Here is a 96,689-nt window from a genome sequence, read left to right as displayed (position 1 = left end):
TCAGCGAGTCAGCTTGGGAAGAAATGACCTGCTTATTCGCACCTTCCCTAGATCGCATGGTAAGATTGTTTAGCTAATAAAATAAGGCCCCGTGGGGCCTGAGATTATTTACGGCCGAGTAACAGGCCCAGAACAATACCCACTGCACCAGCCGCAATCAGGCCGGTTAACGGGTTATTTCTGACTGCCTCAGTGACATCAGAAACGGCATCACTGGCCTGCGCAGCATATTTCCGTGCTGCCCCTTTCACCTGATGTTTAGGGGAGTCAACGAATTCACCAAACTGCTGCTGAGCAGAGCCCGTCAGTTCGTCGAGTTTATTTTTGGCTTTATCACCAGCATACTGTGCGTTTTTATCAGCGTCGAAATCAGACATTGTTACCTCCTTTTGTGGATAATTAAAGGATAGCCGCTATTTCAACATCTGAGAGCCGTAATGCGGATTCTGGCGCGTTTTAGGATATGTCTCCCTTCGCGCCGCTTTACTCGTCAGACTCGTCTTTGCCGTAAAACAGTTTGCCAATTTTGATGAGAGGACGCCCCTGCGACTTACGGTGAAGGTTGCTGTCACGCAGGGAATATACGCATCCGCAGTACTCCTGCTGATAAAACTGTTCGCGCTTGCTGATCTCAATCATCCGCGACGATCCGCCTTGTTTGCGCCAGTTATAATCCCAGTAGACCATGCCCGGATAGTGGGCTGCCGCGCGCTGACCGCAGTCGTTAATCTGCTGCATATTCTTCCAGCGCGAGATGCCAAGGGAGCTGCTGATCACACTGAAGCCATTTTCCGCCGCGTATAACGCCGTGCGTTCGAAACGCATATCGAAACACATGGTGCAGCGGATCCCACGCTCAGGCTCCCATTCCATCCCTTTTGCGCGTTCAAACCAGTTGTCCGTATCGTAATCCGCATCAACAAAGGGCACGCCGTGTTTTTCCGCAAAACGAATATTCTCTTCCTTACGGATGAGATACTCCTTTTGCGGGTGGATATTGGGGTTATAGAAGAAGATGGTGTAATCAATGCCCGAGGCCTGAATGGCCTCCATTACCTCGCCGGAGCAGGGCGCGCAGCAGGAGTGCAGCAGCAGTTTGTCAGCGCCGTTTGGCAGGGTAAGTTGAGGACGAATGAAGGGGGCTGTGCTCATGGTATTCAACAATATGTTAATGAAATTTATGGAATTGTAGCATAGATCCCGCACAGCCGGGATCTCTGCACAGCGCGCGCCGTTTACCCGGCAAATTTCAGCAGCGCTTCTCCATCCAGGCGATAGCGCACCCACTCGGACTGCGGGAGCGCGCCAATGCTCAGATAGAAGTCGATTGCCGGCTGGTTCCAGTCCAGTACGCTCCATTCCAGACGACCACACTGGCGTTTTACGGCGAGCTGCGCGATATGTTTCAGCAAGGCTCTTCCCGCGCCTTTACCGCGATAATCCGGGGATACATACAGGTCTTCCATATAGATACCGTTGCGGCCAAGCCAGGTTGAATAGCTGGTGAAGAACACGGCATAGCCAGCGATCTTACCTTCATACTCCGCGATCAGCGCTTCGGTTTTACTGTCTGTGCCAAAGAGGGTTTCGCGGATCTCGTCCGGCGTGGTGATCACTTCTTCCGGCGCTTTTTCATAGACCGCCAGCTCATAAATCATGGCGTAAATGGCCGCCGCATCCTCGGGGCGGGCCTGACGAATAGTAATGCTCATGGTATTTCCTGCATGTTTTGCGATTGATGGCGCTAAGCATACGGAGTATTGTCCGAAGAATTAAGTGCAATGAAATCAACAAATGATGAATATTATGCATCCGGCCCTGAGACGCCTTGATTTAAACCTGCTGCCCGTTTTCGACGCCATTTACCGTCACCGTTCGGTTCGCCTGGCCGCCGATGAGTTAGCGATGAGCACATCGGCACTGAGCCATGCGCTGTCACGTTTGCGAACGACGCTGAATGATCCGCTATTTTTCCGGGAAGGGCATCGCATGTCACCCAGCGTGTATGCCATACAGCTCGCGCCGTCCATTGCTTCTGCTTTGTCGTTTCTTAATCATGAGCTTACCCCGCAGCCGGAGTTTGAAGCGGCCAAAAGTAGCGAGAGCCTGCACATTGCGATTACAGATTTTACCGCGCTTTGTATTTTCCCGGCCCTGATGCACACGTTGCAGGATGCCGCGCCGGGTTTGCGTTTTGAACTGCGCTATCTGCCACACAGCCCGGCGCTGACGGAGCTGCTGGCGGGCGAAGTGGATCTGGCGCTCGGTTTCAGCACGGCGGAGGAGATCCGCCATCCAGAACTGGAGGAGATAAGCTGGTTTGAAGATGAGTATGTGGTCATTAGCAACGCAAGCCGGACGCGTCTGACGCTGGAGGATTATCTCGCGGCCCGCCATCTGGTGGTCACCCCCTGGAATGAGAAGCAGGGCGTGCTGGATTTACGGCTGGAGGAGTTGGGCTATACCCGGCACATTGCGATCAAAACCCCGTCAATGCTCAGCGCACCGTTTATCGTTGCGCAAAGCGATCTGCTGATGGCCATTCCCCGGTATGCAGCCGCAAAGCTGAAGGCGGCCGTGAATATCAACATTTTTACCTTACCGTTCGCCATTCAAAAATTTGACGTGAAAATTTACTCCCATAAACGCAGCGGTCAGCGGGGCGCAACCCGCTGGCTGAAAGAAGAGTTGCAAGCGCTGGCGCAACAGGGTGATAAATGATTAATGAATATATTGTCTGAAATATGAACGCGCACCTGCCGCAAGTCATCGGCAGGCGCGCGGGGGCCGTAACTGATAGGGGTTCAGTTGGTATCTCAGTAAAATATATGTTAAGCATGCGGTCCCTGTAACAGGGGACCGCGGATCCAAAAGCTAACTTATTAAATGATTAGCTATCGCGGGGCACTCTTATTATCAAAGGGGTTGTCTCAAATCCGTGCGGGCATTTGCGCGCATTGCAATGCTCAGCGTATGAGCAGTCTTCAGAATCCAGGTTTTTATTAAAAGGACAGGCCATTTTGTTTTTTATTTCGTCCCACAGGTTCTCATTGTATGGCGAGACGTTATAAAGGGATATTTGGTTGAACACCCCATTTACAAAAATTCCATTTTTTGTTGTATGTATTCTGTCTCCGGGCAAAAGATAGATGTCACTCTCGTACCAAATTATTAATCTTAATAATTTCAAACCAACAATGTGCGAATAAACGATTCCTGTGTTAGGGCAAATGACAGAACTTAATACTCGCCACGACATCATACTCTTCTCCATAAGATATTTTTACCTGGATTTAGGTTTAGCACGTGATCAGACATCGATCAATCTTGTAACTCATTGATATTGATCGTTATTTTAAGGTGTTGTGATTTTTCTCTATATATAAAAATGGCTTGCGCAATATGGTGTAGATAATTATTTTGAATTATATATCTTACATCAAAGAGGAGTGGTTTGATTTTGACCATTTACAGATTCTGAACGCCAAAAAATAAGATTTCGTAGAAGCCTTTATTATTAAGGAAAATTTAATCATGGCGGAAACCATTTCATTTCAACCTGTTACCAGGTTTAAGGTTTAGATGGTTTTTTGAATTATTATCAATGCTGCTTATCGATTCCAGCGAATAAAGGGTACTGGTGACGCTTTTTTTTGGCTTAGCCATAGAAAATGGCTTAATTCGAATGTTGAGGCCAGCATTTCAAAGAGAAATTATTCAGAATTACTTATGTATGATAATGCGCTTCAAGAGCCTGATAACCCTATGAAAGCTGTTGTTTACATAATGTTGCTTTAAGGGGTACCATACCCCCCTATAGTATCAGGGGGCCGTATGCCGCACTCACCCGAAGATAAAAAACGTATCCTCACTCGCGTTCGTCGCATTCGGGGCCAGGTTGATGCCCTTGAACGCGCGCTGGAGTCGGGCGACCCCTGTCTGGCCATCCTGCAGCAAATTGCCGCCGTGCGCGGCGCTGCCAATGGCCTGATGGGCGAAATGGTCGAAATTCACCTCAAAGATGAGCTGGTAACGGGGGAAACCACGCCGGATCAGCGAGCCGTGCGCATGGCAGAAGTCGGCCATTTGCTGCGCGCTTATCTAAAATAAACCCACACACCACACAATAAGGGAAGACACTATGAAATCTCGCGCAGCCGTCGCATTTGGCCCTGGCCAGCCGCTCAAAATCGTTGAAATTGACGTTGCTCCGCCGAAGAAGGGCGAAGTGCTGATCAAAATTACCCATACCGGGGTGTGCCATACCGATGCCTTTACGCTGTCGGGCGACGATCCGGAAGGCGTTTTCCCGGCGGTGCTCGGCCATGAAGGGGGCGGTGTGGTGGTGGAAGTGGGCGAAGGCGTGACCAGCCTGAAGCCGGGCGACCATGTAATCCCGCTGTACACCGCAGAATGCGGCGAGTGTAAGTTCTGTAAATCCGGTAAGACCAACCTCTGCCAGGCGGTTCGCGCCACTCAGGGCAAGGGGCTGATGCCGGACGGTACCACCCGTTTCTCCTACAACGGCGAGCCGGTTTACCACTACATGGGCACCAGCACCTTCAGTGAATACACCGTTTGCGCGGAGATCTCACTGGCAAAGGTGAACCCGCAGGCGCCGCTGGATAAAGTCTGTCTGCTGGGCTGCGGCGTCACCACCGGGATTGGGGCAGTACACAACACGGCGAAAGTGAAAGAGGGCGACACCGTGGCGGTGTTCGGTCTTGGCGGGATTGGTCTGGCGGTGATTCAGGGCGCGGTCCAGGCGAAGGCCGGGCGGATCATCGCGGTCGACACCAACCCGGAGAAATTCAAACTGGCGGGTGAAATGGGCGCGACCGATTTCGTGAACGCGAAAGATCACGAAAAACCGATTCAGGAGGTCATTGTTGAGATGACCGACGGCGGCGTGGACTTTAGCTTCGAATGTATCGGCAACGTGAACGTGATGCGTTCCGCGCTTGAATGCTGCCACAAAGGCTGGGGCGAGAGCATTATCATCGGCGTGGCCGGTGCGGGCCAGGAGATCAAAACCCGTCCGTTCCAGCTGGTAACCGGGCGCGTATGGCGTGGCTCAGCGTTCGGCGGCGTGAAAGGGCGCACGCAGCTGCCGGGGATGGTTGAAGATGCGATGGCCGGGAAAATCCAGCTCGATCCGTTCATTACCCACCGTTTACCGCTGGAGCAGATCAACGAGGCGTTCGATCTGATGCATGAAGGTAAATCCATTCGTACCGTTATTCATTTCGGCGACAAGTAACTCTTACGCCAGCGGTTTTTGCCGCTGGCGTTTCTTTAATAATCTTCTCTAAAGTGTGACCAGTGCGGCGTTTTTAGCCGTAATCTAAATCTCAGCCGTGCCGATGACTATTTAACAGGCGTGTTTTTACGCATCTTACCTACAAGAGAGTCGACGGTCATGGACAACACTACTTCGATGCCAGCGCAGCGCAATCTGGGCTTCTTGCATCACATCAGGCTGGTTCCGCTGTTTTCCTCCATTCTCGGTGGCATTATTCTGCTATTTGCCTTGAGCGCAGGTCTGGCGGGGTATTTCCTTTTACAGGCCGACACCGATCAGCAGGATGTCACGTCTGAAATTCAGGTGCGTATGGGGCTGTCGAATAGCTCAAACCATCTGCGAACCGCGCGTATCAATATGATCCACGCCGGGGCGGCGAGCCGTATCGCGGAAATGGATGCGATGAAGCAAAACATCGCTGAGGCGGAAAAACGGATCAAACAGTCTCAGGAAGGGTTTAATGCCTACATCAATCGCGCGGTTCGTACGCCTGAGGATGAAGCGCTGGATGCCGATCTGAAAACACGCTATGACGCCTATATCGCAGGCCTGCAGCCGATGCTTAAGTTTGCTAAAAACGGCATGTTTGAAGCCATCATTAACCATGAAAACGAGAGCGCCCGCCCGCTGGATGACGCCTACAACGCCGTGCTGCTGAAGGCGATTAAGATCCGCACCGAGCGCGCGAACGCCCTGACGGTTAAGGCACACAGCCGCACCCAACTGGGCCTGATGTTTATGGTGGGCGCGTTTGCCCTGGCGCTGGTGCTGACGGCCATGACCTTTGTCGTGCTGCGTCGCACGGTGATCATCCCGTTGCAGCGCGCCGCGAAACGCATTGAAAATATCGCCAAAGGTGACCTCACCATGCCGGACGATGTGGCCGGACGCAGCGAAATTGGCCGCCTGACGCGCGACCTGCAAACCATGCAGCACTCGCTGGAGAACACCGTTGGAACCGTGCGTCAGGGGGCGGAAGAGATCTATCGTGGCACCAGCGAAATCTCCGCAGGCAACACCGACCTCTCTTCCCGTACCGAGCAGCAGGCGGCTGCCATTGAGCAGACGGCAGCCAGCATGGAACAGCTCACCGCAACGGTGAAACAGAACGCCGATAACGCGCACCATGCCAGCAAGCTGGCGGAAGATGCCTCCGGTAAAGCCAGTCGTGGCGGCCAGATGGTCTCCGGGGTGGTTAAAACCATGGGCAATATCTCTACCAGTTCGAAGAAGATCTCTGAAATTACCGCCGTGATTAACAGTATCGCCTTCCAGACCAATATTCTGGCGCTCAACGCGGCGGTAGAAGCGGCGCGTGCGGGTGAGCAGGGGCGCGGGTTTGCCGTAGTGGCAAGCGAAGTTCGTACTCTGGCAAGCCGCAGTGCGAATGCCGCCAAAGAGATCGAAAGCCTGATCAACGAATCCGTTTCGCTGATTGACCAGGGCTCGGGCGAAGTCGTCGCCGCCGGTAATACCATGAATGAAATCGTCGAAGCGGTTAAACGCGTCACGGACATTATGCTGGAGATCGCTGCCGCGTCTGATGAACAGAGCCGTGGTATTGAGCAGGTGAGCCAGGCGATTTCTGAGATGGATAAAGTGACCCAGCAGAACGCCTCGCTGGTGGAAGAGGCTTCCGCCGCGGCGGCATCGCTGGAAGAACAGGGCGCGCGTCTGACCGAGGCGGTGGGTGCATTTCGTCTGAGCGGCGCGAAGCAAGGCCGGGCGGCAACGTCTGCGCCAGTGGCGAAGAATGCGCCGCTGCGCCCGGCGGCAGCGGTTTCCGGGGATAACTGGGAGACGTTCTGAGTGGTGTGTTGTGTCGGGTGGCGGCTTCGCCTTACCCGACCTACAAATAAAAAGGGACCTTTCGGTCCCTTTTTTCATCGCTTACTTTTTATCGGGTAACGCATACGCGATAACGTAATCACCGCGATCCGGTGACTGGCGGGCGCCGCCAGCGTTAATGACGATGTACTGTTTACCGGTTTTCGGTGAAACATAGGTCATCGGCCCGGACTGGCTGCCGACCGGCAGACGGTCTTTCCAGATCTCTTTTCCGGTGGCGGTATCGAACGCGCGCAGGTAGAAATCCTGAGTGCCGGCAAAGAACAGCAGGCCAGACTGGGTGGAGAGTGACGCGCCAAGGGTTGGCATCCCGATAGGGATCGGCATATGCATGCGAATACCCAGCGGGCCGGTATCTTCCACGGTTCCTACCGGCACCTGCCACACCAGCTTGCCGGATTTCAAGTCAACCGCGGACATCGTGCCAAACGGCGGTTTCTGGCACGGAATACCCAGCGGTGACAGGAAACGCTCGCGCATGGCGCCGAACGGCGTGCCGTCCATGGGCACAATACCCATCTCAATCCCGCTGGCGTCTTTCGCCACGCTGGCACGCGGTACCATGTAGTTGGCCAGACCCAGGCGCATATCGTTGACGAACATCAGCCCGTTGTTCGGATCGACCGAGACGCTGCCCCAGTTCATCCCGCCCAGTGAGCCAGGGAACTGCAGGGAACGATCGAGACCCGGCGGGGTAAAGACTCCCTGATGGCGCATCTCTTTAAACTGGATGCGGCACAGCAGCAGGTCGACAGGCGTCGCGCCCCACATATCGGACTCGGTCAGGGTCTGGTTGCCAATCATCGGCATACCGACGGAATACGGCTGCGTCGGGGAGTAGCGTTCGCCCTGCACGTTACCCGCCGGGACCGGACGTTCTTCCACTTTCGCCACCGGTTTGCCGGTTTCGCGGTTGAGCATAAAGATCATGCCCTGTTTACTGGTCTGCACCAGTACCGGCGTGGTTCCGCCTTTACCGTCTGGCAGATCGTACAGCAGCGGTTGAGAAGGCAGATCGAAGTCCCACAGGTCGTGATGGGTGGTCTGGAAATGCCAGCGGACCTGGCCGGTGGTGGCATCAACGGCAACGATGGAGGAGCTGTATTTATCATCCAGCGCGGTGCGTTCTCCGGCCCAGAAATCTGGCGTGGCGTTACCGGTTGGCAGGTAAATCAGGTTCAGTTTTGCGTCATAGGACATTGCAGACCAGACGTTCGGTGTACCGCGCGTGTAGGTCTGGCCTTCCGGCGGCAGGCCGGTCAGGTTCGGATTACCCGGATCCCACGCCCAGGCCAGTTTACCGGTATGAACGTCATAGGCGCGTACCACGCCCGGCGGTTCGCCGGTGGAGAAGTTATCCGCCACGCGTCCGCCGACTACCACCACGTTTCCTGCCACCAGCGGCGTGGAGGTTTGCTGATAGTAGCCCGGTTTAATCTCACCCATACCCACGCTCAGATCCACGGTACCTTTGTCACCAAAGTCTTCGCAGGCTTTACCGTTATCGGCGTTGATGGCAATCAGGCGGGCATCGGTGGTGGGCAGGAACAGACGGCGCGGGCAGGCGGCGGGCTGCACATCTGTCTGTGACGTTGTCACTTTTTGTGAATCTTCAAAATAGCCCAGCCCACGGCAGCGCTGCCAGTTCGGGGCCGTGGCTTTGGCGTCGTAACGCCACTTCTCTTTCCCGGAATCTACATCCAGCGCCAGCACTTTGCTGTACGGCGTACAGACGTAGAGCGTGTCGCCAATCTGCAGCGGCGTGTTCTGGTCTTCCGCACCGGAGCCGTTGCTCTGGGGGATATCCCCGGTATGGGCAACCCACGCGACTTTCAGCTCGTTAACGTTCTGCTTGTTAATCTGGTCAAGGGCCGCAAAACGATCCCCGTGGGTGGTGTTACCCCAGTGTTCCCAGTTCTTCTGCTGTTCGCCAGCCGCGACCGGTTTCACCGGCACCGGCTCATTCGCCGCCACCAGCCTTTGAGGTTTGAACATCCAGCCCAGGCTGACCAGCATTGCTACGGCGAGCAGCGCCGCCACGCTAAAAGCCGGGCCTTTTTTCACCGGCGTCGCACGGTTTGCCGCACGCAGGAACGGCCAGACGAGGGCACACAGGAATGCCAGAACCGCAAAGGTGAAGAGGCGTGAGAAGAGCGGCCAGAAATCCCAGCCGGCATCGCTTACCGCCCAGAACAGCGACGCGATAAACGCGATGCCATACAACACAATCCCGCTGCTGCGGTTGATGAAAATCAGGATCGCGGCAATCACCATTACCACGCCCATGATCAGGAAGTATCCACTTCCGCCTACGGTGACGAGTTTAAAACCCAACCCGCCAACGGCCAGACCGACGATCGCCATCAGTCCGGCAAGGAGCCACTGCAGGATACGGGGTATCCCACGTGGCGCGCTGCCAAATGCCATCTCTTTCTCCTTAAGATCCCCCGCTGCTCAGCACGACAACGTGCCGGAAGTGTACCAGGTGGGTAATAAATGCAGTGGGAATAATGATTAATACGCTTGAATTCGGGGTTGATAAAACATTTACGAACCGTTTGGTGAATTCGTCGCTATGATAAAACTGTTAAATTGTTTTGCGCAATTGTTAATAAATGATTTCGCATTAAATGATTAGAACGCAGGAATGACCCTCGCCCCGGGGGGAGAGGGTCAGGGCAAGGGGAAAGGAATCAGGCAGGCATCGATTTACGTATCGCGCTCAGCAGCGTCTGTGCACCTGAGGAGAGCGGCGTATCAACGCGGGTTAGAATGCCAATCGGTTCGCCGGCGCCGGGCGAGGTCACCGGCAGTGCGGTGAGCGTGCCCTGGCGTAAATCATCTTTGACCGCGCCGGAGGGGACGAACCAGACGTAGTCATAATCCACGGTAAGCTGGCGTGACAGGGAAGCGGACAGGGTTTCAATACAGCCTGTCGGCAGCGTACAGCCCTGCATCTGCAGTAACGTTTCGGCATTTTGCCGTGGAACCGTACCTTTTGGTGACACGACCACCGGCCACTCCATCACCCGGCTTAGGGTTACCGTATCCTGCAACAGAGGATGGTTGGGGCGTACCACCAGCTTCAGGGATTCCAGGAACAGCAGTTCATAATTCAGACCCACCATCAGTTCAGGATCTGACATCCGTCCGATACCCAGATCCAGCTCGCCGGATTTCAGCCCCGCAAGCAGCATGGTGTTATTCATGGTGGCGACCTGCAGGGTCGTATGTTTTTGCTGTTTGTGAAACTGACCGATCACCGGCGGCAGAATGCCCAGCGCCGCCGTGGGCAGGGCACCCACACGGACAATCTCGTGCGTCTGCTCTTCTTTACGGTTCAGCGCCTGTCCGGCGGTATTGAGCGCATCAAGCACTTTGACTGCATGGGGCAGAAACTGCTCGCCGACCAGGGTCAGTTGTGCGCCCAGACGGCCGCGATCGAACAGACGGGCACCGGTCAGTTGTTCCAGCTCGTTAAGCGTTTTTGAGAGAGCAGGCTGGCTTAGGTTAAGGGTTTCAGCCGCACGCCCCAGCGTTCCCTGTTGAGCGACGGCCACAAATGTATGCAAATGGCGCAAGCGTATGCGCTGACTGAACAGACCATTTTTTTCCATAGGCGATGTTAAAAACAGAGCGATGCGGGTGACAAGCTAAGTTGTTTAATTTTGATAACTTGATAGCAAAATATTTTTAACATTTGATCTGTTTGAGTTACAACATGTTTTTGGCGGGGGGCTGAACGTCCTTGTTCATTTATTGCACATTCGGGCAGGGAAACGTTAAATCACGCCATCACCGCCGTCGGAACACCATACCTGGCCGGTCGTAAAGGAACACTCATCTGACGCCAGCGTGACGTATAAAGGTGCAATCTCCACCGGCTGGCCCGGACGGCCCAGCGGTGTGTCACCCCCAAACTGCTTCACTTTTTCCATCGGCTGGCCGCCGCTGGATTGCAGCACGGTCCAGTAAGGCCCGGGAGCCACGGCATTAACGCGAATGCCCTTCGGCCCCAGTTGTTTGGCAAGGGATTTGGTAAACACCGCCAGACAGGCTTTGGTCTGGGCATAGTCGAGCAGGACAGGGCTGGGTTTTACCGCCTGTACCGAGGAGGTGTTAATAATTGCCGCAGGGGCTTTCAGATGGCGAAGCGCCGCTTTGGTGATCCAGAACGGGGCATAAACGTTGGTTTTAAACGTGGCATCGAAATCTTCGGTAGTGAGTTCTTCCAGCGATTCCCGATACTGCTGGCGACCGGCATTGTTCACCAGAATGTCCAGCCCGCCAAGTTTAGCCACCGCTTCTTCCACCAGATTCTGGCAGAAGGTTTCATCCCGGACATCCCCCGGCAGCGCGACGGCGTTGCGCCCTTCGGCCTTGATCAGGTCGATAACCTCTGCGGCGTCTTTCTCTTCTTCAGGCAGATAGTTAATGGCGACATCGGCGCCTTCACGGGCGTAGGCAATGGCCACCGCACGGCCGATACCGGAGTCACCGCCGGTAATCAGCGCTTTTTTGCCCGCCAGACGGCCGTGGCCTTTATAGCTCGTTTCCCCGTGATCGGGAACAGGTTGCATCTCAGAAGCCAGTCCTGGTGGCGTCTGCGGCTGTTCCGGGAAAGGGGGTTGCGGATAAGCGTTCGTACGTTGTTGAGTATCACTCATAGCTGACTCCTTAAGCCAATAGGTGAGTTAGGATGAAAATACAGCGTTAACGCTTCGCTGAGTTATTTCTGCAGATGATCGACACGTACAACGGAAGGCGATGACTTTTTATCAAGCGAACCGTTAATGCTGATCATCTGGTCTGGTTTGACTGTTCTGCCGTCAAAAACTGCTTTTGGGATAATAACGTCGATTTTTCCGGATTTATCCTGAAATACATACTTATCGCCGCTACCGTCAATAAGGTTGCCGCGCAGTGAAATGGTCGCGCCATCATGCATTTGTTTCGCCTGGTCGATGGTCATAATACGGGCATCATCGGTGCCGCGATAACCGCTATCCAGCGCATGCGGAGGGGGCGGCGCTTCACCCTTTTGTAACCCGCCGTTATTATCAGCCCATGCGGTTGGCACCATAAATATTAAAAAAGCGGAAATAAGTGATAATTTCATCTGATATCCTTCATTTAAGGTGTCTTGACTTATTAAGTATTGTTGCTATTCCTTTATGTGGCAAATGTGATAAGTCTTAAAAACATTCGCCATACAAAACAGAACGTTTGATAAATAAGCGAAACGGTGATGGCTGCCATGAATGATAAAAATGAAAAGTTACCCGGGATAAATGAGAGTTATCGCTTGCTAAGGTTTGAATATGCATTTCGCCAGGTCGGATTTATTGTGTTACTGAGTATTATCATCGCAGCGATTGCCGGTCTGTTTTCAAGTGGGATAGTGAGTGACACGGAGAAAACCAATTCTGCAAAAAACCTGACCCTCAACTATGAGCGCTTTGCGCGTCGGCAAACGGAGTCGCGACTTCAGCTGACCTTTCCGGTCAACAACGAGGGCAAATACACTGTGAGCATGACCAGCGAGAGCAGCGACGCCTACGAGCCGGGCAGCGTCTGGCCGCAGCCAGACAGCATGTACAGCCGCGGGAACACGCTCTATTTTGTCTATAATCATCTTGATAAATCGCCACATTTTTCGGTCTGGCTGTTCATTACCCCGACCAGAGGCGGTAAATGGCACAACGTCATTCGTGTAAACAACCTGCCGGATATTCCTTTCTGGCAATTTATTTACCCTTAGGAGGCTGCCATGGATATGGTTTTTAGGGCGTTGGCGATTTACCTGTTTCTGGTGGTGGTCTTCAAAGTGGCCGGACGACGTGCGTTGCTGCAGATGACCAGCTTTGACCTTATTCTCCTGTTAATTATCAGCGAAGCAACCCAGCAGGCCCTGCTGGGGGAGGATTTTTCGGTCACGGGCGCAATGATAACCATCACCACGCTGGTGGTTGTGGATATTATTTTTGGACTGATGAAAAAGTATTTTTCGCCGGTGGAGAATATCCTGGATGGCACGCCGGTAATTCTGGTTGAGAACGGCGTGCCCTTAGCAGATAAACTCAAAAAGGTCGATGTTTCATGTGATGATATTCTGGTTTCAGCCCGGCAGAATAATGGTATTACAAAGTTAAGTGAAATTAAATATGCCATTCTGGAACGCAATGGCCATATTTCCATTATTCCTGAGAAAAAATGAGAGGCCTGATGATGAGCAATCTATACCACGACAACACCCTTACCGTGGCTGAACTGACCAAAAAACTGGCGAGCAGGTTAATCGATGCAGGGCTTCGCTTAACAACCGCAGAATCCTGCACCGGCGGGAAGCTTTCGGTGGCGCTCTGCGCGGAAGAGAACACTGCCGATTTTTATGATGTGGGGCTGGTCGTCTTCAGCGATAGCGCGAAGGAGAGGATCCTGGGCGTAAGCCCGGAAACCCTCGCGCGGTTTACCGCCGTCAGTGAACAGACCGTCACCGAGATGGCGGCCAGCATCCGCGACATAGCCCAGGCCGATGTCAGTATCGCCATCAGCGGCTATGCCGGGCCGGAAGGGGGAGATGACGGCACGGCGGCGGGGACCGTGTGCTTCGCCTGGAATATTGGCGGAAAGACGGAAACGAGCAGGGTGCTCTTTTCCGGCGACTGTCAGGACGTGGTGGAAAAAGCGGTGCATTACTCGCTGGCTGAATTAGTGACGAAATTATCGGGCTGAAATAACGCGGAGGTTTTATGGCAGTGATGGTCATTACTGGCGGGACGGCTGGCGTGGGGAAAGCCACGGCGCTGCACTTTGCAAAAGCGGGCTACGATGTGGGCATTATTGCGCGCGAGGAGACAAGCCTGCACTCGACCCAGGAAGAGCTACGCCGTTTTGGCGTCAATGCGTTGGCCGTGCAGGCGGATGTGGCCGACAGTCAGGCGGTGGTGGATGCCGCCAACGAAATTGAGTATCGCCTTGGGGCGATTGATGTGTGGGTCAATAATGCCATGGGGGCGGTGCTGGCGCCGTTTCGGACCATGACGCCGGATGAATTTCGCCGCGTCACAGAAGTCACCTACCTTGGCTACGTGAACGGTACCCGTGCCGCGCTGGAACTGATGGTGCCGCGCGATCGGGGCGTGATTATTCAGGTTGGCTCCGCGCTGGCCTACCGCTCCATTCCTCTGCAGTCCGCCTACTGCGGCGCCAAAGCCGCGATCCGGGGCTTTACCGATGCGGTGCGTACCGAGCTGATGCATGAGAACAGCCGGATTCAGCTCGCCATGGTCCAGATGCCGGGGCTGAATACGCCGCAGTTTGAATGGGCACGGAATAAGTTTGCCTGGGCGATGCGCCCAGTTCCGCCGGTGTTTGAGCCGGAAGTGGCCGCGAGTGCCATTTTCAGGGTGGCGCAAAAACCGGTGCGCGAGCTGTGGGTGGGCAGCAGTACCATCCAGTCGATTGTCGGCCAGTTCCTCTTCCCCGGCTTTCTTGACCGTCTGATGGTGAAAAAGGCCTGGGAAGGGCAGATGACCGACACCCTGAACGCAGAAGACCGGCGGGATTATCTCGACCAGCCGGTCAACGACCTGCACAAAATCCACGGCCATTTCTCTGCTGAGGCGAAAACGCGCGCCAACGCCGTCTCCTCTGGCGCGCCCGGGAAAGTGCTGCTGGGCTCCCTGGCCGTCGCAGGGATTGTGCTCACACGCCTGATGCGCGGCCGCAAAAAGTAGTCAGCGCAGCGCGCTACGGTTTGTCCAGAACCAGCGATAGCCGTAGCCGCCTATATCCAGCTCAACGGTTTTGCCGCAGACCAGCGCATCCTCGTAGCGTTTGTCTGCCAGACAGGCGGTCCATGTGGCGTGGCGGATCCCTCTGGCGGTGAAGGTCACCGGTTTATCGCTGAAATTAACAAAGGTAAGAATGCTGCGATCTTCAGCCTCGTAGTAAATTCCCAGCACTGCATCATTATCGATGGCGATAAGATGAAACGGCGCCACGGCAATCTCCGGGAATTCAGACCGCGTGTTGGCGATATCTATAATCCGGTGCAGCAGCGAGTTGCGGTGCAACAGCGAATCCGCCACGTTAATTTTCTGATAACGATAGGGCCCATGGTCAATGATGGGCGCGATAAAGCTCTGCGGGTCTGCATCAGAGAAGCCACCGCCCTGAGAGGGCGCCCACTGCATGGGCGTACGCACGGCGTAACGCTCTTCTAAATCCAGATCATCACCCATGCCGATTTCATCCCCGTAGCGCATAACGGGCACCCCGGGCAGGGAGAACAGAACGGCGTGGCAGAGCGCCAGCCGCTTCTGGTCGCCATTCAGCATCGGCGCCAGGCGACGGCGGATCCCACGCTGGTACACGTTCATCTCTTCATCCGGGGCGAACGTGTCGAGGACGAACTGTTTATCCTTTTTACCGATCCCCTCCAGATCCAGCTCGTCGTGGTTACGCAGCCAGTTGGCAAAGCAGCAGGAGTCCGGCGGGACGATCATTTTCTTCACCGCATTGCGCAGCGGGCGGGCGCTTTTCCTGGCCAGGCTCACGTAGAAATATTTATTAAGCCAGAAGTTAAGCACCAGATGCAGGCGGTCGTTATTGCCGAAATAATCCTTGTAGGCTTCCACCTCTACGTCAACTTCACCGAGCAGGATCGCCTGCGGGTTATGTTGGGTAATCAGGCGGCGCAAGTGCTCCAGGATCCACAGCCCCTTTTTCTCGTCACCGCTTCCGGCCTGGGTGGTGAGATGCGACGCGGCGTCCAGACGGAATCCCGATACGCCGAGCTTGAGCCAGAAGAAAATAATGTTCTCTATCTCTTTAATTACCGCAGGTGAGGTGAGGTTGAGATCAGGCTCGTGGCGATAAAACATATGCCGGTAGTATTGACCTGCCTCGTCATCCCATGTCCAGATGCTCTTTTCCACGCCGGGGAACATCGGAGGCGTATCGTCATCGTCATTATCTGACCACAGATAATAGTCGCGAAAGGGGGATTTCGGGTTGCGCCGGGCCTTCTGAAACCAGGGGTGGGCGTCCGACGTATGCTGGATCAACAGCTCGATAATGACCTGCATCCCCAGCTCACGTGCCTGCTCAATAAAAGCGATAATATCCGCCAGTTTGCCGAACCGGGGATCGACCTGCAGGTGGTCGCTGACGTCATACCCTTCGTCCAGAAAAGGGGTAAGGTAAAACGGAGTGATCCAGATTACTGTCGCCCCCATGCGGCGTATATAACGCAATTTGGCCGTTATTCCGGCGATGTCTCCGCAGCCATCGCCGTTTAAATCGTAAAACAGTGCCGTATCAATTTGATAAATAATGGCCCGTGTATGCCATCCTGCCATCCTGCACCTCAGTGGTAACCTTCTGTATCAGACACTTTTCCCCGAAAGACGTAGTAACTCCAGGCGGTGTACACCAGGATCACCGGAATAATCAGTAACGTCCCCACCAGCATAAAGAGCTGGCTGGCGGGCGGGGCCGCGGCATCCCACAGGCTAATGCGCGGCGGAATAATGTTCGGCCACAGGCTGATGCCCAGTCCGCTAAAACCGAGGAAGATAAGCCCAAGCGTCAACAGGAACGGACGCGCGTGGCTGGCCGGGTTGCGGGTCAAGCGCCAGATCCACAGGCTAAATACGCCTACCAGCAGAGGCACCGGCAGGAACCAGAAGAAGTTAGGCAGGGTAAACCAGCGCACGGCCACGTACTGCCAGCCGAGTGGCGTCCAGATGCTCACCACCGCGATGACGACAATCAGCGCCAGCAGCACGTGGCGGGTCAACTCGCGCATGCGGTTTTGCAGTGCACCTTCGCTTTTCATGATAAGCCACGTGGTGCCCAGCAGCGTGTAGGCCACCACCAGCCCGATACCGCAGAACAGGTTGAAGGGGGTCAGCCAGTCGAGGGCAGACCCCACGTAGCGTCGGCCTTCTACTTCAAAACCGTTGATCACCGCGCCGACCACCACGCCCTGGCTGAAGGTGGCGAGTAGCGAGCCTCCCGCAAAGGCGTAGTCCCAGAACTGGCGGTGAGAGGGCGTCGCTTTGAAGCGGAACTCAAAGGCGACACCGCGAAAGATAAGACCGATCAGCATGGCGGTAAGCGGAATGGTGAGCGCATCGATGATCACCGCATAGGCCAGCGGAAAGGCGCCAAACAGCCCTGCGCCGCCCAGCACCAGCCAGGTTTCGTTGCCGTCCCAGACGGGGGCCACGCTGTTCACCATCACGTCGCGCTCTTTAGCATCGCCCACGAAGTTAAACAGCAGACCGATCCCCAAATCAAAGCCATCCATGATGATGTACATCAGGGTGGCGAAGACGATGATGGCAAACCAGATAACCGAGATATCGACGCCCATCAGATTCTCTCCTCTTCCGGAACAGACTCAGCGGCAGACAGCGGACGGGCGGGAGTGCCCGAGGTGTTCGAGGTTAGCGTGTCCACCGGCTGTGGTCCTTTCTTAATCAGACGCACAAGGTAGACATAGCCCACGCCAAACACCGAGCAATAAACGACGATGAAGGCCAGCAGGCTGATGCTCATCTGCAGCGTGCTATGCAGAGAGACCGCGTCGATGGTGCGCAGATAACCGTAGACCACCCACGGCTGGCGACCCACTTCGGTGGTCACCCAGCCAGCGAGCAGCGCCAGCAGACCGGCTGGCCCCATACAGAGGGCAAACCAGTGGAACGGGCGCGAGTGATACAGCCGGTGGCGATAGCGTAGCCACAGGCTCAGGACGCCGAGGGCGATCATCAACAGCCCCATGCCAACCATGATGCGGAACGACCAGAAGACGATGGTGGAGTTCGGGCGATCTTCTTTCGGGAAATCTTTCAGCGCGGGGACCTGTTTATCCAGACTGTGGGTCAGGATCAGGCTGCCGAGAGCCGGGATCTCAAGCCCGTATTTGGTGCGCTCCTCTTCCATATCCGGCAGACCAAACAGCAGCAGCGGGGTGGCTTCCCCTGGCGGATTTTCCCAATGCCCCTCGATGGCGGCGATTTTGGCAGGCTGATGTTCAAGCGTGTTCAGGCCATGCATATCCCCGACTACGGCCTGAATGGGGGCGACCAGCAGGGCCATCCACATGGCCATCGAGAACATTTTGCGAATGGCGGGCGTGTCGTTGCCGCGCAGCAGGTGCCAGGCCCCCGACGCGCCCACAAACAGGGCGCTGCACAGGAACGCGGCAATGGACATATGGATCAGCCGGTACGGGAAAGAGGGGTTGAAGATGACGGCCAGCCAGTCTTCAGGGATCACCTGACCGTTCTCAATGGTGAAGCCCTGCGGGGTGTGCATCCAGCTGTTAGAGGCGAGGATCCAGAAGGTGGACATTAGCGTACCCAGCGCCACCATGCAGGTTGCGAAGAAGTGCAGTCCCGGTCCAACCTTGTTCCAGCCGAACAGCATTACGCCGAGAAAACCGGCCTCCAGGAAGAAAGCGGTTAATACCTCGTAGGTCAGCAATGGCCCGGTAATGCTGCCTGCAAACTGAGAGAACCCGCTCCAGTTGGTGCCGAACTGATAGGCCATGACCAGCCCGGACACAACGCCCATACCAAAGTTGACGGCAAATATTTTGAGCCAGAAATGGTACAGGGAGCGCCAGACGTCGTTTTTGGTACGCAGCCACATACCTTCGAGCACCACCAGATAGCTGGCAAGCCCGATGGTGATCGCCGGGAAGAGAATATGAAACGAGACGGTAAAAGCGAACTGAATTCTCGCCAGATGAAACGCGTCGAGTTCGAACATGGTCCGTACCTCTGGAACGATGGGGCACGAGAATTACCAGGCAGCGGGAGCTGCCTGGCAAAACCGGTTACGGTTTTTTCTTACCGGCGCCTAGCTCGGCACCTGTTAACGGGTCGGCGTTCGGATCGGATTTTGTGCGAGCAGACATCGCCTTGACGAGCGTAGCCTGTTCGGTCGAGAGCGTCACGCTTGCACTCCCGTCTCCACCGTCAACCGCAGGTTGGGGGGCCTCAACGTAGTCGAAATGCTTATCGCTGTTCCAGCTTCCGCGGACCTCGCCACCTTCAGACATATTGTAGTACTTGTTGGTGAATTCCTCGATTGGCGGCAATTTCCCCGGCGGGAAATTATTGCGAATAGACTGAAGCGCCTTCTCGAAGGAGAGCTGGTGCGCCGCCTCTCGCGTCATCAGAAACGCCAGTGCATCTTTCACCCCGGGATCGTCTGTCACGTTGATCAGACGCTCATAGATGATTTTTGCCCGCGCCTCTGCGGCCACGTTCGAGCGCAGATCTGCCGTGGGTTCACCAATGGTATCAACATAGGCCGCCGTCCAGGGCACACCCGCAGAGTTAGTGAGCGGGGTACCGCCGCCGTAGAGCAGGGAGGTGATATGGCTGTCGTTGCCGTTTTCGGTCATGGACCGGTACAGCTCGGCTTCGTTCTCTACCCCTTCCGCCAGCGCGCCTTTGGCCCCTTTATTCAGCATGCCGACCAGCGTCCCGATGATTTCGAGATGGCTCAACTCTTCGGTCGCGATATCCATCAGCATATCTTTACGGCCAGGATCGTCATCACTCAGGCCCTGGGTGAAGTAGCGGCAGGCGGCCGCCAGTTCACCCTGCGGCCCGCCAAATTGTTCCAGCAGAAGATTGGCGAGGCCGGGATTCGGTTCAGCAACGCGAACCGTGTATTGCAGCTGTTTGACGTGTCGAAACATACACTCTCCTGTGGTTTATTTTTTCGCTTCGACACCTGATGCATCAGAACGCAGCAGGAACTGTTCCGTCGTTTGCGGAATATGACGAATTAGCCAGTCGGCCATCTCGCGCTCTTCGGCGAGAATGGTTTCAATGGCGGGTACAGAGGCGGTGTCGCCCGCTTTTTTGGCCGCAGCCAGCAGGGAGGTGTAGCAGGCAATTTCGAACTGTTCGAAAACATAGCCGCTGATGGAGCCTTTAACAATCTCATCGGACGGGAACATGCCGCCGATGGACTGGCCGAGCGCAGCCATTTTGCTCATTGAGTCTTTTAAAACCGAACGAGAAATATCATTACGATCGAGGATTTCCTCCAGCAATGTGATTTGCCGTTTTGTCTCATTAAGGTGCTGCTCAATACGGGCGCGAACATCAGGATAATTTTCAATACGGCTGGCCATCGATTCCAGCATTGATTCGGCTTGCTTTTCCATTGCATGGGCATCGCGTAGCCAGTCATGGTAGTGTTCTACGTGATTCATATTTCGTTCCTCATTATAGGTTCGCTTATTTGGTCTCACTTTCAGCAGCCTGATCGGCACGTGCGGCACTGTAGCCAGATAAATGGCCGACAATATTGGCGTAAATACTGATGATAATGACCCATAGTACGCTATTCTTCCACCATATTACGGAAGGGATAGCAAGAATGAACCATATTATAGCTGCCGTTAAATGGCACCGTTTAATTGTCCTGGGACTGATGCTCATTATATTTAACCTGTGTTATAGCGTCATTTTTGCGCTTTTTGGTTAATATTTCCTACGGCCAGGTCGGTGAGTTTAAGATCGGTTTCTTTTTCTTCTTCCAGTGTTTCGGCAAGAAGTTTAACGGCTTTTTTATAGCCAAGTTGTTCTGCTAATGTGGCAAGGGTACCGTAACTGGCAATTTCGTAATGTTCCACTTTTTGCGCAGCGGCAATTAATGCTGCATCACGGACTTCATTTTTTTCTGTGCTTTCGATGACCTCATTGGCCTCTTCAATTAAGCCTTCCATTGCCACACATTTCATTCGCTTAAGCTTAATACCGTCTTCCTGTTCGATAATCTGATCGATACGCTCAATCTGACCCTGCGTCTCCTCAAGGTGGGCGGTGAAAGCCGCGCTGAGCTTTTCACTGGAGGCGGCACGGGCAAGTTTGCTCAGGGCTCGGGTGAGCTGTTTTTCCGCGCTGTAGGTATCGGACAGTAGATGAATAAAAACATCCTCGATACTTTTCATATTCATATATTTTGCTCCGGTTAAAACGTTAAGGGAACTGCGAGCCTTTCGGCCCGCAGCATGCTCTCTGGTATTACTGAGACAGCTTAATAAAATCAGGAGTTATCAGATTTACGGCCTCCGCCGTGACTATTCTGACCCCCTTTCTTACCTGCTTCAGATGCGCGTTGCGGATCGTTTTTGAAATTACCGCCGCTGTGCTGGCCGCCTTTACGTCCAGCTTCTGATGCTTTTTCACGGTCTTCAGCGAAATTACCGGAACCACCACGATGCTCTGCCATATTAAACCTCATAGTCATATATTGGTTATGTCAGTACGATACAGAAATATTCCGTATCACTCGTCGTTCGAGTAATAACTTTAGACGCTGTGCGGCATGCGTCAAATGCGTTTCGCCATTCACGGTTGCGTTATTTAAAAAATATTGGTGGGTTTACGCTTCGTTTGGCGAAAAAATATGGATGAGTGGGAAGGACTTGTAAAAAAATGCTCGGATTAATCCTAAGTTGCCGCTAAAAACCTGAAAGGTGAGGATAAAAATTGTAGCGCCACAATTTCGTTCAATTTTTAGCCGGGATGGCCTCCAAAATTACTCCTTTATAGCTAGAAAACAGAATAATCATTAATTATAAGGAAACTCCTGGACGACGGGCCGGGGGGAAAGGAAGGGGGCCTGGTACGGCCGCGACAGGTTCGGGCAGCACACGGTTTGACCACTGTCGTCGTAAGATCACAAATCGTAAATTCTTCCCCCCGGAAGGAACGGGTTTCTCTACACTCCAGGTAATATTCACTGGAGGCATGACACCATGGCGAACACCATCACGGCTGATGATATTCGGGAACATTTTTCGCAGGCTATGTCGGCGATGTACCAGCAGGAAGTTCCGCAGTACGGCACCTTGCTTGAGCTGGTCGCGGACGTAAACCTGGCGGTTCTGGAAAACAATCCACTCTTACATGAACAACTGGCGAATGCAGATGAGCTGGCGCGCCTGAATGTGGAGCGTCACGGGGCTATCCGCGTTGGCACCGCAAAAGAGCTTTCTACCTTACGTCGTATGTTTGCCATCATGGGCATGTACCCGGTCAGCTACTATGATCTCTCTCAGGCGGGCGTTCCGGTTCACTCGACGGCATTTCGCCCGGTGGATGATGCGGCGCTGTGCCGTAACCCGTTTCGTATCTTTACCTCACTGCTGCGCCTTGAGTTGATTGAGAACGTTGCCCTGCGCGAGCGGGCGGCGGAGATCCTCTCTCACCGCAACATCTTTACGCCGCGCTGCCTGGCGCTCATCGAACTGCATGAAAAAGAAGGGGCGTTCACCGAGGCGCAGGCGCGGGAGTTTGTTCAGGAAGCGTTAGAAACCTTCCGCTGGCACCGTCATGCGACGGTCGATCAGGAGACCTATCTGGCGCTGCATAATGAGCATCGCCTGATTGCGGATGTGGTCTGTTTCCCGGGATGCCACATCAACCACCTTACGCCACGCACGCTGGATATTGACCGGGTGCAGGAGCTGATGCCGAAGTACGGCATTGAACCCAAAATTCTGATTGAAGGGCCGCCGCGCCGCGAGGTGCCGGTGTTATTGCGTCAGACCAGCTTCAAGGCGCTGGAAGAGCCGGTGCTGTTTGCCGGGGAACATAAAGGCACCCATACCGCGCGCTTTGGTGAAATTGAGCAGCGCGGGGTGGCGTTGACGCCGAAAGGTCGCGAGCTTTATGACAGTTTGCTCGCCGAGTCCGGCACCGGTAAAGACAACCTGACCCATCAGCTTCATCTGCGTGAAGTGTTCAGCGCCTTCCCGGACAGCGAGCTGATGATGCGCCGACAGGAGCTGGCGTATTTCCGCTATCGCCTGACGCCAGCGGGTGAAGCGCATCGTCATGCGTTTCGTCCGGGCGACGATCCGCAGCCGTTAATTGAACGCGGGTGGGTGGTTGCCCAGCCGATCACCTATGAAGATTTCCTGCCGGTCAGCGCCGCAGGGATTTTCCAGTCCAATCTCGGGAATGAAACCCAGGCGCGCAGCCACGGTAACGCCAGCCGGGATGCCTTCGAAGCGGCGCTGGGCTGCCCGGTCTATGACGAGTTCGCACTGTACGAGGAGGCGGAAACCCGCAGCAAACAGCGTTGCGGTTTGCTCTGAAATCGTTACTCTTCAGGGGTGTGATGGAAAAAGAAGGTAGTTATGCAATATTCCTCCGCCCCTGTGGTTGAAACGCGCAACGGCGCACTGGCTGGTTTTATGGATAATACTGTTCAGGCATGGTACGGCATTCCCTACGCCGCACCGCCCATTGGCAACTGGCGCTGGCGCTCGCCGCGACCGCCCGAACGCTGGGATGGGGTTCGCCCGGCAACGGCGTTTTCCGCCTCAAGCTGGCAAAGCAGCGAATATTGTCAGGAGCTGGGTGGCGGGGATCCCGGACAGTTTTCAGAGGATTGTCTTTACCTTAACGTGTGGTCGCCCGTTGACCGCGTTGAGCCGCTGCCGGTGATGGTCTGGCTGCACGGTGGTGGGTTCACGCTCGGCGCGGGTGGGTTACCGCCCTATAACGGCAGGGCGCTGGCGGAACGCGGCGTGGTGGTGGTCACCCTCAATTACCGTCTTGGTCATCTCGGCTTTTTCGCCCATCCTGCGCTGGAGGGGGAAGAAGATCGCGTGGTGCACAATTTTGCCCTGCTGGATCAGATCGCCGCCCTCGAGTGGGTGCGGGACAATATCGCCGCCTTTGGCGGCAATCCCGAAAACGTCACGCTGTTTGGTGAATCAGCTGGCGCACGCAGCGTGTTGTCGCTGCTGGCCTCGCCGCTGGCGAAAGGGTTATTTCATAAAGCGATTGTGCAAAGTGGCTATACCTTGCCGGATACCCCGCGCGAGCAGGCCCTGCGAAAAGGGGAAGCGCTGGCCGCGCATTTTGGGCTGGAGAACGCGACAGCGGAGCAGCTGCGCGCTATTCCACCTGAGTCGTTCTGGCCGTTGACGGCACCGCTGAATATCGCCCCGGTGCCTGTCGCCGGAGATTGTGTGCTGCCGGAGCCGATGCTGGACGTCTTCTTTGCCGCCCGTCAGCAGCCTGTCCCCATCATGATTGGCTCCAACAGCGACGAGGCGAGCGTAATGGCGGTGTTTGGCATCGATCTCGCCGGACAAATTCAGAAGCTCCGCCGGGAGCGGCGCTTTGGTCTGGGGCTGATCAAGCTGCTCTATCCAGGCGTGAAAGGCGATGAAGAGCTGGGAAGGCAGGTGTGCCGGGATATGGCGTTCACCACAATGGGCTATGTGGTGATGCAGGCCCAGCAGCGCGTCGGCGCGCCGTGCTGGCGCTACTGGTTTGACTATGTGGCCGAAGCGGAGCACGCCACCTATATCAACGGTGCCTGGCACGGCAACGAGGTGCCGTATGTGTTTGATACGCTCGGAGAAGTGGAACCTTCACGGCAGTATGTGAACGCGCGTGATTTACAGTTCGCCGCCCACGTGGCCGACTACTGGGTGAGTTTTGCCCGCGATGCCGGGCATCGTGACAGCCTGCCTGGGCCGACGCACTGGCCAGCCTGCCGTAAAGGGCGTGACGTCCTGTTACGCATTGGTGTGAATAAGCATGCAGGTTTTAAGCTTGAATACCGCTTTATGCGCGCCCGCATGAGCCTCTTTAAACGGGTGATGAAGCACCACGTTAACCTCGATTAAGCAAACAGGCACGAAACGCGGCCAGGCCGTTTTCCGTGCCTGGCGCTTCGCGCAGCACCAGCCGGTAGCTCGCACCGGTTTTGATGCTGGTCGCAAAAGGCCGCACCAGCCTTCCTGCGCGGATGTCCTCTTCCACCAGCGTTTCATCAGCGATGGCGACGCCCAGCCCCTGAATAGCCGCCGTAATGGCGAGATCCATCGTGTCGAAGTGTTGATTTTTGTGCATAACAACGCCCGGCTCATCCTGTTTCGCCAGCCACAGTGACCAGTCGGTTTTATCCCGTGTCGGGTGAAGAAAGGTCAATGATCCCAGTCCGGCTCCCGCCCGCAACGGGCTGAGCACCGGAGTTAACGCCTCTTCGAACAGCAGATCGCCCGCGCTCATGTGCGTGCCAAACACGATGGCGGCATCGTAGGATTCGGTTTTAAAGTTGACGTTATGATCGGTGGTGGTGGTCAACGCGATTTGCAGATCGGGCTGCTCGCGCTCCACCTCCAGCAGGCGCGGCACCAGCCAGCGCATGGCGCAGGTGGGCGCTTTCAGCCGGATCACCGTATGCTGGGTGCGGGCCCGATCGGCCACGTTCAGCATCTGTTCGAAAGCGGATTGTAGCTCCGGCAGCAGGGCGCTACCCTGGGAAGAGAGGCGTAATCCGCGCGCGTGGCGCTCAAACAGCGGAAAGCCAAACCACGCTTCCAGAGCGGCGATTTTACGGCTCACGGCCCCCTGAGTCAGACAAAGCTCTCTGGCGGCATGGGTGAGATTCAGGTGACGCGCGGTCACCAGGAATGCGTCGATGGCATTGAGCGGGAGCGAACGGCGCGACATAAAAACACCTCAGCTATGCATTTTTCTCATGGCTATTATGACAACAATTCGATTGTCCCGGCAACGGCGTTGTTGTTTGAATAGTTATGCAATCCCCATGAGAAGGATAAATGATGACCCTGAAGACCGCGGTACAAACCCGTTCCAAATTACCGGATGTGGGTACCACCATTTTTACCGTAATCGGCCAGCTTTCTGCTCAGCACAACGCCATCAATCTTTCTCAGGGCGCACCGAATTTTTCCTGCGACCCGAAACTGATTGCGGGCGTAACCCGCGCCATGGAGGCAGGGCATAACCAGTATGCCGCGATGACCGGCCTGCAGCCTTTAAAAGAGCGTATCGCGGAGAAAATTGCCACCCTTTACGGTACCACGTATGACCCGGGGCGCGAGGTGCTGGTTACCGCCAGTGCCAGCCAGGGGCTCTATTCCGCCATCAGCGGGCTGGTGCATCCGGGCGATGAGGTGATCTACTTCGAACCGTCATTTGATAGCTACGCGCCGATTGTTCGCCTGCAGGGCGCCACCCCGGTCGCCATCAAACTCACGGTGCCGGATTTTGCCGTGAACTGGGATGAGGTCCGCGCGGCCATCACCCCCAAAACGCGTATGATCATCATCAACACGCCACATAATCCAAGCGGGCAGGTGTTCTCCGCGAATGACCTGCAGCAGCTGGTGGCCGTGACGCGCAATACCGATATCATTATTTTGTCTGACGAAGTGTACGAGCACGTCGTTTTTGACGGTGAACCGCACCACGGTATGGCTACACATCCGCAGCTGTCGGAGCGTAGCGTCATTATCTCTTCCTTCGGAAAAACCTATCACGTTACCGGATGGCGCGTGGGGTACTGTGTTGCGCCGGCGGCACTGATGGAAGAGATTTGTAAAGTGCATCAATTTTTGATGTTTTCTGCCGATACGCCAATGCAGCATGCGTTTGCCAAACATATGACCGATCCGCAAACCTGGCTGTCGCTGGCGACGTTTTATCAGCGCAAGCGCGATCTGCTGCAAACTCTGCTGGCTGAGTCGCCGTTTAAACTGCTGCCGAGCGCGGGATCGTTCTTCCTGCTGGCGGATTACAGCCCATTCAGCGACGAGCCCGACAGTGAGATGGTGAAACGGCTGATCGTTGAGTGCGGTGTCGCGACCATTCCACTATCCGCTTTCTATACGGATGGTACGGACAATAAATTGATTCGTCTCTCTTTTGCCAAAGATGAGGCGACGTTACGGGCAGGTGCCCAGGCCCTGTGTCGGGTTAAACCACGCTAAGGAGTTTGAGATGAAATTACGCGCATTAGTTGTCGGCATGGGACTGCTGTGTACGTTTTCGTCATTCGCGGCCACCGAACTGCGGTACGGACTGGAAGCGGAATACCCACCGTTTGAGAGCCGCAATGCCTCCGGCGAGCTGGAAGGGTTTGACGTTGAATTGGGGAATGCCATTTGCAAAGCCGCAGCGCTGAAATGCAGCTGGGTGGAAACATCCTTTGATGCGTTGATTCCGGGACTGGTGGCGAAGAAATTTGATGCCATCAACTCGGCGATGAACATCACCGAACAGCGGCGCAAAAGTATCGATTTTACCCAACCTATCTACCGCATCCCCTCGCAGTTAGTCGGCAAGGCCGGAACCGCAGTAGAGGCGACACCTGAAGGGCTGAAGGGCAAAACCATTGGCGTGTTGCAGGGTTCCATTCAGGAAACCTATGCCAAAGAGCACTGGGAAAAGCAGGGTGTCACGGTAGTGTCGTATAAAGATCAGAATATGGCGTGGGGCGATTTGCTGAATGGCCGCATCGACGCCTCGCTGGTGATGTCCGCGGCCGGGCAGGCAGGGTTCCTGAGCAAGCCGCAGGGGAAAGGGTTTGGCTTTATCGGCAAACCGGTGTCTGACGACACCATCCTCGGCAGCGGGATCGGCTTTGGGCTGCGCAAAGGGGATGAGGCCACCAAAAAGCAGCTTGATGCCGCGATTGATAAAGTTCGTGCCGACGGCACGATCGCAAAACTCGCTGATAAGTACTTCCCGGGTATCGATGTCAGCGTAAAATAACCACCTCATTTCGCCCCGGTTGTCGATGTCGCACCGGGGCATTTTTCTTCACACTTTCCAGGCTTTCTTTACACCACTTTCGGGCCGTTCTGGTCGACAGAAAATATTTCTCACTTTGCTCATATAATCACCGGCCAACAATTGGATTCTTAACCGTTTTTGTTTAGGCTGTGCGTTCTTTCTTGCCGTCATTTCGCCGAGCGCGAAACACATTCACACGACCATAAGGACGTTTTTCCAGGCATGAATCGCAGACGTTTTTTACAAGGTTCGCTGGCAATGGCAGCCCTGAGCGGCACTTCTGGCCTTGCTTCACTGTTCTCCAGAGCGGCCTATGCCGCTGACTCTGACATCGCCGATGGCCAGAGCCGTCGTTTTGACTTCTCCGTACTGCAATCCATGGCCCATGACCTGGCGAAAACCCCGTGGGGTGGCGCGCCGCGTCCGCTGCCGGAAACGCTGGCAACCATGACGCCGCAGGCCTATAACGCCATCCGGTACGATGAAAAACAGTCCCTGTGGAATAACATTGAAGGCCGTCAGCTTGACGTGCAGTTCTTCCACATGGGGATGGGCTTCCGCCGCCGCGTGCGGATGTTCTCCCTGGACCAGTCGACCTCCCAGGCGCGTGAGATCCACTTCCGCCCGGAGCTCTTCAGCTACGGGGATACCGGGGTAGATACCAAACAACTGGAAGGGCAGAGCGACCTCGGTTTTGCTGGTTTCCGCGCCTTCAAAGCACCTGAGCTGGCGCGTCGCGATATTGTCTCTTTCCTCGGCGCGAGCTATTTCCGTGCGGTGGATGACACTTACCAGTACGGCCTGTCGGCGCGTGGTCTGGCGGTGGACACCTTTACCGACACGCCGGAAGAGTTTCCTGATTTTACGGCCTTCTGGTTTGAAACCGTCAAACCGGGCGACACCACCTTTACCGTCTATACGCTGCTGGACAGCCCAAGCATTACCGGTGCCTATAAGTTCGTGATCCACTGCGAGAAGAGCCAGGTGATCATGGAAGTAGAAAACCATCTCTATGCGCGTAAAGACATCAAACAGCTTGGTATCGCGCCGATGACCAGTATGTTCAGTTGCGGCAATAACGAGCGCCGTATGTGCGACACCATTCATCCGCAGATCCATGACTCCGACCGTCTGGCCATGTGGCGCGGTAACGGCGAGTGGATCTGCCGTCCGCTGAACAACCCGCAGAAATTGCAGTTCAATGCCTTTATCGATAAAAACCCGAAAGGGTTTGGTTTGCTGCAGCTTGACCGGGATTTCTCCCACTATCAGGACGTGATGGGCTGGTATAACAAACGCCCAAGCCTGTGGGTGGAGCCGCGTAACGACTGGGGTAAAGGTGCGGTTGGCCTGATGGAGATCCCAACCACGGGTGAAACGCTGGATAACGTGGTTTGCTTCTGGCAGCCGGAAAAAGCGGTCAAAGCGGGCGATGAGCTGGACTTCAAATATCGCCTGTACTGGAGCGCCATGCCGCCGGTACGTTCCCCGCTGGCCAACGTCTTCGCGACGCGTACCGGTATGGGCGGCTTCCCGGAAGGCTGGGCGCCAGGTGAACACTACCCGAAAGTATGGGCCCGCCGCTTCGCCATCGACTTTGTCGGCGGCGATCTGAAAGCGGCCGCGCCGAAGGGGATTGAGCCGGTGATCACGCTCTCCAGCGGTGAAGCGAAGCAGGTGGAAATCCTCTACGTTGAGCCGTTTGACGGATACCGCATTCTGTTTGACTGGTACCCAACGTCCGATTCGACGGAGCCGGTGGATATGCGCCTGTTCCTGCGCTGTCAGGGCGATGCCATCAGTGAAACCTGGCTGTATCAGTATTTCCCGCCAGCTCCGGACAAACGTAATTACGTTGACGACCGGGTCATGCGTTAACGATCGATTCCCTCTCCCTTCGGGAGAGGGTTAGGGTGAGGGGCAATGACCGCAGCAAAATTCGAAATTATCCCGGTATCAGACGCTATCGAACTTCGCGCCGTCGAAGAGCGCTACACCGCCGATCTGCACTACCTCGTTGTCAAAAACCGCACCTTTCTGCAAACCGCGTTTGACTGGGCGCAGCACGTGGGAACGGAAGAAGACACCCGACGTAACGTGCAAAGCAACCAGATGCTACATCAGCGCGGCTACGCGAAAATGTTTCTTATTTTTCAGGCGGACGAACTGGTGGGCGTGCTGTCGTTCAATTCCATTGAGCCGGTTAATAAAACGGGCTACATCGGCTACTGGCTCGATGAAGCGCATCAGGGGAAGGGGATCCTCTCCTGCGCCTTGCAGGCATTTATGCGCTACTACGTTGAGCGGGGCGAGATCCGCCGTTTTGTGATCAAGTGCCGGGTGGCGAATCAGAACAGCAACAACGTTGCGCGTCGCAACGGCTTTACCCTGGAAGGGTGTCTTCGGGAAGCGGAATACCTCAATGGGCGTTATGACGATGTGAACCTTTACGGCAGAGTTTTCCCCCTATAGCGCGCCCAGCAGGGGCGTGCGGGTGATTCGACTCTCGCCGTTAACTACTTTTTCGCCGCGCAGATGAATGCTGTCGCCGTCGAAAGCCTCAATGACGGCATCGTCGGTGATTTCAACGTGGTGCTCAATCAGTACGTCGCCGCTTATCCGCGCCCGTCCCTGAATCACGACCTTATCATCAATCATGATCGGCCCCCCGCGTAGCCACGCCTGACCGCCAATCAGCACGTGGTGCTTAATCACGCAGTTGCCTTCCACCACCGCATTCTCAGCCACCTGAGAGCTGTAGCGCACGGTAGGAATGGCATCGTCGTCGAATCCGGCAATCAGGCGCGCGTTGCCGTACACTTTTGCGCAGTCGCATACCCAGACGTTATTGATATCGTTCCCTTCAAGAATGGCCTTGTCGAACACCTCGGCACGGTGCTCGATAAACGCATAATTGACGATGGCCTCGCCGTAGATTTGCGCCTGATGCACCACGCGCGACTGGCTGACGGTCGCGTTGTCGTAGATTTTAAGGATCTGCTCCTGGTCTGGGGTTAAGCCTTTGGCGGCGATAATCATGCTGTTATGCAGCACCCGGGCATCACCAAAAATATGGCATTCCCCCCGTACGGTGGAGTTCTGAATGGTGACGTTGTCACTTATTCGCGCCCCATGGCTCACGTTTGCCCCGTCCAGCCAGCTGTTGCCGCTAATATAGGCATGGTCGCTGACGACGCACGGCAGGGTCAGACGGGCATTACCGGAGACGGTTGCACCGGCGAAGACCACGCTGTTTTCGTCGTAGATCTAGCAGTTCCCCTCCTGAGACAAGGCGCGTTCATCTTCAATCCAGCCGCCTTTCGTCCCGGCGGCTACGTCATTAAAATCTGTCGTGGCGATAATCTGCTTTAACGTAGCCGAGTGGGGCGTTTCGCCGTTTTTCCAGTGCCAGAGCCGGGTTTCATCGCTGAGCCGATACTTTTTCATCGTGTTATCCCTGGTGAGCGTCTTCACTAAACGTAGCAAACTTTCAGCTTTGCGTTGTGCTGGCATCCGAGGCGGAAACACCTTAAAATGGCATTTCAAATGCATTTTAAAATTTGAAATTAATGAATAAAAATGACGAAACCCGGCAGGTACTTAACCTGCCAGCAGGTTATTTTGGCATGGTCCTTGGCATTATCGGCATGGGGTTCGCCTGGCGATACGCCAGCACCCTCTGGCCGGTTACGCGCTGGCCGGGTGAGGGGTTGGTTGCCCTTGCGGTGGTATGTTGGTTTTTACTGACGGTGGCGTTTATTACGCGCGCGGTGCGTTTCCCGCGTAGCGTGCTGGCGGAAATGCGACACCCGGTGATGAGCAGCTTTGTCAGCCTTTTTCCGGCCACCACGATGCTGGTTGCCATTGGGTTTGTCCCCTGGTACCGCCCGGTTTCGCTGGTGTTGTTTGCCGTGGGCGTGGTGGTGCAGCTTGCCTATTCCGCCTGGCAAAGCGCCGGGCTATGGCGCGGTAACCATCCTCAGGAGGCGACAACGCCGGGATTATATCTGCCTACGGTGGCAAACAATTTTATCAGCGCGATGGCGTGTGGTGCGCTGGGGTTTAACGATGCAGGGTTAGTCTTCCTCGGCGCAGGCGTCTTTTCCTGGCTCAGCCTGGAACCGGTTATTCTCCAGCGCCTTCGCAGCGCGGGTGAACTGCCCACCGCACTGCGTACGTCGCTGGGTATTCAACTGGCCCCGGCGCTGGTGGCCTGTAGCGCCTGGATTAGCGTCAACGGCGGGGAAGCCGATACCTTTGCCAAAATGCTGTTCGGTTATGGCCTGTTGCAACTGCTGTTTATGTTGCGTCTGTTGCCGTGGTACATGTCTCAGCCGTTTAACGCATCGTTCTGGAGCTTCTCGTTTGGCGTGTCGGCTCTGGCAACCACCGGTCTGCATCTGGGGCACAGCAGCGCGTCAGGCTTTTTCCACGCCATTGCTGTGCCGCTCTTTATCTTCACTAACTTCATCATTGGGATGCTGTTGGTTCGTACATTCATCCTGCTGATACAGGGCAAACTTCTGGTGCGCACTGAGAAAGCACGGCTTATGCAATCTGAGGAACAATAATGGCTGTCGACGAAAACTACTTCACCGAGAAATATGGACTCACCCGTACCCATTCAGAGGTGCTGTACAGCGCAGAGATCGTTAAGCCCGGTAAAACGCTCGATCTCGGCTGCGGCAATGGCCGCAACAGCCTCTACCTGGCCGCTAACGGTTACGATGTGACGGCGTGGGATAAAAACCCCATGAGCATCGATAACATCGAACGCATTAAAGCGGCGGAAGGGATAGCAAACCTACAGACGGCGATCAAAGACCTGAACAGCCTGAGCTTTGACGGGCAATACGATTTCATTCTCTCCACCGTGGTGCTGATGTTCCTTGAAGCGAAAACCATCCCTGGTTTGATCGCCAATATGCAGCGCTGCACGAAACCGGGCGGTTACAACCTGATTGTGGCCGCCATGGATACTGCGGATTATCCTTGTACCGTCGGCTTCCCGTTTGCATTCAAAACCGGCGAACTGAGCCACTATTACGAAGGCTGGGATCTGCTTAAGTACAACGAAGATCCCGGCGAACTGCATCGCACCGACGAGAACGGCAACCGCATCAAATTGCGCTTCGCGACCCTGCTGGCGCGTAAACCCGTTTAACGGGCGGCCAGCAGACAGAGCTGTAGAGCAGTGTGGTAAGAGGCCTCGAACGACGACAGCGGCAGAAACTCAAACCGTGAGTGGAAATTGTGCGCGCCGGTGAAGAAGTTCGGGGTTAACAACCCTTTGGCTGAAAGCGCCGCGCCGTCTGTTCCGCCGCGCATCGGGGTGGGTTTGGGGGTAATCCCAAGGGATTCCATTGCCGCAAACATCAGGTCAATGGCCCGGCGATCTTCCCCAATCGCATTGCTGATATTGCTGTAGGTATCCTCAATCTGGTACTCCACCTTTGCGGTGGGGTGTCGGGCGGCAATCAGCGCCGCGACGTCGGCAATCTGCTGCTTACGGGCGGCAAAGCTTGCCTGATCGAAGTCGCGGATATTTGCTCTCAGTACGGCCTCGTTTTGCCCGGCCTGAATGCCGTTAAACCAGATATAGCCCTCACGCCCCTCGGTGCACTCCGGGGTTTGCTGTCGGTCAAAATGGTTAATGAAATCCGTCGCCATCAGCAGCGGGTTCACCAGCACGCCTTTGGCAGACATGGGGTGCGCGGTGACGCCGGTAAAACGGATTTCTGCCGCCGCCGCGTTAAAGTTTTCATAGACAATTTCACCCAGCTCGCAGCAGTCAATCGTCCAGGCAAAATCAACGTCGAAGCGCTTCAGATCCAGCGCTTTTGCCCCCCTCAGGCCAATCTCCTCATCCGGCACAAACGCAACCACGATATCCCCATGCTGATGCGCCGACGTCAGGTTTTCCAGCAGGGTCATCACCACAGTCACGGCGGCTTTATTATCTGCGCCTAATACGCTGGTTCCATCGCTGAAAATAATCTCTTCGCCGGGATAGGCCAGAATTTCCGGGTGCTCGTTGACGCGAAGCCAGATCTCTTTCTCTTTATTCAGACAGAGGTCTTCACCAGTGAAGGTTAATATTTGTGGATGAATATCCGGTGATAAACCCACGTCAACGGTATCAATATGGGTAATAAATCCAATCCGCGGCGCGCCGGGCACATTGCCTTTTTTTACCGCGGTGACCGTGGCAAATTCGTCGATGACAATGTCGTCTAAGCCCAGCTGTGTCAGCTCTTTCGCCAGTTCCCGCGCCATCTCATGCTGGCCCGGAGTGGAAGGGAGAGTGCTGACTTTTGCATCGCTCTGGCTGGTGATGGCGAGATAACGGAAAAAGCGTTGCGTTAATTGTCTGGAAAGCGGCGAGCCCATAGTGTTTTCTTCCTTATTTATTTTTCGGGTGTTTGCTCCCTCACTTTAATGTTATTTATGAAATGGCAAAAGAATTAATTAGCCGTCGAATTAAAAGACAGGAATAAATGATGAAAAGCAAACTCACAACGTTAACCCTGGCACTCGCCGCGCTCACGGTCAGTTCCACCGTAGCCGCGAAAACGCTGGTGTATTGCTCCGAAGGGTCTCCGGAAAATTTTAATCCTCAGTTATATACCTCGGGTACCAGCGTGGACGCCAGCGCGGTGCCGGTCTATAACCGGCTGGTCGATTTCAAACCCGGCACCACGGAGCTGGTGCCGAGCCTCGCGGAGCGCTGGGAGGTGAGCGAAGACGGCAAGGTCTATACCTTCCATCTGCGCAAAGGGGTGAAATTCCAGAGCAATAAGTCCTTTACGCCAACGCGCGACTTTAATGCCGATGATGTGATTTTCTCGTTTATGCGCCAGAAGGATGCGAATCACCCTTACCATAACGTCTCTAACGGCAGCTATTCCAACTTTGAAAGTCTGGAGTTTGGCAGTTTAATCACCGCGATTGATAAAGTGGATGAGCATACCGTGCGATTTACCCTGGCGCACCCGGAAGCGCCATTTGTCGCCGATCTGGCGTGGTATTTTGCCTCCATTCTTTCGGCGGAATATGCCGACGCGATGCTCAAGGCGGGCACGCCGGAGAAGGTGGACATGGAGCCCATCGGCACCGGCCCCTTTAAGCTGGCGCAATATCAGAAAGACTCCCGCATCCTGTTCACCGCCTTCCCGGACTACTGGCAGGGGAAATCGAAGCTGGATCGGCTGGTGTTTACCATTACGCCGGATGCGTCGGTCCGTTTTGCCAAAATCGAGAAAAACGAATGTCAGGTGATGCCGTTCCCGAACCCGGCCGATCTGCCGCGAATGAAGGCGAACAAGGATATCAATCTCATGAGCAAGGCGGGGCTGAATAACGGTTTCCTGGCGTTCAATACCCTGAAGCCTCCGCTGGATAATGTGAAAGTGCGCCAGGCCCTGGCGATGGCCATCAACAAACCAGCCATTATTGACGCCGTGTTCCACGGCACTGGCACGGCGGCGAAGAACCTGCTGCCGCCGGGGGTATGGGGGGCCGACAGCGAGCTGAAGGATTACGAATACGATCCCGAAAAAGCCAAAGCGCTGTTAAAAGAGGCCGGTTTTGCCAACGGTATCAGCATCGATTTATGGGCGATGCCGGTGCAGCGCCCCTATAACCCGAATGCGAAACGCATGGCGGAGATGATTCAGGCGGACTGGGCGAAGGTGGGTGTGCAGACCAAAATCGTCACCTACGAATGGGGCGAGTACCTGAAGCGGGTGAAGGGCGGCGAGCATCAGGCCGCGTTGATGGGCTGGACTACGGCGACCGGCGATCCGGACAATTTCTTTGGTCCGCTCTTTACCTGCACCTCGGCGAACGGCGGTTCAAACTCGGCCAAATGGTGCTACAAGCCGTTTGATGACATCATCGCCGAGGCAAAATCGATAACCGATCATGACAAACGCGTGGCGCTGTATAAGCAGGCTCAGCAGATGATGCACGATCAGATGCCCGCGGTGATGATCGCCCATTCCACGATTTTTGAACCGGTTCGTAAGGAAGTCACGGGATACGAAATCGACCCGTTTGGCAAACATATCTTCTGGCAGGTTGATATAAAACCATGATTTTTCACTGCCCGTCGCATGGCGGGCAGACTTTTCGCAAATTGTGCTCCCGGCATCATTTTTTGTCACAACAAACCCGCCTGACTTTTGCTATAACTTCAAATGCATACTTGCAGATAACATGGAAAATCATCATGCGTACTCACACTTTTTTTAAAGTTGCAGTGCTTTCTGGTCTGTTGGCGCTGGCGGGGTGTTCATCCAAGGTCGCCGCGCCTGAACAATACTCCGGCTTTTTGAAAGATTACTCAGGCTTGCAGCAAACGACATCCGCAACGGGTAAACCAACCCTGCGTTGGGTCGATCCTTCTTATAACGAAGCAAATTACGACAGTATCATCTGGACGCCGATTACCTATTATCCGGCACCTAAACCGACCACCCAGATTGGTCAACGTACGCTTGATGAGCTGTTAAATTACACCAATAACAAAATGAAAACCGCGATTGGCCAACGCAAGCCAATTGTGACGACGCCGGGCAAACACAGCCTGATTTTCCGCGGGGCGATCACTGGGGTGAGCTCGCAGAAAGAAGGTCTGCAGTTCTATGAAGTGGTGCCTGTTGCGCTGGTGGTGGCAGGTACGCAGATGGCAACCGGCCATCGCACCATGGATACCCATCTCTATTTCGAGGGTGAGTTGATTGATGCGGCGACGAACAAACCGGTAATCAAGGTTGTTCGTAAAGGTGAAGGTAAAGAGCTGAACAACGAAAATTCACCAATGACCTTCGCGACGCTGAAGCAGGTTGTTGATGACATGGCGACGGACGCCACCATGTTTGATGTGCATAAAACAGCGAAATAATCATATACGGCCTGCAAGCGCAGGCCGTTTTTTTATGCCGTACGCAGGCGTCTGAACCAGGTTTCCGGTCTGGTAAACATCACCATATTCCCGCCCAGAATCAGCAGTAACCCGATAATGCCGTTAATGTGCCAGACGTAGCCTTCATACACGGTGGAGATGGACAGCGCCACCAGCGGGAAGAGCAGGGTACTGTAGGCCGCTTTGCCCGGACCAATGCGTCCGACCAGGTTGAAGTAGGCACCAAAGGCAATCACCGAACCAAACAGGGCCAGATAGACCAGCGCCCCCATGTAGCTCATCGTCCATTGCGGCGCGAAGCTGTCGCCTCTGAACAGCGCGATGCAGCCCATCACCAGCGTGCCGTAGAGCATCGCCCACGCGTTGGTGGTCATCGTCTCTAGCCCTCTGCGCTGATGCCGCATGCTGATTATGTTGCCCAGCGAGAAGCCGTAGGTGCCGAGTGCGGAAAGGCCAATGCCCGTCAGCAGCGATACGCTCCAGCCGCTGGCCAGCAGATCGTCCCAGAAGAGGGTGATGATCCCCACCAGACCCAGGGCGGCCGCTGTCCAGAAACGCGCGGGTGGACGCTGTCCGAAGAAAATAAAACTGTTGATGGCGTTATAGAGCACCGCCATGGAAAATATCACCGACTCCAGGCCAGTGTTAATATGCGCCGCTGCCGTGTAAAAGCACCAGAAGTTGAAGCAAAACACGCAGCATCCTTGCAGCACGCAGAACAGATGATCCCGCAGCGCCAGTTTACGCAGGCGACCAAGCGCCATTAGCACCACCATCATCGTGGCGCTGGCCAGCGCAAAACGCCAGAAAATGGACACCGGGGCCGCCACAGGACCCTGCTGCAGGAAAATTGCAATCCAGGTGGTTCCCCAGATAACCACCACCAGTCCGTATAACAATGCGTTCATGTTGTCTCTCTTCTCAAACCACGGAAACCCACAGTATGGCGACGAGGGCGTTGACAGGCTTTCACCGTCCTGCGACGGACTTGCAAAATCTTGCGCTTTTTTCTGTTCCGGGGTCTGGCAACGTGAAGCAACAATTCTTAGACTGACATTCTGATTCACAGACGCGCTAACGGTTATGTCACACGCTTACGATACCTTTGAAACGCTACGCCAACAGAACGCCGTGCTGCGGGAAACCGTTGCGCTCAATTCCGGTATCCAGCTGGCGGCGTGGTACAACAAGCGCGACACGATCACCGTAAAAAGCAATCATCACACCCTGAGCCTGTACGTGGCGGACGGTTATGAGAGCTATCAAAAAACGCCGGGCGGCTGGAAAAACGGCGGCGGGCCGGATCGTTTTTGTCTGATGCCGAAAGAGAGTGAATCGACGTGGGATATTCGCGATGACCTGTCGTTTGTCCACCTCTACTGCACCGATGACCATCTGCGCGATGTGGGTGAAAAAATCTGGGACAAACGCCCGCTGTCGTTGACGCTGGATGAAAAAATCTTTGGCAGCGATGCAAAAATCACTGCGCTCTATCGTCAGTTTTTGCTCGGCTGTGACTGGCAGCAAAAAGCCAACCAGCTGACGCTCAGCACGGCCTCGACGCTGCTGCTGACCCATCTGCTGCAGAACTATTCGAATGTGCAGTGGAAGCTGCCGGTGGTCACCGGCGGGCTATCGCCGTTTGTACTGCGCAACGTGCTGGCCTTTATCGAAGAGAACCTTGCTCAACCGCTCACGCTGGCTGAACTGGCGGCGCAGGCCGCGCTCAGTGAGTACCATTTTGCCCGCATGTTCCGCCAGTCGACGGGGCTGGCACCGCACCAGTACGTGATGCAGCGCCGCATGGAGAAAGCCAAAACGCTGGTGCAGCATACGGCGACGCCGCTGACGGATATTGCACTCGCCTGTGGATTCAACTCCGCCAGCCACTTCAGCAACCGCTTTCGCAGCGTGATGGGGATGACGCCTTCACAGCTACGCGCGGCGAAGACGTGATAAAACGGCGAAGCACACGCCTCCCAGCACCAGCCCCCAGAATGCAGAGCCAATCCCGAGCAGCGCCACGCCGCTGGCGGTCATCAGAAACGTGACAATCGCCGCGTCACGCTCCGTTTCGTTATGCAATGCCTGATACAAACTCCCGCTGATGGTGCCCAGCAGCGCCAGGCCTGCCAGCGTCTGGATCCAGCTCGGCGGCAGGGCCGCCATCAGCCCGGTGAGGGATCCACCGAATACGCCCGCCAGCAGGTAAAAACCGCCTGCCGCCATCGCTGCCAGCCAGCGTTTACTGGCATCCGGATGCGCATCCGGGCTCTGGCAAATGGCTGCGGTAATGGCTGCAATGCAGATGGAGTAGACGCCGAAGGGCGAAAGCAGCAGCGCCAGCCCGCCGGTCGCGATCATCAGCGGAGATACCGCCAGCGGATAGCCCGATGCTTTCATCGTGGCGACACCGGGTGCATTTTGCGACGCCATGGTCACGAGGAAAAAGGGCAAGCCGATACTGACCAGGCTGGTGAGGCTAAACGCCGGTGCAATAAACTGTGGCATGACGAGGGAAAGGGTGAGTCGATTTGTGACAACGTCACCGCCCGCCCAGGCCACCACGCTCCCTGTTATCAGAGTCGCCACAATGGCGTAGCGTGGCGCCAGCGCTTTGGCGACCAGCCATGCCGCAATCATGCTGCCGCACAGCAGAAAATGGCCGTCGAGGTGACTGAACGTCTGCAGGCCAAAGCGCAGCAATACGCCTGCCAGCATCGCGGCGGCAAGCGAATGGGGAATGAGTTTCATCAGGCGTGCGAAGAGGCCGGTCAGGCCGCACAGTAAGATCAGCCCATTGGCGAAAATGAAAATGCCGATGGTTTCTGCAAGCGTTATCCCGTGCAGACTGGTAGCCAGTAGCGCCGCGCCGGGGGTTGACCAGGCGGTGAGCACCGGAGCTTTATACCACCATGACAGGGCGAGCGTACTGATCCCCATGCCGAACCCCAGTGCGGTCATCCAGCCGGCGATCTGCTGTGCGCTGGCACCTGCCGCGGCAGCAGCCTGCCAGATGATGGCGGCCGAGCTGGCATAACCGACCAGGACGGCAACAAATCCGGCAAGAATGGCGGGAAAAAGAGGGGCTGACTGGCGCATAATATCTCCGTTGTGCGTTATAACGTCCGCAATAAGGTAGCACTGTGCGTTATAGCGTACAAGTGATATGCTTACCCCCTCGGGAGGAAACATGGAAATCACACAACATCTTGCTACAACACTCAAGACGCAGCGCCAGGCGCGCGGCTGGAGCCTGTCAAAGCTGGCAGAAGAGACGGGGGTGTCAAAAGCCATGCTGGGACAGATCGAGCGTAATGAATCCAGCCCAACGGTGTCGACGCTGTGGAAAATTGCCACGGGGCTAAACGTCCCGTTCTCGGCGTTTATCACGCCGGAGGCAGACCGGCAGGCGGTGTTCGACCCGCAGCAGCAGGCGATGGTGGTGAAACCGCTGTTCCCGTGGGATGAGACGCTGAAGTTCGATCATTTCTCCATCATCCTGGCGCCCGGCGCACTGAGTGAATCCACGCCGCATGAGGCGGGGGTGATTGAACACGTGGTGGTGATAAGCGGTGAACTGGAGATGAAAATTGACGGCGAATGGCGAACCCTTTACCCCGATCAGGGCGTGCGTTTTGCCGGGGATAAACCGCATGCCTACCGCAACAGCAGCAGCCGACCGGTGCATTTTCACTCCCTGATTCATTATCCCCGCTAAAGGCTCGCAAAACTGTTTCGCTGATGCATACTTCTGACTACAATAGCCGCCATTTTGACCATAACGGATAACGACGAAGTATGCGCCTGCAATCCCATCATCTTGAACTATTAAGCCCGGCCCGCGATGCCGCCATCGCCCGTGAAGCGATCCTTCATGGGGCTGATGCCGTCTACATTGGCGGTCCTGGCTTCGGTGCCCGCCATAACGCCAGCAACAGCCTGAGCGATATTGCCGAGCTGGTGCCGTTCGCCCACCGTTTTGGGGCGAAAGTGTTCGTGACCCTGAACACCATTCTGCATGATGATGAACTGGAGCCTGCGCAACGTCTGATCACCGATCTCTACCAGACCGGCGTGGATGCCCTGATTGTTCAGGACATGGGCGTACTGGAGCTGGATATTCCGCCAATTGAACTGCACGCCAGTACCCAGTGCGATATTCGCACCGTGGAGAAGGCGAAGTTTCTCTCCGATGCGGGCTTTTCCCAGATCGTGCTGGCGCGCGAGCTGAACCTGAATCAAATCCGCGATATTCACCAGGCGACGGATTCCACCATTGAGTTCTTTATCCACGGTGCGCTGTGCGTGGCGTATTCCGGGCAGTGCAATATCTCCCACGCGCAGACTGGCCGCAGCGCCAACCGCGGTGACTGCTCTCAGGCCTGCCGTCTGCCGTATACCCTGAAAGACGATCAGGGCCGCGTGGTCGCGTTCGAAAAACACCTGCTGTCCATGAAGGACAACGATCAAACCGCCAACCTGGGCGCGCTGATTGATGCCGGTGTGCGTTCCTTCAAGATTGAAGGGCGCTACAAAGACATGAGCTACGTGAAGAACATTACCGCCCATTATCGTCAGATGCTGGACGCCATTATTGAAGATCGCGGTGACCTGGCGCGCGCGTCTGCCGGTCGCACCGAGCATTTCTTTATTCCGTCGACGGATAAAACCTTCCACCGCGGCAGCACGGACTACTTCGTCAATGCCCGTAAAGGCGATATTGGCGCGTTTGATTCACCGAAGTTTATCGGTTTACCGGTGGGTGAAGTGCTGAAGGTCGCCAAAGATTATCTCGACGTGTCGGTGACCGAACCGCTGGCGAACGGGGATGGTCTGAACGTGATGATCAAACGTGAAGTCGTGGGCTTCCGTGCTAATACGGTGGAAAAGACTGGTGAAAACCGCTATCGCGTCTGGCCAAACGAGATGCCTGCCGATCTCTATAAAGCACGTCCTAACGCTGCGCTGAACCGTAACCTTGACCACAACTGGCAGCAGGCGCTGCTGAAAACCTCCAGCGAGCGTCGCATTGCGGTGGATATCGAGTTAGGTGGCTGGGAAGAGCAGCTGATCCTGACCATGACCTGTGAAGACGGCATCAGCGTCACGCATACCCTCGACGGTCTGTTTGAGGTGGCGAACAATGCAGAAAAAGCCCTCAACAGCCTGAAGGATGGCGTGGCGAAGCTGGGACAGACCATTTACTATGCGCGCAACATTGCGGTAAATCTGCCGGATGCGCTGTTCGTGCCAAATAGCCTGCTGAACCAGTTCCGCCGGGAAACGGCAGAGATGCTGGATGACGCGCGACTGGCGAATTATCCGCGCGGCAGCCGTAAGGCGGAAACCGTGCCAGCGCCCGTTTACCCCGAGTCGCATTTATCGTTCCTGGCGAACGTGTATAACCATAAAGCGCGCGAGTTTTATCATCGCCACGGCGTGCAGTTAATTGATGCTGCCTATGAGGCGCACGAAGAGAAGGGTGATGTGCCGGTGATGATCACCAAACATTGTCTGCGTTTTGCCTTTAATCTTTGCCCGAAACAGGCGAAAGGCAATATTAAGAGCTGGAAAGCTACGCCAATGCAGCTGGTGAATGGCGACGAGGTGCTGACCCTCAAATTTGATTGTCGTCCGTGTGAAATGCACGTTATTGGCAAAATGAAAAACCATATTTTCAAAATGCCGCCACCGGGCAGTATTGTTGCCTCCGTGAGCCCCGACGAACTGATGAAAACCCTGCCGAAACGTAAGGGTAATTAATTAACGAAAGTGAGTACCCGGTTTGCGCGATTTTTGCCACAGGTGATGTTCGCGCAAACCCTCCGCTGATTCCTCCGCTGCGCTGCGTAATTCATCACTGTCTGCCTCGTGCCGGAGTTGATGATCGACATTCTTAACCCACAAATATTCATGGCCTTTGTGTCCCGCCATCAGCTGGCCGGAAAACAGGGCGCAGAACAGCATCATAAGCGTTAACCCCTTTTTGAACATGGACTTCCCCTTCGATAAAAATGCCACGCTAGCATGAACGTAGTTTCGTAGGGTTATTATTGGCATTTTCAAATTAGCGCAAAGAATATGTCATGTTGCGCGAACAGGATATATTTTGCGCGTAGTGAGATTTTTCCTAAAAAAGAATTATCTTTGTCATACCCTAAAATTTGGTATCAAAATATGGCAGAGGTTTAAGGATTAATCTTATATAATAAGATTTCTCTGACAAAGGAATGGATCTGATTCAATGAAAAAAGTCATGTCAATAGCGCTTCTGGTGGTTGCCGTTGGGGCTGTTGTAGGTATGAACGTTAACTGGAGTGGCGAACCGGATTATATTCAGTCAGCGGAAGCTCGGGTCGGTTCTTATTTAACCAGCGACTACGGACGCGTGGCGTGTAATAGCAAGCAAATTGATGACGAGCGTTGGGAATTAGGGTGTACCAATCCGTCGAAAAGTAAAACATTTCAGTTTGCTGTTTTCTCAGCAGATAAAGCACCGTATGGCGTCTCGCGTCCATTCTATCTGGAAGCGATTAACGATGATGCAAAACAGAGCGCGGAACAGGGCCTGATGCGCTACCTGCAAATTAATACCAAAGCGGGTTAATGGCTCTGTTTAGCTTTTGTTGAGTTCAGGCATGTTAGGTTGTTATTGATCCGCTGCCCGGCATGGAGTGTCGGGACGTAGACATGAAAATACAAATCTATCCATGCAAGCATTTACCGCCAGATTATGGCGGTTTTTTTTTGCCTGCGAACCGGCCATCAGCGTGGTGGGCGGGCAAACTGTTTACGGTACTGGGCAGGGGAAAGCGCGAACTGCTGGCGGAAATGGTGACGCAGGGTCGCTGCCTGTCCAAATCCGGTTTGTTCAGCAATGCTGTCGATGCTGAGACGGCTGCTCTCAAGATAATCTTTCGCCCGTAACAGTCGTTCATTAAGCAGCCAGCGCGCAGGCGTGGTGCCTGTGGCAGCCTGAAAGCGGCGCAGAAAGGTGCGCTGGCTCATGCCGACGCGACGCGCCAGCGAATCCACGCTGTGAGAAACGCTCAGGTGGTTGTGCAGGAAGTCGAACAACTGTCCCAGACGCTGGCTCTCCCGCAGCTGTGCCACCGGGCGACTCAGCTGCTGCGGCTGGGAGCCATCCCGGTGGGGAGGGATCACCAGACGGCGCGCGACGCTGTTGGCGGTTTCCATACCGTAATCCCGTCGCACCACGTGCAAACAGAGATCGATGCCTGCCGCGCTTCCTGCAGAGGTCAGAATATCGCCTTCATCCTGATACAACACATCCTCGACCACGCCGATCGCCGGATAACGGGCTTTCAGCGCCTCAATATAGCGCCAGTGGGTGGTGGCTTTACGCCCGTTCAGCAGACCCGACGCGGCCAGAACAAACACCCCGGAACAGATAGAAAGCAGCTGGCAACCGCGCGCATTGGCCCGGCGTAAGGCCTCGGAGAGCGCCGCGGGAACAGGCGCATCCATCCCTCGCCAGCCCGGCACAACGATCAGGTCTGCCGATTCCAGCAGATCAAGCCCCCCGTCGGTCAGGATGCGGATCCCACCGGTTGCCTGAAGCTCACCGTCATCAATGCCCGCCACCGCAAAACGATACCATTCGTCGCCCAGCTCGGGACGTGGCAAACCGAAGATTTCCACCGCCACGCCAAATTCAAAGGTACACAAACCGTCATAGGCCAGTACCACCACCAGCGGGCGGGAAACCTGTCTTAAGTTTGTCATCTTTTTGCTGTTTTCTGGCATAAGCGGACGCATTCACGTGATCAATTTCTGGATAGACTAGTGTTAACACAAACGCCAAAGATGAGGAAGGATCATGAGTTATGTTACTGAATTTCCGGCTGCCGAGCCGCAGGAAGCCGTTACCCATTTTCTGCGTCGCCTGAGCGTCGAAACAGACTGTGCCGATGTGCACCATGCGCTGACGAATAACGAGCAGGACTTTGTGTTGCTGCATGTTGTCGGGAAACCTGAGCAGTTTGCCCGTCGTCATGTGCCCGGCGCGATACATATGCCCTGGAGCCAGATTACTGAGGCGCGCATGGCGCAGTGGCCGGCCGATACGCTGTTTGTGGTGTACTGCGCGGGGCCGCACTGTAACGGCGCGGACAGAGCCGCACTGAAGCTGGCGCGTCTCGGACTGCCGGTGAAAATCATGATTGGCGGCATCACCGGCTGGGAGGACGAACAGTACGCGTTCGCCAGTAGCGAAACCGCTGCCGCGTTGTGAACATGAATAAATTTCAACTGTCGTGAAATTTTCTCGTTTGCCGGGATACAGCAGGTATGTCATCTTTTTTGGACATTTAGACATCCAGAAGTCTAAAACTTCAAGAGATGAATTATCACTGTTGGCAATTATCGCCGGCAGACAGAGGAGATTTCCATGCAGCGACAGCACGCCCCATACCGCGCCGATGTAGTCGGCAGTTTTTTACGCCCGGATGCCATCAAACTGGCTCGCCAGCAGTTTGCCCGCGGTGAGATTGATGCCGGGCAGCTTCGCGCGGTGGAAGATGACGCGATCCGCCAGGTGGTCGAACAGCAGTGCGCCTGCGGCCTGCACGTGGTCACAGACGGTGAGTTCCGTCGCGCCTGGTGGCACTTCGATTTCTTCGATGGTCTGCAGGGGGTTGAGCGTTACGATTCACAGCAGGGCATTCAGTTCAACGGCGTGCAGACCAAAGCGCACGGCGTGCGCGTCACCGGCAAGCTGGGCTTTGGCGATCATCCGATGCTTGAAGATTTCCGCTACCTGAAAAGCATCAGCGGCAACGCGCAGCCAAAAATGACCATTCCCAGCCCGAGCGTGCTGCACTTCCGTGGCGGTCGCAAAGACATTGATGCGACGGTCTATCCGGATCTGAATGACTATTTTGACGATCTGGCCACCACCTGGCGCGACGCCATCCGGGCATTTTATGATGCAGGCTGTCGCTATCTGCAGCTGGATGATACCGTCTGGGCCTACCTCTGTTCAGATGACCAGCGTCGTCAGATCCGCGAGCGCGGGGAAGATGCCGATGAGCTGGCGCGTACCTATGCCCGCGTGCTGAACAAGGCGCTGGAAGGAAAACCAGACGATTTGACCATCGGTCTGCATGTCTGTCGCGGTAACTTCCGCTCCACCTGGATTTCCGAAGGCGGCTATGAGCCGGTGGCCCAGGTGCTGTTCGGCACGGTGAACGTCGATGCCTTCTTCCTGGAGTACGACAATGACCGTAGCGGTGATTTCGCACCGCTGCGCTTTGTCCGCCCGGGCAAGCAGCAGGTGGTACTTGGGCTGATCACCACCAAAAATGGCGAGCTGGAAAACCCTGAAGGGGTGAAGGCGCGCCTGGAGGAGGCGGCCAGATACGTGGCAAAAGAGCAGATCTGCCTCAGCCCGCAGTGCGGTTTTGCCTCCACCGAAGAGGGCAACACCCTGAGTGAAGCCCAGCAGTGGGACAAAGTGCGTCTGGTCACACAGATCGCCAGCGAAGTCTGGTAATCCCGTCGTCACAGCGCTGCATTATAAAAGTGCAGCGCTGTACCATTCTGAGTCGTTCTCTTTACATCCCGCGTTACACATCCTGCAATAGCACGTTATTCATCCTGGCATCCTTTTTGCTCCTGTTTCGCTGAGACATTTTTCCGCGTCCATGCCGTAACGGACGTCTTCGCACAGCGTTCTTTTTCAGGAGTGAAAATATGCACCGTCGTACATTATTAAAAGCCTTCGCGTTGTCTGCGTCAGTCGTTGCTATGGGGATGAGTTTTGGCGCACAGGCGGCCGATACCATCAAAGTGGGGATTATGCATTCGCTCTCCGGCACGATGGCGATCTCAGAAACGCCGCTGAAAGATGTCGCCCTGATGACGATTGACGAGATCAACGCCAAAGGCGGGGTGCTGGGTAAAAAACTGGAGCCAGTGGTGGTTGACCCGGCCTCTAACTGGCCGCTGTTTGCTGAAAAAGCGCGTCAGCTGCTGAGCCAGGATAAAGTGGCCGTGGTGTTTGGCTGCTGGACCTCGGTGTCACGTAAATCCGTACTGCCGGTGTTTGAGGAACTGAACGGTCTGCTGTTCTATCCGGTGCAATACGAAGGCGAAGAGATGTCGCCGAACGTCTTCTATACCGGTGCGGCGCCAAACCAGCAGGCCATTCCGGCGGTGGAGTACCTGATGAGCGAAGACGGCGGTAGCGCTAAACGCTTCTTCCTGTTGGGCACGGATTACGTCTACCCGCGAACCACCAACAAGATCCTGCGCGCCTTCCTGCACTCCAAAGGCGTGGAAGACAAAGATATCGAAGAGGTCTACACCCCGTTCGGACACAGTGACTACCAGACCATCGTCGCCAACATCAAGAAATTCTCCGCAGGCGGTAAAACCGCGGTGGTCTCCACCATCAACGGGGACTCCAACGTCCCGTTCTACAAAGAACTGGCTAACCAGGGGCTGAAAGCAACCGATGTCCCGGTGGTGGCGTTCTCCGTTGGCGAAGAGGAGCTGCGCGGGATTGACACCAAACCGCTGGTCGGCAACCTGGCCGCGTGGAACTACTTCGAGTCCGTCGATAACCCGACCAACCAGGCCTTCGTGGCGGACTATAAAGCCTATGCCAAAGCCCATAAGCTGCCTAACGCCGATACCGTAGTCACCAACGACCCGATGGAAGCCACCTATGTTGGGATCCACATGTGGGCGCAGGCGGTAGAGAAAGCAGGCACCACCGACGTGGATAAAGTGCGCGCGGCCATGGCCGGACAGTCCTTTAAGGCACCCTCCGGCTTTACGCTCACCATGGATGCCACCAACCATCACCTGCATAAGCCGGTCATGATCGGTGAAATCGAAGGTAACGGTCAGTTTAACGTGGTCTGGCAGACGGAAGAGCCGGTACGCGCCCAGCCGTGGAGCCCGTTCATCGCCGGGAATGATAAAAAGCCCGATCAGCCGATGAAGACCGCCAGCAACTAAGCCATTACTGCAGGGAGAAAAGTCATGAACGCCATGCGCATGATGATCGCTATTGTATGGCTTACCGGACTGCTGCCAGGGATGGCGCAGGCATCGGATGCCGATCAATTTGTTGCCGCCAGCCGCAGCCAGCAGGCGGATATGCTGACCCGCTGGGCTCTCGCGCCGGATGCCGCAAGACTGCCGTTACTGCAGGCGCTGCAAAACGAAAATCTGTTTGCCGACAGCCAGAAACATGCCTTTGCGCGACGCAATGGCGAGATGGTGGCGCTGGGAGATTCCCCTGCTGCAGAAGGGCAAACCAAAGCCGTACGCCTGACCAACCGTCTGCGGGTGCTGGCCGCCACGGCCAACGCTACGCATCAGCTTATCAGTGACAACGTCACGCAGCGGCGTGCCGCCGCGCGCCAGTTACAGCGGGATGCGCAGCCGGAAATGATCGGCCTCCTGCAAACGCGGGTAAGCAGTGAAACGGACGATGTGGCGCGCCAGTCGCTGCTGCTGGCGCTGGCTAATCTCCAGCTCGCCAGCCCACAGGCTGACGTGCGTCTTCAGGCTATTGAACGGCTCGGGCAATCTGACGACCCGGACGTGCCATCCCGACTCATGCCATATACCCAGACGCAAACCGAACCGGATGCCCGCGTACGTGCCGCCGCCGGGGAGAGCCTGAGCCAAATCCAGCACCGTCTGATGTGGGGCGATCTCCTCGGGCAGGCTTTTATGGGGCTGTCGCTGGGCTCGGTCCTGCTGCTGGCGGCGCTGGGACTGGCAATTACCTATGGGCTGCTGGGTGTCATCAACATGGCGCACGGCGAGATGCTGATGCTTGGGGCGTACGCCACGTGGATGGTTCAGCAGATCATGGCCAGCGTCACGCCTCAGTGGCTGGCGCTGTATCCGGTCGTCGCGCTGCCTGTCGCCTTCTGCCTGACCGCAGGCATCGGGATGTTCCTTGAACGCACGGTGATCCGCCATCTCTACGGTCGTCCGCTGGAGACATTACTCGCCACCTGGGGTATCAGCCTGATGCTGATTCAGCTGGTACGCATGACGTTTGGCGCACAAAACCTGGAGGTGGCAAACCCGGCCTGGCTGTCAGGCGGGGTGCAGGTGTTTGCCAACCTGACGCTACCGTGGAACCGCATTGTGGTATTGGGCTTTGTGCTAATGGTGCTGTTCTTCACCTGGCTGGTCCTGAATAAAACCCGTCTCGGCCTGAACGTGCGTGCGGTAACGCAAAACCGCAGCATGGCGGCCTGTTGCGGGGTGCCGACCGGACGTGTCGATATGCTGGCGTTTGGTCTGGGCTCCGGCATCGCCGGTTTAGGCGGCGTGGCGCTCTCCCAACTGGGCAATGTCGGGCCGGAACTGGGCCAGGGTTACATTATTGACTCCTTCCTGGTGGTGGTTCTCGGTGGCGTCGGACAGCTGGCGGGGAGCGTGGCGGCGGCGTTTGGCCTTGGGATCTTCAACAAAATTCTTGAGCCGCAGATGGGGGCCGTGCTGGGCAAAATCGTCATTCTGGTGGCCATCATTCTGTTTATTCAGAAACGTCCGCAGGGATTGTTTGCGCTGAAAGGGAGGGTCACTGACTGATGAGCCAGCCACTTACCTTAAAACTGGCGCGAAAAGCGCCACGCACAACGCAGATTGCAGGCAGCCTGCTGGTGGCGTGTTTGCTGATATTGCCGTTCTTTGCGATGTTGCCCGCCACCCATCCGCTGGCGCTGTCGACCTGGATGCTGACGCTGCTCGGCAAAATCCTGTGCTACGCCATCGTTGCGGTGGCGCTCGATCTGGTATGGGGATATGCCGGTATGCTCTCGCTGGGCCACGGGATCTTCTTCGCCTTGGGCGGATATGCCATGGGGATGTACCTGATGCGCGAGGCCGCGGGCGATGGGCTGCCCGCATTTATGTCGTTTCTCTCCTGGAGCGAACTGCCGTGGTTCTGGTGGGGAACCCAGCACTTTGCCTGGGCGCTGGTACTGATTGTGATGGTGCCGGGGCTGCTGGCGCTGGTGTTTGGCTGGTTTGCCTTTCGCTCAAAAATCAAAGGCGTTTATTTCTCGATCATGACGCAGGCGCTGACCTACGCGGGAATGTTGCTCTTCTTTCGCAACGAAACCGGTTTTGGTGGCAATAACGGTTTTACCGGTTTTACCACGTTGCTGGGGTTCTCCATCACCGCGACCACGACACGTATCGCGCTGTTTCTGGCGACCGTCATGTTGCTGCTCCTCACGCTTGGCATCGGCTTTGCCCTCGCCAGAAGCAAGTTTGGCCGTATTCTGACTGCCGTGCGCGACGCTGAAAACCGCCTGACGTTTTGCGGCTACGATCCGAAGGGATTTAAGCTGCTGGTATGGACGCTTTCCGCCATGCTGTGTGGCCTGGCGGGAGCGCTCTATGTGCCGCAGGTCGGGATTATTAACCCCGGTGAAATGTCGCCGACCAACTCCATTGAGGCCGCCATCTGGGTGGCGCTGGGCGGCCGCGGCACGCTGGTTGGCCCGGTCATTGGCGCGGCGCTGGTGAACGGCGCGAAGAGTTTCTTCACCGTCGCAATGCCGGAATACTGGCAGCTGTTTCTCGGGCTGATTTTTATCGCGGTTACGCTGTTTTTACCGCGCGGCGTCTACGGCCTGTTTCGTAAGGGAGAGAAATAATGCAGCCAGCCGAAGGATTATTCACTCGCCAGTTGCCCGGGGATCGCTATCGCGAGCAGACGGACCCGGTGCTGCAGCTGGATAAGATCAACGTCAACTTCGATGGGTTTCAGGCGCTGACGGATCTCACGCTGAACATCGGCGTGGGCGAGTTGCGCTGCGTGATTGGCCCAAACGGCGCGGGAAAAACAACGCTGATGGACGTGATCACCGGCAAAACGCGGCCAAAAAGCGGTAAAGCCGTTTATGACCAGTCGGTAGATCTGACCCAGCTTGAGCCAGCCGCCATTGCGCGCCAGGGGATTGGCCGCAAGTTTCAGAAACCGACGGTATTTGAGGCGCTGACGGTATGGGAAAACCTTGAGATCGCCATGAAAACCGACAAGTCCGTCTGGGCAAGCCTGCGGGCCAAACTCAACGGCGAACAGCGCGATCGTATTGATGAGATGCTGGTCCTGCTGCGGCTCGCCGGTGAACGCGACCGCCGCGCGGGGCTGCTTTCGCACGGGCAAAAACAGTTCCTCGAGATCGGAATGCTGCTGGTCCAGGATCCGCATCTGCTGTTGCTGGACGAACCCGCAGCCGGGATGACGGACGCGGAGACCGAGTACACCGCCGAGCTTTTCCGGACCCTGGCAGGCAAACACTCATTGATGGTGGTTGAGCATGACATGGGGTTTGTTGAAACCATTGCCGATCGCGTGACCGTACTGCATCAGGGACAGGTGCTGGCAGAAGGCTCGCTGCGCGAGGTACAGGCCAACGAGCAGGTGATTGAAGTCTATCTGGGACGCTAAGGAGCCTTGATGTTACAGGTTAACGAACTGAATCAATATTACGGTGGAAGTCATATTCTGCGCGGCGTGAGCTTTGAGGCCATCACCGGCGAAGTGACCTGCCTGCTGGGGCGCAATGGCGTGGGTAAAACCACGCTGCTGAAGTGTCTGATGGGGCTGATCCCGGCGAAAACGGGTGAGGTTATCTGGCAGGGGAAAAAGATCACCCACAGCAAGCCGCACCAGCGGGTGCAGTCTGGCGTGGCGTATGTACCGCAGGGACGTGAGATTTTCCCGCGCTTAACCGTGGAAGAGAATCTGCTCATGGGGCTCTCGCGCTTCTCAGCCCGGGAAGCAAAACATGTCCCGGAGGAAATCTGGCAGCTTTTCCCGGTATTAAAAGAGATGAAGCATCGACGCGGAGGCGATCTCTCTGGCGGACAACAGCAGCAGCTGGCGATAGGTCGCGCCCTGGCGAGCCGTCCGCAGCTGCTGATCCTTGATGAACCTACCGAAGGCATTCAGCCCTCGGTAATCAAAGAGATTGGCCACGTGATCCGCCAGCTTGCAGACCGGGGGGACATGGCGATCCTGCTTGTGGAGCAGTTTTATGACTTTGCGGCAGCGCTGGCAGACAGCTATCTGCTCATGTCTCGCGGCACCATTATCCAGCGAGGACGGGGAGAAAACATGGAGCAGGAGGGCGTTCGCGGACAGGTTGCGATCTGAAATGTTATAATATAACATCCTCATTCTTATAAAAACGGAGTGAGGATACTGTTGTGGCTGCACATATTGGAAAATTTGCGATGACTCTGGGGGCGCTGCTGGTCAGCGGCCAGCTGTTTGCCCACTCACACGGTCACCAGATGACCGAAGCGGAGCAAAAGGCGGCAAACGGCGTGTTTGCGGACAAAGACGTTAAGGACCGGAAACTGTCCGACTGGGACGGCACCTGGCAGTCCGTTTATCCCTTCCTGCTGGATGGTTCGCTGGATCCGGTTTTCAGAAAGAAGGCACAGAAGGACAATAAAACGTTCGACGAGATCAAAGCCTATTACCGCACGGGGTACGCCACCGATGTGGAGGCTATCGGCATCGAAAATAACGTCATGGAATTCCATAAAGGTAAAGAGGTCAGCCGCTGTCAGTATGATTACAGCGGCTACAAAATTCTGACCTACGCGTCAGGCAAAAAAGGTGTTCGCTATCTGTTTGAGTGTAAGGACGCGGGCAGCAAGGCACCGAAGTTTGTTCAGTTCAGCGACCACACCATTGCGCCAAAAGCCTCATCCCACTTCCACATCTTTATGGGCAATACCTCCCACGAGGCACTGCTGAAAGAGATGGATAACTGGCCGACCTATTATCCAAACGAGATGTACAAAGAGCAGGTGGTGGAGGAGATGCTGCACCACTAGGCTGTTGCTGTTGCCGGGTGGCGGCTACGCCTTACCCGGCCTGCGATCAGGGTTTTGTAGGTCGGGTAAGCGCAGCGCTACCCGACACGCAATCTTCACGCTTCATGCTCATTCCACGCAGGATCATCAGCCAGGCAATGACGATAGCCGCCATCATAATCATAAACAGCGACCAGTGCGGCAAATGGGTCAGGATGATGCCGGTGATCATCGGGTTGGCCGCCGCGCCGAGCCAGCCCAGCGCCTGAGCGGAGAAGTAGCTTGCTTTCATACCTGGCGGGGCGATGTTGTCGATCAACATATATTCACCCGGCGCATAAATAATCTCACCCAGCGTAAAGATGGCGGCGGCGATACCCCAGTAAATCAGGTTTTCTCCGGAGATCATAAAGCCACCCAACCCCACGATAAAAAACAGGGTGGCGGCTGTCATCAACGGGCGAATATTGCTGGCAGAGATTTTGCGTCCGAGTGCGTACTGCAGCGTCACCACCACTGCGGCATTGACGGGCAGAACCACGGCGACCACCTTTTCGGCGAAATCACTGTCTGCATGTGCAGCCAGAACATACTGCGAAATACAGCTCGCGAACGACCCGCCGACGTATGACGCGAGCAGGCCAGAGAGCGTATACCAGAACAGCGCGCGGTCTTTCAGCAAAACCGACGGCTGCCACGTTGTCTTCTGCTCCGCGATATCTAACGCAATGCTTTTTTGCACAAAGAAGTGGATAAACCCCAGCGGCGGAGCGGCACAGAACGCGGCCAGCCAGAACGGCAGCTGCAGGCTGTACATCACCAGAAACGTGCCAAGAGGCGGCCCGATCGTCCAGCCGATGTTCAAAAAACTGTAGTTCAGCGAAAAAACGCGGGCTTTTTCACTGGAGGTCAGCACGTCGGAGAACCAGGCTTTCAGCACTGTCGAGAACACAGAATAGGCACAGTTGATTAACGAAAAGAACAGCACCACCAGCGTGACGTTATTGACCAGCGGGATCGCCACAAAACCGGCGATAAACGCCACAATCGCGATCAGCATGTAGCGCTTTTTATCGAACTTATCGGCCAGAATGCCAAACCCCAGGCTGAATACCACGCCGATGGTCAAGGCAATGGTCAGGGCATAACCAATATTCTCGACGCTCATGTTAAACACGCGCGTGAGATAAATAGTCATAAACGGCAGCGTAGCGCCACGACCGATGGTTAATAACAATGACGATGCCAGCAGCGCTGCGGTTGAGCGCCTGAGAGATGGTTTCATATTCCTGCCCGACAAATGCTTATACTTTTTTATAGTGTGTCCTAAAAGGAGTATCACGACATAAGAAGCTTGTATAGCGCCCAATTTATCCGTAAGTGCTTCAACTGCCTGCCAGAATTAATGATCTTCTCGCGACGCACTTTTTTCTGTTACCTTGAAGTGTTAACAAATTATTAATAAATCAGGGGCAGGGTATGACGCGTAAAGACGGATTGCTGGCACTGCTGGTGGTCATCGTATGGGGACTTAATTTTGTGGTCATCAAAGTGGGATTGCATAACATGCCCCCGCTGATGTTGGCCGGTTTGCGCTTTATGCTGGTCGCCTTCCCGTCACTGTTTTTTGTTGCCCGCCCGAAAATCCCGCTAACGCTGCTGCTGGGTTATGGCCTGACCATCAGCTTTGGCCAGTTTGCGTTTCTGTTCTGCGCCATTAAGTTTGGTATGCCTGCCGGTCTTGCCTCGCTGGTGCTGCAGGCGCAGGCGTTCTTCACCATCATTCTTGGTGCGTTTGTTTTTGGCGAGCGTTTACAGGGCAAACAGCTGGCGGGGATCACTCTGGCCGTGTTTGGCGTGCTGGTGCTGATTGAGGCCAGCCTGAATGGTCAACACGTGGCGTTGCTGGGCTTTATGCTGACGCTGGCAGCGGGGCTGAGCTGGGCCTGCGGCAATATTTTCAACAAGCTGATCATGCAGCATGAAACACGCCCGCAGGTCATGTCGCTGGTGGTCTGGAGCGCGCTGATCCCGATTGTGCCGTTTATGGTGGCCTCGCTGATTTTTGATGGCCCGGCGGTGATGCTGACGAGTCTGGTTGAAATCGATCTCACCACTATTCTTTCACTGGTCTACCTGGCGTTTGTCGCCACCATTATCGGGTACGGGATCTGGGGTTCTCTGCTGGGGCGCTACGAAACCTGGCGCGTGGCGCCGTTATCGCTGCTGGTGCCGGTTGTCGGGCTGGCGAGCGCTGCAATTTTGCTGGACGAAAAGCTGAGTGCATTACAGCTGCTCGGCGCGGTGCTGATCATGGCCGGGCTGTATATCAACGTGTTTGGCTTACGCGTGCGTCGGGCGGCGCGAGTGCGGAATTAGGGCAGAAAAAAGCCCCGCATCGGCGGGGCAAAACGAATCAGAAGCCGTGCTGATTATAATAAGGCACGCCTAATTCGTCGGATTTGTCGCTACCAGGCCCCATGTGGTTGAAATCATAAGGGGACTGGCTATGTGCTGACGGCAAAATCATCGTGTCATGATTATTTTGCTGCGTTGCACGAGGGGGTTGCTCCGCGAAGGTCTGGCTGGAAAAGAGCACCAGCAAGGCGAGGGCGGCGGAGGCGGTAACGTTCATGATTTCCTCGGTTACGTCTTTACAGGCGATGATTAACTACAATGTTTTAGCGGATAAAGATATCGGGATTCACCCGGCACGCTGGTGATACGATACTTATGAGGCGGCACGTCGAAGTAGTTCTTAAACGTACGCGTCAGGGTCTGTTGCGATTCAAACCCGTATCGCTCCGCCAGATAAAGGATCGGTTCATTGCTTTCTTTCAGTTTTTGGGCAATTTCCGTCAGCTTGCGGCTGCGAATATATTGACCTAATGAATGACCGGTCTCTTTTTTAAACATCCGTTGCAGGTGCCATTTGGAGTAACCTGAACGCTCTGACACTTTTTCAAGGGAGAGCGGCGATTCCAGGTTATCTTCGATCCAGTCCAAAATGCTATGAATAGTGATAGCGTCAGTATTGCGTCTGGACATCGTCATACCTCTTTTTCTGTTTACGGCAGTATTTTCTTAAGCAAAAGCTCAAGCGTTGCCACTTCCTCTGCCGTTAAGTTTTTTGTTAGTTCCTGATGCAGTGTTTGTCCTACTAATTGATGACATTGCTCACACATATCCGCACCGTCGCTGGTGAGTGTCACCAGGACGCCGCGTTTGTCATTCGGGTTAGGGCTTCGTTCTATCCATCCTTTACAGACGAGACGATCCAGCATGCGGGTCAGCGCGCCCAGATCGACAGAGAGCACCTTTTTTAACTCAACCGGGGTGATACACACCTGGCAGCGAATGGAGCACAGCACTTTAAACTGCGTTGCGGTGATATCCAGCGGCGACAGATAGTCATTCAGCAGGCGGTCTTTTTTCTGATTAACCAGATGAATAAGACGACCCAGCGGAACAACGTCGTTGAAGATATCACTGGTGCTTTTCACAATGGTTGCCCTGGCAAGTAGTTTAATCACGGCAGATATTATTGCTCAGGCAAGTATAAGTCAACTGAATGGATCTGCGGATGCCACGAATTGCTAAAACGTTTCATGAACTTTTGTTGAGGTCTTTCAAATCATACAGATAACGCAGGGTTATCGTTCCTTTATGAAAATAATCGTTACGTTGCGTGAATGGCTCAATGTCACACTTTCACCCTATAATTGCGGTGATAAACATGGATAAGGACAACGACGCACTATGTTGGATTTGATAAAAGCAATTGGTCTTGGGCTGGTGGTATTGCTGCCGTTGGCCAACCCCTTAACGACGGTAGCGCTTTTCCTCGGGCTGGCAGGGAATATGAACAGCGCAGAGCGCAATCATCAGTCGATGATGGCCTCAGTGTATGTGTTTGCCATCATGATGGTGGCTTACTACGCCGGTCAGCTGGTGATGAATACCTTCGGGATCTCCATCCCGGGTCTGCGTATCGCCGGGGGGCTGATTGTGGCCTTTATCGGTTTCCGCATGCTGTTTCCGGCGCAAAAAGCGCATGAATCGCCTGAAGCGAAGAGCAAATCCGAAGAGCTGGAGACTGAACCGAGTGCGAATATCGCCTTTGTACCGCTAGCCATGCCGAGCACGGCAGGGCCAGGGACCATTGCGATGATTATCAGTTCTGCCTCAACGGTACGTGACGGCACTACGTTTCCGGACTGGGTCGTGACCGTAGCGCCACCGCTGATATTTGCACTGATCGGCATTATTGTGTGGGCCTCGTTGCGCAGTTCCGGTGCAATTATGCGCTGGGTCGGCAAAGGCGGTATCGAGGCGATTTCCCGTCTGATGGGGTTCTTGCTGGTATGTATGGGCGTGCAGTTTATTATTAACGGCGTGCTGGAGATTATTAAGACTTACCACTGAGGTCATTGCCGGGTGGCGGGGCTGACGTTATTACGGGTTTGTAGGCCGGGTAAGCGCAGCGCCACACGGCACAAACAGACGTCACCCGTGCTGCCCCTGTTCCTCCAGCGCCACCGGCCATTTACGGAAGATCAACACCGACCAGATAAGCGCCACCAGGGCCGGAATGGCCCCCAGATAGCCAATCGCCGACATGGATACGTGCAGGATCACCTGATTGCCCACCAGCGCACCCGCGCCAATGCCCAGGTTAAAAATGCCCGAGAACAGCGACATCGCCACGTCTGTGGCATCCGGCGCGAGGGCCAGCACTTTCACCTGCATCCCGAGACCGATAATCATGATCGCCACACCCCAGAACAGGCTGAGGATTGCCAGCTGGCTTTCACTGCCCGCGGCGGGCATCAGCAGCAGCAGACACGCCAGCAGCAAACCGATGGCGCTGCTCACCAGCGCTGAAGCGTGCTGATTGCCAAGCTTGCCGAAAAGAATACTGCCAATAATGCCCGCCCCGCCAAGGAGCAGCAGGAGAAGGGTGGCAAAATTGCCGCTAAAGCCGGCCACCACCTGAACGAACGGCTCGATATAGCTGTAAGCCGTATAGTGGGCGGTGACTACAATAACGGTAAGCAGATAGATGCTCAGTAGCGCCGGGCGACGCATCAACAGCGGCAGGCTTTTCAGCGAGCCGGAATGTTCGCTTGGCAGCTTCGGCAGCAGTTTTACCAGACATACCAGGGTAACCAGCGCTCCCATGCCAATGGCGAAGAACGTGGTACGCCAGCCGAAGTATTGCCCCACGATACGGCCAATCGGCAGGCCCAGCACCATCGCCAGCGCGGTCCCGGTGGCAATCAGGCTCAGCGCCTGGGCGCGTTTCCCCGCCGGTGCCAGCCGGATAGCCAGCGACGCGGTAATCGACCAGAAAACGGCATGCGCAAAGGCGATCCCGACGCGGCTTAACACCAGCACCGTAAAATTCCACGCCAGGAACGACAGCACGTGGCTGGCGATAAACAACGCAAACAGCCCGATCAGTAGCTTACGCCGCTCCATCTGGCTGGTAAGCAGCATAAACGGCAGCGACATCAACGCCACCACCCAGGCGTAAATGGTCAACATAATGCCCACCTGCGCCGTTTCCATCTGGAAACTCTCTGCGATGTCAGACAACAGCCCAACCGGAACAAATTCAGTGGTGTTGAAAATAAACGCGGCAATAGCCAGCGTGACCACGCGTAGCCACGCAACCCTGCGGGAAACTGTGTTCGTTGTCATAGGGATGTCGGAGATTCGTTGCAAAAGAAGAGGAGACGATCTTAAAGCCTTGCACGGCGAAAACTCAACCATTATGTGATGCAGATCTCAATATTTACCTTATGAAAGCGGTAGCCGGAGGCAGGGTTTTCATTGAATATAAAAGAACACTCCAACAAAAACAGGCGGTAAGACAGTGCAGGAGATTGATTTTTATCTGGTCGATGCGTTTAGCAATGTGTCATTTGGCGGAAATCCGGCTGCCGTTTGCCCGCTCAAGGCGTGGCTGCCGGACGAAACGTTACTGAAAATGGCGCAACAGCATAATCAGTCGGAAACCGCATTTTTCGTCTGTACGAAAGGGGGCATTGAGCTACGCTGGTTTACCACGCTGACCGAAGTTAATCTTTGCGGTCACGCCACGCTTGCTGCGGCGTACGTTCTGTTCAATGAGCTGGACTATCCTGACTCGCGGATCCACTTCGAAACGGCCTCTGGCCGCCTGACGGTGAGCCGGGAGGGGGAGTGGCTGACGCTGGATTTCCCGGCATGTCCAACGCATGAAGAGACGCCCCCGCCGGAGATGCTCGCGGCGCTCGGTATCCGCCGCTACGTTGAAGCCCGCAAAGGCCGCGCATGGGTGGTGGTGCTGGAAGATCGCCAGCAGGTTGAAGCACTCGCACCGACAATTTCAGCCATGACGCCTGGCGAACATAAGGTTGCCGTTACGGCGCGGGGCGACGGGGATTACGATTTCGTCAGCCGCTTTTTCTCCCCCGGCGTTGCCGTCTGGGAAGATCCGGTGACCGGCTCTGCACATACCATGCTCATTCCTTACTGGAGCGAAAAATTGGGTAAAACGACGATGTTTGCCCGTCAGGTTTCCGCGCGGGGCGGCGACGTTCGGTGCGAGCTAAAAGGCTCGCGCGTGCTGATGAGCGGACAGGCGTCATGCTATTTGAAAGGCACAGTTTTTCTGCGCTAGATACCTATAACAACAGAGGAAAAGACAATGCAGGAAATTGATTTTTATCTGGTGGATGCCTTCAGCGACAGGGCGTTTGGCGGCAATGCAGCGGCGGTATGCCCGCTGGAGGAGTGGCTTTCGGATGAGACGCTGCTCAAAATGGCGCAACAGCATAACCAGTCTGAGACGGCGTTTTTCGTACGCACCGACACCGGGTTCGAGCTGCGCTGGTTTACCACGCTGCATGAAATCAACCTCTGCGGCCACGCGACGCTGGCAGCGTCACACGTGATTTTCGAATACCTCGATTATCCGCATACCGAAATCACCTTCACCACGCGCTTCGTGGGTGAGTTGACGGTGAAACGCAGCGGCGACTGGCTGACGCTCAATTTCCCTGCGTGGTCGACCGAGGTGGTTGACAATCCCCCGCCGGGCCTGTTCAGCGCGCTGGGGATAGCCCAGGCTAAAGAGGTCCGCGTCGGACGGGATTACATGGTGGTACTGGAGAGCCAGCAACAGGTGGAGGCCTTAACCCCGGATATTGCAGCGATGGCGCCGCTCGGGAAAATGGTCTGCGTGACGGCACCGGGAGAGGAGTATGACTTCGTCAGCCGCTTCTTCTGCCCGGGCAAAGGGGTACCGGAAGATCCGGTCACCGGATCGACGCACAGCATGCTGATACCGTACTGGAGCGAGAAGCTGGGCAAAACGTCGATGAACGCCCGCCAGGTTTCATACCGTGGCGGGGATCTGCGCTGCGAACTGAAGGGCGACCGTGTGCTGATTGGCGGCCAGGCGACGCTCTATCTGAAAGGGCGTATCTTCCTGCGCTAGCTGAGCGAGGCGCCGCCGCATATCACCATCTCCTGGCCCGTGATGGCGGCGGCTTCATCGCTGAGCAAGAAATTCACCAGCCCCGCGACCTCTTCTGGCGTGATAAGACGGCCGATGGGCGGACAGGTAGGCGGTGAACTTTCTCGCCCCGGTGCGCTAAGCATCGGCGTTTGGGTGGCACCCGGCGCGACCACGTTTGCGGTGATCCCACGCGGGGCCAGTTCCGCCGCCCAGCTTCTGACCATCCCTGTCATCGCCGCCTTGGTGGCAACATACTGCGAGCGACCTACCGCCCCGCGGGAGGTTCTGCTGCCAATCGCCACAAATCGTCCACCGGCGGTCATAGCGGGCGCGAAATGGTTAAACAGGGCTTCGCAGGCCTGAACGTGCAGTTGCCACAGTGACGCGCCAACCCTGCTTTCCAGTTGCCCCAGTGGGGCGGCGGCCATCATCCCGGCGGCGTGGATCACCGCCTGCGGTGTCGCGATGGCGTGCAGGGCGCTGTTCAGCGCATCAGGATCGGTGATATCCACGCGTAACCCCGTAAAGCCAGGGGTATCCGGCATCACGGCGCGGCGGCTGAGTCCGGTGACCTGCCAGCCTTCCGCCAGTAAACGCTTAACGATGGCCTCACCAATTCCGGAGCTGGCTCCGGTCACGACGGCGTGACGCATGTCAGACCTCCAGCATTGAACGAGGAACTTTAAACACCGCTTTGCGCACTATCATCGGCGCGCCGCTGGCGCACAGCGCCTGGTGTGGTTCTCCGGGAGAAAAGACCGCAAAGTCACCCGCGCCAAGACGGATCCGGACACTGTGTGCCGATGAGCTGGCAATGAACAGGTCCGCTTTACGCTCTTCGTCATCCGGCATGCCAACAGGGCGCGCGCCGGCATAGATAAGTTCTTCTCCCGCCAGCACAACCTGAATATCCGCCCACTGGTGATGGTACTCCGTATGCCACTCCGCGCGCGGCTGCGTCTGTGCCGGACCAATCTGGCAAAACCAGGGGGCATTGTCCGGCTGCCAGCGGCCGTCATCGAGTTCGCTAAGCGCCTGCAGCGTGCAGTCCGGGCGGGACAGCAGGGCATACAACACCGGCGGTAACCCTGCCAGCGGCAGGGCGTCGAGATGTCCAATAATCATGCTGACTCCTTGACCCACTCGGGCGTCACCCGCACGTATTTTATGGCCTGACGAAAGTAGGTGTACGCGATATGCAGGCTGCCATCCGGGCTCTGCTTAATGCTCGGATAGGAAAACTCACGGTTCAGTTTCTCCAGAGAGTTGTTAGTCATGCAGTAGCCGTCTCCCTCGTCCAGATGCCGTTGCCACGGCCAGCTTTTGCCTCCGTCCGGCGAAATGGCGACGGTCATCGGCGCACGCGGGGCACCCCAGAAGGCGGTTCGACCGTGGGTCACAACCGGCTCTTTACGGCCATCGCCATCGTCAATTTCATCGTACAGAGAGGCGCGACGCTCCTGCGCCCCGGCGGCGCTCATGAGGTTAAACACCAGCGCCAGCTCGCCACTGGCAAGCGTTGTCACCTGGATAGAGGAGTTGTTGTTAGGTAATACCGTGGGCTCCGGCACGGACCAGCTTTCGCCGTTGTCCGTTGACTGGCTGTAATAAATGTTATCCGCCCAGCGGCTGCGGAACAGGGCAACCAGGGTGCCATTGCGCAGCGGGGTGATATTCATATGGACGCAGCCCAGGCTGTCCGGCACCTCGACATCACGCCAGGTTTTGCCCCCGTCTTCGGAGATTTTCACCGCGCTGATGTCATCGTTACCGACCCATTTCTCACCCGGCCGGGTGCGGCAGTAAAACACCGGCAGCAGCCAGTTCCCATTCTCCTGCACGACAATCGGCTGACGAATAAAGGTGCCGGGTTTATCGAGCAGGGTCGCGATGTCCCCCCAGGTTTTACCCAGATCCCGGGACTGGCGATAGCGCACAATAGCGGTGTCCTGGTTGCCGGACATTTGAGCGGTCCACAGCAGCCACAGCACGTTATCGGGTGCCAGGAACAGAACCGGGTTCTGTTCGGAGCGCGTGGCATCATCCGACAGTTTTTCTGCCTCACTCCACTGCTGGCTTCCCGGTGACAGGCGCGAACCCCACACAGAGATATCCGCAATACCCTCCTGGGTACCGCCAAACCAGACGCACATCAGCGAACCATCCGGCAGCGGCAGCAGATTTGCCGCGTGGTTTTGTGGGCAGGCGGAAGGCAGCATGGCTGCCTCCACGCGCGTATCCTGTTGTGGGCGAATAATCCCGTCGCGGGTTACGGTTACAGACATATCAGACTCCATTGTTTTCAACGGGGGTTGGCGCTTTACCCTGTGCCTTTCCCGGAATGAGACGGTCGATGACCATGATGACCGCAGGGGTCAGCAGGGCGATGTACATATTGTTAATGCCAAACGGATCGCCCAGCAGATACCAGACAGAAGTCACGACGCAGGCGCCGATCAGCCCAGCATTGGCTCCGCGGGTACTGCGGAAGAACGGGGCATAGAATGCGATGACCGCCACGACGGAAATCGACAGACGAATGGCACGGGTAAAGAACGACAGCTTCAGCACTTCAGGCACCAGCAGAACAAAAATCAGCGGCAGGAAACCAATCAGCAGGGAGATCCAGCGGGTAGCTTTAAACTCCTGCTCGGGCGTCGGGTTGCGCATCGGCACGTAGAAATCTTTTACCACCAGGGAGGCAATGGCGAGCGCCACGGTACTGACGCTGACGAAGATGGACGCCACCAGAGAGGTGGTGACCAGACCGGCCAGCCACGGGTTCATATCCTGCAGGAAAATCGGCATCGCATACAGGCTGTCGATCTCCGGATGCAGGTATTTTGCCGCCACGCCAATCACCGCAATGGCCAGCGCGATCGGCAGGCAGAAGAAGAACGCGACCCAGGTGGAGCGTTTAGCCGATTTAACATCTTTGGTGGAGGAGATGGCCTGGATCACAAACTGAGTGCAGAAGATGGAGCCAATGGTGCCGATAAGCCACGCGAAAATGGTCGACGCGCCGATGTTGCCATCCCAGGTCCAGTAGAAGTCCGGCATGTTTTCGATCATCGGCGTGAAACCGCCGGTTTTGGATAACGCAAAACCCATGATGGCCAGAATGCCGAAGTATTTCAGCGCACTGTGCAGCACAGTTACCCACGCCACGCCTTTCATGCCGCCGAAGGCGAAATAGAAGGTACTGACGATAGCCGTAATGAAAGCGGCAACGGGCAGATTGACTTTCAGTACGGTAGAAATGGCTGCTGCGCCGCTGACGTAATTCCCCACATTCACCAGCAGCAGGGCGTAGATCATGATGAGGGAGATAATGTTTTTGGTGCTGTTACCGTACTTTTCAGCAATCGCACCCGAGATGGTGATTTTCCCGGTGTTGTATATGCGTTTTACCAGCAACAGGCCAAAAAGCGGGAAGCCAATCGCGGCCCCGATGACGGACCATGATGCAGCAAACCCGTCCTCGAACGCCGCCTGCGCGGTGCCGATGGTGGATTTAGCGCCGATATACTCAGACATCAGCAAGATCCCGACAATAAACGCCGGCATCGCGCGGGAGCCTTCCATAAAGTCCCCGGAGTTTTTACTGCGGATCCGGAAGGTCAGCCAGGTGGTGAACAGGATGTAGGCAATGACTATGCCCACAATGATCAGGGTATCTTCAGCGGTAAAATTATTCATCTTTGCCTCTCTTCAGGGCGAGTGAATCCTGGGCACCTCAGGTACCCGGTATTCTTATTGACGAAACCAACGCCGTTTAGCTAAGTGACGTTGTCACTATCTGGCGAATCTGTTGGCACTGCTGCTCGCTAAACGCCACGGCATAGCGACTCTCTCCGACATCCTCGCCCATGATTTGCAGGGCCTTTTTAACAGCGGCAGGGGAAAACGCCACGCTGTACAGCTCGGTACGCAGTCGGGTGACGCGCTCCTGCGCCTGCCAGGAACCTTCAACATCACCCGCGTTAAAGCGTGACCAGATGGCGTTGATCGCCGCTGGTGCCACGTTTGCCAGCCCGGAAATACAGGCTGAACATCCCTCGACGAAGCCCTGATGGATCAGTGAATCTGGTCCGTTCAGCACGTCGAACCCGTCAATGTCGCTTACTGCGTTGAGGAAACCGCGCAGGCTTTCATAGCTCCCGGCACTGTCTTTAATACCTGAAATGTTGGGGTGTTCGGCCAGCGCCCGTACCGTGGCGGGCTCAAGGGTGTTGCCGGTCCGCGCCGGAATGTTGTACAGAAAGACCGGTACGGTTAGCGCGTCAGCGACGGCGGTGTAGTGTGCGATGAGCTCAGACTGTTTCAGCGGCACGAAGTAAGGGGTGATGACGGAAACCGCATCCACACCCAGCGCGACGATCTGTTTTCCCAGCCGGATGGTGTCGCGGGTGGAGATTTCGCCAATATGCGCCACGACGGGCGCGCGTCCGGCGACGGTTTCCACACAGGTCCGGGTGACCGCGATTTTTTCCGCTTCGTTCAGGACAAAGAACTCGCCGTTGGTTCCGCCGCAAAAAATGCCGTTTCCGGCGTCCAGCTGCCGGGCGATCTGCCGCGTTAAGCCGGGAATGTTGAGTTCGCCTTCCGCGTCAAAGGGGGTGACGATAGCCGTCAGCACGCCCTTGATGTTGTTACGCATTTCTTACTCCTTGACTATGCATGTTCAGGAAACAGTGTCCGGTAAATCGCCTGCACCTCGTCGTGATTCACCTGACAGGGGGCATTGTTCATTAACCGTTTAACGTTCAGGGTGGCATCGCTCAGGGAAGCGATGTCTTCGCGCGGCACGCCCAGGGACTCAAGGTTGTCCGGCAGGTTGAGCCGACGAACCAGCGCGGCAAAGTACTCCACCAGCGCGTGAGATTTTTCGTCATCGGACAGGCTGCTGTCCGCGCCTGGTACGAGATCCCAGACCTGCGCAAATTTTGTCACGCAGTGGGGACGAACCACCCTCATGCAGGGTGCCAGAAGAATGGCGTTGGCCACGCCGTGCGGCAGATGATATTTCCCGCCAAGCGGATAAGACAGGGCGTGAACCAGGTGTGTGCCGGCATGCGCAATCGCGACCCCGCCGTAATAAGAGGCCCACAGCATTTCCAGCTTTGCCAGCAGGTTGCCCGGCTCAGCGCAGGCCGTTTCGATGTTCTTCAGCAGCTTAGCGAGCCCGGTCAACGCCGCGTTATCGCTGACCGGGTTGGCGACCGTGGCGGTGAAGCACTCAATCAGATGGCACAGGGCATCGATGCCGGTGGAGGAGGCAATATGCGCGGGCATGCTGGTGGTCAGTTCCGGCAGCAGGGCGACGTAATCGGGCAGCAGGACCGGAGAGATAATACCGACCTTCGTGTTTTGCTCCGGTATCGCCAGAATAGCGTTCGGCGTGGCTTCTGACCCGGTTCCGGCGGTGGCGGGGATCAGAAGTGAGGAGATACGTGCCACCGGTTTTACCCCTGCCAGCAGGCTGTCCAGCCCCGGTGACAGCGGGTGACAAAGCACGGAGAGCAGTTTCGCCACATCCAGTACGCTGCCGCCGCCGATCCCGACCACGACATCAAACGATCCGCTGTTTAACCCCGCGAGCAACTGGCTGACATCGTGGTGGGAGGGTTCAGGAGGCACCGTGTCAATCACCGTGACGCGGCGGTTGTCCTCTTCAAGAATTGAACGGATCTGTGTTGCCGCCTCCAGACGCGCAATGTTGCCGTCCGTGACCAGCAAAAGCTGCGCGTTATCGGTGAGTAATGGCCTGATGGCGGCGAGCGCATTTGCGCCGCTAATAATGGTGCTGTTGAGGGTAACCATGCTTTTCTCCTGTCTTTGTGTCCATGATTAAATTCGCTCAATTAAGACGCTTCATGGTCATCGTGTGGCTAAATTTATAATTTATTCGCAAACTGATTAACTTGATCTTGCTCACATATAATCAATCATGATTGAATATAATCATTAACAGGAAAAACGAGCCCGGAGTGGGAATGAAAGAGAACAACCTGTTCAGAGACGTCGTTGTCGTTGCAGATGACTTTACCGGGGCAAACGATGCGGGTGTCAGCCTGGCGCTGAGCGGTAAGAAGGTCAGCGTGGCATTCCACACCCCCTTTACCCAGCCGGTGGATGCACTGGTTATTAATACCGATTCCCGTGCGCTGCGGGCAGCAGAGGCGGCCGAAAAAGTGGCCGTACTGGGGGCGGATATTGCGGATGCGCGCTGGCTCATCAAAAAGATTGATTCCACGCTGCGCGGCAATGTAGGGGCAGAAACAGGCGTCCTTAAGGCAGTAAGCGGCAAACGGCAGGTGATTGTGGCGCCGGCGTATCCCGCGGCAGACCGGATCACACGCCACGGCAGGTGTCTGGTGAACGGCATTCCGGTGGATGAAACCGAATTCGCCAGCGATCCGAAAACGCCCGTCCCGTCTGCCACGATTGCTGATCTGTTTACCGACGTGAGTTCTCAATCCGTAACGGTAAACATGCTGGCAGCCGAACTGGCGCAGGGAACGGAGTGGCTCATCGTCGATGCCCAGTGTGACGAGGATCTGGACGCCATTATTGCCGCCGCGCTGACCTGCCCGCAGACACCGCTGCTGGTCGGGTCTGCCGGGTTATGTGATGCGCTGGCACGCCATCTCGCCCCCGTGAAGCGTCAGCAACTGCTGGCGGTGGTGGGATCAATGAGTGAGATCGCTCAACGTCAGATTGCACTGGCCGCTGCAGAGCCTGCGGTTTCGTCGGTGTTTATTGATGTTAATGATGTGCTGAAGGGGAAGACGGCGAACGCGCTCATGCGCATCACGCAGGTCCTGAAGGCGGGCCGTCACTGCATCGTTCATACCTGCCCGGACCATGAGGCGCGACATCAGGTTGAACGGCTTTGCGCGCAGTATCAAATGACCCGGACCGAACTGGGTGAAACGATCTGCGCCTTCCTGGGAGAGATTACCCGAGAGGCACTGACGGCATGTCCGCCGGATGCGTTGTATGTCTCAGGCGGCGATGTGGCAATGGCCGTCGCCAGTGCGCTTGATGCGCAAGGATTTGAAATTACAGGGCGCGTCGCAGGATGCGTCCCTTACGGCAAATTTCTGGGTTGTGCCTGGCACCAGCCGGTAATGACCAAAGCAGGGGGCTTCGGAAAAGAAGAGACGCTGCTTGAGGTGTTGCATTTTATCGAGGAGAGACTGAGTGACTAACATTATTGCTGTAACCATGGGTGACCCGGCGGGCATTGGCCCGGAGATCATTATCAAATCCCTCACCGGGAGCGAATTAACGGGAGCCCCGGTTGTCGTGGTGGGCTGTGCCCGCACGCTCAGGCGGGTGCTGGATGATGGTATTGTGGGGCAGGCTGACATCCACATCATCAGGCAGGTCAGCGAAGCCCGTTTCGCCCCCAACATGATTAACGTGCTGGACGAACCGCTGGCCGACCCTGATGCCCTGAAGCCCGGCGTAGTCCAGGCTCAGGCGGGGGATTTAGCCTATCGCTGCGTGAAGCGCGCGACGGAACTGGCGATGGCGGGGGACGTAAAAGCGGTTGCCACGGCGCCACTGAATAAAGAAGCGCTGCATCTGGCCGGACATCACTACCCCGGGCATACCGAGCTGCTGGCCCATCTGACGCACAGCAAAGACTACGCTATGGTGCTGTACACCGATCGGCTGAAGGTCATTCATATCACGACCCATATTGCGCTGCGTAAATTCCTTGATACGCTCAATCAGGATCGGGTAAAAACCGTCATCGGCATTGCGGATACCTTCCTGAAGCGGGTGGGCTTTAGCACACCTCGTATTGCGGTCGCGGGCGTGAACCCGCATGCGGGAGAAAATGGCCTGTTTGGCGATGAAGAGATCACGATTGTTGGCCCGGCCGTTGCGGCGATGAAGGCGCAGGGGGGCAACGTCACCGGACCGTGCCCGCCGGATACGGTATTTATGCAATGCCACGAAGGAATGTATGACATGGTCGTTGCGATGTATCACGATCAGGGGCATATTCCGCTAAAATTGCTCGGCTTTTACGACGGGGTGAATATCACCGCCGGATTGCCGTTTATCCGCACCTCTGCAGACCACGGAACCGCGTTCGATATAGCATGGACCGGTAAAGCCAGGTCGGAGAGCATGACGGTGTCTATTCAGTTGGCTATGCAAATTACACGGGAATAATATGAAGGGATATAACCGGTTAGAGCAGATAATGGATTACCTCAAAGGGCACAACCTGGTCACGGTGGATCAACTGGTGGCGATCACCGATGCCTCACCGGCGACGATCCGCCGCGACCTGATTAAGCTTGACCAGGAGGGCGTCATCAGCCGAACCCACGGCGGCGTTACTCTTAACCGGTTTATTCCTTCCCAGCCGACCACGTCCGAAAAAATGCAGCGCAGTCTGGCAGAAAAACATGCCATTGCCAGCGCGGCCGCGAGCTTTGTGAAAGCGGGGGATGCCATTGTGCTGGACGCCGGTACCACAATGATTGAACTCGCGCGTCAGCTCACGCATCTGCCGCTTCGCGTCATCACCAGCGATCTGCACATTGCGCTGTTTCTCTCTGAGTTTAAACAGATTGAAGTGACGATTATTGGCGGCCGTATCGATGATTCGAGCCAGTCCTGTATTGGTGAGCACGGGCGTCGGCTGTTGCAGAATGTCTGGCCTGATGTGGCTTTTGTCAGCTGTAATGGCTGGGATATTACCCGCGGTATCACGTCGCCTACAGAGGAGAAGGCCGCGCTGAAGCGGGATTTAATAGCCAATGCAAAACGCCGGGTGCTGCTGGCAGACAGCTCTAAGTACGGTGCCTGGTCGCTGTTTAATGTGGCGCACCTGAACACCCTGACGGATATCGTCACCGACAGCAGGCTGGATGAAGCGGCCCGGACCCAGCTGGAACAGCTTGAGACCCGCCTGACGCTGGCGTCATGACATAAGTTAAAACTATGAAGTCCGAAAAGATGGCAGACGCTATGTTGAAGCCTGGCCTCAAAAAAAAAGCAAGGAGCCTGCCATGTATTCCATTACCTCTGAATCTGCCCGTCATCCGGACATCCTCAAGCTGATCGCGGCGCTTGACCGCTATCAGAGCGAACTCTATCCCGCTGAAAGCAATCATCTGCTCGATCTGGCTGCACTGCCTGAAGCCTCGCTTATCCTGATGATCATTCGCGACCCGCAGCTGCAGGCCGTGGGATGTGGCGCCGTGGTGCTTAATGGCGACGGTACCGGGGAGATGAAACGGGTCTATATCGATCCGACCCATCGCGGGCAACATCTGGGCGAGAAGCTGCTTGCTGCCCTTGAGGATGAAGCCTTGAGTCGTCACTGCCACACCGTGCGCCTGGAGACAGGGATCAAGCAACACGCCGCCATTCGCCTGTATGAACAGTGCGGATATGAACGCCGTCCGGCGTTTGCGCCGTATGTCGACGATCCGCTGAGCCTGTTTATGGAGAAGGCTCTGGTTGTCGACGTTCGTTTAGCAGCGCTATAAACGCTTCGAGCTGGCGGGTCATCGCCCCACGACGCCACACCAGCCAGGTGGTCAGCCAGCGCCAGTTCTCCGCCAGCGGCCACGCCTCTACCTGATGATGCCCCGGCATGCTCTCAAGCATGGAGCGGGGCATTAGCGCAATACCCGCCCCTGCAATCACGCAGGCGAGCATACCGTGATACGACTCCATCTCATGGATCCGCCCGGGCGTGGCGCGGTCTGCGTGAAACCAGCTTTCCAGATGACGTCGATACGAACAGTTTGCGCGAAACGCGTAGACGTCGCTGCCGCTTACCTGCGCGGCGCGCGTCACCTCCGCATGTCCGGCGGGGGTGACCAGCATCATCTCTTCCCGGTAAACCGGCATGCCTTCCAGCTCCGGGTGTGAAAGTGGCCCGTCGACAAACGCCGCGCTTAAGGTGCCTTCCAGAACGCCGTCAATCATCGTTCCGGACGGGCCGGTAGAGAGCGCGAACTGAATGCGCGGATAGCGCTGGTTAAACGCCGCCAGACTTTCCGGGATCCGCACGGCGGCAGTGCTTTCCAGGGCGCCAAGGGCAAATAACCCCTGCGGCTCATCACCGGCGACGACCATGCGCGCCTCGTCAACCAGCGCCAGGATCTGCTTGCTGTAGCGCAGAAAGTTGTGCCCGGCGGGAGATAAGCGCAAACGCTGGCTCTCCCGGATAAACAACTCAACGCCGAGATCGGCCTCAAGCTGGCGGATGCGGGTGGTGAGGTTAGACGGAACGCGATGCACCTTCTGCGCCGCCTGGGTAATGCTGCCGGTCAGGGCAACGGCGTTAAACATTTCAAGCTGAGTTAAATCCATAGCATTCTCGATTCGTGAATAAGGTGGTTAGTATTATTCATTTTTAAGAAATAGCAGAGTGGGCCACAATCAATCAACCGATATTACGTGGAGAACATCATGACTTATTCATCTGCTACGCATGCCCTCTCTGTTAACCCGGCGACAGGCGAGACGCTGGCCACATATCCCTGGGCCACATCCGAAGAGGTCGAACAGGCAATCACCCTGGCTGATGCCGGTTTTCGCCAGTGGCGAGGGGAAAGCGTCTCTCACCGGGCACAAAAGCTGCGCGACCTGGGGGCAGCACTGCGCCAGCGTGGGGAAGAGATGGCGCAAATGATCTCCCGGGAAATGGGCAAGCCGATTGTGCAGGCGCGGGCGGAAGTGGCCAAATCTGCGGGTCTGTGCGACTGGTATGCGGAACATGGCCCGGCGATGCTGCGTGCGGAGCCCACGCTGGTGGAAAACCAAAACGCGGTCATTGAATACCGTCCGCTGGGGCCTATTCTTGCGGTAATGCCGTGGAACTTCCCGCTCTGGCAGGTACTGCGCGGTGCGGTGCCGATCCTGCTGGCAGGTAACAGCTATCTGCTCAAACACGCACCGAACGTCCTGGGTTCTGCAGAGCTGATAGGGCAAATCTTTGCTGATGCCGGTATTGCGCAAGGCGTCTTTGGCTGGGTGAATGCCACCAATGATGGCGTGAGCCAGGCGATCAACGATCGTCGTATTGCAGCGGTAACCGTCACCGGTAGCGTGCGTGCAGGTGCGGCGATAGGGGCTCAGGCGGGAGCGGCGCTGAAAAAATGCGTTCTGGAGCTGGGCGGCTCCGATCCGTTTATCGTGCTGAATGATGCCGATCTGGATCTGGCCGTTCGCGCGGCCGTCACGGGACGTTATCAGAACACCGGGCAGGTTTGCGCGGCGGCAAAGCGCTTTATTATCGAAGAGGGTATTGCCGATGACTTTACCCGGCGTTTTGTTGCGGCGGTTACGGCGCTGAAGATGGGAGCACCGGATCGGGAAGAGAATGATATTGGCCCGATGGCGCGTTTCGATCTGCGTGACGAACTGCATCAGCAGGTGCAGGCCACGCTCGCGGAAGGGGCCACGCTGCTGCTGGGCGGCGAGAAAATCAGCGGGGAGGGCAACTATTACGCGCCAACCGTGCTGAGCCATGTCACCCCGACAATGACCGCCTTCCGTCAGGAGCTGTTTGGTCCGGTTGCGGCGATTACGGTGGCGAAGGATGCGGAACATGCCCTGCAGCTTGCCAACGACAGCGACTTTGGTCTCTCTGCCACGGTGTTTACCGCCAACGAAGCGCTGGCCGGAAAATTCGCCCGCGAGCTGGAGTGCGGCGGGGTGTTTATCAATGGCTTTAGCGCCAGTGACGCGCGCGTGGCCTTTGGCGGCGTGAAGAAAAGTGGTTTTGGCCGTGAGCTTTCCCACTTTGGTTTGCACGAGTTTTGTAACGTGCAGACGGTGTGGAAGAACAGAGTGTAACCGCCATCCTTACAGAGGCCCTGACGACGAGGGCCTCTGTCATTTCTCTGCAATGGTTCTGTCATTTTCGTTTCGTAGACTCGCACGCGTCTAACGTCTTGTTACTGAAGAAAATTATGAACCTAACGCAAATTTATCGTCGTATTGCGCAGCGCATTATCCCCCGCCAGTTTGGCCTGCTGACCGGTATCTTTTGTATTATCGGCCTCTTTTCCGCCCTGCAACTCTCCTCGTCGTTCCTGCTCAATGCCTCCCTTAAGGAAGCGCAACGCAACGAGCAGCAAAACCTGCTGGCGTATCAGCAGCAGAGCAAGCTGGATCTGGCTCGCGTTTCCCTGCTGGCCGCAAGCGATCTGCTTAACCGCTCCGGCGTCTGGTTTATGCAGGATAAAGAGACCGGCTCCGAGGGCAGCTGGCATAGCCTGATGGACGACGCGCAAAAGGCGCTGGCCGTTTCGCAGCAGGCGTGGAATGCCTGGCTGGCGCTTAATCCGCCAAAAGATGACGCCCTGGTTAACAGCTATCAGCTTTTTTACGGCGCGATAAAAGAGCAGGCGGAAGGGCTGGTGAAAACCAACACCATCGATGCGTTTTTTGCCGTGCCGGCGCAGGCGTTTCAGACCGACTTTAATGACAACTATGCCCGCTATCAGCAAGCAAGCGAGAAGCAGGCGCTCAAAGGGCGTCAGTCGTTGATTGCGCAGCTCTCCGGTCTGCAAACGCTGTTCCTGCTTGCGCCTGTTCTGTTGCTCGCTATTGCGTTTGCCGTCTGGTTCGGGATGTCCCGGTGGGTGATTACCCCGTTGCGGCGCTTGATTGCGCATATCAACCGGCTGGCCGCGGGCGATCTCTCCGGTACCCCTCCTGGCGTGACGCGTTTTAACCGTGAAATTGCCCAGCTCAGCGACAGTATTGCCACCATGCAGAACGGGCTACAGCAGCTGGTGACCCAGGTCAGCGATGCGACCACCGCCATGGTGGAAAATATTGGCGCACTGGCGCAGGGCAATCAAAAGCTGTATCACCAGTCGGCGCGTCAGGCCAAAGAGCTGGAAGACGTGACGGCGCATATCGCGACTCTGGAAACCCACGTAGAAGGCAACACGGGCTATGCGAAGCTTGCCAGCTCGCGGGCGGATGAGGCACGCCAGGCCGCGGCGGGAGGGGATCAGATGATGTCGACCGTCAATGCGTCGATGCAGGCAATCGTCGACCGATCCTCAGAGATGCGGGGGATCGTGGCCATGATCGACAGCGTCGCCTTTCAGACCAACATTCTGGCACTGAATGCGGCAATTGAAGCGGCTCACGCGGGAAACCAGGGGCGCGGGTTTGCCGTTGTCGCTCGTGAAGTGGGGCTGCTGGCGAGGAAGAGCAGCCATTCGACGCAAACCATTCAGGAGCTTATCAACCGTTCCCTTCAGGGGATCGAAGACGGGTCACGGGCCGTTAACCGTCTGGAAGATAACCTGCAGCAGGTGACGGGGCTGGTGGGAACATTAAGCAGTTTGCTGAATGAGATCTCCGCGGCCACGCTGAGTCAGGGGGAGAGTATTCATCAGATGACGCGCCAGCTTCAGGCGCTGAATCAGGTGTCGCGACAAACCGACAGCCTTGTCTCTGACGCGTCTGATGCCTCTGAGCGCCTGCACAAACAGTCGGATCTTTTATTGCAGGCGGTTTCGCGTTTTCGTCTCAGTGCCTGACGCAACACATAAGCGTCTGTTATACTCGCAGCCCGTTTTAGCCTGAGGGCAAGGAGCAAAGAGAGTGGCTGCGGTCATCCATAATGAGATGCTGGACGAGATTCTGGCGCAGGTTCGTCCGTTACTTGGAAAAGGAAAGGTTGCCGACTATATTCCGGCCCTTGCCTCGGTCAGCGGGAATAAGCTGGGAATTGCAATTTGTACGATAGACGGTCAGCGTTACCAGGCCGGTGACGCCACGGAACGTTTTTCCATCCAGTCTATTTCGAAAGTGCTGAGTCTGGTTGCGGCCATGCGACAGTACGAGGAAGAGGAGATCTGGCAACGGGTGGGTAAAGATCCCTCCGGGCAGCCGTTTAACTCTCTGCTTCAGCTTGAGATTGAACAGGGTAAACCGCGTAACCCCTTTATCAACGCCGGGGCGCTGGTGGTCTGCGATATGCTGCAAAGCCGTCTTAGCGCGCCACGCCAGCGCATGCTTGAAATTGTTCGCCAGCTCTCAGGCGTTGACGATATTGCTTATGATTCAGTGGTCGCCCGTTCGGAGTTCGAGCACTCTGCGCGTAACGCCGCCATTGCCTGGTTGATGAAATCGTTCGGCAATTTCCATAATGATGTGGCGACCGTACTGCAAAACTATTTCCATTACTGCGCGCTGAAAATGAGCTGCGTGGAGCTGGCGCAGACCTTCCTGTTCCTTGCCCACCAGGGGCACGCACCGCATCTCGATCAGGAGGTGGTATCACCTATGCAGGCGCGTCAGGTCAATGCCCTGATGGCGACAAGCGGGATGTATCAGAACGCGGGCGAATTTGCCTGGCGCGTCGGTCTTCCGGCCAAGTCGGGCGTCGGGGGTGGGGTGGTTGCCATTGTACCGCATGAGATGGCTATTGCTGTCTGGAGCCCGGAGCTGGATGAGACGGGTAATTCACTGGCCGGTGTGGCGGTTCTGGAGAAACTGACCCAACGCCTGGGACGTTCCGTTTACTGATGTCTGATCTGGATCCTCTTTTTTCTCGCCTGGCGCGATCGACCTTTCGGTCGCGCTTTCGCTTAGGCACAAAAGAACGACAGTACTGCTGGGACAAAGGTGCCGATACCATTGACCAACATGCTGCCGACTTTATTGCGAAGCGTCTTGCCCCCGCGCACCCCGTCAACGACGGTAAACAGACCCCCATGCGCGGCCATCCGGTGTTTATTGCCCAGCACGCGACCGCCACCTGCTGTCGCGGCTGTCTGGCGAAATGGCACAACATTCCGCAAGGTGTTCAGCTCACCGCGCAGCAACAGCACTATATCGTCGGCGTGATCCACCACTGGCTGGTGTTGCAGATGAACGCCTGATGTTGATGGGTGCTGATCCTGTTGTAATTGTGTTATAGATGCACACTATGAGATCCCCCGCGTGGTGACGGGTCAGTTAGTTGCCATAAGTTATTATATGGAATGATATTTAATGCGTTCAGACCCCGCTGCCTTCACGCTTTTTCGCCCTGAATCGCCGCTGCGTAATGCGGCGGGTATCTTTATTCTCACCACCTTGTTCTACTTTATCGGTGCGGAATTACGTCTGGTCGAAGCCTTGTCGCTGTTCTGGCCGCTGAATGGCGTGATGGCGGGCGTCTTTGCCCGTTATACCTATCTCAATCGCCTGCATAACTACGCGGTGTCGTATGTCGCCATGCTGATGTACGACGCGGTCACCACCAACTGGGGAATGGCCTCGGTGGTCATCAACCTGTCGAATATGGTCTTTATCGTCGTTGTCGCATTGCTGGTGGTGCGTGATAAGCGGTTGATGAAGAAAACCCCCGATCCCATTAATGCGCTGCGGCTGTTCAATTATTGTCTGTTCGCCGCCTTATTATGTGCGCTGCTCGGCGCGACCGGGTCGGTGGGGATCGACAGCCATACCTTCTGGCCGCTGTTTGCCGACTGGTTCAGCGAGCAGTTCTCAACCGGCGTGCTCATTTTACCCTGCATGCTCACGGTCAGTATGCCGACGCGGGCATTCAGGCTGCGTCTGGAGCAACTTTTACCGGTCATTGCGCTGATTGTCTCGGTGATGGCATCGGTGGTGATTGGCGGGGCGGGAAGCCTTGCCTTTCCGCTGCCGGCGCTGATCTGGTGTGCGGTCCGCTACTCCTTGCCCGCGACCTGTCTGCTGACGTTTCTGACCGGCGGTCTGGAGATCGTTCTGGTCGCTAACTCCATTATCAATATCGCCGTGGGCACGCCGCTCTCTACCCCGATGATGTTCTCCGCACGGCTGGGGATTGCCACCATGGCGATCTGTCCGGTTATGGTCTCCGTCAGTATGGCGGCCATTAATTCGCTCATCCGTCAGGTGTCGTTGCGCGCGGATTATGATTTTCTGACCCACGTTTATTCACGTTCCGGGCTCTATGAGGCGTTAAAGCGGGAAGAGGCGCAGCGGCAGACACGTTTTCTGACCGTGATGCTGCTGGATATCGATTACTTCAAAAGCATCAATGATAACTATGGGCATGAGTGTGGCGACCGCGTGCTGGCCGCGTTTGCCCGCGAGGTTCAGCAGGTTGTCGGAGACGACGGTATGGTGGCGCGTATGGGCGGCGAAGAGTTCGCGGTTGTGGTGAACACCGGTGACGCGCAGCACGGCTTTGCGCTGGCGGAACGTATCAGACTCACCATTGCCGCTCATCCGTTTACCTGGCGCCAGCAAACGCTCTATCTGACCGTGAGTATTGGTCTCGGGAGCGGGAAGGCGGCGTCGTGGCAGTTGACCGAGGTATTCAACAGGCTGATGGCCGAAGCAGACGCTCATCTCTATCGTTCCAAAAAAGCGGGGAGAAATCGCACCAGTGCGCGTGTGTCAGACGATCCCATTACCCCGACCCCGGAGGGTGAAACCTGAGCGCAGCCTGCATTCTGCCGGGGATGAATCATAACGAATAGCAGATAAATTGCTTGCTAGGTATTTTTAACGTCAATAAGATACCGCAAGAAAGCTATCGGAAAATTCGCAGAATGAATGCAGCTGACAAACTCAGTAGACCCTCTCGTGTACCAGGAAGCCGGTTTGTCAAACGTATGTATCTGATGCGTATTCTCGGCACGTTTCTCTGTTTTATTCCCATCCTCTCTGTGCTGATTGAACAGAATCGTTCAATCTGGCTGATGTGTTTGCTGGCGTTGAACGCGTTTATCTGGCCTACGCTTGCCTGGTATCGGGCGCGAAATTCGGCCATGCCGCTGGTGACTGAGCATCAGAATCTGGTGCTGGACGCCGGGGCGGGGGGATTCTGGATCGCCATGATGGCGGTTAATCCGCTGCCGTCGGTGGTCATTGCCACCATCATGTTGACCGACCGGCTCTCGGCAGGGGGCGTTACGCTGATGAGAAAGGCGGCCATCACCATGGTGGGCGTTTTTCTGGTGACCTGGCTGACGCAGGGAATGGCGGTGGATATGTACGTTTCGCAGCGCACCATGTTTGCCACGCTGCCGCTGATTGCAATTTATCTGCTGGCGCTGAGCATATTAACGGACAGCATTGCGCTGCGCCTGCGGATCAAGAGCCGGGAGCTTGAGCGGATCGCGATGATGGATCCGCTACTGGATATCGCGAACCGACGTCTGCTCGAAAAGCGCATTGACCACGAACTGAATAAACTGCGCCAGACGTGCCGGGAATCGGCCCTGATGTTCATCGATATCGACAATTTTAAAGACGTTAACGATCGTTTTGGTCATAAGGTTGGGGATGCATTGCTGGCGGCCGTCTCGCAAATACTGCATTTGTCGACACGCCCGAACGATACCCCCGCACGCCTTGGCGGCGATGAATTTGTGGTGTTGCTGCCGGATACCACCCTTGAAGAGGCGCAAGTTGTCGCCAGACGCATTATGGATGCGGCTGCAATGAAAAAGGAGGTGGCTCAGGAGACGGTGCATTGCACGCTCAGCATCGGTATCGCCTGTGCCACGCGAGAAATGATAAGCGTAACCGACTGGCTACAGGCCGCGGACAACGCCCTGTACCGCGCCAAGCGGGACGGTAAGAACAGAATATTCGCGCACTGACAATGTCTCTGTTTAGGCTACGCTTTGAGTAACGCTTTGCGTCAGGAGACGTTATGAAAACACCTGCAACCCCAGCAAATGAAATGGAACGTCTGAACTCGCTGCGCGAGTCAGGCCTGCTTGAGATCGACAGTTCCCCGGCGTTTGACCGGCTGACACGTCTGGCAAAACGCTTCTTCCAGGTTCCCCTGGCGATGGTCAATCTTATTGATGAACACTCGCTGATTGTGAAGTCGGCCGATGGTCAGGCGCCTGGAACCGTTCCGCGTAATATCTCGTTTTGCGGCCATACGATCCTCAGCGAAGCGCCGCTGGTGGTTGCCGATATGCGTCAGGACGATCGATTTGCCGATAACCCGCTGGTGGCCGGTGAGCCCGGGGTAAGGTTCTATGCCGGTTTTCCACTGCGTTTACGTGACGGGGCGAGCGTGGGATCGCTGTGCCTGATTGATTATTCTCCTCGTGAATTTTCCGCAGCCGATCTTGCCGTGCTGGGCGACCTGAGCGCGCTGGCGGAAGACGAGTTTGCTGCCGTCAGCGCGGCGACAACCGATGAATTAACCGGTCTGTTTAACCGTCGGGGCTTTAACCAGCTGCTCCGGTTCACGCTCTCCGTAGCCAGACGTCGGGCGGAGCCGTTAACTCTGGGCTGGCTGGATCTGGATCGCTTCAAAGAGATTAACGATCGCTACGGGCATGAAGAGGGCGACAACGCGCTGAAAGTGATGGCGGAACTGATGCGCACCTCTTTCCGTGAAGCGGATTTGCTGGTTCGCTTTGGCGGCGATGAGTTTGCCGTGCTGTTTGCCGATACCGACGAGCAGGGGGCCTGGATTGCCATGCAGTATCTGGCCGAGCAGGTTGAACAGTACAATGCGCGCAGGCTGCATCCCTGGTCAATCCATTTTTCCTGGGGGCTGAGCGAGTTCGATCATAACGGCAACGATCTGCAGCAGTGGATGAAAGACGCGGATGAAAAAATGTATGCCATGAAGCAGCAGCGCAAGCGCGCAACATGACATAACAAAAGCCTATGTCTGATGTGATTGCGTTACGTAAATGTTAAATGCACAGTGAGCTTATTCAACGTAAGGAAAACCCATGAATACCTCACTGCAGATCAAAACCCTCACCCGGGACGATATTCTCACCCACCTCGATGCGCTGGCCGATATCCTTGAAAACTGTGTCAGGGGCGGCGCTTCCGTCAGTTTTATGTTGCCATTCAGTACCGATAAAGCTCGTGCTTTCTGGCAGGATATTGCCGGTAGCGTAGGGCGTAACGAACGCGTTGTGCTGGCCTGCATCGATTCTCAGGATGGCATGATTGGCACCGTGCAGCTCATTACCGATCAGCCGGAAAACCAGCCGCATCGTGCCGATGTGGCAAAGCTGCTGGTGCATGAAAAAGCGCGTCGTAAAGGTGCCGCGATGGCGCTAATGGAGGAACTGGAAGTGCAGGCCAGAGCAAGAGACATCTCGGTGCTGGTGCTGGATACCTCAACCGGCAGCGGAGCGGAGACCTTCTACCAGCGTGCTGGCTGGCAAAAAGTGGGGGAGATCCCGCGTTATGCGCTAATGCCGGATGGCGCGATGACTGCCACATCGGTCTTCTATAAGTTCTTGCGATTATTTCCCTCAATGACGTGATGAATTGATCAAAAGCGGGGTTCTGGTCGAAAATCTTTGGTAAGTTATCATACCAATTTAATCAGGTTGTACGACTAATCATAAAAGGACCCCATTGTGAACACACTTAACCGTCGTGATTTCCCCGGTGCTCTCTACCCCGAACGAATCATTCAGTTTGGCGAGGGCAATTTCCTGCGTGCGTTTGTCGACTGGCAAATCGACCTGTTAAACGAACATACCGATCTCGATGCCGGCGTCGTGGTCGTACGCCCAATTCAAAGCGACTTCCCGCCGTCATTAAGCACTCAGGATGGCCTGTATACCACGATCATTCGTGGTCTGAATGAGCAGGGCGAGGCGGTCAGCGAAGCGCGTCTTATCCGCTCGGTGAATCGGGAGATCAGCGTCTACAGCCAGTACGATGAATTTCTGAAACTGGCGCACAATCCGGAGATGCGTTTTGTCTTCTCCAACACCACCGAGGCGGGGATTAGCTGGCACGCGGGCGATCGTTTCGAAGATGCGCCAGCGGTGAGCTATCCAGCGAAGCTGACGCGGCTGCTGTTTGAGCGCTTCAGCCATTTTAACGGCGCAGCGGACAAAGGCTGGATCATCATTCCGTGCGAGCTAATAGATTATAACGGCGAAGCGCTGCGTGAACTGGTGCTGCGCTATGCACAGGCATGGGCACTGCCAGCGGAATTTATTCAGTGGCTGAATGCGCATAACAGCTTCTGCTCCACGTTAGTTGACCGCATTGTAACGGGGTATCCGCGCGACGAAGCAGCGACGCTGGAAGCCGGGCTTGGCTATCACGATGCGTTCCTGGATACCGCTGAACATTTCTACCTGTTTGTTATTCAGGGGCCTGAATCCCTGGCCAGCGAACTGCGTCTGGACAAATTCCCGCTGAACGTGCGGATTGTGGATGACATTAAGCCGTACAAGGAGCGCAAAGTGGCGATTCTCAACGGCGCGCACACAGCGCTGGTGCCGGTGGCGTTCCAGGCGGGGCTGGATACGGTGGGCGAGGCGATGAATGATGCCGACATATGCGCGTTCATCGAAAAAGCGATCTATGAGGAAATCATTCCGGTCCTGGATTTGCCGCGTGATGAACTGGCCTCTTTCGCCAGCGCCGTTACGGGTCGTTTCCGCAATCCGTATATCAAGCATCAGCTGCTATCGATTGCCCTTAACGGCATGACCAAGTATCGCACGCGCATTCTGCCGCAGCTGTTGGCGGGGGTGAGGGCATCTGGCACGTTGCCCGCTCGCCTGACGTTCGCGCTGGCCGCACTGATCGCGTTCTACCGTGCAGAGCGTAACGGGGAGAACTATCCGGTGCAGGATGACGTGCACTGGCTTGCTCGTTACCAACAGCTGTGGGCGCAGCATCACGATAAACAGATCACCACCCGCGAGTTGGTCGCCTCCGTTTTAAGCGTTACTGAGCACTGGGAGCAGGATTTAACTCAGGTAGAGGGTCTTGTCGGTCAGGTTTCGCGCGATCTCGACGCGATTCTGCAACAGGGGATGCGGGCCGCAGTAAAACCGCTTTGTTAACCCATGCCCGGCTTCGGCCGGGTATTTTATATCCCATTAGTTACAACATACTATTGACTCGTTTATGTAAAACAGGCTGTAGCACCGTGCGGTTTATTGCTTATCAGGTGATAAAATGCAATCTGTTATTAACAAGCTTGCAACCGTGACAGGGATCACGTTTAATAACGCGGCTCTTTCCTTTCCTGAAGCTGACTATGATTGTTCGTCCCAAACAGCACTGGCTACAACTGATTTTCGTCTGGCACGGTTCGGTACTTCCTAAAATCTATACCCGGTTATTACTTAACTTCCTGCTATCCATCGCCGTTATTCTGATGCTGCCGTGGTATACCTCGCTGGGCATTAAATTTACCGTTGCGCCGTTCAGCATCCTGGGTGTGGCCATCGCTATCTTTCTGGGGTTCAGAAACAACGCCTGCTATTCGCGCTACGTTGAGGCGCGCCAGCTGTGGGGGCAACTGATGATAGCGGCACGCTCGTTATTTCGCGAGGTTAAAAACACCTTGCCGGATGATAAACATCTGGGTGAGTTCGTCCGCCTGCAGATCGCCTTTGCCCATTGTCTGCGCATGACCCTGCGTCGTGAAAAGGGGGAAGGGCAACTGTCGCGCTATCTGGCGGCGGAGGATTTACGCAACGTCATGGCCGCCAATTCCCCGGCGAACCGTATTCTGCTGATCATGGGTGAATGGCTGGCCGTCAGACGCCGTAACGGAGACCTCTCCGATATTCTGTTCCACAGCCTGAACAACCGTCTCAACGATATGTCGATTGTCCTGTCAGGCTGCGAGCGCATCGCCACCACGCCCGTGCCATTTGCTTATACGCTTATCCTTCACCGTACGGTCTATCTGTTCTGCATCATGCTGCCGTTCGCGCTGGTCGTTGACCTGCACTACATGACGCCGTTTGTCTCTGCGCTGATTTCGTATACCTTCATTTCGCTGGATACGCTGGCAGAAGAGCTGGAAGATCCGTTTGGTACCGAAGACAACGATCTGCCGCTGGACGCCATCTGCAACATGATGGAACGCGATCTGCTGCAGATGAACGATGAAGAGAACATTCCGGAAAGGCTGATGCCGGATAAGTATTATCAGCTGACCTGACGGGCGTTCCACTCGTCCCGGGTGATTTCCCACAGCTCAGAATCGAGCATACCGCTGACGTACGCTTTCTTTTCCGTTCTGATAAGCCGCATGCCGCTACTGTCTGAAATACGACGGGAGCGGCTATTGGCGGCCGCCTTCGGCGCGCGCAATACGGGTTTGTTCAGCGTGTTAAACCAGTAATCCGTTGCCGCAATGCTGGCTTCGCGCATATATCCCTTTCCCTGAAACTCCGGCGCCAGCCAAAACCCGCGGTTGTTATCTTCCACATCGTACAGGCAGATAACCCCCATCAGTTCGTCCGGCGCTTCACGACGGCGGATGCTCCAGAACCAGGCAATCCCTTTCGCCATATCCGGCAGCGCCACGTTGTTGACATAGTTCTCCGCGCCGTTATCCGGGTAGGGCCAGGGCACGGAAGAGACCAGATAGCGGACGATCTCCCAGCGCGGATAGCGCTTTTGTATCTGAACGGCATCTTCGGCAACCAGGGGTTTTAGCAGCAAGCGTTCTGTCGTGAGCGTCGGTATCGTCATCCGCAGATCTCCATATTTAAGCGTTAAGATTTTGTTTGCGTTCTGGTATTTTCATCTCTATCACATTCAGTTGAGGCGTGCTGAGTTTATACCCTACCAAAAATAGGCATCATTTCTTCAATGGCGAAATTTTAATGCGCTTGTGGTCTCTTTTAACCGGACGTGTTTTCCAGGATCTCCTTCAGCATGGCAAAGAGATAGAGGAGGCCATTGCTCGTCGTGATACCCGTGTTTTGAATCATTCCACCCCCGAGCTGGAAGGGTATTTTTCTCGCCCCCTCAGCGAGCTTCCGCGTCAAAATCCTTACCCGGTAGCGGCGCTGTTACCTCTTTTTTTAGTGGCGTTTGCGTTAAACCTTCTGCCTTTTCTCAGCGCGTTGCAGGGTTTGTCACCTTTACACCATGCACTGAGCTTTTTCGCACCATTATTAATAATGACAGGCGCGCTCATTGTTATCAGCGTGCTTCTGGCCCGAGGGGTAACGTCAGGATTGTTGGGGTTTATGGCAGTGTTCATCATTCTGCTGGTCATAACTCTCGTTCAGGTTCTGCATCTTCTGTTTTCTCATAGCGGAAACCTTTGGCCACTGGTCACCGCATCCTTCGCGCTGATACTTTGTCGGATGGTAATGAATAGCAGCGGCTTTGTGCTGTTTACCCTCTATTGTCGCACTCAGCGTCTTGCCAGAGTTGCACGTGAAATCCGGTTAAAAAACCATTAAAGAGGTGATATGACGTTACGAAAAGCACATCCGCAGGAAGCTGAAATACTCTGGAATATTCGCAATCAGGCGATTCGTCAAGGCTGTAAAACCAGTTACGACGCGGACGTCATTGCGCGCTGGACGCCCGACGACATGCCGGAGCATTACCGGCAAATGGTCATTGAATACCCTTTTTACGTGGTGGAAGATGAAAAGGGCGACATTGCGGCAACTGGCTATCTTGATCTGGATACCCACTGTCTGGAGGCGATATTCACCTTGCCGGCGGCATCCGGAAAAGGCATGGCGACCCGGATTGTCGAGGCGCTCAAACAGGAGGCCCATAGCCGGGGGTTAACCCGCCTGACGCTCGATGCAACGCCTAACGCCCGGTCGTTTTACCAGAAGCTGGGGTTTGTCACGCTGAGCGAAAAGTATCATCACTCGCGCATGGCGGGCGCTGATTTACGCTGTTTTGAAATGGCGATCAACTTGTAATGTGAGGAACGCATGGCTGTCACGGTAAGACCTTTAAGCGCAGGCGATTACGCCCAGTGGCGACCGCTGTGGGACGGGTATACCCATTTTTATGACTGTTTTCTCGATGAATCGGTTACCGCATCGACATGGGAGAGGGCGCTCTCAGCGCATTCACCGATGTTCTGCCGCGTAGTAGAGAAAGACGAAAAGATCATTGGTTTCGCGATGTGCATTCTCCACGAAGGCACATGGTCAACGGCCCCCGTTTGCTACCTGGAAGATCTGTTTGTCGATGCCACCGAACGCGGTGTTGGGGCCGGGAAGGCGCTCATTGATGCCCTGATAGCCGAAGGCAAGCGCGAAGGGTGGTCGAAACTGTATTGGGTGACCCGGGAGAACAACCCGGCGCGTAAACTCTATGACAAATACGGCGAAGCTGACGATTACGTACGCTACCGCCTCTCGCTGTAAGCCTGAATCACCTGTGTTTGTATCACACTGTATCTGCGTACCGGATACATACACAGGATTGCAATAAACCCCCTTTCGCACATATCCGCTATACAAACGCGTGTTGTTATATCCCCGTCAACTGTTCTTAACCGGAGATACCAACATGTTCAGCAAACTCGCGTATTCAACCCTGGCGTTAACCGTTTCTCTTGGCACCGTTATGTCCTGTCAGGCCGAAGTCACCGGCAAAGATGTTGCCGCAGCCTTCGATCACCCTCAGCAAATTAACGCTGGCGCTCTGAATATCGGCTATGTCGATATCGGACCAAAAGAGGGCCAGCCGGTGATTCTGTTACACGGCTGGCCCTACGATATTCACAGCTATGCCGAAGTCGCACCCGCGCTGGCGGCAAAAGGCTACCGGGTCATTGTGCCTTCGCTGCGCGGCTACGGCACCACGCGCTTCCTGTCAGCAAGCACGCCGCGTAATGGCCAGCCTTCGGCCATGGCGAAAGATATCGTTAACCTGATGGATGCCCTCAACATTAAGCAGGCTGTTTTTGCGGGATACGACTGGGGCGCCCGTACGGCGGACATTGTCGCGGCGCTGTGGCCTGAACGCGTCAAATCCCTTGTTTCGGTAAGTGGCTATCTCATCAGCAGCCAGCAGATTGGTAAACAGCCGCTGCCGCCAAAAGCAGAGCAGCAGTGGTGGTATCAGTTCTATTTCGCAACAGAACGCGGTGCCGAAGGCTATGCCAAAAATACCCATGACTTCGCCCGTCTGATCTGGTCTCAGGCCTCACCAGACTGGAAGTTTTCCGATGCGACCTTTAACGCCAGCGCAAAATCCCTGGATAACCCCGATCACGTCGCGGTTACGCTCAGCAACTATCGCTGGCGTTTAGGGCTTGAAAAAGGCGAGCGTAAATACGACAGCTATGAGCAGAAGCTGGCGACATTGCCAAATATCACCGTTCCGACAATCACCATCGAAGGCGGCAACAACGGGGCGCCACATCCTGCGCCGCAGGCCTATGCCGGTAAATTCACGGGTAAATATGAACACCGCACCTTTGGGGCCACCGTGGGGCACAACCCGCCGCAGGAAGATCCGCAGGATTTCGTCAAGGCGGTTATCGACGCGGATAAGCTGTGATATGTGCTATTTTCAATACGTTACCCCTCAGTCAGGAGAACCCGGTGGAGCATATTGATCATATCCTTGTCGTCGATGACGACAGGGATATTCGTGAATTGATTGTCGACTATCTCGTCAAGTCGGGCTATCGCGCGTCTGGCGCGGCAAACGGCAAAGAGATGCGGGCCGTGCTAGATAAACAGCATGTCGATCTGGTGGTGCTGGACGTGATGATGCCAGGCGATGACGGATTAACGCTCTGCCGGGGACTGCGCAGTGGTAAACATAAAGATCTGCCGATCCTGATGCTGACCGCGCGCAACGAAGAGACAGACCGGATCCTGGGGCTGGAAATGGGGGCCGATGACTATGTCGTGAAGCCCTTTGTTGCGCGCGAACTGCTGGCGCGCATCAAAGCCATTTTGCGTCGTTTTCGCACCATGCCACCCAATCTGCAGGTGACCGAGGCCGGGCGCCTGGTGATGTTCGGCGACTGGCAACTGGACACCGTTGCCCGTCACCTGATCGACAGCGAGGAGATGATTGTGGCACTCAGCGGGGCAGAATACCGACTTCTGCGCGTGTTCCTAGACCATCCTCAGCGTGTGCTGAGCCGAGATCAGTTGCTTAACCTGACCCAGGGGCGAGATGCTGAACTCTTTGAGCGCTCGATTGACCTTCTGGTCAGCCGGGTTCGTCAGCGGCTGAATGAAGATGCCCGCACGCCGGCCTACATCAAGACCGTTCGCAGCGAAGGGTACGTTTTTACCATGCCGGTGATCATCAAAGAGGCCAATGAATGAGGATCTGGCCACGCTCTTTACTGACGCGACTGCTGATCATCGTGATGCTGGGGCTCCTGCTGGCCAACGCGCTCAGCCTCACGCTGGTCATGCTTGAGCGAATGCGCAGCGCCCGCACGGTGATGCTCGGCAACCTGGAATATGACGTTTCCACCAGTGTGGCCATCCTCGACCGGCTTCCCGCAAAGGAGCGTCCAGCCTGGCTGGAACGACTGGCGCGGGGGAACTATCGCTACATTCTGGGAACCGGCGAACCGGGGCCTGCACCGCATGACAAACGCTCGCAGGATGCCATCCGCACCCTGACAGAGGCGCTGTCGGCAACCTGGCCACTGACGTTTACTGCCGTGCCGGGGCCGGTTTCCCATATTCAGGCCCACCTTACGCTGAGCGATGGTTCGCCGCTGACCATTGACCTTATCCCCCGAATGCCTCCGGTCGCCAGCTGGCTGCCTGTAGTGCTTGTGTTGCAGCTACTGCTTCTGGCGTTCTGCTCATGGATTGCCGTGCGTCAGGTTATTCGACCCTTTTCTCAGTTTACCCGGGCGGTGGATTCCCTCGACCCGGCAGCAAGCTCGCCAATGACCGAGGCAGGGCCGGTCGAGGTGCAACGGGCCGCGCACGCCTTTAATGCGATGCAGGCGCGTATCCAGTCTTACCTGCGCGAGCGCGCGCAGATCCTGGCCTCCGTATCGCACGACCTTCAGACCCCGATAACGCGCATGAAGTTGCGCGTCGAAATGGCGGACCAGCCGGAGCTACGGGACAAGTTGCTCAACGACCTGGATAATATGACGCGCCTGGTGCGGGAAGGAATAGCGTATGCCCGGTCATCAGAATCTCTGGAAGAGACCTCGCTCAAGCTGGAGTTGAATGCCTGGATAAACAGCATCGCCAGTGATTACCAGGACATCGGGAAAAACGTGCAGCTTCAGGCAACCGATGCCCGTCTGCCCGTGGTCACGCGTCCGCAGGCGCTACGCCGGGTGATGACCAATCTGCTGGATAATGCGCTGAAATTTGGCGACTACGCCGTCATTACGATTCATTCAGATGCCCATCATGTTACGATCGCTATTCGCGATGGGGGGCCGGGGATACCGGACGCCGAACTGGAGGCGGTATTGCAGCCGTTTTATCGGGTGGAAACCTCACGAAACCGCGACACCGGGGGCACCGGATTAGGGCTGGCAATCGCCGCCCAGTTGACTGCGCAGTTAGGCGGGAAATTGCATCTGGCGAACCACGTCGAGGGTGGGCTGGACGTTTCGATTACGCTGCCGCGCGGGTAATTGTACGGTTTTGTATCGGACAGCCCTCATGATACGCGCGCAGACAATTCGCGCTGATTTGCACACATCCTGAACATATCAACACGGTGAAATAACCTCACTGCAGCTTCGCAGGGCATCTGTAATGTGAGGTCACTATGTTTCTGATAATCGCTTTTCTGGGCGGAATGATAAGCCTGCTCAGCCCATGTACACTCCCGGTTATTCCACTGCTGTTTGCCGGGTTCCAGGGGCAACGACGGCATATTCTGGCGTTGCTCGCGGGGATGATTGTAATGTTCACCCTCGTGGCACTGGTGGCTACCGCCGCCAGCAACTGGATCGCCCAGGCGACGATAGCAGGGCGCTGGGTCGCACTGGTTGTACTGGCAATAGCCGCGCTGGCTCTTATTTTCCCGACATTCGCCCAGCGTATTGCCGGACCGGCCGTCAGCGCAGGTAATCTACTCAACACACGCAGCGGACAGACGCGCGGTACTCTCTCCGCGTTTCTGGCCGGGCTGGCCGTCGGGTTGCTCTGGTCGCCGTGCGCCGGACCGATTCTGGGTGCCATCTTCAGCCTGAATATTGCCGGTCACTCCGCCATTGCCACGGGGGCACTGCTGGCCGCTTACGGCAGCGGATGCGCGCTGATGCTGGGGCTGCTGGTTATCGGTGGTCGCGCGCTGATGGCACCCCTGCGCGCCAGATCGGCATTGATGGAAAGGTTACGCAAGGGGGCGGGCGTGGTGATGTTAGCGACCGTTGCGTTTAACGCCACCGGGATGACGTCCGTTCTGAAAGGCGCTAACGGGGTCGCAGACCGTCTGGAAAATTCGCTCCTGACGCTGGCGAAACCCGCAACGGCACCGGTGAAGCTTCAGCCGGTGGTGATGACCGAGCCCAGCAGCCAGTTACCCTCCTTAAGCGGCGGAACAGGATGGGTTAATGGTGACCCTGTCACGTCTGACTCTCTGCGGGGGAAGGTCGTATTGATTGATTTCTGGACGTGGGACTGCATCAACTGTCAGCATACGCTCCCGCACGTTCGCGACTGGGCCAAAAAGTACCAGGCGCAGGGTCTGGTGGTAATAGGTGTGCATACGCCGGAATACCCGTGGGAAAAACCGCTCGCCTCGGTACAAAAAGCGGTGACGAAATGGCAGCTCCCGTATCGGGTGGTCACGGATAATAACTATAAGATCTGGAACGCCTTCGGGAATCAGTACTGGCCCGCGCACTACTATTTCGATGCCAAAGGGCAGTTGCGCTACACCTCCTTTGGCGAAGGCAATTATGACCAGCAGGAAAAAGTCATTCAGCAGTTGCTGAAAGAGGCCCGCTCCTGAGCCGACTTATGGCTGACGTTGAGCAACGATAAACAAGCGTGGAAATGCCAGCAGTATCTGCCCGTTTTCCTGAAGCGGATACTGCTCTTCCAGCAGTTCATGGTAGCGTTGCAGGAACTGCTTCTGCTCGCTTTCGTTCAACTCCTGTAACCACGGACGCAGCCCCGTGGCGCTGACCCAGTCAATAATCGCCTGATGCGACCCCATTTTATGGAAATAGGTTGTGCGCCAGATATCCACGTCGCAGCCTGCCTCCGTCAGAATATCGTAATACGCATGGACACCGGGCAGAGGTTCACGGCCTCGATTCGGATAACCTTGTTCAACAGCCACTTCACGCATCGAGACGTGTGTCGATTCAAGCCAGTTATCGGGCATCTGGACCGCCAGCACGCCGTTTAGCTTCAGCAGCGAAACCAGATGCGGCAGGAGCTCGTAATGGTCAGGGATCCACTGTAGCGAGGCATTCGCATAAATCAGGTCCAGCGGTTGGCCTGGCTTGTACTGGCGAATATCGGCCTCAACAAAGTGGCAATCGGGCAACGCCTGGCGCGCCTCTTCGAGCATCGCCGGTGAGTTATCGACACCGGTGATGTGGGCGGAAGGCCAGCGATGCTTCAACAGCGCGGTGCTGTTTCCCGGTCCGCAGCCTAAATCAACGATGGTAGACACCTCATCCAGTGGAATTCTGGCGAGCAGTTCAGCAGCAGGGCGCGTGCGTTCGGCACCGTATTGCAGATAAAGCGAAGGGTTCCAGTCGGCCATTTTTGCCTCTCCGTGTTGAATTCATCAGCAAGAATAGCACAGGCAGAGACCCGCACTGGGGCAGGTCTCGACCGACGCAGTGACTACAGAACGCCTTTCAGCGCGATATGGTAAAGCAGCATGATCGTTTTGCCGTCGACAATCCTGCCGGTATCAATACCGCGCAAGGCCTCATCCAGCGGCATTTCCAGCACGTCGATATCTTCTCCCTCTGACTTGATGCCGCCGCCTGCGCTGGCCCGATCCTGCGGCTGATACTCTGCGATATAAAAATAGAGTTTTTCCGTGACGGAGCCTGGGCTCATGTAGGCTTCAAAGACTTTCTCAACACGGGAGACACGATATCCGGTCTCTTCTTCCGCTTCCGCCTTGATGCGGCTTTCGGGATCCATGTTATCCAGCAGCCCGGCAGCGGCCTCGATAAGGTCGTCCTCATGGCCATTGATAAAGACCGGAAAGCGGAACTGGCGCGTCAGGATCACCGTTCTTTTATCACGGTTATAGAGCAGTATCGTGGCCCCGTTTCCCCGGTCATACACTTCGCGGCTTTGCCGCTGCCATTCGCCGTCGCGTCGCTGCAGCTCAAAGGTGTACTTTTTCAGGATGTACCAGTTATCCGACAGGGTTTCATTTTCAATGATGCGCACATCTGCACGTTTCGATTGCACGTTTGCTGCTCCTTACGTAGAGTGATCGTCATAAACAGCACTATCATGCACATTCAAGATAAATCGTGCAATATCAGGAATCCACAATGCTCACCAGTCAGCGAAAACAATTAATCCTCGAGAAGCTTGCCGCTGAAGGCCAGGTCCAGTCTAAAGCGCTCAGTGCACATTTCGCGGTGTCAGAAGACACTATTCGTCGTGATCTCCGCGAACTGGCGGCGGAAGGGCGTTTGCAGCGTGTCCATGGCGGTGCGCTGCCGGCCTCGTCGGCCACTGTGCCGTTTGCCGAGCGTAAATCGGTGAAGATGGACGCGAAAAAAAATGTGGCCCGCAAAGGCGCAAAGCTCATTTCCCCTGGGCAGGTAGTGATTGTCGACGGCGGCACAACTACGTCGGAACTGATCGCGTATTTACCGGCGGATTTACGCATTACCGTGGTCACACACAGCCCGAGCATTGCCCTTGGGCTCGTCGAGCATCCTTCGATTGAAGTGATCCTGATCGGAGGACGTCTGTACAAACACTCCATCGTGACGGTAGGCGCAGCGGCCATTGAAGGCATCGACAATATCCATGCGGATCTGTTCTTCATGGGGGTTACCGGCATCCATCCAGAAGCGGGGCTTACTACCGGCGATTTCGAAGAGGCGTGCATCAAACGTGCATTTTCCTGCAGGGCCGCCGAGACAGTGGTCCTGGCATCGCCAGAAAAAATTAACACCGCGTCATCGTTTGTGATTGGCGAACTATCGCTGGCCAATACGATTGTCGTGGAAGATGATACCGATCGCGCCTGGATTAGCGCGGTAAGGGAGAAGGGCGTCTCCGTGGTGACGACCTCAGATCCAGAATAACCCTTGAACCTGCCTGTGATCAGCAGGCAGGTTCAGGCGCGTCCTCAGGCCTGAGGGATGCTTTCTAACGAGGTGTAAACGTTCAGCCCGAGCTTACGGGCAACCTCGATATCCATATCAGCTCCCTTAGACGCACCGGCAATACGATAAATCGCGTCGCATTTCCCAATGAGCCGGTGTGCAACGGGATAGAGCATCGCTTCACTGATTTCATCCCCAATGGACGTTGAACCAGCGGCCTTTGCCAGCGGTAGCGCAAGCCATTCACCAATCACCGGAACGTGGCCACGCTGGTATACGGCTAATGCTGCGTTTTCCAGACGGGCAAGGTTTTCATCCATTTTGGCCTGGTCGCCATCAGTCCCGCTGCGCCAGGGGCCCGCGATTAAAATCAACTGTTGTGTCATACATACCTCGTTGCGTGATGGTGCATGAATTTGCACGTTATTATTTGAAGCATCGGTTTCAGCTCTTAAACGTATATTAATAGGCATTATCGTGCAAATACAAGCAGTATCATGCATGGCGGTGATGTTGCATAAGCGCGACGCTGGTCTATGCTCAACATGCAGAGACTCGCCATTCTCTGGGGCAATTGAAAAATAACAATAAGTTGCGTTTCAGGGGGTGGAAATGAATAAGGTCCTGCTCGCATTATTATCCTGCGTGCTCTCGGTCATCTCATTTACTGGCGTCGCCGCCGAGCCACGCCAGGAGCCTACTGAGCAGGAGCGGGCCCGAACCGTTTATATTTTTCATCAACCGATTGTGATGTTGCAGGCCAAATTTGGTCTCACGACGCCTGAAGAACGCGTGTTACGTATTCGCCATACCCTGCGCAATTTCACGCAGCAGGACGTACGTGAACCGCTGAAAATTGTTCCCATCACCCGTTACAACCAGCAGGGAAGGCTGATTGTCATGAACAATAAGCCTGTTTTATTGCTTACGCAGGCGGACCTGGATGAGGGGGACGATTTGACTCTCGACCAGGCCGCTCAGCGCGTGCTGGCGCGGATGGAGGCGCAACGTACGGCGCTTCGCGATCAATATGACACCGGCTGGCTGGCGCTCTCCGCCGGGAAAACGGTCGTCGGGCTGCTGGTTCTGTCTCTTTTCTGGTACGGGGCGTGGCGGTCGTGGCGCTGGGTTCGCAATGTCTGCCGTCGCCGCATTCTTGAAAACCGCAGCGTCATCCCGCAGAGCTGGCGTAAGTTTGTCGGCGCAATTGAGGCTCGTTTGTATGCTTTGCTGATGATTTTACTGGGCATTCTCGGATTGTATCTCTGGCTGAGTTGGGCGTTCAGCTTGTTCCCCTGGACACGCATCTGGGGTGCATCGTTAGGCGACTGGACCATGCGCGTGCTGCGGGATATTGCGCTGTCGATTGTCTCGGCCATGCCGGGAATAATGATTGTCCTGATCATCTTTGTGATTACCGCCTTTATTCTGAAGCTCCTGAAGGTATTGTTAAATCAGGTGGAAGCAGGGCGCCTGCAGCTGCCGGGCATTCATCCTGAAACCGTGGGAGCTACGCGTAAACTGATTTCTGTCGTGGTGTGGTTATTTGCCCTCTCTGCGGCCTATCCGTTTTTACCGGGAGCGAATTCGCTGGCGTTTAAAGGCATTAGCGTCTTCTTTGGCCTGATGCTTACCCTGGGTTCGGCAGGCGTGATGAACCATGCGATGAGCGGACTGGTACTGATCTACTCACGAGCGTTGAGGAAAGGAGACGTTATACGGGTGGCGGATAACGAAGGGCTGGTCACGGAGATAGGCATGCTGGCGACCAAGATCATCACCCGCGAGAACTATGTTGTGACCGTACCCAATGCGGTGGTGGTGAGCGGAAAAATCACCAATCTGAGCGTACAGAACCCTGACGGTGGCGTGAACCTGACGATTGGCGTGACGATTGGCTATGACACGCCGTGGCGACAGGTTCATGCCATGCTGGAGATGGCGGCGAGACGGTCGAAATGTGTTGACCCTTCGCAGCAGCCCCTGGTGCGTCAGCTGGGGCTGATGGACTGGTACATTGCCTATGAGCTGCAGGTAAAATTGCAGCCCGGACAGTCGCTTGCTGAGGCCCGCAATGAACTCCACAGTAACATTCAGGACGTTTTCAACGAGTTCAACGTGCAGATTATGTCGCCAAACTTCGTGATGCAGCCGGAAGGTGCGGTCGTCGTCGCGGAAGAAAACTGGTTCGCAGCACCGGCAGAGAAACCCGCACAAAAGCCATCATGAATCAGTCCGGTGCATGACAGACCGCCTCGATATTATGGCCGTCAGGCGGCCATCATCCTTTTGTGCAATCCTGTCCAATGCCGAAACGGACAAATGGCATATTCAAAACGTCAGGGTTCGAACTGCTGAAATACACCATTCCCGTACGGTTATCCATCGGCTTGTATTTTTTCAGCATCTCCAGTTCGATACCGGTACTCATAAATGATTTGCCGTTTTTATCAAACAGGAAGAAACACATTTTATTGTCTTTGCCCGGCTCAATACTTTTATCAGACGCGTTATTCAGTGTCACCTTGTAGCTAACCATGTACTGCGCTTCGCCAGTTGTGCTATCCCATTGACTTCCCTGGGATTGCCTTTCAGCAAAAAGAGTAATACCGCCCTGAGACGCTTTCTGAGCTGCCAGGGCAGTTCCGGCTGCAGAAACCGCTAAAGTAAGACATACTGCTTTAATTAAGTTACAACGCATTTTTCCTTCCTCCTGTTAACATACAGAGCCGCTAAATGACGGACCGTTTCCGCCCAACAAATGTCCAACGCAGGTAGTCATAAAGCCAGTTAAAGAGCATCGTGTATGGCAGAAAAAACAGTACCAGACCGATCTCGACAAAAAATGCCTCAGTGACTCTTAAATTCAGCATTACCATCGCGACAGGAATTAATGTAATGATAAGTCCTGTTTCAAAGCAGACAGCATGGATTGCACGCACGAGAAATGTTCGTTGAAACGCATATTTTTTCTGCAAGGCGTCAAAGAATTTATTAAACACAAAATTCCATGCCGTGGCAGCAAGTGCAGATATCACGGACAACGAACCCGACTGAAGCACCGACACGTTCATCAGCCACGCAAGTGACAGCGCAATGATGACATTGGCCGTCACTTCGAAAAGAACCGCATGCAAAACGCGTTCTTTAAAACTTTTATCCAGTTCAATTTCCATTTGCTTAGTACGGCTTTTAAAAAAACTGAAGTATATCAGACGTGCTTCAACTTTCTTTAAACGTGAAGGTTAGAATGGCTGTCAGGCCCCGGTTATTCGGGGCCTTGCTCTATGTTCTGAGGAAAAGATGTAAAATCAACCCGATTACCGCACATGCGGCAATTACGTGTGTGACTCTATATTTGAACCGGAATAGTGCGATGGCGGCAGCAAAAGCAATGACCGCTGCTATCCAGTCCATTTTGCCGTCAAATCCCTGTGGCCAGAGCACGTGGTAGCCAAAGAAGAGTGCCAGATTCAGGATCACGCCAACCACCGCTGCGGTAATTGCCGTGAGTGGCGCGGTGAAATTAATATTGTTGTGCGTCGTTTCAATAAAAGGCCCACCGGCGAGGATAAACAGAAACGATGGCAGAAACGTAAACCAGGTCGCCAGCACGGCCGCAACAGCGCCTGCCAGGAAAAGCTGATCCGGGCTATATGCCATATTCACATAGCCCCCGACAAATCCCACAAATGCCACAACCATGATAAGCGGCCCCGGCGTGGTTTCGCCCAGAGCCAGACCATCAATCATCTGCGTTGGCGTGAGCCACTGATAATGGCCAACCGCGCCCTGGTAGTTATAAGGCAGTACCGCATAGGCACCCCCAAAGGTCAGCAGCGCCGCCTTGGTAAAGAACCAGCCCATCTGGGTAAACGGGTGCATCCAGCCAAGGCTCAGATAGAGCATCGCCATTGGCGTTGCCCATAAAAAAACACCGGCAATGATAATCAGGGTCAAGCGTGACCATTTGAAAACCGTATGCGGAGCCGCTGGCGTATGGTCATCAATAATGGCAGCACCGTAGGATTTTCGGCTGGCGTCATGGGCGTTACCCTGACCAAAATGGTCGGGGTAAAGGCGCCCACCCACATAACCCATCATTGCGGCTGACAGGACAATAACGGGAAAAGGGACATTGAGGGCGAAAATGGCGACAAACGCGGCGGCAGCGATTGCCCACTGCGTGCGGTTACGCAGCGCCCGCGAACCGATACGGTGCGCAGCCTGCACAACAATCGCCGTAATTGCCGGTTTTATGCCGTAAAAGAGACCGGCCACGACAGACAAATGGCCATACGCCACGTAAATCCACGACAGGACAATAAGGATAAAAAGGGAAGGGAGCACAAACAGTGTCCCGGCAACCACGCCGCCCCAGGTGCGGTGCATCAGCCAGCCAATATAGGTCGCCAGTTGTTGCGCCTCCGGGCCCGGAAGCACCATGCAGTAATTCAGTGCATGCAAAAAGCGCTGTTCGGATATCCAGCGTCGGTTTTCAACCAGCTCCTGATGCATTATCGAAATCTGCCCGGCCGGCCCGCCAAAGCTGATGAATCCCAGCTTCAGCCAGAATAAAAAGGCTTCACGGAAGCTGACATGCGGAGGTGGAACGCCCGGTTCGTCGTCGACCGGAGGCAGATTGCTGTTCATGAGTATCTGAATCTGTTTTGAATTCTGCTGAGAGAAGGATCCGCTAAGCATATGCCATATTTATGAAAGATGAGTGATGATGGCTACGTCAGCAAACTGAGATAAGAGATTCTAAAGACAGCGGCCGTGTTAACGGTATTTCTTTTTAATTTTCCATGCCTTATAGGAAAGAAACGGCGGCTGAAAAAACCAAATGATGAACAAAGCGATCAACATCGCAACGCCCGTGGATACTACATTTTCTCTGGACGCGATGATAAGAACTATGAGGTAAACAGCAGCAAGCAATATGGTCAATAACAACGCTGCGTTAAAACGTCTGGACAAGTCAGATATCACCTCAGATATCACCATATCCAGAGAAAGGGCATCTTTTGTTATGTACTTACGCAACTTCTGAAGGTCCGAGGATGTAAATCCAGATGCCAGCAGCTTTGCTTCGGTTATCGACATGTTTTCTCCATCAGCGCTGATTACTCTGTGTAATCAAGACTATCAACCAGGTAGCTCAGTGGGTAGCGTTATGTACAAACTCGTAAATGATTTTACAACAGCTATCAGTAGCCAAGGGAACACAATGACGGCCACGGAATGCTGGATTCGCCCTGAATCAACCTTGGTGCGCATAATGTATGACGTTATGTTACAAAAGGGTTCTGAGCCATTCCGGTAGAATGGGGTTGGGTTTACCGGGATGGCGAGGGTTCGTCTTTACACATAGCGTGCATTATGCGCACCAGTGTTTCTTTATGAGTATGTTATAGAGATTGTGCCATCATTTAATATTTGTAGTTCAATATCGGACTTCACAAATTTTTCTCTAGTAAGTCCGCCAAATGTTGACTGTACTAACCAAATCGTATGGATTAAATTGAACGTGGAATATTCTATTTTCTCCTCATCTGATTGATTTTTAATTGTTTTTATTAATTCACTAGCAAAGACAGGTAGACCATCGAATGCCCATTTCGCGCCTTTCTCTTGACCTGCCCCCACGATTAGATACAACACTCAGTTAGTAACGTCGGAATCTTCAT

General features: G+C 55.5%; 99 protein-coding genes and 1 pseudogene. 57 read left to right on the top strand and 43 right to left on the bottom strand.

Going from position 1 to position 96,689, the window contains the following annotated elements; genetic code table 11:
* Positions 1-104 precede the first annotated feature (104 nt).
* From HX884_RS02245 to HX884_RS02235, 3 genes are all read right to left on the bottom strand, one after another.
* A complete protein-coding gene (locus HX884_RS02245; protein ID WP_013096686.1) occupies positions 105-377 on the bottom strand; it encodes a YqjD family protein in 273 nt (90 codons plus the stop codon).
* Between the two features lie 106 nt (positions 378-483).
* Positions 484-1,152 carry an epoxyqueuosine reductase QueH gene (locus tag HX884_RS02240; protein ID WP_020688571.1) on the bottom strand — a complete coding sequence of 223 codons (669 nt, stop codon included), beginning with the start codon at positions 1,150-1,152 and terminating at the stop codon, positions 484-486.
* Positions 1,153-1,235: 83 nt separating this feature from the next.
* On the bottom strand, positions 1,236-1,712 hold the full coding sequence (locus HX884_RS02235) for a GNAT family N-acetyltransferase (protein ID WP_061772013.1): 477 nt from the start codon (positions 1,710-1,712) through the stop codon (positions 1,236-1,238).
* Between the two features lie 82 nt (positions 1,713-1,794).
* Between HX884_RS02235 and HX884_RS02230 the strand changes: the two genes are divergently transcribed.
* Positions 1,795-2,721 (top strand): LysR family transcriptional regulator, encoded by a 927-nt coding sequence (locus tag HX884_RS02230; RefSeq protein ID WP_178327588.1) that lies wholly within the window; start codon positions 1,795-1,797, stop codon positions 2,719-2,721.
* Between the two features lie 169 nt (positions 2,722-2,890).
* Here the strand turns inward: HX884_RS02230 and iraM are convergent, their stop codons facing one another.
* A complete protein-coding gene (gene iraM, locus HX884_RS02225) occupies positions 2,891-3,259 on the bottom strand; it encodes an anti-adapter protein IraM (protein ID WP_071843286.1) in 369 nt (122 codons plus the stop codon).
* Between the two features lie 575 nt (positions 3,260-3,834).
* Between iraM and HX884_RS02220 the strand changes: the two genes are divergently transcribed.
* The 3 genes from HX884_RS02220 (at position 3,835) to HX884_RS02210 (ending at position 7,111) form a co-directional block, all read left to right on the top strand.
* Entirely contained in the window at positions 3,835-4,110 is a 276-nt protein-coding gene (locus HX884_RS02220; protein WP_013096678.1) for a metal/formaldehyde-sensitive transcriptional repressor, read from the top strand.
* A 31-nt stretch (positions 4,111-4,141) separates the two neighbouring features.
* Positions 4,142-5,260, top strand: a complete 1,119-nt coding sequence (locus tag HX884_RS02215) for an S-(hydroxymethyl)glutathione dehydrogenase/class III alcohol dehydrogenase (protein WP_178327587.1) — start codon at positions 4,142-4,144, stop codon at positions 5,258-5,260.
* A 159-nt stretch (positions 5,261-5,419) separates the two neighbouring features.
* Positions 5,420-7,111, top strand: a complete 1,692-nt coding sequence (locus HX884_RS02210) for a methyl-accepting chemotaxis protein (protein WP_178327586.1) — start codon at positions 5,420-5,422, stop codon at positions 7,109-7,111.
* 81 nt (positions 7,112-7,192) lie between these two features.
* On the opposite strand, the gene HX884_RS02205 is transcribed toward HX884_RS02210, so the two are convergent.
* From HX884_RS02205 to HX884_RS02190, 4 genes are all read right to left on the bottom strand, one after another.
* A complete protein-coding gene (locus HX884_RS02205; RefSeq protein ID WP_178327585.1) occupies positions 7,193-9,577 on the bottom strand; it encodes a glucose/quinate/shikimate family membrane-bound PQQ-dependent dehydrogenase in 2,385 nt (794 codons plus the stop codon).
* Positions 9,578-9,843: 266 nt separating this feature from the next.
* Positions 9,844-10,767 (bottom strand): LysR substrate-binding domain-containing protein, encoded by a 924-nt coding sequence (locus tag HX884_RS02200; protein ID WP_178327584.1) that lies wholly within the window; start codon positions 10,765-10,767, stop codon positions 9,844-9,846.
* 165 nt (positions 10,768-10,932) lie between these two features.
* Entirely contained in the window at positions 10,933-11,817 is an 885-nt protein-coding gene (locus tag HX884_RS02195) for an SDR family oxidoreductase (RefSeq protein ID WP_013096673.1), read from the bottom strand.
* A gap of 62 nt (positions 11,818-11,879) precedes the next feature.
* Positions 11,880-12,269, bottom strand: a complete 390-nt coding sequence (locus HX884_RS02190) for a YdeI family stress tolerance OB fold protein (protein ID WP_013096672.1) — start codon at positions 12,267-12,269, stop codon at positions 11,880-11,882.
* A 138-nt stretch (positions 12,270-12,407) separates the two neighbouring features.
* Here HX884_RS02190 and HX884_RS02185 point away from each other — a divergent pair, with 138 nt between their 5' ends.
* The 4 genes from HX884_RS02185 to HX884_RS02170 are packed head-to-tail and all read left to right on the top strand — an operon-like array spanning position 12,408 to position 14,889.
* Complete coding sequence (locus HX884_RS02185) at positions 12,408-12,911, top strand: hypothetical protein (protein WP_178327591.1); 504 nt, start codon at positions 12,408-12,410, stop codon at positions 12,909-12,911.
* A gap of 9 nt (positions 12,912-12,920) precedes the next feature.
* Positions 12,921-13,367 carry a DUF421 domain-containing protein gene (locus HX884_RS02180; protein WP_013096670.1) on the top strand — a complete coding sequence of 149 codons (447 nt, stop codon included), beginning with the start codon at positions 12,921-12,923 and terminating at the stop codon, positions 13,365-13,367.
* Positions 13,368-13,378: 11 nt separating this feature from the next.
* Positions 13,379-13,885 (top strand): 2-oxo-tetronate isomerase, encoded by a 507-nt coding sequence (locus tag HX884_RS02175; protein WP_095439578.1) that lies wholly within the window; start codon positions 13,379-13,381, stop codon positions 13,883-13,885.
* Between the two features lie 17 nt (positions 13,886-13,902).
* Entirely contained in the window at positions 13,903-14,889 is a 987-nt protein-coding gene (locus HX884_RS02170; protein WP_045293994.1) for an SDR family oxidoreductase, read from the top strand.
* On the opposite strand, the gene HX884_RS02165 is transcribed toward HX884_RS02170, so the two are convergent.
* The 8 genes from HX884_RS02165 to HX884_RS02130 form a co-directional block, all read right to left on the bottom strand.
* Positions 14,890-16,515 carry an alpha-amylase family protein gene (locus tag HX884_RS02165; RefSeq protein WP_178327583.1) on the bottom strand — a complete coding sequence of 542 codons (1,626 nt, stop codon included), beginning with the start codon at positions 16,513-16,515 and terminating at the stop codon, positions 14,890-14,892.
* An 8-nt stretch (positions 16,516-16,523) separates the two neighbouring features.
* Positions 16,524-17,534: a cytochrome d ubiquinol oxidase subunit II gene (gene cydB, locus HX884_RS02160; protein ID WP_178327582.1), complete on the bottom strand. Its 1,011-nt coding sequence runs from the start codon at positions 17,532-17,534 to the stop codon at positions 16,524-16,526.
* On the bottom strand, positions 17,534-18,937 hold the full coding sequence (locus HX884_RS02155; RefSeq protein WP_013096665.1) for a cytochrome ubiquinol oxidase subunit I: 1,404 nt from the start codon (positions 18,935-18,937) through the stop codon (positions 17,534-17,536). The genes cydB and HX884_RS02155 overlap by 1 nt, the downstream gene beginning before the upstream one ends.
* Before the next feature lie 67 nt (positions 18,938-19,004).
* Complete coding sequence (locus HX884_RS02150) at positions 19,005-19,877, bottom strand: manganese catalase family protein (RefSeq protein WP_020688584.1); 873 nt, start codon at positions 19,875-19,877, stop codon at positions 19,005-19,007.
* Positions 19,878-19,892: 15 nt separating this feature from the next.
* A complete protein-coding gene (locus HX884_RS02145; RefSeq protein ID WP_013096663.1) occupies positions 19,893-20,399 on the bottom strand; it encodes a ferritin-like domain-containing protein in 507 nt (168 codons plus the stop codon).
* Positions 20,400-20,424: 25 nt separating this feature from the next.
* Positions 20,425-20,628, bottom strand: a complete 204-nt coding sequence (locus HX884_RS02140; protein ID WP_013096662.1) for a hypothetical protein — start codon at positions 20,626-20,628, stop codon at positions 20,425-20,427.
* A gap of 23 nt (positions 20,629-20,651) precedes the next feature.
* Positions 20,652-21,146: a ferritin-like domain-containing protein gene (locus tag HX884_RS02135; RefSeq protein ID WP_014831873.1), complete on the bottom strand. Its 495-nt coding sequence runs from the start codon at positions 21,144-21,146 to the stop codon at positions 20,652-20,654.
* Between the two features lie 89 nt (positions 21,147-21,235).
* Positions 21,236-21,421, bottom strand: a complete 186-nt coding sequence (locus HX884_RS02130) for a general stress protein (RefSeq protein ID WP_004150795.1) — start codon at positions 21,419-21,421, stop codon at positions 21,236-21,238.
* Positions 21,422-21,950: 529 nt separating this feature from the next.
* On the opposite strand from HX884_RS02130, the gene HX884_RS02125 reads away from it, so the two are divergent.
* Both HX884_RS02125 and HX884_RS02120 read left to right on the top strand, forming a co-directional pair.
* Entirely contained in the window at positions 21,951-23,294 is a 1,344-nt protein-coding gene (locus HX884_RS02125) for a VOC family protein (RefSeq protein WP_020688588.1), read from the top strand.
* A 42-nt stretch (positions 23,295-23,336) separates the two neighbouring features.
* Positions 23,337-24,842, top strand: a complete 1,506-nt coding sequence (locus HX884_RS02120; protein ID WP_178327581.1) for a carboxylesterase/lipase family protein — start codon at positions 23,337-23,339, stop codon at positions 24,840-24,842.
* On the opposite strand, the gene HX884_RS02115 is transcribed toward HX884_RS02120, so the two are convergent.
* Positions 24,829-25,671, bottom strand: coding sequence for a LysR family transcriptional regulator (locus tag HX884_RS02115; protein WP_045902939.1), 843 nt, complete (start codon positions 25,669-25,671; stop codon positions 24,829-24,831). The genes HX884_RS02120 and HX884_RS02115 overlap by 14 nt on opposite strands.
* 113 nt (positions 25,672-25,784) lie before the next feature.
* Between HX884_RS02115 and HX884_RS02110 the strand changes: the two genes are divergently transcribed.
* The 4 genes from HX884_RS02110 (at position 25,785) to rimL (ending at position 30,231) form a co-directional block, all read left to right on the top strand.
* Entirely contained in the window at positions 25,785-26,954 is a 1,170-nt protein-coding gene (locus HX884_RS02110) for a pyridoxal phosphate-dependent aminotransferase (RefSeq protein ID WP_178327590.1), read from the top strand.
* Between the two features lie 10 nt (positions 26,955-26,964).
* Positions 26,965-27,738 carry a transporter substrate-binding domain-containing protein gene (locus tag HX884_RS02105; RefSeq protein WP_023330389.1) on the top strand — a complete coding sequence of 258 codons (774 nt, stop codon included), beginning with the start codon at positions 26,965-26,967 and terminating at the stop codon, positions 27,736-27,738.
* Positions 27,739-27,981: 243 nt separating this feature from the next.
* Positions 27,982-29,637, top strand: coding sequence for a glucan biosynthesis protein D (locus HX884_RS02100; protein ID WP_058651346.1), 1,656 nt, complete (start codon positions 27,982-27,984; stop codon positions 29,635-29,637).
* 45 nt (positions 29,638-29,682) lie between these two features.
* Positions 29,683-30,231 (top strand): 50S ribosomal protein L7/L12-serine acetyltransferase, encoded by a 549-nt coding sequence (gene rimL, locus HX884_RS02095; RefSeq protein ID WP_047024790.1) that lies wholly within the window; start codon positions 29,683-29,685, stop codon positions 30,229-30,231.
* Here the strand turns inward: rimL and ydcK are convergent.
* A pseudogene (gene ydcK, locus HX884_RS02090) lies at positions 30,226-31,206 on the bottom strand (YdcK family protein). The gene rimL and the pseudogene ydcK overlap by 6 nt on opposite strands.
* Before the next feature lie 122 nt (positions 31,207-31,328).
* Here ydcK and tehA point away from each other — a divergent pair.
* Complete coding sequence (tehA, locus tag HX884_RS02085; RefSeq protein WP_029883797.1) at positions 31,329-32,330, top strand: dicarboxylate transporter/tellurite-resistance protein TehA; 1,002 nt, start codon at positions 31,329-31,331, stop codon at positions 32,328-32,330.
* The gene (gene tehB / locus HX884_RS02080; RefSeq protein WP_178327580.1) at positions 32,330-32,923 is read left to right on the top strand and encodes a tellurite resistance methyltransferase TehB; all 594 of its coding nucleotides are present in this window, start codon (positions 32,330-32,332) and stop codon (positions 32,921-32,923) included. The genes tehA and tehB overlap by 1 nt, the downstream gene beginning before the upstream one ends.
* Here the strand turns inward: tehB and pepT are convergent.
* Positions 32,920-34,149 carry a peptidase T gene (gene pepT, locus HX884_RS02075; RefSeq protein WP_178327579.1) on the bottom strand — a complete coding sequence of 410 codons (1,230 nt, stop codon included), beginning with the start codon at positions 34,147-34,149 and terminating at the stop codon, positions 32,920-32,922. The two genes, tehB and pepT, sit on opposite strands and share 4 nt — an antisense overlap.
* 110 nt (positions 34,150-34,259) lie before the next feature.
* On the opposite strand from pepT, the gene HX884_RS02070 reads away from it, so the two are divergent.
* Positions 34,260-35,855, top strand: a complete 1,596-nt coding sequence (locus HX884_RS02070) for an ABC transporter substrate-binding protein (protein WP_178327578.1) — start codon at positions 34,260-34,262, stop codon at positions 35,853-35,855.
* Positions 35,856-35,989: 134 nt separating this feature from the next.
* Positions 35,990-36,664: a DUF3313 domain-containing protein gene (locus HX884_RS02065; RefSeq protein WP_129251665.1), complete on the top strand. Its 675-nt coding sequence runs from the start codon at positions 35,990-35,992 to the stop codon at positions 36,662-36,664.
* A 32-nt stretch (positions 36,665-36,696) separates the two neighbouring features.
* On the opposite strand, the gene HX884_RS02060 is transcribed toward HX884_RS02065, so the two are convergent.
* Positions 36,697-37,593, bottom strand: a complete 897-nt coding sequence (locus HX884_RS02060) for a DMT family transporter (protein WP_178327577.1) — start codon at positions 37,591-37,593, stop codon at positions 36,697-36,699.
* A 175-nt stretch (positions 37,594-37,768) separates the two neighbouring features.
* Here HX884_RS02060 and HX884_RS02055 point away from each other — a divergent pair, with 175 nt between their 5' ends.
* Positions 37,769-38,641, top strand: coding sequence for a helix-turn-helix transcriptional regulator (locus HX884_RS02055; protein WP_047351779.1), 873 nt, complete (start codon positions 37,769-37,771; stop codon positions 38,639-38,641).
* Here HX884_RS02055 and HX884_RS02050 read toward each other — a convergent pair.
* A complete protein-coding gene (locus HX884_RS02050; RefSeq protein ID WP_256737076.1) occupies positions 38,621-39,880 on the bottom strand; it encodes a benzoate/H(+) symporter BenE family transporter in 1,260 nt (419 codons plus the stop codon). The two genes, HX884_RS02055 and HX884_RS02050, sit on opposite strands and share 21 nt — an antisense overlap.
* Here HX884_RS02050 and HX884_RS02045 point away from each other — a divergent pair.
* Both HX884_RS02045 and HX884_RS02040 read left to right on the top strand, forming a co-directional pair.
* Positions 39,879-40,406, top strand: coding sequence for a helix-turn-helix domain-containing protein (locus HX884_RS02045; protein ID WP_013096643.1), 528 nt, complete (start codon positions 39,879-39,881; stop codon positions 40,404-40,406). The genes HX884_RS02050 and HX884_RS02045 overlap by 2 nt on opposite strands.
* 80 nt (positions 40,407-40,486) lie before the next feature.
* Positions 40,487-42,451 (top strand): U32 family peptidase, encoded by a 1,965-nt coding sequence (locus HX884_RS02040; protein ID WP_178327575.1) that lies wholly within the window; start codon positions 40,487-40,489, stop codon positions 42,449-42,451.
* Here HX884_RS02040 and HX884_RS02035 read toward each other — a convergent pair whose 3' ends face one another.
* A complete protein-coding gene (locus tag HX884_RS02035; RefSeq protein WP_047351781.1) occupies positions 42,452-42,682 on the bottom strand; it encodes a DUF2554 family protein in 231 nt (76 codons plus the stop codon).
* Between the two features lie 250 nt (positions 42,683-42,932).
* Between HX884_RS02035 and HX884_RS02030 the strand changes: the two genes are divergently transcribed.
* Positions 42,933-43,295: a hypothetical protein gene (locus tag HX884_RS02030; protein WP_023619540.1), complete on the top strand. Its 363-nt coding sequence runs from the start codon at positions 42,933-42,935 to the stop codon at positions 43,293-43,295.
* Positions 43,296-43,453: 158 nt separating this feature from the next.
* Here HX884_RS02030 and ftrA read toward each other — a convergent pair whose 3' ends face one another.
* Positions 43,454-44,455: a transcriptional regulator FtrA gene (gene ftrA, locus HX884_RS02025; RefSeq protein ID WP_038980766.1), complete on the bottom strand. Its 1,002-nt coding sequence runs from the start codon at positions 44,453-44,455 to the stop codon at positions 43,454-43,456.
* A 73-nt stretch (positions 44,456-44,528) separates the two neighbouring features.
* On the opposite strand from ftrA, the gene HX884_RS02020 reads away from it, so the two are divergent.
* The 8 genes from HX884_RS02020 to zinT all read left to right on the top strand — a co-directional run bounded on the left by HX884_RS02020 (position 44,529) and on the right by zinT (position 52,543).
* Positions 44,529-44,942, top strand: coding sequence for a rhodanese-like domain-containing protein (locus HX884_RS02020; protein WP_013096638.1), 414 nt, complete (start codon positions 44,529-44,531; stop codon positions 44,940-44,942).
* A 156-nt stretch (positions 44,943-45,098) separates the two neighbouring features.
* Positions 45,099-46,202, top strand: a complete 1,104-nt coding sequence (locus HX884_RS02015) for a cobalamin-independent methionine synthase II family protein (RefSeq protein WP_020688608.1) — start codon at positions 45,099-45,101, stop codon at positions 46,200-46,202.
* Between the two features lie 200 nt (positions 46,203-46,402).
* A complete protein-coding gene (urtA, locus tag HX884_RS02010; RefSeq protein ID WP_013096636.1) occupies positions 46,403-47,674 on the top strand; it encodes an urea ABC transporter substrate-binding protein in 1,272 nt (423 codons plus the stop codon).
* A gap of 24 nt (positions 47,675-47,698) precedes the next feature.
* The gene (gene urtB / locus HX884_RS02005; RefSeq protein WP_178327574.1) at positions 47,699-49,273 is read left to right on the top strand and encodes an urea ABC transporter permease subunit UrtB; all 1,575 of its coding nucleotides are present in this window, start codon (positions 47,699-47,701) and stop codon (positions 49,271-49,273) included.
* The gene (gene urtC, locus HX884_RS02000) at positions 49,273-50,346 is read left to right on the top strand and encodes an urea ABC transporter permease subunit UrtC (RefSeq protein WP_038980651.1); all 1,074 of its coding nucleotides are present in this window, start codon (positions 49,273-49,275) and stop codon (positions 50,344-50,346) included. The genes urtB and urtC overlap by 1 nt, the downstream gene beginning before the upstream one ends.
* The gene (gene urtD, locus HX884_RS01995) at positions 50,346-51,143 is read left to right on the top strand and encodes an urea ABC transporter ATP-binding protein UrtD (protein WP_013096633.1); all 798 of its coding nucleotides are present in this window, start codon (positions 50,346-50,348) and stop codon (positions 51,141-51,143) included. The genes urtC and urtD overlap by 1 nt, the downstream gene beginning before the upstream one ends.
* Before the next feature lie 9 nt (positions 51,144-51,152).
* A complete protein-coding gene (urtE, locus tag HX884_RS01990; protein ID WP_020688612.1) occupies positions 51,153-51,851 on the top strand; it encodes an urea ABC transporter ATP-binding subunit UrtE in 699 nt (232 codons plus the stop codon).
* A gap of 53 nt (positions 51,852-51,904) precedes the next feature.
* Positions 51,905-52,543: a metal-binding protein ZinT gene (zinT, locus tag HX884_RS01985; RefSeq protein ID WP_013096631.1), complete on the top strand. Its 639-nt coding sequence runs from the start codon at positions 51,905-51,907 to the stop codon at positions 52,541-52,543.
* A gap of 46 nt (positions 52,544-52,589) precedes the next feature.
* Here zinT and ydeE read toward each other — a convergent pair whose 3' ends face one another.
* The gene (gene ydeE, locus HX884_RS01980) at positions 52,590-53,807 is read right to left on the bottom strand and encodes an efflux MFS transporter YdeE (protein ID WP_178327573.1); all 1,218 of its coding nucleotides are present in this window, start codon (positions 53,805-53,807) and stop codon (positions 52,590-52,592) included.
* Positions 53,808-54,001: 194 nt separating this feature from the next.
* Between ydeE and eamA the strand changes: the two genes are divergently transcribed.
* Positions 54,002-54,901 carry an O-acetylserine/cysteine exporter gene (eamA, locus tag HX884_RS01975; RefSeq protein WP_178327572.1) on the top strand — a complete coding sequence of 300 codons (900 nt, stop codon included), beginning with the start codon at positions 54,002-54,004 and terminating at the stop codon, positions 54,899-54,901.
* Positions 54,902-54,938: 37 nt separating this feature from the next.
* Here the strand turns inward: eamA and marB are convergent, their stop codons facing one another.
* From marB to marR, 3 genes are read right to left on the bottom strand one after another with little or no spacing between them, the layout of a single operon-like run.
* A complete protein-coding gene (gene marB, locus HX884_RS01970) occupies positions 54,939-55,157 on the bottom strand; it encodes a multiple antibiotic resistance protein MarB (protein ID WP_178327571.1) in 219 nt (72 codons plus the stop codon).
* Positions 55,158-55,189: 32 nt separating this feature from the next.
* Positions 55,190-55,570 (bottom strand): MDR efflux pump AcrAB transcriptional activator MarA, encoded by a 381-nt coding sequence (marA, locus tag HX884_RS01965; protein ID WP_008502237.1) that lies wholly within the window; start codon positions 55,568-55,570, stop codon positions 55,190-55,192.
* Positions 55,571-55,590: 20 nt separating this feature from the next.
* Positions 55,591-56,025, bottom strand: coding sequence for a multiple antibiotic resistance transcriptional regulator MarR (marR, locus tag HX884_RS01960; RefSeq protein WP_013096627.1), 435 nt, complete (start codon positions 56,023-56,025; stop codon positions 55,591-55,593).
* A 256-nt stretch (positions 56,026-56,281) separates the two neighbouring features.
* Here marR and HX884_RS01955 point away from each other — a divergent pair, with 256 nt between their 5' ends.
* Positions 56,282-56,947, top strand: coding sequence for a MarC family NAAT transporter (locus HX884_RS01955; protein WP_013096626.1), 666 nt, complete (start codon positions 56,282-56,284; stop codon positions 56,945-56,947).
* Positions 56,948-57,028: 81 nt separating this feature from the next.
* Here the strand turns inward: HX884_RS01955 and HX884_RS01950 are convergent, their stop codons facing one another.
* Positions 57,029-58,225 carry a sugar transporter gene (locus HX884_RS01950; RefSeq protein ID WP_029883786.1) on the bottom strand — a complete coding sequence of 399 codons (1,197 nt, stop codon included), beginning with the start codon at positions 58,223-58,225 and terminating at the stop codon, positions 57,029-57,031.
* 175 nt (positions 58,226-58,400) lie between these two features.
* Here HX884_RS01950 and HX884_RS01945 point away from each other — a divergent pair, with 175 nt between their 5' ends.
* Positions 58,401-59,189: a PhzF family phenazine biosynthesis protein gene (locus tag HX884_RS01945; protein WP_020688617.1), complete on the top strand. Its 789-nt coding sequence runs from the start codon at positions 58,401-58,403 to the stop codon at positions 59,187-59,189.
* A gap of 27 nt (positions 59,190-59,216) precedes the next feature.
* Complete coding sequence (locus HX884_RS01940; RefSeq protein ID WP_178327570.1) at positions 59,217-60,008, top strand: PhzF family phenazine biosynthesis protein; 792 nt, start codon at positions 59,217-59,219, stop codon at positions 60,006-60,008.
* Here the strand turns inward: HX884_RS01940 and HX884_RS01935 are convergent.
* From HX884_RS01935 to HX884_RS01910, 6 genes are all read right to left on the bottom strand, one after another.
* Positions 60,005-60,682 carry an SDR family NAD(P)-dependent oxidoreductase gene (locus HX884_RS01935; protein ID WP_178327569.1) on the bottom strand — a complete coding sequence of 226 codons (678 nt, stop codon included), beginning with the start codon at positions 60,680-60,682 and terminating at the stop codon, positions 60,005-60,007. The two genes, HX884_RS01940 and HX884_RS01935, sit on opposite strands and share 4 nt — an antisense overlap.
* Position 60,683: 1 nt before the next feature.
* The gene (locus tag HX884_RS01930; RefSeq protein ID WP_178327568.1) at positions 60,684-61,154 is read right to left on the bottom strand and encodes a YhcH/YjgK/YiaL family protein; all 471 of its coding nucleotides are present in this window, start codon (positions 61,152-61,154) and stop codon (positions 60,684-60,686) included.
* Entirely contained in the window at positions 61,151-62,314 is a 1,164-nt protein-coding gene (locus tag HX884_RS01925; protein WP_178327567.1) for an exo-alpha-sialidase, read from the bottom strand. The genes HX884_RS01930 and HX884_RS01925 overlap by 4 nt, the downstream gene beginning before the upstream one ends.
* Before the next feature lies 1 nt (position 62,315).
* On the bottom strand, positions 62,316-63,728 hold the full coding sequence (locus HX884_RS01920; RefSeq protein WP_013096620.1) for a sodium:solute symporter family protein: 1,413 nt from the start codon (positions 63,726-63,728) through the stop codon (positions 62,316-62,318).
* Positions 63,729-63,804: 76 nt separating this feature from the next.
* Complete coding sequence (locus tag HX884_RS01915) at positions 63,805-64,689, bottom strand: dihydrodipicolinate synthase family protein (protein WP_178327566.1); 885 nt, start codon at positions 64,687-64,689, stop codon at positions 63,805-63,807.
* A gap of 14 nt (positions 64,690-64,703) precedes the next feature.
* Positions 64,704-65,852: an iron-containing alcohol dehydrogenase gene (locus HX884_RS01910; protein ID WP_178327565.1), complete on the bottom strand. Its 1,149-nt coding sequence runs from the start codon at positions 65,850-65,852 to the stop codon at positions 64,704-64,706.
* Positions 65,853-66,025: 173 nt separating this feature from the next.
* On the opposite strand from HX884_RS01910, the gene HX884_RS01905 reads away from it, so the two are divergent.
* The 4 genes from HX884_RS01905 to HX884_RS01890 all read left to right on the top strand — a co-directional run bounded on the left by HX884_RS01905 (position 66,026) and on the right by HX884_RS01890 (position 69,550).
* Positions 66,026-67,243 carry a four-carbon acid sugar kinase family protein gene (locus HX884_RS01905; RefSeq protein WP_178327564.1) on the top strand — a complete coding sequence of 406 codons (1,218 nt, stop codon included), beginning with the start codon at positions 66,026-66,028 and terminating at the stop codon, positions 67,241-67,243.
* Positions 67,236-68,222, top strand: coding sequence for a D-threonate 4-phosphate dehydrogenase (locus HX884_RS01900; protein ID WP_178327563.1), 987 nt, complete (start codon positions 67,236-67,238; stop codon positions 68,220-68,222). The genes HX884_RS01905 and HX884_RS01900 overlap by 8 nt, the downstream gene beginning before the upstream one ends.
* Position 68,223: 1 nt before the next feature.
* A complete protein-coding gene (locus tag HX884_RS01895; protein WP_029883777.1) occupies positions 68,224-68,985 on the top strand; it encodes a DeoR/GlpR family DNA-binding transcription regulator in 762 nt (253 codons plus the stop codon).
* 82 nt (positions 68,986-69,067) lie between these two features.
* The gene (locus tag HX884_RS01890) at positions 69,068-69,550 is read left to right on the top strand and encodes a GNAT family N-acetyltransferase (RefSeq protein WP_013096614.1); all 483 of its coding nucleotides are present in this window, start codon (positions 69,068-69,070) and stop codon (positions 69,548-69,550) included.
* On the opposite strand, the gene HX884_RS01885 is transcribed toward HX884_RS01890, so the two are convergent.
* Positions 69,504-70,382 (bottom strand): LysR family transcriptional regulator, encoded by an 879-nt coding sequence (locus HX884_RS01885; RefSeq protein ID WP_013096613.1) that lies wholly within the window; start codon positions 70,380-70,382, stop codon positions 69,504-69,506. The genes HX884_RS01890 and HX884_RS01885 overlap by 47 nt on opposite strands.
* Before the next feature lie 99 nt (positions 70,383-70,481).
* On the opposite strand from HX884_RS01885, the gene sad reads away from it, so the two are divergent.
* From sad to HX884_RS01835, 10 genes are all read left to right on the top strand, one after another.
* Positions 70,482-71,870: a succinate-semialdehyde dehydrogenase gene (gene sad / locus HX884_RS01880; protein ID WP_038419419.1), complete on the top strand. Its 1,389-nt coding sequence runs from the start codon at positions 70,482-70,484 to the stop codon at positions 71,868-71,870.
* 116 nt (positions 71,871-71,986) lie between these two features.
* Positions 71,987-73,576, top strand: a complete 1,590-nt coding sequence (locus HX884_RS01875; RefSeq protein WP_058651326.1) for a methyl-accepting chemotaxis protein — start codon at positions 71,987-71,989, stop codon at positions 73,574-73,576.
* Between the two features lie 64 nt (positions 73,577-73,640).
* The gene (gene glsB / locus HX884_RS01870) at positions 73,641-74,567 is read left to right on the top strand and encodes a glutaminase B (protein WP_013096610.1); all 927 of its coding nucleotides are present in this window, start codon (positions 73,641-73,643) and stop codon (positions 74,565-74,567) included.
* Positions 74,567-74,923, top strand: coding sequence for a DUF4186 domain-containing protein (locus tag HX884_RS01865; RefSeq protein WP_013096609.1), 357 nt, complete (start codon positions 74,567-74,569; stop codon positions 74,921-74,923). Before glsB ends, HX884_RS01865 begins: the two co-directional genes overlap by 1 nt.
* A gap of 112 nt (positions 74,924-75,035) precedes the next feature.
* Positions 75,036-76,475, top strand: coding sequence for a GGDEF domain-containing protein (locus tag HX884_RS01860; RefSeq protein ID WP_178327562.1), 1,440 nt, complete (start codon positions 75,036-75,038; stop codon positions 76,473-76,475).
* A 176-nt stretch (positions 76,476-76,651) separates the two neighbouring features.
* Positions 76,652-77,644, top strand: a complete 993-nt coding sequence (locus HX884_RS01855) for a sensor domain-containing diguanylate cyclase (protein WP_013096607.1) — start codon at positions 76,652-76,654, stop codon at positions 77,642-77,644.
* 53 nt (positions 77,645-77,697) lie between these two features.
* A complete protein-coding gene (locus HX884_RS01850; RefSeq protein WP_178327561.1) occupies positions 77,698-78,663 on the top strand; it encodes a sensor domain-containing diguanylate cyclase in 966 nt (321 codons plus the stop codon).
* 82 nt (positions 78,664-78,745) lie between these two features.
* Positions 78,746-79,294, top strand: a complete 549-nt coding sequence (locus HX884_RS01845) for a GNAT family N-acetyltransferase (protein WP_178327560.1) — start codon at positions 78,746-78,748, stop codon at positions 79,292-79,294.
* 96 nt (positions 79,295-79,390) lie between these two features.
* A complete protein-coding gene (locus HX884_RS01840; protein ID WP_178327559.1) occupies positions 79,391-80,842 on the top strand; it encodes a tagaturonate reductase in 1,452 nt (483 codons plus the stop codon).
* A 197-nt stretch (positions 80,843-81,039) separates the two neighbouring features.
* Entirely contained in the window at positions 81,040-81,954 is a 915-nt protein-coding gene (locus HX884_RS01835) for a bestrophin family protein (RefSeq protein ID WP_057071899.1), read from the top strand.
* On the opposite strand, the gene HX884_RS01830 is transcribed toward HX884_RS01835, so the two are convergent.
* Positions 81,942-82,490, bottom strand: a complete 549-nt coding sequence (locus HX884_RS01830) for a GNAT family N-acetyltransferase (protein ID WP_013096602.1) — start codon at positions 82,488-82,490, stop codon at positions 81,942-81,944. The two genes, HX884_RS01835 and HX884_RS01830, sit on opposite strands and share 13 nt — an antisense overlap.
* A gap of 134 nt (positions 82,491-82,624) precedes the next feature.
* Here HX884_RS01830 and HX884_RS01825 point away from each other — a divergent pair, with 134 nt between their 5' ends.
* The 7 genes from HX884_RS01825 (at position 82,625) to HX884_RS01795 (ending at position 88,691) form a co-directional block, all read left to right on the top strand.
* Positions 82,625-83,212 (top strand): hypothetical protein, encoded by a 588-nt coding sequence (locus HX884_RS01825; protein WP_178327589.1) that lies wholly within the window; start codon positions 82,625-82,627, stop codon positions 83,210-83,212.
* Between the two features lie 9 nt (positions 83,213-83,221).
* A complete protein-coding gene (locus HX884_RS01820; protein WP_178327558.1) occupies positions 83,222-83,692 on the top strand; it encodes a GNAT family N-acetyltransferase in 471 nt (156 codons plus the stop codon).
* 12 nt (positions 83,693-83,704) lie between these two features.
* Positions 83,705-84,145 (top strand): GNAT family N-acetyltransferase, encoded by a 441-nt coding sequence (locus HX884_RS01815; protein WP_178327557.1) that lies wholly within the window; start codon positions 83,705-83,707, stop codon positions 84,143-84,145.
* 145 nt (positions 84,146-84,290) lie between these two features.
* Positions 84,291-85,286, top strand: a complete 996-nt coding sequence (locus HX884_RS01810) for an alpha/beta fold hydrolase (RefSeq protein ID WP_178327556.1) — start codon at positions 84,291-84,293, stop codon at positions 85,284-85,286.
* Between the two features lie 44 nt (positions 85,287-85,330).
* Positions 85,331-86,071: a response regulator gene (locus tag HX884_RS01805; RefSeq protein ID WP_178327555.1), complete on the top strand. Its 741-nt coding sequence runs from the start codon at positions 85,331-85,333 to the stop codon at positions 86,069-86,071.
* Positions 86,068-87,363, top strand: a complete 1,296-nt coding sequence (locus HX884_RS01800) for a cell wall metabolism sensor histidine kinase WalK (protein ID WP_178327554.1) — start codon at positions 86,068-86,070, stop codon at positions 87,361-87,363. The genes HX884_RS01805 and HX884_RS01800 overlap by 4 nt, the downstream gene beginning before the upstream one ends.
* Positions 87,364-87,500: 137 nt before the next feature.
* On the top strand, positions 87,501-88,691 hold the full coding sequence (locus HX884_RS01795; RefSeq protein WP_038980702.1) for a cytochrome c biogenesis protein/redoxin: 1,191 nt from the start codon (positions 87,501-87,503) through the stop codon (positions 88,689-88,691).
* 6 nt (positions 88,692-88,697) lie between these two features.
* Here the strand turns inward: HX884_RS01795 and tam are convergent, their stop codons facing one another.
* Complete coding sequence (gene tam, locus HX884_RS01790; RefSeq protein WP_178327553.1) at positions 88,698-89,456, bottom strand: trans-aconitate 2-methyltransferase; 759 nt, start codon at positions 89,454-89,456, stop codon at positions 88,698-88,700.
* 83 nt (positions 89,457-89,539) lie between these two features.
* On the bottom strand, positions 89,540-90,124 hold the full coding sequence (locus HX884_RS01785; RefSeq protein ID WP_029883288.1) for an NUDIX domain-containing protein: 585 nt from the start codon (positions 90,122-90,124) through the stop codon (positions 89,540-89,542).
* An 86-nt stretch (positions 90,125-90,210) separates the two neighbouring features.
* Here HX884_RS01785 and HX884_RS01780 point away from each other — a divergent pair, with 86 nt between their 5' ends.
* Positions 90,211-90,978, top strand: coding sequence for a DeoR/GlpR family DNA-binding transcription regulator (locus HX884_RS01780; protein WP_062856648.1), 768 nt, complete (start codon positions 90,211-90,213; stop codon positions 90,976-90,978).
* A gap of 44 nt (positions 90,979-91,022) precedes the next feature.
* On the opposite strand, the gene HX884_RS01775 is transcribed toward HX884_RS01780, so the two are convergent.
* The gene (locus HX884_RS01775; protein WP_023619585.1) at positions 91,023-91,385 is read right to left on the bottom strand and encodes a DUF4406 domain-containing protein; all 363 of its coding nucleotides are present in this window, start codon (positions 91,383-91,385) and stop codon (positions 91,023-91,025) included.
* A gap of 226 nt (positions 91,386-91,611) precedes the next feature.
* Here HX884_RS01775 and HX884_RS01770 point away from each other — a divergent pair, with 226 nt between their 5' ends.
* Complete coding sequence (locus tag HX884_RS01770) at positions 91,612-93,228, top strand: mechanosensitive ion channel family protein (protein ID WP_178327552.1); 1,617 nt, start codon at positions 91,612-91,614, stop codon at positions 93,226-93,228.
* 52 nt (positions 93,229-93,280) lie between these two features.
* Here the strand turns inward: HX884_RS01770 and HX884_RS01765 are convergent, their stop codons facing one another.
* The 4 genes from HX884_RS01765 to HX884_RS01750 form a co-directional block, all read right to left on the bottom strand.
* Positions 93,281-93,700, bottom strand: coding sequence for a DUF4354 family protein (locus HX884_RS01765; protein ID WP_058661529.1), 420 nt, complete (start codon positions 93,698-93,700; stop codon positions 93,281-93,283).
* A 31-nt stretch (positions 93,701-93,731) separates the two neighbouring features.
* Positions 93,732-94,175, bottom strand: a complete 444-nt coding sequence (locus HX884_RS01760) for a PACE efflux transporter (RefSeq protein ID WP_178327551.1) — start codon at positions 94,173-94,175, stop codon at positions 93,732-93,734.
* Positions 94,176-94,284: 109 nt separating this feature from the next.
* Complete coding sequence (chrA, locus tag HX884_RS01755) at positions 94,285-95,652, bottom strand: chromate efflux transporter (RefSeq protein ID WP_178327550.1); 1,368 nt, start codon at positions 95,650-95,652, stop codon at positions 94,285-94,287.
* Between the two features lie 129 nt (positions 95,653-95,781).
* The gene (locus HX884_RS01750; RefSeq protein ID WP_178327549.1) at positions 95,782-96,105 is read right to left on the bottom strand and encodes a hypothetical protein; all 324 of its coding nucleotides are present in this window, start codon (positions 96,103-96,105) and stop codon (positions 95,782-95,784) included.
* Positions 96,106-96,689 lie beyond the last annotated feature (584 nt).

The organism is Enterobacter sp. SECR19-1250 (assembly GCF_013391025.1).
Lineage (GTDB): Bacteria > Pseudomonadota > Gammaproteobacteria > Enterobacterales > Enterobacteriaceae > Enterobacter > Enterobacter cloacae.
The sequence above is the reverse complement of the archived record's forward strand: the minus strand, read 5'-3'. Positions and strand labels throughout refer to the sequence as shown.

What these genes read in the sequence shown, in the direction of transcription:
- HX884_RS02245 (WP_013096686.1), bottom strand. Translation starts at nt 377, where the DNA reads ATGTCTGATTTCGACGCTGATAAAAACGCACAGTATGCTGGTGATAAA.
- HX884_RS02240 (WP_020688571.1), bottom strand. Translation starts at nt 1,152, where the DNA reads ATGAGCACAGCCCCCTTCATTCGTCCTCAACTTACCCTGCCAAACGGC.
- HX884_RS02235 (WP_061772013.1), bottom strand. Translation starts at nt 1,712, where the DNA reads ATGAGCATTACTATTCGTCAGGCCCGCCCCGAGGATGCGGCGGCCATT.
- HX884_RS02230 (WP_178327588.1), top strand. Translation starts at nt 1,795, where the DNA reads ATGATGAATATTATGCATCCGGCCCTGAGACGCCTTGATTTAAACCTG.
- iraM (WP_071843286.1), bottom strand. Translation starts at nt 3,259, where the DNA reads ATGTCGTGGCGAGTATTAAGTTCTGTCATTTGCCCTAACACAGGAATC.
- HX884_RS02220 (WP_013096678.1), top strand. Translation starts at nt 3,835, where the DNA reads ATGCCGCACTCACCCGAAGATAAAAAACGTATCCTCACTCGCGTTCGT.
- HX884_RS02215 (WP_178327587.1), top strand. Translation starts at nt 4,142, where the DNA reads ATGAAATCTCGCGCAGCCGTCGCATTTGGCCCTGGCCAGCCGCTCAAA.
- HX884_RS02210 (WP_178327586.1), top strand. Translation starts at nt 5,420, where the DNA reads ATGGACAACACTACTTCGATGCCAGCGCAGCGCAATCTGGGCTTCTTG.
- HX884_RS02205 (WP_178327585.1), bottom strand. Translation starts at nt 9,577, where the DNA reads ATGGCATTTGGCAGCGCGCCACGTGGGATACCCCGTATCCTGCAGTGG.
- HX884_RS02200 (WP_178327584.1), bottom strand. Translation starts at nt 10,767, where the DNA reads ATGGAAAAAAATGGTCTGTTCAGTCAGCGCATACGCTTGCGCCATTTG.
- HX884_RS02195 (WP_013096673.1), bottom strand. Translation starts at nt 11,817, where the DNA reads ATGAGTGATACTCAACAACGTACGAACGCTTATCCGCAACCCCCTTTC.
- HX884_RS02190 (WP_013096672.1), bottom strand. Translation starts at nt 12,269, where the DNA reads ATGAAATTATCACTTATTTCCGCTTTTTTAATATTTATGGTGCCAACC.
- HX884_RS02185 (WP_178327591.1), top strand. Translation starts at nt 12,408, where the DNA reads ATGAATGATAAAAATGAAAAGTTACCCGGGATAAATGAGAGTTATCGC.
- HX884_RS02180 (WP_013096670.1), top strand. Translation starts at nt 12,921, where the DNA reads ATGGATATGGTTTTTAGGGCGTTGGCGATTTACCTGTTTCTGGTGGTG.
- HX884_RS02175 (WP_095439578.1), top strand. Translation starts at nt 13,379, where the DNA reads ATGAGCAATCTATACCACGACAACACCCTTACCGTGGCTGAACTGACC.
- HX884_RS02170 (WP_045293994.1), top strand. Translation starts at nt 13,903, where the DNA reads ATGGCAGTGATGGTCATTACTGGCGGGACGGCTGGCGTGGGGAAAGCC.
- HX884_RS02165 (WP_178327583.1), bottom strand. Translation starts at nt 16,515, where the DNA reads ATGGCAGGATGGCATACACGGGCCATTATTTATCAAATTGATACGGCA.
- cydB (WP_178327582.1), bottom strand. Translation starts at nt 17,534, where the DNA reads ATGGGCGTCGATATCTCGGTTATCTGGTTTGCCATCATCGTCTTCGCC.
- HX884_RS02155 (WP_013096665.1), bottom strand. Translation starts at nt 18,937, where the DNA reads ATGTTCGAACTCGACGCGTTTCATCTGGCGAGAATTCAGTTCGCTTTT.
- HX884_RS02150 (WP_020688584.1), bottom strand. Translation starts at nt 19,877, where the DNA reads ATGTTTCGACACGTCAAACAGCTGCAATACACGGTTCGCGTTGCTGAA.
- HX884_RS02145 (WP_013096663.1), bottom strand. Translation starts at nt 20,399, where the DNA reads ATGAATCACGTAGAACACTACCATGACTGGCTACGCGATGCCCATGCA.
- HX884_RS02140 (WP_013096662.1), bottom strand. Translation starts at nt 20,628, where the DNA reads ATGAGCATCAGTCCCAGGACAATTAAACGGTGCCATTTAACGGCAGCT.
- HX884_RS02135 (WP_014831873.1), bottom strand. Translation starts at nt 21,146, where the DNA reads ATGAATATGAAAAGTATCGAGGATGTTTTTATTCATCTACTGTCCGAT.
- HX884_RS02130 (WP_004150795.1), bottom strand. Translation starts at nt 21,421, where the DNA reads ATGGCAGAGCATCGTGGTGGTTCCGGTAATTTCGCTGAAGACCGTGAA.
- HX884_RS02125 (WP_020688588.1), top strand. Translation starts at nt 21,951, where the DNA reads ATGGCGAACACCATCACGGCTGATGATATTCGGGAACATTTTTCGCAG.
- HX884_RS02120 (WP_178327581.1), top strand. Translation starts at nt 23,337, where the DNA reads ATGCAATATTCCTCCGCCCCTGTGGTTGAAACGCGCAACGGCGCACTG.
- HX884_RS02115 (WP_045902939.1), bottom strand. Translation starts at nt 25,671, where the DNA reads ATGTCGCGCCGTTCGCTCCCGCTCAATGCCATCGACGCATTCCTGGTG.
- HX884_RS02110 (WP_178327590.1), top strand. Translation starts at nt 25,785, where the DNA reads ATGACCCTGAAGACCGCGGTACAAACCCGTTCCAAATTACCGGATGTG.
- HX884_RS02105 (WP_023330389.1), top strand. Translation starts at nt 26,965, where the DNA reads ATGAAATTACGCGCATTAGTTGTCGGCATGGGACTGCTGTGTACGTTT.
- HX884_RS02100 (WP_058651346.1), top strand. Translation starts at nt 27,982, where the DNA reads ATGAATCGCAGACGTTTTTTACAAGGTTCGCTGGCAATGGCAGCCCTG.
- rimL (WP_047024790.1), top strand. Translation starts at nt 29,683, where the DNA reads ATGACCGCAGCAAAATTCGAAATTATCCCGGTATCAGACGCTATCGAA.
- tehA (WP_029883797.1), top strand. Translation starts at nt 31,329, where the DNA reads ATGAATAAAAATGACGAAACCCGGCAGGTACTTAACCTGCCAGCAGGT.
- tehB (WP_178327580.1), top strand. Translation starts at nt 32,330, where the DNA reads ATGGCTGTCGACGAAAACTACTTCACCGAGAAATATGGACTCACCCGT.
- pepT (WP_178327579.1), bottom strand. Translation starts at nt 34,149, where the DNA reads ATGGGCTCGCCGCTTTCCAGACAATTAACGCAACGCTTTTTCCGTTAT.
- HX884_RS02070 (WP_178327578.1), top strand. Translation starts at nt 34,260, where the DNA reads ATGAAAAGCAAACTCACAACGTTAACCCTGGCACTCGCCGCGCTCACG.
- HX884_RS02065 (WP_129251665.1), top strand. Translation starts at nt 35,990, where the DNA reads ATGCGTACTCACACTTTTTTTAAAGTTGCAGTGCTTTCTGGTCTGTTG.
- HX884_RS02060 (WP_178327577.1), bottom strand. Translation starts at nt 37,593, where the DNA reads ATGAACGCATTGTTATACGGACTGGTGGTGGTTATCTGGGGAACCACC.
- HX884_RS02055 (WP_047351779.1), top strand. Translation starts at nt 37,769, where the DNA reads ATGTCACACGCTTACGATACCTTTGAAACGCTACGCCAACAGAACGCC.
- HX884_RS02045 (WP_013096643.1), top strand. Translation starts at nt 39,879, where the DNA reads ATGGAAATCACACAACATCTTGCTACAACACTCAAGACGCAGCGCCAG.
- HX884_RS02050 (WP_256737076.1), bottom strand. Translation starts at nt 39,880, where the DNA reads ATGTTTCCTCCCGAGGGGGTAAGCATATCACTTGTACGCTATAACGCA.
- HX884_RS02040 (WP_178327575.1), top strand. Translation starts at nt 40,487, where the DNA reads ATGCGCCTGCAATCCCATCATCTTGAACTATTAAGCCCGGCCCGCGAT.
- HX884_RS02035 (WP_047351781.1), bottom strand. Translation starts at nt 42,682, where the DNA reads ATGTTCAAAAAGGGGTTAACGCTTATGATGCTGTTCTGCGCCCTGTTT.
- HX884_RS02030 (WP_023619540.1), top strand. Translation starts at nt 42,933, where the DNA reads ATGAAAAAAGTCATGTCAATAGCGCTTCTGGTGGTTGCCGTTGGGGCT.
- ftrA (WP_038980766.1), bottom strand. Translation starts at nt 44,455, where the DNA reads ATGCCAGAAAACAGCAAAAAGATGACAAACTTAAGACAGGTTTCCCGC.
- HX884_RS02020 (WP_013096638.1), top strand. Translation starts at nt 44,529, where the DNA reads ATGAGTTATGTTACTGAATTTCCGGCTGCCGAGCCGCAGGAAGCCGTT.
- HX884_RS02015 (WP_020688608.1), top strand. Translation starts at nt 45,099, where the DNA reads ATGCAGCGACAGCACGCCCCATACCGCGCCGATGTAGTCGGCAGTTTT.
- urtA (WP_013096636.1), top strand. Translation starts at nt 46,403, where the DNA reads ATGCACCGTCGTACATTATTAAAAGCCTTCGCGTTGTCTGCGTCAGTC.
- urtB (WP_178327574.1), top strand. Translation starts at nt 47,699, where the DNA reads ATGAACGCCATGCGCATGATGATCGCTATTGTATGGCTTACCGGACTG.
- urtC (WP_038980651.1), top strand. Translation starts at nt 49,273, where the DNA reads ATGAGCCAGCCACTTACCTTAAAACTGGCGCGAAAAGCGCCACGCACA.
- urtD (WP_013096633.1), top strand. Translation starts at nt 50,346, where the DNA reads ATGCAGCCAGCCGAAGGATTATTCACTCGCCAGTTGCCCGGGGATCGC.
- urtE (WP_020688612.1), top strand. Translation starts at nt 51,153, where the DNA reads ATGTTACAGGTTAACGAACTGAATCAATATTACGGTGGAAGTCATATT.
- ydeE (WP_178327573.1), bottom strand. Translation starts at nt 53,807, where the DNA reads ATGAAACCATCTCTCAGGCGCTCAACCGCAGCGCTGCTGGCATCGTCA.
- eamA (WP_178327572.1), top strand. Translation starts at nt 54,002, where the DNA reads ATGACGCGTAAAGACGGATTGCTGGCACTGCTGGTGGTCATCGTATGG.
- marB (WP_178327571.1), bottom strand. Translation starts at nt 55,157, where the DNA reads ATGAACGTTACCGCCTCCGCCGCCCTCGCCTTGCTGGTGCTCTTTTCC.
- marA (WP_008502237.1), bottom strand. Translation starts at nt 55,570, where the DNA reads ATGTCCAGACGCAATACTGACGCTATCACTATTCATAGCATTTTGGAC.
- HX884_RS01955 (WP_013096626.1), top strand. Translation starts at nt 56,282, where the DNA reads ATGTTGGATTTGATAAAAGCAATTGGTCTTGGGCTGGTGGTATTGCTG.
- HX884_RS01950 (WP_029883786.1), bottom strand. Translation starts at nt 58,225, where the DNA reads ATGACAACGAACACAGTTTCCCGCAGGGTTGCGTGGCTACGCGTGGTC.
- HX884_RS01940 (WP_178327570.1), top strand. Translation starts at nt 59,217, where the DNA reads ATGCAGGAAATTGATTTTTATCTGGTGGATGCCTTCAGCGACAGGGCG.
- HX884_RS01935 (WP_178327569.1), bottom strand. Translation starts at nt 60,682, where the DNA reads ATGCGTCACGCCGTCGTGACCGGAGCCAGCTCCGGAATTGGTGAGGCC.
- HX884_RS01930 (WP_178327568.1), bottom strand. Translation starts at nt 61,154, where the DNA reads ATGATTATTGGACATCTCGACGCCCTGCCGCTGGCAGGGTTACCGCCG.
- HX884_RS01925 (WP_178327567.1), bottom strand. Translation starts at nt 62,314, where the DNA reads ATGTCTGTAACCGTAACCCGCGACGGGATTATTCGCCCACAACAGGAT.
- HX884_RS01920 (WP_013096620.1), bottom strand. Translation starts at nt 63,728, where the DNA reads ATGAATAATTTTACCGCTGAAGATACCCTGATCATTGTGGGCATAGTC.
- HX884_RS01915 (WP_178327566.1), bottom strand. Translation starts at nt 64,689, where the DNA reads ATGCGTAACAACATCAAGGGCGTGCTGACGGCTATCGTCACCCCCTTT.
- HX884_RS01910 (WP_178327565.1), bottom strand. Translation starts at nt 65,852, where the DNA reads ATGGTTACCCTCAACAGCACCATTATTAGCGGCGCAAATGCGCTCGCC.
- HX884_RS01905 (WP_178327564.1), top strand. Translation starts at nt 66,026, where the DNA reads ATGAAAGAGAACAACCTGTTCAGAGACGTCGTTGTCGTTGCAGATGAC.
- HX884_RS01895 (WP_029883777.1), top strand. Translation starts at nt 68,224, where the DNA reads ATGAAGGGATATAACCGGTTAGAGCAGATAATGGATTACCTCAAAGGG.
- HX884_RS01890 (WP_013096614.1), top strand. Translation starts at nt 69,068, where the DNA reads ATGTATTCCATTACCTCTGAATCTGCCCGTCATCCGGACATCCTCAAG.
- HX884_RS01885 (WP_013096613.1), bottom strand. Translation starts at nt 70,382, where the DNA reads ATGGATTTAACTCAGCTTGAAATGTTTAACGCCGTTGCCCTGACCGGC.
- sad (WP_038419419.1), top strand. Translation starts at nt 70,482, where the DNA reads ATGACTTATTCATCTGCTACGCATGCCCTCTCTGTTAACCCGGCGACA.
- HX884_RS01875 (WP_058651326.1), top strand. Translation starts at nt 71,987, where the DNA reads ATGAACCTAACGCAAATTTATCGTCGTATTGCGCAGCGCATTATCCCC.
- HX884_RS01865 (WP_013096609.1), top strand. Translation starts at nt 74,567, where the DNA reads ATGTCTGATCTGGATCCTCTTTTTTCTCGCCTGGCGCGATCGACCTTT.
- HX884_RS01860 (WP_178327562.1), top strand. Translation starts at nt 75,036, where the DNA reads ATGCGTTCAGACCCCGCTGCCTTCACGCTTTTTCGCCCTGAATCGCCG.
- HX884_RS01855 (WP_013096607.1), top strand. Translation starts at nt 76,652, where the DNA reads ATGTATCTGATGCGTATTCTCGGCACGTTTCTCTGTTTTATTCCCATC.
- HX884_RS01850 (WP_178327561.1), top strand. Translation starts at nt 77,698, where the DNA reads ATGAAAACACCTGCAACCCCAGCAAATGAAATGGAACGTCTGAACTCG.
- HX884_RS01845 (WP_178327560.1), top strand. Translation starts at nt 78,746, where the DNA reads ATGAATACCTCACTGCAGATCAAAACCCTCACCCGGGACGATATTCTC.
- HX884_RS01835 (WP_057071899.1), top strand. Translation starts at nt 81,040, where the DNA reads ATGATTGTTCGTCCCAAACAGCACTGGCTACAACTGATTTTCGTCTGG.
- HX884_RS01830 (WP_013096602.1), bottom strand. Translation starts at nt 82,490, where the DNA reads ATGACGATACCGACGCTCACGACAGAACGCTTGCTGCTAAAACCCCTG.
- HX884_RS01825 (WP_178327589.1), top strand. Translation starts at nt 82,625, where the DNA reads ATGCGCTTGTGGTCTCTTTTAACCGGACGTGTTTTCCAGGATCTCCTT.
- HX884_RS01820 (WP_178327558.1), top strand. Translation starts at nt 83,222, where the DNA reads ATGACGTTACGAAAAGCACATCCGCAGGAAGCTGAAATACTCTGGAAT.
- HX884_RS01815 (WP_178327557.1), top strand. Translation starts at nt 83,705, where the DNA reads ATGGCTGTCACGGTAAGACCTTTAAGCGCAGGCGATTACGCCCAGTGG.
- HX884_RS01810 (WP_178327556.1), top strand. Translation starts at nt 84,291, where the DNA reads ATGTTCAGCAAACTCGCGTATTCAACCCTGGCGTTAACCGTTTCTCTT.
- HX884_RS01800 (WP_178327554.1), top strand. Translation starts at nt 86,068, where the DNA reads ATGAGGATCTGGCCACGCTCTTTACTGACGCGACTGCTGATCATCGTG.
- HX884_RS01795 (WP_038980702.1), top strand. Translation starts at nt 87,501, where the DNA reads ATGTTTCTGATAATCGCTTTTCTGGGCGGAATGATAAGCCTGCTCAGC.
- tam (WP_178327553.1), bottom strand. Translation starts at nt 89,456, where the DNA reads ATGGCCGACTGGAACCCTTCGCTTTATCTGCAATACGGTGCCGAACGC.
- HX884_RS01780 (WP_062856648.1), top strand. Translation starts at nt 90,211, where the DNA reads ATGCTCACCAGTCAGCGAAAACAATTAATCCTCGAGAAGCTTGCCGCT.
- HX884_RS01775 (WP_023619585.1), bottom strand. Translation starts at nt 91,385, where the DNA reads ATGACACAACAGTTGATTTTAATCGCGGGCCCCTGGCGCAGCGGGACT.
- HX884_RS01770 (WP_178327552.1), top strand. Translation starts at nt 91,612, where the DNA reads ATGAATAAGGTCCTGCTCGCATTATTATCCTGCGTGCTCTCGGTCATC.
- HX884_RS01765 (WP_058661529.1), bottom strand. Translation starts at nt 93,700, where the DNA reads ATGCGTTGTAACTTAATTAAAGCAGTATGTCTTACTTTAGCGGTTTCT.
- HX884_RS01760 (WP_178327551.1), bottom strand. Translation starts at nt 94,175, where the DNA reads ATGGAAATTGAACTGGATAAAAGTTTTAAAGAACGCGTTTTGCATGCG.
- chrA (WP_178327550.1), bottom strand. Translation starts at nt 95,652, where the DNA reads ATGAACAGCAATCTGCCTCCGGTCGACGACGAACCGGGCGTTCCACCT.
- HX884_RS01750 (WP_178327549.1), bottom strand. Translation starts at nt 96,105, where the DNA reads ATGTCGATAACCGAAGCAAAGCTGCTGGCATCTGGATTTACATCCTCG.